This is a genomic window from Microbacterium sp. LB12 (genome assembly GCF_037150835.1).
In the GTDB taxonomy this organism is placed as follows: domain Bacteria; phylum Actinomycetota; class Actinomycetes; order Actinomycetales; family Microbacteriaceae; genus Microbacterium.
Genome location: NZ_JBBCPF010000006.1, coordinates 112,468 through 224,422 on the forward strand (window position 1 = coordinate 112,468; position 111,955 = coordinate 224,422).

General features: G+C 68.9%; 113 protein-coding genes and 2 tRNA genes (2 of these 115 running past the window's edge). 42 read left to right on the top strand and 73 right to left on the bottom strand.

Features of this window, described 5'->3' with window-relative positions:
- Positions 1-301: the 5' end (the start) of a beta-ketoacyl-ACP reductase gene (locus WFM69_RS12110; protein WP_337004980.1), read on the bottom strand. 410 nt of this gene lie to the left of the window's left edge; 301 of the gene's 711 nt are visible here — the first part of the coding sequence; its start codon is at positions 299-301; its stop codon lies off the left edge, out of view.
- Between the two features lie 142 nt (positions 302-443).
- Here WFM69_RS12110 and WFM69_RS12115 point away from each other — a divergent pair, with 142 nt between their 5' ends.
- From WFM69_RS12115 to WFM69_RS12130, 4 genes are read left to right on the top strand one after another with little or no spacing between them, the layout of a single operon-like run.
- Positions 444-1,058, top strand: a complete 615-nt coding sequence (locus WFM69_RS12115; protein ID WP_337004982.1) for a DUF4190 domain-containing protein — start codon at positions 444-446, stop codon at positions 1,056-1,058.
- A 52-nt stretch (positions 1,059-1,110) separates the two neighbouring features.
- On the top strand, positions 1,111-1,458 hold the full coding sequence (locus WFM69_RS12120) for a DUF3099 domain-containing protein (protein WP_337004984.1): 348 nt from the start codon (positions 1,111-1,113) through the stop codon (positions 1,456-1,458).
- Complete coding sequence (locus WFM69_RS12125) at positions 1,455-1,649, top strand: hypothetical protein (protein ID WP_337004986.1); 195 nt, start codon at positions 1,455-1,457, stop codon at positions 1,647-1,649. Before WFM69_RS12120 ends, WFM69_RS12125 begins: the two co-directional genes overlap by 4 nt.
- Entirely contained in the window at positions 1,646-2,458 is an 813-nt protein-coding gene (locus WFM69_RS12130) for an SURF1 family cytochrome oxidase biogenesis protein (RefSeq protein WP_337004988.1), read from the top strand. The genes WFM69_RS12125 and WFM69_RS12130 overlap by 4 nt, the downstream gene beginning before the upstream one ends.
- A gap of 48 nt (positions 2,459-2,506) precedes the next feature.
- Here WFM69_RS12130 and WFM69_RS12135 read toward each other — a convergent pair whose 3' ends face one another.
- A complete protein-coding gene (locus WFM69_RS12135; RefSeq protein WP_337004990.1) occupies positions 2,507-3,103 on the bottom strand; it encodes a pyridoxine/pyridoxamine 5'-phosphate oxidase in 597 nt (198 codons plus the stop codon).
- A 43-nt stretch (positions 3,104-3,146) separates the two neighbouring features.
- A complete protein-coding gene (abc-f, locus tag WFM69_RS12140; protein WP_337004991.1) occupies positions 3,147-4,745 on the bottom strand; it encodes a ribosomal protection-like ABC-F family protein in 1,599 nt (532 codons plus the stop codon).
- Between the two features lie 163 nt (positions 4,746-4,908).
- Between abc-f and WFM69_RS12145 the strand changes: the two genes are divergently transcribed.
- The 4 genes from WFM69_RS12145 (at position 4,909) to WFM69_RS12160 (ending at position 8,866) form a co-directional block, all read left to right on the top strand.
- The gene (locus WFM69_RS12145; RefSeq protein WP_337004992.1) at positions 4,909-5,526 is read left to right on the top strand and encodes a DedA family protein; all 618 of its coding nucleotides are present in this window, start codon (positions 4,909-4,911) and stop codon (positions 5,524-5,526) included.
- Positions 5,527-5,531: 5 nt separating this feature from the next.
- Complete coding sequence (locus tag WFM69_RS12150; protein ID WP_337004994.1) at positions 5,532-6,791, top strand: sensor histidine kinase; 1,260 nt, start codon at positions 5,532-5,534, stop codon at positions 6,789-6,791.
- Complete coding sequence (locus tag WFM69_RS12155; RefSeq protein WP_337004996.1) at positions 6,788-7,459, top strand: response regulator transcription factor; 672 nt, start codon at positions 6,788-6,790, stop codon at positions 7,457-7,459. Before WFM69_RS12150 ends, WFM69_RS12155 begins: the two co-directional genes overlap by 4 nt.
- 96 nt (positions 7,460-7,555) lie before the next feature.
- Positions 7,556-8,866: an acyltransferase family protein gene (locus tag WFM69_RS12160; protein ID WP_337004998.1), complete on the top strand. Its 1,311-nt coding sequence runs from the start codon at positions 7,556-7,558 to the stop codon at positions 8,864-8,866.
- A 3-nt stretch (positions 8,867-8,869) separates the two neighbouring features.
- On the opposite strand, the gene WFM69_RS12165 is transcribed toward WFM69_RS12160, so the two are convergent.
- Together WFM69_RS12165 and WFM69_RS12170 are read right to left on the bottom strand one after the other, a co-directional pair.
- Positions 8,870-9,463 carry an energy-coupling factor transporter transmembrane component T gene (locus WFM69_RS12165; protein WP_337005000.1) on the bottom strand — a complete coding sequence of 198 codons (594 nt, stop codon included), beginning with the start codon at positions 9,461-9,463 and terminating at the stop codon, positions 8,870-8,872.
- Positions 9,460-10,176: an energy-coupling factor ABC transporter ATP-binding protein gene (locus WFM69_RS12170; protein ID WP_337005002.1), complete on the bottom strand. Its 717-nt coding sequence runs from the start codon at positions 10,174-10,176 to the stop codon at positions 9,460-9,462. Before WFM69_RS12170 ends, WFM69_RS12165 begins: the two co-directional genes overlap by 4 nt.
- A gap of 50 nt (positions 10,177-10,226) precedes the next feature.
- On the opposite strand from WFM69_RS12170, the gene WFM69_RS12175 reads away from it, so the two are divergent.
- A complete protein-coding gene (locus tag WFM69_RS12175; RefSeq protein ID WP_337005004.1) occupies positions 10,227-10,811 on the top strand; it encodes a TetR family transcriptional regulator in 585 nt (194 codons plus the stop codon).
- Here the strand turns inward: WFM69_RS12175 and WFM69_RS12180 are convergent.
- The 7 genes from WFM69_RS12180 to sufB form a co-directional block, all read right to left on the bottom strand.
- Positions 10,774-12,144, bottom strand: a complete 1,371-nt coding sequence (locus tag WFM69_RS12180; protein ID WP_337005008.1) for an MFS transporter — start codon at positions 12,142-12,144, stop codon at positions 10,774-10,776. The genes WFM69_RS12175 and WFM69_RS12180 overlap by 38 nt on opposite strands.
- Positions 12,141-13,295, bottom strand: a complete 1,155-nt coding sequence (locus tag WFM69_RS12185; RefSeq protein WP_337005010.1) for a MalY/PatB family protein — start codon at positions 13,293-13,295, stop codon at positions 12,141-12,143. Before WFM69_RS12185 ends, WFM69_RS12180 begins: the two co-directional genes overlap by 4 nt.
- A 93-nt stretch (positions 13,296-13,388) precedes the next feature.
- The gene (locus WFM69_RS12190) at positions 13,389-13,718 is read right to left on the bottom strand and encodes a metal-sulfur cluster assembly factor (RefSeq protein ID WP_021200756.1); all 330 of its coding nucleotides are present in this window, start codon (positions 13,716-13,718) and stop codon (positions 13,389-13,391) included.
- Positions 13,719-13,727: 9 nt separating this feature from the next.
- Positions 13,728-14,498: a Fe-S cluster assembly ATPase SufC gene (gene sufC, locus WFM69_RS12195; RefSeq protein ID WP_337005013.1), complete on the bottom strand. Its 771-nt coding sequence runs from the start codon at positions 14,496-14,498 to the stop codon at positions 13,728-13,730.
- A 3-nt stretch (positions 14,499-14,501) separates the two neighbouring features.
- Positions 14,502-14,828 (bottom strand): non-heme iron oxygenase ferredoxin subunit, encoded by a 327-nt coding sequence (locus WFM69_RS12200; RefSeq protein WP_337005015.1) that lies wholly within the window; start codon positions 14,826-14,828, stop codon positions 14,502-14,504.
- Positions 14,825-16,030: a Fe-S cluster assembly protein SufD gene (gene sufD, locus WFM69_RS12205; RefSeq protein ID WP_337005017.1), complete on the bottom strand. Its 1,206-nt coding sequence runs from the start codon at positions 16,028-16,030 to the stop codon at positions 14,825-14,827. Before sufD ends, WFM69_RS12200 begins: the two co-directional genes overlap by 4 nt.
- 1 nt (position 16,031) lies before the next feature.
- Positions 16,032-17,450, bottom strand: coding sequence for a Fe-S cluster assembly protein SufB (gene sufB / locus WFM69_RS12210; RefSeq protein WP_337005019.1), 1,419 nt, complete (start codon positions 17,448-17,450; stop codon positions 16,032-16,034).
- Between the two features lie 233 nt (positions 17,451-17,683).
- On the opposite strand from sufB, the gene WFM69_RS12215 reads away from it, so the two are divergent.
- Together WFM69_RS12215 and WFM69_RS12220 are read left to right on the top strand one after the other, a co-directional pair.
- A complete protein-coding gene (locus tag WFM69_RS12215; protein ID WP_337005021.1) occupies positions 17,684-18,790 on the top strand; it encodes a COX15/CtaA family protein in 1,107 nt (368 codons plus the stop codon).
- A 66-nt stretch (positions 18,791-18,856) separates the two neighbouring features.
- Positions 18,857-19,297 (top strand): hypothetical protein, encoded by a 441-nt coding sequence (locus WFM69_RS12220; RefSeq protein WP_337005023.1) that lies wholly within the window; start codon positions 18,857-18,859, stop codon positions 19,295-19,297.
- 75 nt (positions 19,298-19,372) lie between these two features.
- On the opposite strand, the gene WFM69_RS12225 is transcribed toward WFM69_RS12220, so the two are convergent.
- Positions 19,373-20,293: a heme o synthase gene (locus tag WFM69_RS12225; protein WP_442928417.1), complete on the bottom strand. Its 921-nt coding sequence runs from the start codon at positions 20,291-20,293 to the stop codon at positions 19,373-19,375.
- 236 nt (positions 20,294-20,529) lie between these two features.
- Here WFM69_RS12225 and tkt point away from each other — a divergent pair, with 236 nt between their 5' ends.
- From tkt to pgl, 6 genes are read left to right on the top strand one after another with little or no spacing between them, the layout of a single operon-like run.
- Complete coding sequence (tkt, locus tag WFM69_RS12230) at positions 20,530-22,641, top strand: transketolase (protein WP_337005296.1); 2,112 nt, start codon at positions 20,530-20,532, stop codon at positions 22,639-22,641.
- Positions 22,638-23,750: a transaldolase gene (tal, locus tag WFM69_RS12235; RefSeq protein WP_337005027.1), complete on the top strand. Its 1,113-nt coding sequence runs from the start codon at positions 22,638-22,640 to the stop codon at positions 23,748-23,750. Before tkt ends, tal begins: the two co-directional genes overlap by 4 nt.
- On the top strand, positions 23,747-25,354 hold the full coding sequence (locus tag WFM69_RS12240) for a glucose-6-phosphate isomerase (protein ID WP_337005029.1): 1,608 nt from the start codon (positions 23,747-23,749) through the stop codon (positions 25,352-25,354). Before tal ends, WFM69_RS12240 begins: the two co-directional genes overlap by 4 nt.
- A 21-nt stretch (positions 25,355-25,375) precedes the next feature.
- Positions 25,376-26,926, top strand: a complete 1,551-nt coding sequence (gene zwf, locus WFM69_RS12245; RefSeq protein WP_337005031.1) for a glucose-6-phosphate dehydrogenase — start codon at positions 25,376-25,378, stop codon at positions 26,924-26,926.
- Positions 26,923-27,858 carry a glucose-6-phosphate dehydrogenase assembly protein OpcA gene (locus tag WFM69_RS12250; protein ID WP_337005033.1) on the top strand — a complete coding sequence of 312 codons (936 nt, stop codon included), beginning with the start codon at positions 26,923-26,925 and terminating at the stop codon, positions 27,856-27,858. Before zwf ends, WFM69_RS12250 begins: the two co-directional genes overlap by 4 nt.
- 5 nt (positions 27,859-27,863) lie before the next feature.
- The gene (gene pgl, locus WFM69_RS12255; protein ID WP_337005035.1) at positions 27,864-28,643 is read left to right on the top strand and encodes a 6-phosphogluconolactonase; all 780 of its coding nucleotides are present in this window, start codon (positions 27,864-27,866) and stop codon (positions 28,641-28,643) included.
- Positions 28,644-28,682: 39 nt separating this feature from the next.
- Here the strand turns inward: pgl and WFM69_RS12260 are convergent, their stop codons facing one another.
- Positions 28,683-29,693 (bottom strand): DMT family transporter, encoded by a 1,011-nt coding sequence (locus WFM69_RS12260; RefSeq protein WP_337005298.1) that lies wholly within the window; start codon positions 29,691-29,693, stop codon positions 28,683-28,685.
- Between the two features lie 70 nt (positions 29,694-29,763).
- Between WFM69_RS12260 and def the strand changes: the two genes are divergently transcribed.
- Positions 29,764-30,330, top strand: a complete 567-nt coding sequence (gene def, locus WFM69_RS12265; RefSeq protein ID WP_337005037.1) for a peptide deformylase — start codon at positions 29,764-29,766, stop codon at positions 30,328-30,330.
- A 150-nt stretch (positions 30,331-30,480) separates the two neighbouring features.
- Positions 30,481-30,996 carry a hypothetical protein gene (locus WFM69_RS12270; RefSeq protein WP_337005039.1) on the top strand — a complete coding sequence of 172 codons (516 nt, stop codon included), beginning with the start codon at positions 30,481-30,483 and terminating at the stop codon, positions 30,994-30,996.
- Between the two features lie 63 nt (positions 30,997-31,059).
- On the opposite strand, the gene WFM69_RS12275 is transcribed toward WFM69_RS12270, so the two are convergent.
- Positions 31,060-32,484: a PucR family transcriptional regulator gene (locus WFM69_RS12275; RefSeq protein ID WP_337005041.1), complete on the bottom strand. Its 1,425-nt coding sequence runs from the start codon at positions 32,482-32,484 to the stop codon at positions 31,060-31,062.
- A gap of 114 nt (positions 32,485-32,598) precedes the next feature.
- On the opposite strand from WFM69_RS12275, the gene WFM69_RS12280 reads away from it, so the two are divergent.
- Together WFM69_RS12280 and WFM69_RS12285 are read left to right on the top strand one after the other, a co-directional pair.
- A complete protein-coding gene (locus WFM69_RS12280; protein WP_337005043.1) occupies positions 32,599-33,696 on the top strand; it encodes a Zn-dependent alcohol dehydrogenase in 1,098 nt (365 codons plus the stop codon).
- 39 nt (positions 33,697-33,735) lie between these two features.
- Entirely contained in the window at positions 33,736-35,172 is a 1,437-nt protein-coding gene (locus WFM69_RS12285) for an APC family permease (protein WP_337005045.1), read from the top strand.
- A gap of 90 nt (positions 35,173-35,262) precedes the next feature.
- Here WFM69_RS12285 and WFM69_RS12290 read toward each other — a convergent pair.
- From WFM69_RS12290 to dusB, 5 genes are all read right to left on the bottom strand, one after another.
- Positions 35,263-35,338, bottom strand: a tRNA-Asn gene (locus tag WFM69_RS12290).
- Positions 35,339-35,435: 97 nt separating this feature from the next.
- Positions 35,436-36,209: an ATP-binding cassette domain-containing protein gene (locus tag WFM69_RS12295; RefSeq protein ID WP_337005047.1), complete on the bottom strand. Its 774-nt coding sequence runs from the start codon at positions 36,207-36,209 to the stop codon at positions 35,436-35,438.
- Positions 36,210-36,245: 36 nt separating this feature from the next.
- Positions 36,246-38,108: a DNA primase gene (dnaG, locus tag WFM69_RS12300; RefSeq protein WP_337005049.1), complete on the bottom strand. Its 1,863-nt coding sequence runs from the start codon at positions 38,106-38,108 to the stop codon at positions 36,246-36,248.
- Positions 38,108-39,493, bottom strand: coding sequence for a deoxyguanosinetriphosphate triphosphohydrolase (locus WFM69_RS12305; RefSeq protein ID WP_337005051.1), 1,386 nt, complete (start codon positions 39,491-39,493; stop codon positions 38,108-38,110). The genes dnaG and WFM69_RS12305 overlap by 1 nt, the downstream gene beginning before the upstream one ends.
- On the bottom strand, positions 39,483-40,637 hold the full coding sequence (gene dusB, locus WFM69_RS12310; protein WP_337005053.1) for a tRNA dihydrouridine synthase DusB: 1,155 nt from the start codon (positions 40,635-40,637) through the stop codon (positions 39,483-39,485). The genes WFM69_RS12305 and dusB overlap by 11 nt, the downstream gene beginning before the upstream one ends.
- A gap of 59 nt (positions 40,638-40,696) precedes the next feature.
- On the opposite strand from dusB, the gene WFM69_RS12315 reads away from it, so the two are divergent.
- A complete protein-coding gene (locus WFM69_RS12315; protein ID WP_337005055.1) occupies positions 40,697-41,191 on the top strand; it encodes a glutathione peroxidase in 495 nt (164 codons plus the stop codon).
- Positions 41,192-41,205: 14 nt separating this feature from the next.
- On the opposite strand, the gene WFM69_RS12320 is transcribed toward WFM69_RS12315, so the two are convergent.
- The 3 genes from WFM69_RS12320 to recO are packed head-to-tail and all read right to left on the bottom strand — an operon-like array spanning position 41,206 to position 43,480.
- The gene (locus WFM69_RS12320) at positions 41,206-41,892 is read right to left on the bottom strand and encodes a DsbA family oxidoreductase (RefSeq protein ID WP_337005057.1); all 687 of its coding nucleotides are present in this window, start codon (positions 41,890-41,892) and stop codon (positions 41,206-41,208) included.
- A gap of 29 nt (positions 41,893-41,921) precedes the next feature.
- Positions 41,922-42,740 (bottom strand): isoprenyl transferase, encoded by an 819-nt coding sequence (locus WFM69_RS12325; protein WP_337005059.1) that lies wholly within the window; start codon positions 42,738-42,740, stop codon positions 41,922-41,924.
- Positions 42,737-43,480: a DNA repair protein RecO gene (gene recO, locus WFM69_RS12330; RefSeq protein WP_337005060.1), complete on the bottom strand. Its 744-nt coding sequence runs from the start codon at positions 43,478-43,480 to the stop codon at positions 42,737-42,739. The genes WFM69_RS12325 and recO overlap by 4 nt, the downstream gene beginning before the upstream one ends.
- 34 nt (positions 43,481-43,514) lie before the next feature.
- Between recO and WFM69_RS12335 the strand changes: the two genes are divergently transcribed.
- Positions 43,515-44,207 (top strand): trimeric intracellular cation channel family protein, encoded by a 693-nt coding sequence (locus tag WFM69_RS12335; RefSeq protein ID WP_337005061.1) that lies wholly within the window; start codon positions 43,515-43,517, stop codon positions 44,205-44,207.
- 69 nt (positions 44,208-44,276) lie between these two features.
- Here the strand turns inward: WFM69_RS12335 and leuA are convergent, their stop codons facing one another.
- Entirely contained in the window at positions 44,277-46,031 is a 1,755-nt protein-coding gene (gene leuA, locus WFM69_RS12340; protein ID WP_337005063.1) for a 2-isopropylmalate synthase, read from the bottom strand.
- A gap of 194 nt (positions 46,032-46,225) precedes the next feature.
- Between leuA and WFM69_RS12345 the strand changes: the two genes are divergently transcribed.
- On the top strand, positions 46,226-46,873 hold the full coding sequence (locus tag WFM69_RS12345) for a hypothetical protein (protein ID WP_337005065.1): 648 nt from the start codon (positions 46,226-46,228) through the stop codon (positions 46,871-46,873).
- Positions 46,874-46,883: 10 nt separating this feature from the next.
- Here the strand turns inward: WFM69_RS12345 and WFM69_RS12350 are convergent, their stop codons facing one another.
- The 11 genes from WFM69_RS12350 to hrcA all read right to left on the bottom strand — a co-directional run bounded on the left by WFM69_RS12350 (position 46,884) and on the right by hrcA (position 55,981).
- Complete coding sequence (locus WFM69_RS12350; RefSeq protein WP_337005067.1) at positions 46,884-47,348, bottom strand: hypothetical protein; 465 nt, start codon at positions 47,346-47,348, stop codon at positions 46,884-46,886.
- Positions 47,349-47,353: 5 nt separating this feature from the next.
- Positions 47,354-48,334 (bottom strand): hypothetical protein, encoded by a 981-nt coding sequence (locus tag WFM69_RS12355; protein WP_337005069.1) that lies wholly within the window; start codon positions 48,332-48,334, stop codon positions 47,354-47,356.
- Complete coding sequence (locus WFM69_RS12360) at positions 48,327-48,854, bottom strand: RNA polymerase sigma factor (RefSeq protein WP_337005071.1); 528 nt, start codon at positions 48,852-48,854, stop codon at positions 48,327-48,329. Before WFM69_RS12360 ends, WFM69_RS12355 begins: the two co-directional genes overlap by 8 nt.
- A gap of 54 nt (positions 48,855-48,908) precedes the next feature.
- Entirely contained in the window at positions 48,909-49,805 is an 897-nt protein-coding gene (gene era, locus WFM69_RS12365; protein WP_337005073.1) for a GTPase Era, read from the bottom strand.
- Positions 49,798-51,093, bottom strand: a complete 1,296-nt coding sequence (locus WFM69_RS12370; RefSeq protein ID WP_337005075.1) for a hemolysin family protein — start codon at positions 51,091-51,093, stop codon at positions 49,798-49,800. Before WFM69_RS12370 ends, era begins: the two co-directional genes overlap by 8 nt.
- Positions 51,090-51,548: an rRNA maturation RNase YbeY gene (gene ybeY / locus WFM69_RS12375; RefSeq protein ID WP_028501654.1), complete on the bottom strand. Its 459-nt coding sequence runs from the start codon at positions 51,546-51,548 to the stop codon at positions 51,090-51,092. Before ybeY ends, WFM69_RS12370 begins: the two co-directional genes overlap by 4 nt.
- Entirely contained in the window at positions 51,545-52,570 is a 1,026-nt protein-coding gene (locus WFM69_RS12380; protein ID WP_337005300.1) for a PhoH family protein, read from the bottom strand. Before WFM69_RS12380 ends, ybeY begins: the two co-directional genes overlap by 4 nt.
- 79 nt (positions 52,571-52,649) lie before the next feature.
- Entirely contained in the window at positions 52,650-53,000 is a 351-nt protein-coding gene (locus WFM69_RS12385) for an HIT domain-containing protein (RefSeq protein ID WP_337005078.1), read from the bottom strand.
- A 64-nt stretch (positions 53,001-53,064) separates the two neighbouring features.
- Entirely contained in the window at positions 53,065-53,793 is a 729-nt protein-coding gene (locus tag WFM69_RS12390) for a 16S rRNA (uracil(1498)-N(3))-methyltransferase (protein ID WP_337005080.1), read from the bottom strand.
- Positions 53,794-53,795: 2 nt separating this feature from the next.
- Positions 53,796-54,911, bottom strand: coding sequence for a molecular chaperone DnaJ (gene dnaJ / locus WFM69_RS12395; RefSeq protein WP_337005082.1), 1,116 nt, complete (start codon positions 54,909-54,911; stop codon positions 53,796-53,798).
- Positions 54,912-54,949: 38 nt separating this feature from the next.
- Positions 54,950-55,981 (bottom strand): heat-inducible transcriptional repressor HrcA, encoded by a 1,032-nt coding sequence (hrcA, locus tag WFM69_RS12400; protein WP_337005084.1) that lies wholly within the window; start codon positions 55,979-55,981, stop codon positions 54,950-54,952.
- Between the two features lie 103 nt (positions 55,982-56,084).
- On the opposite strand from hrcA, the gene WFM69_RS12405 reads away from it, so the two are divergent.
- Complete coding sequence (locus WFM69_RS12405; protein WP_337005086.1) at positions 56,085-57,503, top strand: carboxylesterase/lipase family protein; 1,419 nt, start codon at positions 56,085-56,087, stop codon at positions 57,501-57,503.
- Positions 57,504-57,518: 15 nt separating this feature from the next.
- On the opposite strand, the gene hemW is transcribed toward WFM69_RS12405, so the two are convergent.
- From hemW to WFM69_RS12425, 4 genes are all read right to left on the bottom strand, one after another.
- Positions 57,519-58,736: a radical SAM family heme chaperone HemW gene (hemW, locus tag WFM69_RS12410; protein WP_337005088.1), complete on the bottom strand. Its 1,218-nt coding sequence runs from the start codon at positions 58,734-58,736 to the stop codon at positions 57,519-57,521.
- Positions 58,736-59,389 carry a DUF1990 family protein gene (locus tag WFM69_RS12415; RefSeq protein ID WP_337005090.1) on the bottom strand — a complete coding sequence of 218 codons (654 nt, stop codon included), beginning with the start codon at positions 59,387-59,389 and terminating at the stop codon, positions 58,736-58,738. The genes hemW and WFM69_RS12415 overlap by 1 nt, the downstream gene beginning before the upstream one ends.
- An 83-nt stretch (positions 59,390-59,472) precedes the next feature.
- Positions 59,473-61,326, bottom strand: coding sequence for a translation elongation factor 4 (lepA, locus tag WFM69_RS12420; RefSeq protein WP_337005092.1), 1,854 nt, complete (start codon positions 61,324-61,326; stop codon positions 59,473-59,475).
- 117 nt (positions 61,327-61,443) lie between these two features.
- Positions 61,444-61,848, bottom strand: coding sequence for a hypothetical protein (locus tag WFM69_RS12425; RefSeq protein WP_337005094.1), 405 nt, complete (start codon positions 61,846-61,848; stop codon positions 61,444-61,446).
- On the opposite strand from WFM69_RS12425, the gene WFM69_RS12430 reads away from it, so the two are divergent.
- The 5 genes from WFM69_RS12430 to WFM69_RS12450 are packed head-to-tail and all read left to right on the top strand — an operon-like array spanning position 61,802 to position 66,562.
- Positions 61,802-62,242, top strand: coding sequence for an ABC transporter permease (locus WFM69_RS12430; protein WP_337005302.1), 441 nt, complete (start codon positions 61,802-61,804; stop codon positions 62,240-62,242). The two genes, WFM69_RS12425 and WFM69_RS12430, sit on opposite strands and share 47 nt — an antisense overlap.
- A 1-nt stretch (position 62,243) precedes the next feature.
- Positions 62,244-63,161: an ABC transporter permease gene (locus WFM69_RS12435; protein ID WP_337005096.1), complete on the top strand. Its 918-nt coding sequence runs from the start codon at positions 62,244-62,246 to the stop codon at positions 63,159-63,161.
- A complete protein-coding gene (locus WFM69_RS12440; RefSeq protein WP_337005098.1) occupies positions 63,112-65,214 on the top strand; it encodes an ABC transporter ATP-binding protein in 2,103 nt (700 codons plus the stop codon). The genes WFM69_RS12435 and WFM69_RS12440 overlap by 50 nt, the downstream gene beginning before the upstream one ends.
- Complete coding sequence (locus WFM69_RS12445; RefSeq protein ID WP_337005100.1) at positions 65,211-65,789, top strand: PH domain-containing protein; 579 nt, start codon at positions 65,211-65,213, stop codon at positions 65,787-65,789. Before WFM69_RS12440 ends, WFM69_RS12445 begins: the two co-directional genes overlap by 4 nt.
- A gap of 44 nt (positions 65,790-65,833) precedes the next feature.
- Entirely contained in the window at positions 65,834-66,562 is a 729-nt protein-coding gene (locus WFM69_RS12450) for an alpha/beta fold hydrolase (RefSeq protein WP_337005102.1), read from the top strand.
- Here WFM69_RS12450 and WFM69_RS12455 read toward each other — a convergent pair.
- A complete protein-coding gene (locus WFM69_RS12455) occupies positions 66,557-67,795 on the bottom strand; it encodes an MFS transporter (protein ID WP_337005104.1) in 1,239 nt (412 codons plus the stop codon). The two genes, WFM69_RS12450 and WFM69_RS12455, sit on opposite strands and share 6 nt — an antisense overlap.
- The gene (locus WFM69_RS12460) at positions 67,792-69,162 is read right to left on the bottom strand and encodes a GH1 family beta-glucosidase (protein ID WP_337005106.1); all 1,371 of its coding nucleotides are present in this window, start codon (positions 69,160-69,162) and stop codon (positions 67,792-67,794) included. The genes WFM69_RS12455 and WFM69_RS12460 overlap by 4 nt, the downstream gene beginning before the upstream one ends.
- A gap of 222 nt (positions 69,163-69,384) precedes the next feature.
- Between WFM69_RS12460 and rpsT the strand changes: the two genes are divergently transcribed.
- On the top strand, positions 69,385-69,645 hold the full coding sequence (gene rpsT / locus WFM69_RS12465; RefSeq protein ID WP_337005108.1) for a 30S ribosomal protein S20: 261 nt from the start codon (positions 69,385-69,387) through the stop codon (positions 69,643-69,645).
- Positions 69,646-69,771: 126 nt separating this feature from the next.
- Here the strand turns inward: rpsT and holA are convergent, their stop codons facing one another.
- From holA to WFM69_RS12495, 6 genes are all read right to left on the bottom strand, one after another.
- Positions 69,772-70,809, bottom strand: a complete 1,038-nt coding sequence (holA, locus tag WFM69_RS12470; protein ID WP_337005110.1) for a DNA polymerase III subunit delta — start codon at positions 70,807-70,809, stop codon at positions 69,772-69,774.
- 62 nt (positions 70,810-70,871) lie between these two features.
- The gene (locus tag WFM69_RS12475) at positions 70,872-72,584 is read right to left on the bottom strand and encodes a DUF11 domain-containing protein (RefSeq protein ID WP_337005112.1); all 1,713 of its coding nucleotides are present in this window, start codon (positions 72,582-72,584) and stop codon (positions 70,872-70,874) included.
- 87 nt (positions 72,585-72,671) lie between these two features.
- Positions 72,672-75,011 (bottom strand): ComEC/Rec2 family competence protein, encoded by a 2,340-nt coding sequence (locus WFM69_RS12480; RefSeq protein WP_337005114.1) that lies wholly within the window; start codon positions 75,009-75,011, stop codon positions 72,672-72,674.
- The gene (locus WFM69_RS12485; RefSeq protein ID WP_337005116.1) at positions 75,008-75,610 is read right to left on the bottom strand and encodes a ComEA family DNA-binding protein; all 603 of its coding nucleotides are present in this window, start codon (positions 75,608-75,610) and stop codon (positions 75,008-75,010) included. Before WFM69_RS12485 ends, WFM69_RS12480 begins: the two co-directional genes overlap by 4 nt.
- A gap of 94 nt (positions 75,611-75,704) precedes the next feature.
- Complete coding sequence (leuS, locus tag WFM69_RS12490) at positions 75,705-78,281, bottom strand: leucine--tRNA ligase (RefSeq protein WP_442928475.1); 2,577 nt, start codon at positions 78,279-78,281, stop codon at positions 75,705-75,707.
- Between the two features lie 34 nt (positions 78,282-78,315).
- Positions 78,316-79,629, bottom strand: coding sequence for an anthranilate synthase component I family protein (locus WFM69_RS12495; RefSeq protein ID WP_337005120.1), 1,314 nt, complete (start codon positions 79,627-79,629; stop codon positions 78,316-78,318).
- A 42-nt stretch (positions 79,630-79,671) separates the two neighbouring features.
- Here WFM69_RS12495 and WFM69_RS12500 point away from each other — a divergent pair, with 42 nt between their 5' ends.
- Genes WFM69_RS12500 through WFM69_RS12510 form a run of 3 tightly spaced genes read left to right on the top strand, consistent with a single transcriptional unit; the run spans position 79,672 to position 82,238 of the window.
- Positions 79,672-80,343, top strand: a complete 672-nt coding sequence (locus WFM69_RS12500) for a DedA family protein (protein WP_337005122.1) — start codon at positions 79,672-79,674, stop codon at positions 80,341-80,343.
- Between the two features lie 4 nt (positions 80,344-80,347).
- Positions 80,348-81,373, top strand: coding sequence for an App1 family protein (locus WFM69_RS12505; protein ID WP_337005123.1), 1,026 nt, complete (start codon positions 80,348-80,350; stop codon positions 81,371-81,373).
- Between the two features lies 1 nt (position 81,374).
- Positions 81,375-82,238 (top strand): 3-methyladenine DNA glycosylase, encoded by an 864-nt coding sequence (locus tag WFM69_RS12510; RefSeq protein ID WP_337005125.1) that lies wholly within the window; start codon positions 81,375-81,377, stop codon positions 82,236-82,238.
- Between the two features lie 3 nt (positions 82,239-82,241).
- Here the strand turns inward: WFM69_RS12510 and WFM69_RS12515 are convergent, their stop codons facing one another.
- Genes WFM69_RS12515 through WFM69_RS12530 form a run of 4 tightly spaced genes read right to left on the bottom strand, consistent with a single transcriptional unit; the run spans position 82,242 to position 85,458 of the window.
- Positions 82,242-83,432: a glycoside hydrolase family 3 N-terminal domain-containing protein gene (locus WFM69_RS12515; RefSeq protein ID WP_337005127.1), complete on the bottom strand. Its 1,191-nt coding sequence runs from the start codon at positions 83,430-83,432 to the stop codon at positions 82,242-82,244.
- A 25-nt stretch (positions 83,433-83,457) separates the two neighbouring features.
- Positions 83,458-84,114, bottom strand: a complete 657-nt coding sequence (locus WFM69_RS12520; RefSeq protein WP_337005129.1) for an SDR family oxidoreductase — start codon at positions 84,112-84,114, stop codon at positions 83,458-83,460.
- 28 nt (positions 84,115-84,142) lie between these two features.
- On the bottom strand, positions 84,143-84,670 hold the full coding sequence (locus tag WFM69_RS12525) for a hypothetical protein (protein WP_337005131.1): 528 nt from the start codon (positions 84,668-84,670) through the stop codon (positions 84,143-84,145).
- Positions 84,667-85,458 carry a hypothetical protein gene (locus WFM69_RS12530; RefSeq protein ID WP_337005133.1) on the bottom strand — a complete coding sequence of 264 codons (792 nt, stop codon included), beginning with the start codon at positions 85,456-85,458 and terminating at the stop codon, positions 84,667-84,669. The genes WFM69_RS12525 and WFM69_RS12530 overlap by 4 nt, the downstream gene beginning before the upstream one ends.
- 97 nt (positions 85,459-85,555) lie before the next feature.
- On the opposite strand from WFM69_RS12530, the gene WFM69_RS12535 reads away from it, so the two are divergent.
- Positions 85,556-86,620 carry a DUF2804 domain-containing protein gene (locus WFM69_RS12535; protein ID WP_337005135.1) on the top strand — a complete coding sequence of 355 codons (1,065 nt, stop codon included), beginning with the start codon at positions 85,556-85,558 and terminating at the stop codon, positions 86,618-86,620.
- Here the strand turns inward: WFM69_RS12535 and WFM69_RS12540 are convergent.
- Positions 86,607-87,677 (bottom strand): NAD(P)-binding domain-containing protein, encoded by a 1,071-nt coding sequence (locus tag WFM69_RS12540; RefSeq protein WP_337005137.1) that lies wholly within the window; start codon positions 87,675-87,677, stop codon positions 86,607-86,609. The genes WFM69_RS12535 and WFM69_RS12540 overlap by 14 nt on opposite strands.
- A gap of 135 nt (positions 87,678-87,812) precedes the next feature.
- Between WFM69_RS12540 and WFM69_RS12545 the strand changes: the two genes are divergently transcribed.
- The 4 genes from WFM69_RS12545 (at position 87,813) to WFM69_RS12560 (ending at position 89,808) form a co-directional block, all read left to right on the top strand.
- A tRNA-Ala gene (locus WFM69_RS12545) sits at positions 87,813-87,888 on the top strand.
- An 81-nt stretch (positions 87,889-87,969) separates the two neighbouring features.
- Complete coding sequence (locus WFM69_RS12550) at positions 87,970-88,416, top strand: DUF6153 family protein (protein ID WP_337005139.1); 447 nt, start codon at positions 87,970-87,972, stop codon at positions 88,414-88,416.
- 107 nt (positions 88,417-88,523) lie between these two features.
- Positions 88,524-89,117: a DUF305 domain-containing protein gene (locus tag WFM69_RS12555; protein WP_337005141.1), complete on the top strand. Its 594-nt coding sequence runs from the start codon at positions 88,524-88,526 to the stop codon at positions 89,115-89,117.
- A gap of 61 nt (positions 89,118-89,178) precedes the next feature.
- The gene (locus WFM69_RS12560; RefSeq protein WP_337005143.1) at positions 89,179-89,808 is read left to right on the top strand and encodes a CueP family metal-binding protein; all 630 of its coding nucleotides are present in this window, start codon (positions 89,179-89,181) and stop codon (positions 89,806-89,808) included.
- Between the two features lie 89 nt (positions 89,809-89,897).
- On the opposite strand, the gene WFM69_RS12565 is transcribed toward WFM69_RS12560, so the two are convergent.
- From WFM69_RS12565 to WFM69_RS12600, 8 genes are all read right to left on the bottom strand, one after another.
- Complete coding sequence (locus WFM69_RS12565) at positions 89,898-90,182, bottom strand: hypothetical protein (protein ID WP_337005146.1); 285 nt, start codon at positions 90,180-90,182, stop codon at positions 89,898-89,900.
- Between the two features lie 99 nt (positions 90,183-90,281).
- The gene (locus WFM69_RS12570) at positions 90,282-91,289 is read right to left on the bottom strand and encodes an Lrp/AsnC family transcriptional regulator (protein ID WP_337005148.1); all 1,008 of its coding nucleotides are present in this window, start codon (positions 91,287-91,289) and stop codon (positions 90,282-90,284) included.
- 23 nt (positions 91,290-91,312) lie between these two features.
- A complete protein-coding gene (locus WFM69_RS12575) occupies positions 91,313-92,212 on the bottom strand; it encodes an alpha/beta fold hydrolase (RefSeq protein WP_337005150.1) in 900 nt (299 codons plus the stop codon).
- Between the two features lie 25 nt (positions 92,213-92,237).
- Entirely contained in the window at positions 92,238-93,416 is a 1,179-nt protein-coding gene (locus WFM69_RS12580) for a M24 family metallopeptidase (protein ID WP_337005152.1), read from the bottom strand.
- Between the two features lie 9 nt (positions 93,417-93,425).
- On the bottom strand, positions 93,426-94,325 hold the full coding sequence (locus WFM69_RS12585) for an ABC transporter permease (RefSeq protein ID WP_337005154.1): 900 nt from the start codon (positions 94,323-94,325) through the stop codon (positions 93,426-93,428).
- A complete protein-coding gene (locus WFM69_RS12590) occupies positions 94,322-95,284 on the bottom strand; it encodes an ABC transporter permease (protein ID WP_337005156.1) in 963 nt (320 codons plus the stop codon). The genes WFM69_RS12585 and WFM69_RS12590 overlap by 4 nt, the downstream gene beginning before the upstream one ends.
- A gap of 32 nt (positions 95,285-95,316) precedes the next feature.
- Positions 95,317-96,933 carry an ABC transporter substrate-binding protein gene (locus WFM69_RS12595; RefSeq protein WP_337005158.1) on the bottom strand — a complete coding sequence of 539 codons (1,617 nt, stop codon included), beginning with the start codon at positions 96,931-96,933 and terminating at the stop codon, positions 95,317-95,319.
- Complete coding sequence (locus WFM69_RS12600) at positions 96,933-98,138, bottom strand: dipeptidase (protein ID WP_337005159.1); 1,206 nt, start codon at positions 98,136-98,138, stop codon at positions 96,933-96,935. The genes WFM69_RS12595 and WFM69_RS12600 overlap by 1 nt, the downstream gene beginning before the upstream one ends.
- 169 nt (positions 98,139-98,307) lie before the next feature.
- Between WFM69_RS12600 and WFM69_RS12605 the strand changes: the two genes are divergently transcribed.
- The gene (locus WFM69_RS12605; RefSeq protein ID WP_337005161.1) at positions 98,308-99,963 is read left to right on the top strand and encodes an ABC transporter ATP-binding protein; all 1,656 of its coding nucleotides are present in this window, start codon (positions 98,308-98,310) and stop codon (positions 99,961-99,963) included.
- Positions 99,964-99,973: 10 nt separating this feature from the next.
- On the opposite strand, the gene WFM69_RS12610 is transcribed toward WFM69_RS12605, so the two are convergent.
- The 10 genes from WFM69_RS12610 to rplU form a co-directional block, all read right to left on the bottom strand.
- Positions 99,974-100,663, bottom strand: a complete 690-nt coding sequence (locus tag WFM69_RS12610; RefSeq protein WP_337005163.1) for an SDR family oxidoreductase — start codon at positions 100,661-100,663, stop codon at positions 99,974-99,976.
- Between the two features lies 1 nt (position 100,664).
- Positions 100,665-101,045: a ribosome silencing factor gene (gene rsfS / locus WFM69_RS12615; RefSeq protein ID WP_337005165.1), complete on the bottom strand. Its 381-nt coding sequence runs from the start codon at positions 101,043-101,045 to the stop codon at positions 100,665-100,667.
- Entirely contained in the window at positions 101,045-102,265 is a 1,221-nt protein-coding gene (locus WFM69_RS12620; RefSeq protein WP_337005167.1) for a hypothetical protein, read from the bottom strand. The genes rsfS and WFM69_RS12620 overlap by 1 nt, the downstream gene beginning before the upstream one ends.
- Positions 102,262-102,867 carry a nicotinate-nucleotide adenylyltransferase gene (gene nadD / locus WFM69_RS12625; RefSeq protein ID WP_337005169.1) on the bottom strand — a complete coding sequence of 202 codons (606 nt, stop codon included), beginning with the start codon at positions 102,865-102,867 and terminating at the stop codon, positions 102,262-102,264. Before nadD ends, WFM69_RS12620 begins: the two co-directional genes overlap by 4 nt.
- Positions 102,868-102,873: 6 nt before the next feature.
- Positions 102,874-103,098 carry a hypothetical protein gene (locus WFM69_RS12630; protein WP_337005171.1) on the bottom strand — a complete coding sequence of 75 codons (225 nt, stop codon included), beginning with the start codon at positions 103,096-103,098 and terminating at the stop codon, positions 102,874-102,876.
- Between the two features lie 64 nt (positions 103,099-103,162).
- Positions 103,163-104,416 (bottom strand): glutamate-5-semialdehyde dehydrogenase, encoded by a 1,254-nt coding sequence (locus WFM69_RS12635; protein ID WP_337005173.1) that lies wholly within the window; start codon positions 104,414-104,416, stop codon positions 103,163-103,165.
- Positions 104,417-104,425: 9 nt separating this feature from the next.
- Entirely contained in the window at positions 104,426-105,211 is a 786-nt protein-coding gene (proB, locus tag WFM69_RS12640; protein ID WP_337005175.1) for a glutamate 5-kinase, read from the bottom strand.
- A complete protein-coding gene (obgE, locus tag WFM69_RS12645) occupies positions 105,208-106,707 on the bottom strand; it encodes a GTPase ObgE (RefSeq protein WP_337005177.1) in 1,500 nt (499 codons plus the stop codon). The genes proB and obgE overlap by 4 nt, the downstream gene beginning before the upstream one ends.
- Before the next feature lie 101 nt (positions 106,708-106,808).
- Positions 106,809-107,066: a 50S ribosomal protein L27 gene (rpmA, locus tag WFM69_RS12650; RefSeq protein WP_017202370.1), complete on the bottom strand. Its 258-nt coding sequence runs from the start codon at positions 107,064-107,066 to the stop codon at positions 106,809-106,811.
- 18 nt (positions 107,067-107,084) lie between these two features.
- On the bottom strand, positions 107,085-107,393 hold the full coding sequence (gene rplU / locus WFM69_RS12655) for a 50S ribosomal protein L21 (RefSeq protein ID WP_337005181.1): 309 nt from the start codon (positions 107,391-107,393) through the stop codon (positions 107,085-107,087).
- Between the two features lie 226 nt (positions 107,394-107,619).
- Between rplU and WFM69_RS12660 the strand changes: the two genes are divergently transcribed.
- Positions 107,620-107,889 (top strand): DUF4031 domain-containing protein, encoded by a 270-nt coding sequence (locus WFM69_RS12660; protein WP_337005182.1) that lies wholly within the window; start codon positions 107,620-107,622, stop codon positions 107,887-107,889.
- Here WFM69_RS12660 and WFM69_RS12665 read toward each other — a convergent pair.
- Positions 107,851-110,382 carry an Rne/Rng family ribonuclease gene (locus WFM69_RS12665; protein ID WP_337005184.1) on the bottom strand — a complete coding sequence of 844 codons (2,532 nt, stop codon included), beginning with the start codon at positions 110,380-110,382 and terminating at the stop codon, positions 107,851-107,853. The two genes, WFM69_RS12660 and WFM69_RS12665, sit on opposite strands and share 39 nt — an antisense overlap.
- Before the next feature lie 282 nt (positions 110,383-110,664).
- Here WFM69_RS12665 and WFM69_RS12670 point away from each other — a divergent pair, with 282 nt between their 5' ends.
- Positions 110,665-111,282 (top strand): vitamin K epoxide reductase family protein, encoded by a 618-nt coding sequence (locus WFM69_RS12670; protein ID WP_337005186.1) that lies wholly within the window; start codon positions 110,665-110,667, stop codon positions 111,280-111,282.
- Between the two features lie 70 nt (positions 111,283-111,352).
- Here the strand turns inward: WFM69_RS12670 and ndk are convergent, their stop codons facing one another.
- Entirely contained in the window at positions 111,353-111,769 is a 417-nt protein-coding gene (gene ndk, locus WFM69_RS12675) for a nucleoside-diphosphate kinase (RefSeq protein ID WP_017830321.1), read from the bottom strand.
- A gap of 1 nt (position 111,770) precedes the next feature.
- Positions 111,771-111,955 carry the 3' end of a DUF4233 domain-containing protein gene (locus WFM69_RS12680; RefSeq protein ID WP_337005188.1) on the bottom strand. Its footprint extends 256 nt past the window's final position, so only the last 185 of its 441 coding nucleotides appear in the window; its start codon lies off the right edge, out of view; it ends in the stop codon at positions 111,771-111,773.

Genomic DNA, 111,955 nt, shown 5'->3' on the forward strand with positions numbered 1-111,955 from the left:
TCGTGGCGACCACGCTGTCGAAGTCGTCCTCGCTCATTCGCATGAGCAGCGTGTCCTTGGTGATCCCGGCATTCGCGACGACGATCTCGACCGGTCCGAGCTGCTGCTCCACCTCGGTGAACGCGGCATCGAGGGCGGCCGCATCCGTGACATCGGCACGGACCGTGAGCGTGCCGTCGGGGCCCTCGCCGCTGCGGGCGGTGACGGCGACGCGGTACCCGTCGCGCACGAATCGCTCCGCGATCGCGCGGCCGATGCCGCGGTTCCCGCCGGTGACGAGGACGACGCGCTGAGCACTCATGAGGGGACTCTCCTGATCTGGGGTCGATGGCTCGGCTTCCGAACCGTCATCGATCCTATCGAGCATGGGCGAGGCACCGCCCGCGCGGCGTTTGACAGACGGATACGAGGCTGGAACCCTGATCGAGACGAAAGGCTTCATCGTGAGCGAGAACCAGATCCCCTCCCCCGGTGACGAGTCGCCGATCCCGTCGCCGCCTCCGCCTGCGGCTCCCGAGCCTGCGGGTACCGCGACCGCGCCGACGCTGCCGGCCATCCCCACACCACCGGCGACGCAACCGCCCCAGGGCTACCCCGGCGCTGCCCCGACGTACGGCACCCCGGTACAGCCGCCGTACGGCACCCCGACGCAGCCGCCGTACGGTGTCCAGCCCGGATACACGCCGCCGACCGCACCCACGTATGGCGCGCAACCTGTTCCTCCCGGCTACGCCGCCTACTCCGCACCGGGCTACCCCGCTGCGGCTCCGCGCCCGACGAGCGGCCTCGCGGTCACGTCGTTGATCTGCGGCATCGCCGGAATCGTCCTGTTCTGGGCGGTCGTGCCGCTGTTGGCATCGATCGCAGCCGTGATCACCGGTCACATGGCGCTCGGCCAGACGAAACGCGAACCTCGCATCTCCGGTCGTGGCATGGCCATCGCCGGTCTGATCATGGGCTATGCGGGAGTCGCGATCGCCGCGTTCACGGTGCTCTCCTTCATCATCGGGCTGATCTTCTTCGGGGCCTTCAGCGTGCCCTACTTCTCCGCGCGCTGAGTCGCCGAAACGGCACGCCGGGTGGCCTGCACCGGCGTAGGCTGGGAGCATCGTGAAGAACGCGCATCAAGTCCCGGCCGTCACCTCACTGCCGCAGTCTCCGCGGGATGAGGCTGACCATCGCGTGCGCCGGTATGCGCTGACCATGACCATCCGCGTCGTGTGCTTCGGCCTCATGGTGCTGGTGCAGCCGTATGGCTGGTACACGTGGGTGTTCGGCATCGCGGCGGCCGTGCTGCCGTACATCGCCGTGGTCTTCGCGAACGCAGGCAGCGACAGCACCGAGACCACGGCGGAGTCCCCCGTGCGGGAGCTGGAGGCACCGCGTCCGGCGCCGATCGAGTCCGATGCCGCGACCCCCCAGGTGTTCACGATCCACGAAGGCCCGAAGGACCGATGACAGACCACGAATGCTCGCGCGCCGGATGCCGGAGTGCGGCGACCAGACAGGTCGTGTGGCGCAACCCGCGCATTCACGCCGCCGACCGCGAGAAGATCTGGCTGGCGTGCGATGAACACGTCGACTTCCTCCGGGACTACCTCGCGGCACGGGACTTCCCGGTCGTGGTTCGCGACGGTGTGCCGGCATGAGCGGACGTCTGACCCGATGGGGCGTGTACGTTCTCATCGCGATCGGTTTCGCGGTCGCGTGCGCATTCCTCTCGAACTGGCAGTTCGAGAGGAGCGAGACGCGCGCCGAGCAGATCGCACTCGTGGAGCAGAACTACGACGCGGACCCCGTGCCACTGGCCGACGTGATCGGCGTCGACGGTTCCATGGATCCCGGAGACCAATGGCGGCCGGTCACGCTGCAGGGCGAGTACCTCGTCGACCAGCAGCTGCTGGTGCGCAACCGACCGCACGGCGGAACGAGCGCCTTCGAGGTGCTGGTCCCGTTCCGCGACGCCGACGGACGCGTCTTCATCGTCGACCGCGGGTGGGTGCCACCGGGCGAGGGCGACGCGCCCGACGCCATCCCCGCGCCTCCGGAGGGTCCGGCTGAGGTGACCGTCCGTCTTCGCGCCGGCGAACAAGCGCCCGCCTCCGGTCGAGGCGCCCCCGAAGGACAGGTCCCGACCATCAACCTGCCGACGATCGCGAAGCTGGTGGACGGCGACGTGATCACCGGCGCGTACGGCCAGCTGATCTCGGAGGATCCCGCAGGCGCAGGATCCCTCGGCGGCTTCGACTCCCCGACCGACGATCCCGGTCCGCACCTGTCCTACGCGATCCAGTGGATCCTGTTCGCTCTGATGGGTTTCATCTTCATCGGCTACATCATCCGCACCGAGATCGTGAAGCATCGCGAAGAGATCGAAGGCCGGCCCGCGCCCGTGAAGAAGACTCGCCGTCGCGACCGCGATGCCGACGTGGAGGACGAGCTGCTCGACGTCCGGTGACGCGTCGTCGGCGACGGGACTGCCCCGCCTCGCGTCGCATCCGCTAGGTCACGCGCCGTTCGGCCCCTGTGCCCCGACAGCATGCGTCCAGCCCTCACCCGCGCGCCGGTAGACGATCCGCGTGTGATTCCGATCGGGCGACCCCTGCCAGAACTCGACCCGCGTCGCGACGACGCGCCACAGTACCCAGCCATCGTCGTCGATGCCGTCGCGTGCGGCGGCAGAGCGGGCAGCGAGGTCGGCCCGGGATTCGGCTGCCGTGGCCTCGTGGACGTCGCCGCGCACGCGCACCGCTCGCATCAACGGCGGCCACCAGAAATTCAGCGCCGCCGACGGCTGTGCGCGGAGTTGGGCGGCCTTTCGAGCCGACCGGTCTCCCGCGAATGCCCAACCCTGCGCATCGACGTCCTTGAGGATCAGGGTTCTGGCATCCGGCATGCCGTCGCGGTCGACGGTCGCCAGCGTCATCGCGTGCGGCTCGAGGATGCCTGCGGCGACCGCCGCCGTGATCCACTCGAGAAACAGCGGCACCGGCTCGTCGGGGAGGTCACCGAGCTCGAGAGGCGGCGCCGATCCGGTGAGCGCCGGCTGCGCGCGCAACCAGGCACGGACGTCAGGCATCGGATCGTTCACGAGTTCGGGCATGCTCCGACTATGCCACGCGCCCGCCGGAGCGATCCCCCGGTGCTCAGGCGAGCTCGATGAGGTCCTGGTACTCCTGGCTCCAGATGTCTTCGACACCGTCCGGGAGGATCAGCACGCGCTCGGGATTGAGCGACTGCACGGCACCGGGGTCGTGCGAGACGAGCACGACAGCACCCTCATAGTGTGCCAGCGCACCCAGGATCTCCTCACGGGACGCGGGGTCGAGGTTGTTCGTCGGCTCATCGAGCAGCAGCAGGTTCGCGGACGAGACGACCAGGGTCGCGAGCGACAGACGCGTCTTCTCGCCACCCGAGAGGACGCCGGCCGGCTTGAGCACATCGTCGCCCGTGAACAGGAACGAGCCCAGCACCTTGCGCGCCTCGGTCTCCGTGATGTGCGGCGCGGCCGAGACCATGTTCTCGAGCACCGAACGGTTCACGTCGAGGTTCTCGTGCTCCTGCGCGTAGTAGCCGACCTTGAGCCCGTGGCCCGGCTCCAGCTGACCGGTGTCGGGCTCGTCGACGCCGGCGAGCATGCGCAGCAGCGTCGTCTTGCCGGCACCGTTGAGTCCGAGCACGACGACCTTCGAACCGCGATCGATCGCGAGGTCGACATCCGTGAAGATCTCGAGCGAACCGTACGACTTCGACAGACCGGACGCCATCATCGGCGTCTTGCCGCAGGGCGCCGGCTTCGGGAAGCGCAGCTTCGCCACCCGGTCTTCCTGCCGGACCTCGTCGAGTCCGGCGAGCAGCTTCTCGGCGCGGGCGATCATCTGGTGAGCGGCGGCGGCCTTCGAGGCCTTCGCGCCGAAACGGGCGGCCTGCAGCTGCAGGGTCGTCGCCTTCTTCTCGGCGTTCGCGCGCTCCTTCTTGCGGCGCTCCTCATCGGCCACCCGCTGACGCAGGTAGTTCTTCCAGTTCATGTTGTACGTGTCGATGATCTGGCGGTTGGCGTCGAGGTAGAAGACACGGTTGACGGTCTCACCGACGAGCTCGACATCGTGGCTGATGACGATCAGCCCGCCCTTGTAGTTCTTGAGGAACTCGCGCAGCCACACGACGCTGTCGGCGTCGAGGTGGTTCGTCGGCTCGTCGAGGATCATCGTCTGCGCGTCCGAGAACAGGATGCGCGCGAGCTCGATACGACGACGCTGACCGCCGGAGAGCGTCGACAACGGCTGGTCGAGGATGCGGTCGGGCAACGAGAGGTTGTTGGCGATGGATGCCGCCTCGGCCTCCGCCGCATACCCGCCCTGCGCCTCGAACTGCTCGGTGAGGCGGGCGTAGCGCTTCATCGCCTTGTCGGCCACGGCCGGGTCGTCCGACCCCATGTCGAGGGCCGCCTCGGTCATCCCGAGGTTCAGCTGGCCGAGACCGCGGGCGTCGAGGATGCGGGTGCGGGCGAGATCCTCCGGGTTGCCGGAGCGCGGATCCTGCGGCAGGTAGCCGAGCTCCCCGGAGCGGGTCACACTGCCGCCGGAGGGCAGGACGTCGCCGGCGAGCACCTTGGTCAGCGTGGTCTTGCCGGCCCCATTACGGCCGACGAGTCCGATCTTGTCTCCGTCGGCGACGCGGAACGAGACGTTCTCCATCAGCAGGCGCGCGCCAACGCGGATCTCGAGGTCGTGCACGGCAAGCACAGCGGACGTCCGTTCTTTCGGGGAGGTTGTTCGGCCGATCGGCCAGCCTCCCAGTATATGCGGCGTGGCGGGGAGCCGTCGCCAGCAAGATCACTCCGGAGAGTGACGCGTGCGATACCCCAGAGGGATGCTCACCCCCGCACTCGGCGCATAGCGTTCCGGAGTGGACATCCTCAACGAGCTCATCATGCACGCCGTCACCTCGCCATGGCTGTATCTCGTGCTCTTCGCCGTGACCGTGATCGACGGCTTCTTCCCGCCGGTGCCCAGCGAGACGCTCCTCGTCGCCGCCGCGGCCGTAGCGGCATCGACCGGAGAGGGGAATGTGCTGCTGCTCGGGGCGATCGCCGCGGTCGCCGCCGCGATCGGCGACAACATCGCGTTCGCGATCGGGCGAGGCCTCGGCACGACCCGCTTCGCATGGATGAGGCGCCCGCGGGTCGCGAAGGCCTTCGCCCGCGCCCGTCTCGCCCTCGAACACCGCAGCGCCATGCTCATCCTCGGTGCCCGCTACATCCCGGTGGGACGCGTCGCCGTCAACATGTCGGCGGGCGCCCTCGCCTTCCCGTGGCGACGCTTCGTGCCGCTGAGCCTGATCGGTGGACTGAGCTGGAGCGTGTTCAGCATCGCCATCGGACTGCTCGCGGGCGCGTGGATCAAGGACCAGCCGCTGATCAGCGCCGGCCTCGGCATCGTCATGGCCCTCGTGATCGGGCTCATCATCGACCGGATCGCCGCGGCTCGCCGCCGCCGTGAACCCGCTCCGCAACTGGCAGGATGACAGTCATGGCACGCCGCCGAGAGCGCACCCCGCGCCGCCCCAGAGTGAGTCGCCGCACCGCCGCCCTCGTGGCGCTGTGTGCGGCGTCCGTAGCGCTGTACGCACTGACGGTCTCGCTGCACACCGTGCTCTACGGCACGCCCCTGGCGCTGTCCTTCCTCCTCGGCGCCGCGGTGTGCGGCGCCCCCATCCTCGCGGTCTCCCGTCCCCGCTGGGCGATCTCGCTGTTCACGGCGGCCGCGCTCACCCTTCCGCTCACGGTCGTGCCTGCGCTGGCCATGCAGTCTCCCTGGCCATGGTCTGTCCCCGCGCAACTCGCCTTCGTGCTGCTCGTGGGCGTCGTCACGTTCCTCCACGGTGCACGGCTCGGCGCGTTCGCTCTGATCCTCGGTGCGATCGCCTCGCTGCTGGCACCGGTGCTGCGACCCGACATGGTCGCGCTGCCCGAGACCTCGGCGAGTGCCACCGCCGACCTCATCGTCACGACGTCCCTCGCCGCCACCATGTTCCTCATCGCGGCGCTCGTCGCCGGTCGGGTCAGGGTCGCGGCCGAGCTGACCCGCGAGAAGGAGCACAGCGCGCTCGAAGAAGCCAGACGCGCGCTGGTCGAGGAGCGCACACGGATCGCCAGGGAACTGCACGATGTGGTCGCGCACAGCATGTCGGTGATCCAGGTGCAGGCGTCGACCGCGAAGTACCGGATCCCGGACCTGAACGACGCGGCCACAGCGGAGTTCGACGACATCGCCGCGACCGCTCGCGGCTCTCTCACGGAGATGCGCCGCATGCTCGGGGTGCTCCGCACGGAGGACCAGAGCATGGACCTGGCCCCGCAGCAGGGTATCGACGACATCCCCGCGCTCGTGGACAGCATCCGACGCGCCGGCGTCGAGGTGGGTCTCGTGCTCGAAGGCGGCGAGGCCGCGGCGTCCGCCACCCCGACCGTGCAGATCGCGGCATTCCGGATCGTGCAGGAGGCGCTGAGCAATGCGGTCCGCCACGCCCCAGGTGCACGGATCGCCGTGCGGCTCCATGCCGACGCCGACAGCATCCGGATACGGGTGCACAACGCGGCACCGCCCGAGGCACCGGAGCGGCATGGCGGCGGCTACGGACTTCGCGGCATGCGCGAGCGCGCCGAGCTCCTCGGTGGCAGCCTCTCTGCCGGGCCCTCGTCCGACGGCGGCTGGGACGTGGACGCCACCCTCCCCCTCGACCCCGGAGCGACAGGGGGCGACGCCACACCCGACAAGGAGAACCCGTGACCATCAACGTACTCATCGCCGACGACCAGGCGATGGTCCGTGCAGGCTTCGCCGCACTCCTGGACGCCCACGACGGCATCCGGGTGGCCGGCCAGGCGGCGAACGGGGCAGAGGCCGTCGCCCTCGCCGCCCGCCTTGACCCCGACGTCATCCTGATGGACGTGCGGATGCCGGAGCTCGACGGGATCGAGGCCACCCGCCGCATCCTCGGTCCCTCCTACCCCGCAGCCCACGTGCCGCGGATCCTGATGCTCACGACCTTCGACATCGACGACTACGTCTACGACGCACTCGAGGCGGGTGCCAGCGGTTTCCTGCTGAAGGATGCGCTCCCCGAGGAGCTCGTGCACGCCGTGCGCGTGGTCGCCGGCGGAGACGCGCTGTTGGCGCCGAGTGTGACCCGGCGCATGATCGAGCAGTTCGCGGGGCGACGTCCACGCGCACCACGATCGGCGTCGACCCTGGCGGAACTCACCGACCGCGAGCGCGAGGTGCTCGTGCTGATCGGACGCGGTCGCTCGAACAGCGAGATCGCGGCCGAGCTGTTCATCGCCGAGCAGACCGTCAAGACGCACGTCGGCAAGGTGCTCGCCAAGCTGCACCTGCGCGACCGGGTGCATGCCGTGATCCTCGCCTACGACACGGGACTGGTCGAACCCTCCGCCTGACTCACTCCACGGTAGGGGTGACGACGGCACCCGGGGGTGATGCCCCCGGATGCACCCCGTTCATAGTCTCCTGGGACACCACCCCGAGGAGGACTCATGACCACCGTCCAGGCGCCGCACATCGCCGCTCCCGCTCGCCCCCGGAGCTCGTCGCGCGACACGGGCATCGACTTCGTCCGTGCGCTGTGCGTGCTCGGAGTCGTGCTGCTGCACTCGATCATGGTCGGGGTGACGGTGGGCGAGTCCGGGCCCGTGTTCAGCAACGCCAGCGACGGCACGGGCTGGATCGCGCCTCTCAGCTGGGTGCTGCAGGTGATGCCGCTCTTCTTCGTGATCGGCGGGTTCTCCGGCTTCCTCGCGTTCCGGCGGATGCGGGAGCGCGGCGGCACCGCGGTCGAGTTCGTCGCCGGTCGCCTGCACCGGCTGCTGCGGCCGGCGGTCTTCGTGATCGGCGCCGTGGGACTCGCACTCGCCGTCCTCACGGTCGCCGGGGTTCCGGCAGACCTCATCGCCACGGCCGGATTCCGCTACGGGCAGCCCCTGTGGTTCCTCGGCGTCTTCCTGCTGTGCCAGGCGCTGCTCCCCGCGCTCGTATCCGCCCACGAACGCGCACCGTTCCGGACGATCACGGCACTCGCCGCCGCTGCCATCGCCGTCGACGTGCTGCGGGCGGCGTCCGGCATCGACGGACTCGGATTCCTGAACCTCGCCTTCGTGTGGATGACCCTGCAGCAGCTCGGCTTCTTCCTCGCGGACGGCCGCATCGGCGCGCTCCGGAGACGGACTCGGGCGACCGTGGGGATCGGTGCGGTCCTCGTGCTCGTCGCGACGTTCGTCGTCGGCATCTACTCCCCCGATCTCATCGCGAACATCAATCCGCCGACCGCGGCGCTGCTGCTCGTCGGCATCGCACACACCAGCCTGCTCTCGCTGCCCCGCGAACGGCTCGAACGCCTCAGCCGTCGGCCGCGAATCGCCGCGTTCACCGCCTTCGTGACCGCGCGCACCATGACCATCTACCTGTGGCACATGCCGGTGCTCCTCGCGATGGCCGGCGCCACCGCCGTCTTCGCACTGACCACCGGTGCGATCCTTCCCGACCTCGACACCGCTGGCTGGTGGGCCGGTCGCCCCCTGTGGCTCGCCGCAGCGCTCGGCCTCACGGCTCTCCTCGCGGTCACCTGCACACGCTTCGAGTCGCACCCCGCGCCCCGGGCGACGGCATCGGCGGGTCGTCTCGTCGTCGGGACTCTGAGCGGACTCGTGGGTGTCGTGCTGCTGCTGGCGGTCGGGACCTCCGTCGCGACGGCCATGATCGCGGTCGCGCTGATCGTGGTCGGGCTCAGCCTGGCGTCACAGACCGCACCACTGCCGTCGCGGCTCACCGGAGCTCTCGCGCCCGCGTGAGACTCAGCCGATCCCCCGGGCCGCCAACGCGTCGCCCACATCGTCGGCATGCCGCAGCGCGAGCACGAGCAGCGGCACGGCGGAGCGGATGCCGAGACGCACGTCACGAGCCTGCTCCGCCTCCCGCACCCGTGCGGCGAACCCCGCCACCACCGGGATCGTCGTCAGGGTCAGCGAGATCGTCAGCGCCACCGCGTCCGGATCCTGGCCGAACCGGCGCAACGGACGCAGGACACGGTGCAGCGTCGCGAGCAGATCGGCCGTTCGGGTCGTCAGCGTGAGCAGGCTCGCGAGGAGCAGCACGGCGACCACGCGGCCCGTGTTGATCCATGCGGCGAGAGGCGACACGAAGACCGCCAGCGCGACCGCGAGCACCAGGATCATCCACCGGAGGCGCCACACCTCGACGTACGGGGTCCGCAACGGCAGCCGTGCGAGGCAGAAGAGGGCCAGGACCGCCAGCAGCGCGACCCCCACGCTCAGAGCGTCGTGCGGGTGCAGCGACAGCGCGAGTGCACCGAGCGCCAGGATCGCGAGCTTGAGCCCGGCGGGCGCGCGGTGGACGATGCTCGTGCCCGGGCGGTAGAGCGCGATCACGCGCACATCCGACGGTAGGCGGAGATCACGCTCGCAGAATCCCCGGATGCAGCGACCCGCCCCTGTTCGAACAGCACGGCCATCTCGCAACGCGCCGCCAGGTCGAGGTCGTGTGTGATGACCACGAGTTGCGCCGACTGCGCGAGCAGGAGATCCCCGATGCGCCGGGCGTTGCGCAGATCGAGGAGCGTCGTCGGTTCGTCCGCCACGATCAGCTGCGGCTCGGCGATGAGCACGGACGCCAGCGCGAGCATCTGCTTCTGACCACCCGACAGACTCATCGCCGGCGCATCCGCGTGGTCCTGCAGTCCATGTGCGCCCAGGGTCGCTCGCACGCGCTCAGCGATCTCGGGCGCGGGCCGCCCGCGAAGCGACAACGCGAGGTCTTCCTCCGGAGTCGGCATCAGGATCTGCGCGTCGGGGTTGGTGAACACGAATCCCACGCGCCGGCGCACCGCCGACCGGTCGCACACGGTGTCGAGTCCATGCACCGTCACGGCGCCCTCGGTGGGTGCGACGAGGCCGTTCAGCAGTCGTGCGAACGTCGACTTGCCCGAACCGTTCGCGCCGATCACGGCGATCGTGGGTGCGGTGAGCTCCAGGGATACCTCGCTCAGCACGCGGCGACCGTCGAACTGCACCGAGACTCGGTCCACAGCGATCGATGACGGCGCGACGCCAGCGCGCACCGGGGTACTGCTCCTGCGGATCATGGACTCTCCTGAACAATGTTCACCTGAACGACGTTCACTATAATCGGAGGATGAATCCCGAGACCAATTCGGCACGACACGACCGTGACAGCGTCTCTCGGAGTGCGCTCGCGCTGCTCGATGAGGTCGGTCTCGCCGATCTCTCCATGCGGCGCATCGCCGCCCGACTCGACGTGCAACCCAGCGCCCTCTACTGGCACTTCGCCAACAAGCAGGAGCTGCTCGCCGACCTCGCCGACCGGATCACCGCGCCCATCCCCCGCGGCGACGCCGGCACGCTCGCGACCGCACGCGGCATCCGCGACGCCCTCTTCGCCTACCGCGACGGCGCCGAGCTGGTACTGAGCACCTATGCGCTGCAGTTGGGCTCCTCGCACGCGCTCTCGGTGCTCGCGGAGGCCCTGCACGACGAGGGCGCGACCGCCCCGGAAGACCGCGCCGTCGCGATCCTGCACTTCGTGCTCGGTCACGCGACGCTGGTGCAGCAGCGCATGCACGCCGACAGCCACGGCGCGCTCGCGGGCGCCGGCGAGGCGGACGTCACGGCAGGCCTCGACCGCGTCTTCGACCTCGGTGTCGCCGCGCTCGCGGGCGAGGTCAGCGCTCCGGCGACTCCGCCGCGTGTCCGAGCCTGAGACCCGGGACCACCGCCAGGGCGACGAGGGCGATGCAGAACGCGAACACCACGCTGAAGGCGCCCACCTCACCGCCCAGCGACGCCACGCCCAGCCCCGCCAACGCGATCGCGACCGCTGAACCCGTGGCATCCGAGATCGACAGGGCCGACGAGTTGAAGCCCTGGTTCGTCTCGTCCGAGTAGGCGAGCGTCAAGACGGTCAGGCGCGGGTACAGCAACCCCATTCCCCCGCCGGCGAAGGCCCACCCGAGGATCACGACGACCGCCGACACGTCGAAGAGCGCGGCGGTGAGCACGCAGAGAATCGCGACCAGGAGAGAGCTGAGACTGATCACCGTGATCCGGTGATTCCCCAACCGTTCCCCGAAGCGCCCCTGCAGCGCCGATGCGCCGGCCCATGCGAGCGCGGCGAGCATCAGGGCGATCCCCGCCCACGTCGCGGAGAAGTCGAACTTCCGCATAAGCAGATACGGGATGTACGCCTCGGTCGCGAAGAACGCGCCCGCGATGATGCCGCGCATCAGCACGACGCTCGGCAGCCCCGTCCCTGCTCGCAGCGTGCGTCGAGGCAGGAGCGGCAGTACGGCGACGCCGATCGCCAGCACCGCACCGATCGCGACCGGCCAGCCTATCCGCGGCTCCATGTCGGCCGAGAAGCCGATCACGACGGCGAGGATCGCCACGACCACGGCGAGCAGCAGGCGGATCACCAGGGCGCGTCGATCCTGGGGTTCGCCGTGTCCGAGATCCACGCCGCGCAGTCGCACCGCGATCATCAGGAAGGCCACGGCGGTGAGCACGGCCACGCCGAGGAACGCCCAGCGCCAGTCGAGGTACTCGGCCACGGCACCGGCGAGGAACGGACCGACCATCGACGGCACGACCCACGCCGCGGCGAACGCCGCGAAGATCCGGCCGTGCAGATGCGGCGGATAGAGCCGCGCCACCACCACGTACAGGGCGACCGTCTGCCCGCCGGTCCCGAGTCCTTGGACCAGACGTCCGATCAGGAACTGGTGCATCGTCACCGCGAAGCCGGATATCAGCAGTCCGATGATGAAGAGGGTGACCGCCACGTACAGCGCACCGCGGGGCCCGCGCGCGTCGGCCCAGGCACCGGTGGCGACCATGCCGATCACGCTCGTCGCGAGCGTCCCGGCGAAGGCCACCGCGAACAGGGCCTCGCCGTCGAGTGCGGTGCTGACGATCGGCATCACGGTCGTGACGGCGAGAGCCTCGATCGCGGCGAGGAAGATCAGCGCGACCGCGCCGAGGGTCACCCAGATGCGGTGGCGATCCCAGATCGTCGCGGTCTCGACCGGGGCGGTCATCGGCGCACGAGCGCCGCGATGCGCTCGATGGCCTCGGTGAGGATCTCCGGACTCGTCCCGAAGTTCAACCGCACATGACCCGCACCCTCCGCACCGAAGGCCGGGCCGAAGTGCAGGGCGACCTTGGCGTCCTTGAGGATGCGCCGTGCGGGGTTGTCCCCCCAGTCCAACGCCGACAGGTCGATCCAGGCGAGGTAGCCGGCATCCGGGATGCGATAGCGCGCCCCGGGAAGGTGCGCGGCGAGGAGATCCTCGAGCAGCAGGCGGTTCTCGTCGAGCGTCCGCAGCAGCCCGTCGAGCCAGGCGTCGCTCTCCTCCGAGAACGCCGCGACCGCCGCGAGCAGACCGAACTGTCCGGTGCGCCACTCGACCTCGACGGGCAGGCCACGCACCACGGACGTGGTCTCGTCGTCGGCAGTGACCATCAGCGCGCACTTCAGTCCCGCGAGGTTGAAGGCCTTGCTGGCACTGACGACCGCGTAGCCGACGCGCTGGGCGGCGTCGCTCACCGCGAGGAACGGCATGAAGCCGGTCCCGGGCTGTGCCAACGGGGCATGGATCTCGTCCGAGATGACCGCGACGCCGAACTCGCTCGCCAGCTCCGCGAGGGCCGCGAGGCTGTCGCGGTCGTGCACCGTTCCGGTCGGATTGTGTGGATTGCACAGGAGCATCGCGGTCGCACCATCCTCGAACGCGGCACGGATGCCGTCGAGGTCGAGCTCCCAGCGCGTTCCGGTGTCGCGCAGCGGCACGCGCTCTGCTTCTGCCCCGGCCTCGGCCACCAGGTCATAGAACGGCGGGTACACCGGTGGGGTGACCACGACCCGCTCTCCCGGCTGCGTGACCCGGCGCAGGATCTCCACGATCCCCATGCTCACATCGGCGGTGCTGGTCATGCGTGCAGGTTCGGGCTCCCAGCCGAATCGACGCTGCGCGAACGCCGCGAACGAGGCCGCGAGAGGCGTCCTCGAGGCCACGTAGCCGGTGTCGCCGATCTCGACCGCGCGCTGGAGCGCGGCGGTGATCGCCGGCGCCAGCGGGAAGTCGGTCTCCGCGACGAACAGAGGCAGCACGTCGGCGGGATACTCCCGCCACTTCTCGCTGCTCCGCTCGCGGAGTGCATCCAGCGACAGTGCCTTCACCTCAAGCATGAGATCTCCCGTGGTCTCGACCCGCAACGGTGCGGAGTCAGCGAAGCGGGCGCGTCTCCGCGCCCGCTTCGTGGTGCAGCAATTCGTGCGAGGTCAGATCGCGAAGCCGAGGGCGCGCATCATGTCGCGCCCGTCGTCCGTGATCCGCTCCGGACCCCACGGCGGCATCCAGACCCAGTTGATCCGGAAGCGGTCGACCACGCTGTCCAGAGCCTGCGCGGTCTGGTCCTCGAGCACATCGGTCAGCGGGCAGCCCGCACTCGTGAGCGTCATGTGGATGACGAGAGCATCGTTCTCGTCGTCCCAGGCAAGGTCGTAGATGAGGCCGAGATCGACGACGTTGATCCCGAGCTCGGGGTCCATGACGTCCTTGAGAGCTTCGGTGACGGCGTCGTACTTCTCGTCCGTGAGGGTCGCTGTCATGCGATCAGCCTACGCCTCGATCGGGGCCGAGGGGTCGAGGAAACGGTCGTATCCCTCGTTCTCGAGACGGTCGGCGAGCTCCGGTCCGCCCTCCTCGACGATCTTGCCCGCGACGACCACGTGGACGAAGTCCGGACGGATGTAGCGGAGGATGCGGGTGTAGTGCGTGATCAGCAGCACACCGAGACCGGTGGCCTCCTTGGCGCGGTTCACGCCCTCGGACACGATCTTCAGTGCATCGACGTCGAGGCCGGAGTCGGTCTCGTCGAGGATCGCGAACTGCGGCTTCAGCACCTCGAGCTGCAGGATCTCGTGACGCTTCTTCTCACCACCGGAGAAGCCCTCGTTGACGTTGCGCTGTGCGAACTTCGGGTCCATGCGCAGGTTCGACATGGCTGCCTTGACGTCCTTCGTCCACCCGCGGATCGACGGCGCCTCGCCATCGAGCGCCGTCTTGGCGGTGCGGAGGAAGTTGGTCACCGTGACGCCCGGGATCTCGACCGGGTACTGCATGGCGAGGAAGAGCCCGGCACGAGCGCGCTCGTCGACGCTCATCGCCAGCACGTCCTGTCCATCGAATGTGATGGAGCCGGAGGTGACCGTGTACTTGGGGTGTCCGGCGATCGTGTACGCCAGGGTCGACTTGCCGGAGCCGTTCGGGCCCATGATGGCGTGCGTCTCACCCGTGTTCATGGTGAGGGTGATTCCGTTGAGGATCGGGGTGGTCCCCGCCTCGGTCTCGACCGTCACGTGCAGGTCGCGGATCTCGAGAACAGACATTCTTCAGACTTCCTTAATCACAGTCGGATCGATGAGCACGTCGTCGCCGTCGATCTGGACGACGTAGACCGGGACGGGCTCATATGCGGGGAGATTCTGGGGCTTGCCGGTGAGCAGCGAGAAGGCGGAGCCGTGTGCCCAGCACTCCACCGTGTCGCCCTCCACGAAGCCCTCGGACAGCGAGATGTCGCCGTGGGTGCAGGTGTCGCCGATGGCGTGGATGACTCCCTCGCCGTCTTTGATCACCGTGATCGGCACGCCGCTCGGCTCGACACGCAGCGGCGTGTCCTGCTCGAGGTCGGCGACGCCGCAGACGCGCTCGGCGCTCATGCACTCACCTCGGCGAGCTCCGCCTCGATCGCCGCCAGCAGCTCGGTCTCGAGAGTGGGGATGCCGAGGCGCTGCACGATGTCGGTGAGGAAGCCGAGCACGACGAGCCGTCGTGCCTCTTCTTCGGTGATGCCGCGGGCCTGCAGGTAGAACAGCTGCTCGTCGTCGAAACGTCCGGTCGCGCTGGCGTGCCCGGCGCCGAGGATGTCCCCGGTCTCGATCTCGAGGTTCGGGATCGAGTCGGCGCGCGCGCCCTCGGTGAGGACCAGGTTGCGGTTCGCCTCGTACGAGTCGGTGCCGGTGGCATCCGGGCCGATCAGCACGTCGCCGATCCAGACGCTGTGCGCGCTCTGGCCCTGCAGCGCACCCTTGTAGAGCACGTCGCCCTTGGTGTGCGCGCCCTTGTGGTGCAGGTAGACCTGGCTCTCGAGGTGCTGGCCGGCGTCGGCGTAGGAGAGTCCGTAGAGGTAGCCCTCGGAACCGGCACCCGTGAGCTCGACGCTCGGGTTCACCCGCACGAGACCGCCGCCGAAGCTGATCACGAAGTGCTTGAGCGTGGCGTCGGCGCCGACCGTGGCCTGGTGCGCCGCCGCGTGCACCGCGTCGTCGTCCCAGCGCTGCAGCGTGATGACCGTCAGGTGGGAGCCGTCCCGCGCGATGATCTCGACGTTCTGCGCGTACTGCGCCGCACCCGAGTGATCGAGCACGACGGTGCCGCGGGAGTGCGGGAGCGCCTCGATGAGGATCTGTCCGAACGCGCGGTTGTCGGCACCCGTGCCCACGATCGGGACGATGACCGGCTCGTCGAGCTCGGCCTCGGCCGGGAGCTGGATGTGCAGACCACGGGGGCCGTGCTTCCAGGCGAGAGCGCTCGGGAGGTCTTCGGGGCGGAAGAACTCGCCGTAGGGGCCGTCCTCCGTGGCGGAGGGCTCGAGGAGCGCCTCGACCGCATCGAGCCCGTAGGTGACGGCGTCCGCGTCACCGGGCTCGTCAGCGAACAGTCCGCTGAGCTTCGCGATCGGCGTGTGCTTCCAGTTGACCTCGCGGCCGGTGGGGGCACCGAAGTCGCCGGGCTCGAACGAATGCGGGCGCTCCGATCGGGTCTGCACCGGCACGAAACCGGCGTCCGCGACCTGGGCGGCGGGGTCCACGTGCGCGCTCGAAGAGTGCGACGCGGTGGGCGTCGTCGTCTGGGCCGTCATCTCAGCCGACCGATCCTTCCATGCCCATCTCGATGAGCTTGTTCAGTTCCATCGCGTACTCCATGGGCAGCTCCCGCGCGATCGGCTCGATGAAGCCGCGCACGATCATCGCCATCGCCTCGTCCTCGGGCATGCCGCGGGACTGCAGGTAGAACAGCTGCTCCTCGCTCACCTTCGAGACCGTGGCCTCGTGACCGAGCTGCACGTCGTCGACACGGATGTCGATCGCCGGGTAGGTGTCGGAGCGGGACTTGGTGTCGACGAGCAGGGCGTCGCAGCGCACGGTGTTGGCCGAGTGGTGCGCCGCGGCATCCACGCGCACCTCACCGCGGTATCCGGCGCGGCCGCCGCCGCGTGCGATCGACTTCGAGACGATCGACGACTGGGTGTAGGGGGCCATGTGGATCATCTTCGCGCCGGCGTCCTGGTGCTGACCGGGACCGGCGAAGGCCACGGAGAGCGTTTCGCCCTTGGCGTGCTCGCCCATCAGGTAGATCGACGGGTACTTCATCGTCACCTTGGAGCCGATGTTGCCGTCGACCCACTCCATGGTCGCGCCCTCGTAGGCCACGGCACGCTTGGTGACGAGGTTGTAGACGTTGTTCGACCAGTTCTGGATCGTCGTGTACCGCACACGGGCGTTCTTCTTCACGATGATCTCGACGACCGCCGAGTGCAGCGAGTCCGACTTGTAGATCGGGGCCGTGCAGCCCTCGATGTAGTGGACGTAGCTGTCCTCGTCGGCGATGATCAGGGTCCGCTCGAACTGGCCCATGTTCTCGGTGTTGATGCGGAAGTACGCCTGCAGGGGGATCTCGACATGCACGCCCTTCGGGACGTACACGAACGATCCGCCCGACCACACGGCCGTGTTCAGCGCGGCGAACTTGTTGTCGCCGGCGGGAATGACCGTGCCGAAGTACTCCTCGAAGAACTCGGGGTGTTCGCGCAGTGCGGTGTCGGTGTCCATGAAGATGACGCCCTGCGCCTCGAGGTCCTCACGGATCTGGTGGTAGACCACCTCGGACTCGTACTGAGCCGCGACGCCGGCCACCAGGCGCTGACGCTCGGCCTCGGGGATGCCCAGGCGCTCGTAGGTCTCGCGGATCTCGGCGGGAAGGTCTTCCCAGCTCTGCGCCTGCTTCTCGGTGGAGCGGACGAAGTACTTGATGTTGTCGAAGTCGATCTCGCTGAGGTCGGCGCCCCAGGTCGGCATCGGCTTGCGTCCGAAGAGCTGATACCCCTTGAGACGGGTCTTCAGCATCCATTCGGGTTCGTTCTTGAGGGTCGAGATCCCGCGGACGACCTCTTCCGAGATTCCGCGTTTCGCGATGGCGCCCGCGGCGTCCTCATCGTGCCAGCCGAACTCGTACACCCCCAGACCGTCAAGCTCCGGGCGGTCGATCAGCACATCCGACATCCAACACTCTCCTCACAGGTCCCAAACGGTGTCATCCGCCCCGACACACCTCATCCCCGTCGAGTCTGCGGGAGCGGGTGCCGTTGGTGGGCCCTCATCACCGGCGCTTCCATCGCGCCTAAACTGTTGACGATGCTTCAGCGCTGTCAGCGCTCATCGCAACAATCCGATTCTACAGGTTCCGCCTGACAGACGGGCCATGCCCGCCGCGTCGCGCGCGGTCCGGAGGACTTATGCCCGAGACGATGATCCCCGCCTCCTCGACGACGCGAACGGCTTCCCCGCGTTCTGCTCTGTGGGGACGCGCGCTGACGATCTTCGCCTGGTTGTCGTTCCTCAGCGAGACCATCATCATCGGCACCGGCGGCGCGGTGCGCCTCACCGGCTCGGGGCTCGGCTGCTCCGACTGGCCGCTGTGCACCCCCGGCTCCCTCGTCCCGATCTATGCCGATCAGGGCGTTCATGGACTGATCGAGTTCGGCAACCGCCTGATGACCGGAGTGGTGGGCATCATCGCGCTCGTGGTCGTCCTCCTGGTGCTGCACACGATCAGCGGCAAGCGGGCGCTGGTCACGTCGCTCTGGTATGCCGCCGGGGGCATCCTCGCCGCCGGAATCGCCTTCGCGATCGCCACGCTGTTCCACGTGCCGTCCTCGCCCATCGCCCTCGGCGTGCTGCTGCTCGCCGTCATCGCGGCCGCCGTGCACACCGTGCGGACGACGCCCGGGCGCCGCGACCTGACCCTCCTCGCGTGGCTCGTGCTCATCGGCGTGGTCGCGCAGGCGCTCGTGGGCGGGATCACGGTCCTCACCGGGCTCAACCCGTTCATCGTCGGCTTCCACTACACGACCTCGCTGCTGCTGGTGTGCATCACGGCCGCGTTCCTGGTGCGGCTCAAGGCCGCTCCCGGTCCGCGTGAGCGCGCCGTCCCCGCGTGGTTCGCCGCGGTGACGCACGTCACGGGGCTCGCCCTCGCGGTGACGATCCTCTTCGGTGTGCTGACCACCGGATCGGGCCCGCACTCCGGCGACGCCGATGTGCAGCGCCACGGCTTCGACGCGACGGTGCTCGCACATGTGCACTCCTGGCCCGGCTACATCCTCGCCGCACTCGTGCTGTTCCTCACGATCGCGGCATGGGTGCTGCGTCTCGAGCCGCGACGCTGGCTCCTCGTGCTCGTGGTAGCGATCGCCGTCCAGGTCGGGGTGGGCGTCTGGCAGGCTCGGGAAGGATTGCCGCCCGTGCTGGTCGGTATCCACATGGTGCTGGCATCGCTGTCGGCGGCGACCTACACCGTCGTCGTGCTGCATCTCAAGCGGCCCGCCCTCACCACGGACTGAGCGCACACAGTCGATACATAGGCTTCGCATCGCCGACTCATCAGCGCATCGGGAATCGTGGGCGACATGAACAAGTCACTCACGCGAAGCATCGGCTTCTGGCTCCTCCTCGTCGTGTCGCTCGCGACGACGGCCGTCGGCGGATGGCTGGTCGCCAACCAGATCGGGACCATGACGACCACGCTGGTCGCAGGAACGGCCACCGGCGTGGAGGTCTACGTGGGCCAGTCGCTCGTCGTGGTGGGTGCAGGCGTGCTCGGCGCCGGCATCGTCGGCATCCTCCTGAGCCTCGCGCTCGTCGCGGCACGCGCGCTCGTCCCCGCTGCCGCCCCCACGGTCGTCGAGGCGATCGACTGGACGGCCGACGCAGACGAGACGACAGCCACCGAGGTCGAGCCGACCCCCGCCGCCCCCGTCATCGAGACGACTGACGACGCAGCCGCGACCGAGAACAAGGACGCATCGGAGACCGACACCGACGAGACACAGCCGTCCATCACCCGCTGATCGACGACGAGAAGGAAAGAACGAAGGAGCGGCGCCGAGGAATCGGCGCCGCTCCTTCGTTTCGATCCAGCCGGATCAGAAGGGCAGCAGCGGATCGATCGCCACCGCCACGAAGATCAGCGTCAGGTACGTGATCGATGCGTGGAACACACGCATCGGGCGCGCCTCTGTGCCGTGGACGGCACGGTTGTAGAGGCGGTGCGATTCGTAGATGAACCATCCGCCGAACACCAGAGCAGACACCGTGTAGACGAGCCCCATGCCGGCGATCGGCACCAGCAGCAGCGAGCAGGCCACGGTCGCCCACGCGTACAGGATGACCTGGAGCCCGACCTGCGACGCATTGCGCGTGACGCCCAGCATCGGCACGTCGACGTCCTCGTAGTCGTCCTTGTACTTCATGGACAGCGGCCAGTAGTGCGGCGGCGTCCACAGGAAGACCAGGAGGAACAGGATGAACGCGGGCCAGTCGAGGGATCCCGTGACCGCCGACCAGCCGATCAGCACCGGGAAGCAGCCCGCGATGCCACCCCAGATGATGTTCTGCTCGGTGCGACGCTTGAGGATCATCGTGTAGATCACGACGTAGAAGAAGATGGCGGCCGCGGAGAGTGCGGCGGTGAGCCAGTTGGTCGTGGCCAGCAGCCACAGGGTGGACACCACGGCGAGCGTCCACGAGAAGATCAAGGCGCCGCGCGGGCTCACCTCGCCCGTCACGAGCGGACGGTTCTCGGTGCGATGCATGTGGGCATCGATGTCGCGGTCGAGATACATGTTGAACGCGGCGGCCGACCCGGCGCTCAGCGACCCGCCGATGACCGTCGCCAGCACGAGCCACAGGTTCGGCATACCGCCCTGGGCAAGGAACATCACCGGCACCGTCGAGACGAGCAGAAGCTCCAACACCCGCGGCTTGGTCAGCGTGACATAGGCCCTGACAGTGCGACCGATGGACGACTTCCTCACGGTCTGATCAGACATCGTCGAGATCTCGATCGCCTCCTCCGCGCACATTACCGGACAACCTCTCCAGTCTATGACACGCGATGACGTCATCCGCGCCGCCCGTCCGCGTAGCACGACAGTCACCTTCGCTATGCTGAAGGCACTCGCGCGCCCGGCGCTGCGCACACTCCCCCACCCGTCTCCGCGACGGTGCGGGATGCGCCAGGGAGGTTGCGGATGCGCCAGGGAATACGGGCGCCCTCGAAACTGTCGGAAAGGGCATGAACGTGTCGGAATTGCAGTGGGATGAGATCGATCGACGTGCGGTGGACACCGCCCGGATCCTGGCGGCCGATGCGGTCGAGAAGGTGGGCAACGGTCATCCCGGCACCGCGATGAGCCTCGCTCCCGCCGCATACCTCCTCTACCAGCGCGTGCTGCGCCACGACCCGACCGACACCGACTGGCTCGGTCGCGACCGGTTCATCCTCTCGGTCGGGCACTCCTCTCTCACGCAGTACGTGCAGCTCTACCTCGGCGGCTTCGGCCTCGAGCTCGACGACCTCAAGGCACTGCGCACGTGGGGCTCCAAGACCCCCGGCCACCCGGAGTACGGCCACACGAAGGGCGTCGAGATCACCACCGGCCCGCTCGGCCAGGGTCTCGCCTCCGCCGTGGGCTTCGCGTACGCGGCCCGCTACGAGCGTGGCCTGTTCGACCCGGAGGCCGCCGCGGGCACGAGCCCGTTCGACCACTTCGTGTACGTGATCGCCGGCGACGGCGACCTGCAGGAGGGCGTGACGAGTGAAGCCTCCTCACTCGCGGGCCACCAGCAGCTCGGCAACCTCATCGCGATCTACGACTCCAACCAGATCTCCATCGAGGACGACACCAACGTCGCCTTCACGGAAGACGTCGCGAAGCGCTACGAGTCCTACGGCTGGCAGGTGCAGGTCGTCGACTGGAAGAAGACCGGCGAGTACGTCGAGGACATCGCCGCGCTGAACGCCGCGATCGAGGCCGCGCAGGGCGAGGCCTCGAAGCCGTCGCTCATCATCCTCAAGACCATCATCGGCTGGCCGTCGCCCGGCAAGCAGAACTCCGGCAAGATCCACGGCTCCGCGCTCGGCGCCGATGAGCTCGCCGCCACCAAGAAGGTCCTCGGCTTCGACCCCGAGCAGACCTTCGCGGTCGCCGACGATGTGATCGCGCACACCCGTGGCCTCGCCGCCCGTGCCTCGGACGCCCGCGCCGCCTGGCAGGAGTCGTTCGACGCCTGGGCTGCGGCGAACCCGGAGAAGAAGGCCCTGCTCGACCGCCTCGAGGCACACGAGCTCCCTGCGGACATCACCTCCGCACTGCCGGTGTTCGAATCCGGCAAGGAGGTCTCGACCCGCGCCGCCTCCGGTCAGGTCATCAACGCCCTCGCCGCCGAGCTGCCCGAGCTGTGGGGCGGATCGGCCGACCTGGCCGAGTCGAACCTCACCACCATCAAGGGTGCGCCGTCGTTCATCCCGGCCGAGTGGTCGACCCACGAATGGTCCGGCAACCCCTACGGCCGCGTCCTGCACTTCGGCATCCGCGAGCACGCCATGGGCGCGATCGTCAACGGCATCGTGCTGCACGGCCCGACACGCGCATTCGGCGGCACGTTCCTCATCTTCAGCGACTACATGCGCCCGGCCGTGCGTCTGGCCGCACTCATGAACGTCCCGAGCATCTTCGTCTGGACGCACGACTCCGTCGCGCTCGGCGAGGACGGCCCGACGCACCAGCCGATCGAGCAGCTCGCGACGCTTCGCGCGATCCCGAACTTCACGGTCGTGCGACCCGCCGACGCGAACGAGACCTCCGCCACCTGGCTCGAGATCCTCCGCCGCCACGAGGGCCCTGCCGGCATCGCCCTGACCCGCCAGAACATCCCGGTGTTCGCGCGCGGCGAGGGTGCGGCCTCCGGCGACACCTTCGCGTCGGCGGACAACGCCGCCAAGGGCGCCTACGTGCTCGCCGAGGCGCCGAACGGCACCCCGGACGTGATCATCGTGGCCACCGGCTCCGAGGTGCAGCTCGCTGTCAACGCGCGCGAAGCACTCGCCGCGGAGGGCGTGAACGTGCGCGTCGTGTCCGCACCGTCGCTCGAGTGGTTCGACGAGCAGGACGCGGAGTACCGCGAGAGCGTGCTGCCGGCTGCCGTCACCGCTCGCGTGTCCGTCGAAGCGGGCTCGGTCCTCACGTGGCGCGGCATCGTGGGCGACCGCGGTCGCTCGGTCGGCATCGACCACTTCGGCGCCTCCGCCGACTACAAGACCCTCTTCGAGAAGTTCGGCATCACCACCGAGGCCGTCATCGCGGCCGCCCGCGAGACCATCGCGGCCAACAGCACCAAGGAGAACGCATGAGCACCCCCACCGCACAGCTCGCGGCCGCAGGCGTCAGCATCTGGCTCGACGACCTCTCCCGCACGCGCATCGCCTCCGGCAACCTCGCCGAGTTGATCTCCTCGCGCAACGTGGTCGGCGTCACGACCAACCCGACGATCTTCGCCAACGCGATCACCGACAAGAACGACACGTCGTACGACGCGCAGGTGACCGAGCTCGCCGCCTCCGGCGCCAGCGCCGAGGAGGCGGTCTTCGCCGCCACCACGCAGGACGTCGCCGCCGCCCTCGACGTGTTCCGCCCCGTGTGGGAGGCATCCGCCCACGTGGACGGCCGTGTCTCGATCGAGGTCTCCCCCGATCTCGCGCACGACACCGCGGGCACCGTCGCGCAGGCCAAGGAGCTGTGGGCGAAGATCGACCGCCCCAACCTCCTGGTGAAGATCCCGGCGACCAAGGCGGGGCTCCCGGCCATCGCGGAGGCGATCGGCGCCGGCATCAGCGTCAACGTCACGCTGATCTTCAGCCTCGAGCGCTACGCCGAGGTCATCGAGGCCTACCTGACCGGTCTCGAGACCGCGAAGGCCGCAGGCATCGACCTGTCGACCATCCACTCCGTCGCCTCGTTCTTCGTCTCCCGCGTCGACACCGAGACCGACAAGCGCCTCAGCGCCATCGGCACCGACGACGCCGAAGCGCTCAAGAGCAAGGCCGGCCTCGCCAACGCGCGGCTCGCCTACGAACTGTTCGAGCAGACGTTCGCGGGCGACCGCGCCAAGGCCCTGGTCGATGCGGGTGCGAACCTGCAGCGTCCGCTGTGGGCATCGACAGGCGTCAAGGACCCGGCGCTGCCCGACACGCTCTACGTGACGGAGCTCGTCGCAGCCGGCGTCGTCAACACGATGCCGGAGAAGACGCTCGAGGCCACCTTCGACCACGGCGTCGTCACGGGCGACACCATCACGAACGGCTACGACGAAGCCCGTGCGGTGTTCGCCGGTCTCGCCGAGGTCGGCGTCGATTTCGCCGACGTCACCCAGGTGCTGGAGGACGAGGGCGTCGCGAAGTTCATCGACTCGTGGCACGATCTGCTGACGCAGGTCGCCGAGGCTCTGGAGTCCCAGCGATGACTTTCTCGATCCACACCTCCGGTGCCGCGCGAGCCGCGATCGATGAGACGGTGCCCGCACTCGTCCACGACCTCATCGCCTCGCGGATCACCGGCGGAGACGCCACCCTGTGGGGTCCCGCCGCGGAAGCGGAAGCAGCCATCCGACTCGGCTGGGTGGAGGCCGTATCGGTCTCGCGCCCGCTGGTCGCCGAGATCGTCGCCCTGCGCGCCGATCTGAACGCCAAGGGCGTCACGCGCATCGTGCTGGCCGGCATGGGCGGCTCCTCGCTGGCTCCCGAGGTCATCGCGCAGACCGCGGGAGTGCCGCTGACGATCCTCGACTCGACGGCACCGGGACAGGTGCTCGCCGCCCTCGATGAGGGCCTCGCCGACACCGCGCTGGTGGTCTCGTCGAAGTCCGGCTCGACGGTCGAGACGGACTCGCAGCGCCGCACCTTCGAGGCCGCGTTCCGCGATCTCGGCATCGACCCGGTGGAGCGCATCGTCGTCGTGACCGACCCGGGCTCGCCGCTCGACGTGTCCGCACGCGAGGCCGGCTACCGGGTCTTCAACGCCGACCCGAACGTGGGCGGCCGCTACTCGGCGCTCACGGCCTTCGGACTCGTGCCGTCGGGTCTCGCCGGGGTCGACATCGACGAGCTGCTGAACGAGGCCGAGGCCTCACTGCTCGAGGTCGCCGTCGATTCGGCTGAGAACCCGGCGCTCCGTCTGGGCGCGGCGATCGCGGCGACGAACCCGCGGCGCGACAAGCTCGGACTGATCACCGACGGCACTCACATCAAGGGCCTCCCGGACTGGATAGAGCAGCTCATCGCAGAGTCCACGGGCAAGGACGGCACCGGTATCCTGCCGGTCGTCCTGCTCCCGGTCTCCCCCGAACTCGACCCCGTCCCCGCTGACCTGCAGATCGTCCGCCTGGTCGACGACGCGAACGAGTTCCACCTCCACGAGCGCCACGAGGGCGAGATCCTCGTCAGCGGCACGCTCGGCGCACAGCTGATCGTGTGGGAGTACGCCACCGCGATCGCGGGGCACCTGCTCCACATCAACCCGTTCGATCAGCCCGACGTCGAGTCGGCGAAGGTCGCGGCCCGAGGACTCCTCGACGCCCGCCCGGAGCCCACCGCGCCGGCATTCGTGGAGAACGGCGTCGAGGTCCGTGTGTCCGACCCGTCGCTCGCGGCGTCCGGCACCGTCGAAGGTGTGCTCGATGCACTCTGGGCGCAGCTCCCCGCCGACGGATACGTCTCGATCCAGGCCTACGTCAACCGCCTCGAGGTTTCGCAGCTCCAGGGGCTGCGCGAGCTCGTCGCGGCGGACTCGGGTCGCCCGACCACGTTCGGATGGGGGCCGCGGTTCCTGCACTCGACGGGTCAGTACCACAAGGGCGGTCCCGCGCAGGGCGTCTTCCTGCAGATCCTGGAGCGCACCGAGGTCGACCTCGAGATCCCGGACCGTCCGTTCACGTTCGGACAGCTCATCCAGGCGCAGGCCGCCGGCGACGCGGCGGTGCTCGCCGAGCATGGCCGGCCCGTCGTCACGCTGACGATCACCGAGTCCTCGGACGACGTGCTCGCCCTCTTCGAAGCCGCACAGAAGTAACAGCAGGAGAATCCCCCACCGATGTCTGTTCCCATCTCGCGCGGGCACAACCCGCTGCGTGACCCCGATGACCGCCGACTCAACCGGATCGCCGGGCCCAGCGCCCTGGTGATCTTCGGCGTCACCGGAGACCTCTCACGCAAGAAGCTGATGCCCGCGGTCTACGACCTCGCCAACCGCGGTCTCCTCCCTCCGGGGTTCGCCCTGGTCGGGTTCGCCCGCCGAGACTGGGAAGACCAGGACTTCGCCCAGGTCGTCTACGACGCCGTCAAGGAGCACGCCCGCACGCCGTTCCGCGAGGAGACGTGGACCCAGCTGCTGCAGGGCATCCGCTTCGTGTCGGGCGAGTTCGACAACCCGGACTCGTTCCGCAAGCTCCGCGAGACCATCGAGAAGCTCGATGTGGAACGCGGCACGATGGGCAACCACGCGTTCTACCTGTCGATCCCGCCGAAGGACTTCCCGCTCGTCGCGAAGCAGCTCAAGGAGTCGGGACTCGTCGGCGAGAACAGCGACGACGACGAGCGTTGGCGTCGCGTCGTGATCGAGAAGCCGTTCGGGCACGATCTCGAATCCGCTCGGGCGCTCAATGCGGCACTCGAGGTGGCCTTCCCTGCCGACTCGATCTTCCGTATCGACCACTACCTCGGCAAGGAGACGGTCCAGAACATCCTGGCGCTGCGCTTCGCGAACGAGCTGTACGAGCCGATCTGGAACCGCAACTACGTCGACCACGTGCAGATCACGATGGCCGAGGACATCGGCGTGGGCGGCCGTGCCGGGTACTACGACGGCATCGGCGCAGCCCGCGACGTGATCCAGAACCACCTGCTGCAGTTGCTCGCGCTGACCGCGATGGAGGAGCCGATCAGCCTCTCCGCCGAGCACCTGCGGGCGGAGAAGGAGAAGGTCCTGGCCGCGGTGCACGTGCCCGACGACCTCTCCCTCGCCACGGCACGCGGACAGTACGCGGGCGGGTGGCAGGGCGGCGAGAAGGTCACCGGCTTCCTCGACGAGGAGGGCATGAACCCCGACTCGACCACCGAGACGTACGCGGCCATCAAGCTCGAGATCGACACGCGCCGCTGGGCGGACGTGCCGTTCTACCTGCGCACGGGCAAGCGCCTCGGCCGGCGCGTCACCGAGATCGCCGTGGTGTTCAAGCGTGCCCCGCAACACCTGTTCGGACGCGGCAACGCCTCGGAGCTCGGACAGAACGCCCTGGTGATCCGTGTGCAGCCCGACGAGGGCGTCACGATCCGCTTCGGCTCCAAGGTGCCCGGCAGCGGCACCAACGTGCGCGACGTCACGATGGACTTCGGCTACGGCCACGCGTTCACCGAGGCGAGCCCGGAGGCCTACGAGCGCCTCATCCTCGACGTGCTCCTGGGCGATCCTCCCCTCTTCCCCCGACATGAAGAGGTCGAACTGTCCTGGAAGATCCTCGACCCGGTCGAGAAGTACTGGGCGGCCGTCGGCGGCCCGGTTGAGCAGTACGCACCCGGTTCGTGGGGTCCGGCATCCGCCGACGACCTCCTGGCCCGCGACGGACGAGTCTGGAGACGCCCGTGATCATCGATCTTCCCGACACGACCGTCAGCCAGGTCGCCAAGCAGCTCGTCAAGGTGCGCGAGGAGGGCGGCGCCGTCGCCCTCGGACGTGTGCTCACCCTCGTCATCTCCGCCCGCAACGGTGTCGCCGAAGCGGCGATCGACGCGGCGAACGACGCCTCCCGCGAACACCCGATGCGCGTCATCGTGCTCACCACCGGTGACGGCGAATCCCGGCTCGATGCCCAGATCCGTGTCGGCGGGGACGCCGGCGCGAGCGAGGTCGTCGTGCTCCGGGCGTACGGCGATGCCGCGAGCAACGAGGAGAGCCTGATCACGGGACTGCTCCTCCCCGATGCCCCGGTCGTCGCCTGGTGGCCGGAAGAGGCACCGACCTCACCGGCGGCGTCGCCGCTCGGCCGCATCGCCCAGCGCCGCATCACCGACGCCGCGACCTCCCCCGACGTCCGGGACCGACTCGCGCTCCTCGGACGCACGCATGCTCCTGGCGACACCGACCTGGCCTGGACCCGTCTCACGCACTGGCGCGAGCAGCTGGCCGCGGTCCTCGATCAGCCGCCGTTCGAGCCGATCACCGCCGTCGAGGTGCGCGGGGCATCCGCGTCTCCGTCGACGGCGCTGCTGGCCGCCTGGCTGCAGATGGCCCTCGACGTGCCGGTGCGCTGGTCGTACGAGGATCCGGAGCACTGGCAGGAGGGCATCAAGTCCGTACGCCTGACGCGGGCCTCGGGCGACATCCTGCTCGAACGCCCTTCTCCGGGGATCGCGATCCTCACGCAGCCGAACCAGCCCAACCACGATCTGCACCTGCCGCGGCGCACGCTCCGCGAGTGCCTCGCGGAGGAGCTGCGACGACTGGACCCCGACGTCCTGTACGGTCGAGTCATCACCGAGGGCTGGGAGAAGCTGGGTCCGCCCGAGACAGGAGAGTGACGTCGATGCCGGTTTCATCCGCAGAGAAGCGGGTCGTGGTGGAAGCCACTCCGACCGCGCTGGCCACCCGAGTCGCCGACCGCTTCCTGACGCGCGTCCGCGCGCGCACCAGGAACGGCAGGATCGCGCACATCGCCCTCACGGGCGGGTCGATGGGCGGTGCGGTGCTGCGCGCCGTGGCCGAGCATCCTCGGGCGGGTGAGACCGACTGGTCGCTCGTGCACTTCTGGTGGGGCGACGAGCGGTTCGTCCCCCGCGACGACGCCGACCGGAACTCGCTGCAGTCCCGGCAGGCACTCCTCGATCACATCCCCGTTCCGGCGGAGAACGTGCATGAGGTCGCCGGCCCGGACAGCGGGCTGAGCCTCGACGAGTCGGCGGCGGCCTATGCAGCCGAGCTCGCCCGATTCGGCACCGACGAGCACCCCTGGCCGTCGTTCGCCGTGTGCTTCCTCGGTGTCGGCCCCGACGGGCACATCGCGTCGCTGTTCCCGGATCGCGACGAGGTGACGGTGACGGATGCCGCCGTGCTCGCCGTCCGCGACTCCCCCAAGCCGCCGCCCGAGCGTGTGACGCTGACGCGTCCGGTGCTCAACTCGTCGAAGCGGGTGTGGCTCGTGATGACGGGCGCCGACAAAGCCTCGGCTCTGGGGCTCGCTCTCGCCGGCGCCAGCTACACGAGTGTTCCGGCGGCCGGCGCAAAGGGCCGCAAGCGCACGGTGTTCTTCGTCGATGAGGCCGCCTCTTCCGAGGTGTCGGCCGATCTGATCGACCAGACCTACTGAGTGCGACCCGACTGACGGGCGCACGAAAGCGTTCTCCCGTCAGGAGGTGGGCTTGTCAGAGGCGCCGCCGGAGTCGGGCTCACCGTCCGCCGCCGGGGTCGGGCTGCTTCCGCGCACGATCCCGAGCTCCTGGCTCTCGCTGAGCACCTGCGGGTGATAGCGGGCGAGACCCACGACTCCCCAGACGGCGATGGCGCCGGCGATCGCGAAGATCACCATCACCCACGGCGGCGCTGCTGCGGCTTCACCGAGGATGACCATGCCGATGAGCACGGCGACGAGCGGGTCTACGACCGTGAGTCCGGCGATCACGAGGTCGGGCGGCCCTGAGCTGTAGGCGGTCTGCACGAAGTAGCCGCCGACGGCGGCCGCCGCGACGAGGGCGAGCACGCAGATCGCGGTGATCCACTCGAACTGGCCGGCCTCGATGCGCTTGATGACGACCTTCGCGAGCGTGGCGACGAAGCCGTAGAGCACGCCGGCGCCGATCACGTAGAACAGCGCACGCATGCGACGGCGCAGGATGAGCCAGCCACCACCGAGGATGATGATGACGACCAGCAGGAGCGCGAGGATCACGAAGAGCTCGCGATCGGTCACCTCCTGCTCGGTGGCGTAGATCGCCGCGAAGAAGACGAACAGGAAGATGCCGCCGACGCAGCAGGCGATGGCGGTGAGCGATTGCCGGGTGGGGGCGTGGCCGGAGACCCGGGCGTTCAGCAACGTCGTGATGACGAGGGCGATGGCACCCAGCGGCTGAACGACGATGAGCGGCGCCTTGACAAGCGCGGCGAGCTGACACACCACGGCGAGGCCGAGCATGAGCGTGCCGATGAGCCACGAGGGCCGCGTCAGCAGCCCCTTGATCTGCGAGAGGCTGAGCCCGGACGTGCCGGCGGATCCGCTGAGGCGCTCCACCTTCTCGACGCCGCGGTGCTGGTACTGCGCGCCCAGCGACATGAAGACCGCACCGGCCAGCGCGAGCGGGATGCCGAGGAGGATCCCAGGGTCCTGGAAGGCGCCGACGAGCTGGTCGCCGACATCCTCCATCGCGTTCATCCACACCCCTGCGCTCACACTACGACCCTACCGGCAGACCCCCGCGCACTAGGGTTGTGACGTGGCTGTACTTCCGATTCGCATCATGGGCGACCCCGTCCTGCACTCCCCCGCTTCTCCCGTCGACGAGGTCACCGATGAGGTCCGCACACTCGTCGCCGACATGTTCGAGACCATGGACACCGCCCCCGGAGTCGGGCTCGCCGCCCCGCAGGTCGGTGTGCCGCTGCGGGTCTACACCTACTCGTACGTCGACGACGACGACCAGCCGTGGCGGGGGGTCCTCATCAACCCCGTGCTGTGGATGACGCCTCTGGAGCCGGGCGAGCCGGACCCCGATCTCGAGTCGGAGGGCTGCCTGTCGTTCCCCGGTGAGCGGTTCCCGCTGCGGCGCTCGGAGCGCGTCCACGTGACGGCGACGGACCTGGACGGACAGCCGGTGACGATCGACGTCGACGGCTGGCGTGCGCGCATCATGCAGCACGAGTTCGACCATCTCGACGGCATCCTCTACGTCGATCGACTTTCGGACGGCGACTGGAAGACCGCGCAGAAGATCGCACGCAAGCGCGGGTGGGGGCGTCCCGGTGCGAGTTGGATGCCGGGCGTGGACGACCTCGAAGGCTGAGCCGACGCGACACGCCGTCGACATAGGAACACTCGTTTCCCAGCGTGCACATAGCTCGCGTCAAGTTGCATCACAGACTCGACGGCGGCTAGCGTGTTGGCGGCGGGGGGTTTCCGTATGCCTCCGCACCACGTCTCGGAGGGGAAACACATGATGAAGCTGCGCACACGACGCGCCCTGATGCTCACGGGTTCCGCGGTGGCGCTCACGGTCGCACTGACCGGCTGCAGTGCGATCAACGACATTCTCGGAAGCGGTTCCGGCAACGCCAACCGCGATGAGAACACCGGACAGGTCACCGAGAGCGCGAACGTCGACGTCTTCGCCGTCAAGCTCGGCGACTGCATGCTCGACACGGGTTCGGGGGCACTCTCGAACGCCGACATCCTCCCCTGCACCGACCCGCACGACCTCGAGGTGTACTACGAGATCACGATGCCGGACGGCGAGTTCTCCGACGCCGACATCAACACCGCCTCCGAGGAGTGCATCGGCGACGCGTACACGACGTTCGTCGGTGTCGGCTACCAAGACTCCGCGCTCGACGTGACGATGCTCACGCCGACCAAGGAATCGTGGGAGGGCGCCAACGACCGCGTGATCCAGTGCCTCATCTTCGACCCGGCCGGTCAGACGACCGGATCGCTGGCCGCCAGCGCACGCTGACCGGACACACCCGACGAAGGGGCCCCGCCGATACGGCGGGGCCCCTTCTCGCGTTTCCGCCGCTCAGCGTCGACTCTCCGACGCCCGCAGGGCCAGCCATGCCGCGACGCGATCGTCGGGATCCGCGAGCGAGAGCCCGATCAGATCCTCGATGCGCCGGATGCGGGTGGTCAGCGTCTGCCGGTGGATCCGCAGCCGCGCGGCGCTCTCACCCCAGGCGCTGTTCGTCGCGAGGAAGACGCGCAGAGTCTCGATGAGGTCGGCGCGCTCGTCTGCGGCCCTCAACGGATCCAGTAGGCGTCCGATCCGCAGCGCCTGATCCGTGTCGAGCTGACCCAGCACGAACGACACGGTCGGGATCGACTCGTAGCGCACGACCCGTTCCCCACCGGTGCGTGCCGCCTCGCAGGCCTGGCGCGCTTCGTCGATGCTCCGGGCGAGCGCATCCGTGGGGGCAGGGCGGCCGAGTCCGAGGTACAGGGTCGATGCGAACGCCCGCGCCCGATGCGTGATCTCCTCCGCATGCTCCTCGCGCACGACGCCATGGATGAGTCCCCGCTGCGAGGTGAAGACGTGCTCGGCGCCCAGCTCGTCGAGCCACAGTGCGAGCAGGTGCTCCACATCGACACCGCTCGTGCGGGACGCCAGTGCGAAGCCGACGAGAGTCCGCTCGTGCACGCCCCACCGCCGCAGCAGCCGGGTCGCCTCCGGGCCGCCCTCGAGCACGGTCTCGAGCATCATCGAGCGGCCGAGGCGCTCCAGGTGGCTGCTGTCGCGCGTGCGCATCAACAGATCGAGCAGCGCCGCCGCTTGCGAGCTGAGTTCGCGCCCGCGACCGGAGCTGTCGTTGCGGGGAGCCGTGACCAGCTGAGCCGTGATGTCCTGTCCCGGTCCGACCGGATGCACCTGAAGCGCGCGGTGGCGCACCCGCACGGGGCGCCCGACGGCGACCGCGATCGCGTCGTCGATGTGCAGACTGCCCGCACCCGCTGTCGTGATGACCTCGCCGTGTCGGTCCAGCAGTACCGCCCACCCGTCGATCCGGTGGGCGAGCTCGGCGATGACGCCGGTGATCCCGCTGCGCCGGGCGGCGAGGGTGAGCACACGCATCGCTGAGGTGATCGCCCGGGCCTCCGCCGCCTGGTCGACCGCGAGGAGCGAGGTGAGCGTCGGGAGCAGCTGTGCCTGCGGCACGTCCGCCCCGACGATCGCCGTGATCGAGCCGTCGTCGAGGACGCGACGAACCGACGGAGAATCGGCATTCGTGACCAGCACGATCCCCCGGAGGAGGGCGAGCCGATCCGGATCCTCGACGAGGGCGAGCAGCTGCGCCTCGTCGGCGATCACGAGCGTCGTGAAGAGCCGGTCGGTCGGAGCGCCGAACAGCTCGATCGCCACGACCGAGTTCACGTGCCGAGCGGCCGGGACCTCCCCCTGCAGCACCACACCGTTCAAGTACCGCGCCACGGAGGCGACATCGCGAGCCACACCTCATTGTACAGAGTGTCGAATCACGCGATGGGTTTCACACTATTGTCGGATGCCCCATCGGCCGCCTCTCTCCTAGCATCGTCGGCATCCCCTCTCCACCCGAAGGATGTCATGAAAGCTGTTGTCTTCCGCGATCCGCAGTCACCGATCGAGTTCGTCGATGTCGACCTCGCGCCGCCCCGTGCCGGGGAGGTCCGTGTGCGGATCGCCGCCGCCGGCGTCTGCCACTCCGACCTGCACGTCAAGCGCGGCGAATGGGACGCGGCTGCTCCGCTGGTGATGGGGCACGAGGGCTCCGGCGTCGTCACCGAGCTCGGCGAAGGCGTCACGACACTCGCCGTCGGCGACCACGTCGTCCTGAGCTGGGTCCCGCCGTGCGGCGAGTGCCGCTACTGCCGCGCCGGCCATGAAGCCCGCTGCCAGAAGGTCGCGACCGTGGTCGCTCCCCTCGGCGTGCTGTTCGACGGCACCTCGCGACTCAGCCGCGACGGTGAGCCGCTGCATCACTACCTCGGCGTGTCGTCCTTCGCGGAGGAGGTCGTCGTCCCCGCCTCCGGTGCCGTGAAGGTGCGCGACGATGCGCCGCTCGACGTGATCGCCGTCGTCGGCTGCGCAGTCGCCACCGGCGTGGGCGCCGTGCTCAACACCGCCGCCGTCGAGCCCGGCTCCACGGTCGCGGTGATCGGCTGCGGCGGCGTCGGGCTCAACGTGGTCCAGGGCGCACGTCTGGCCGGCGCCGAGCGCATCATCGCGATCGACGTCCGCCCCGAGAAGACTCAGATGGCCCTGCAGTTCGGCGCCACCGATCGCATCGACGCCTCGCAGGGAGACGCCGTCGCCCAGCTGCGCGAGCTCATCCCCGATGGCGTCGACTACGCCTTCGACGCCATCGGCCGCACGACCACGACCGAACAGTCCATCCAGATGCTGGGCCTCGGCGGCGCTGCCGTGATCGTCGGGCTCCCGCCCACCGGCGCGCGTGCCTCGTTCGAGCCCCTCGTCCTCGCCGAGGCCGACCAGCGCATCCTGGGCTCGAACTACGGCTCCGTGCGTCCGTCCATCGACGTCCCCGCACTCGTGGACCGCTACATGGACGGACAGCTCAAGATCGACCCGCTCATCTCCGGTCGCCGTCCGCTCGCCGAGGCCGCCGCCGCACTCGACGATCTCGAGGCCGGCTCCGCGCTGCGCACACTCCTCATCCCCTGATCGCCACCCGTCACCCTGCAACCCGAATCCAGGAGAACCATGTCAGACACCGTCGTCGCCCCGCCTGGCGCCCCCACCGATGCCGGCCTCCGCACCGGCATCATGAGCGGGCCCGAGCTCGCCGCCCAGGCCATCGCCAACATCGCACCCAGCGCCGTCATCGCCTTCACGGCGGCGGCGATCTTCCTCGGCGCCGGTAACGGCACCATCTACGCCTTCGCCCTCGCCACGATCGTCATCCTGTGCGTCGGATACTGCGTGGTGGTGTTCGCCCGCAAGCACGCGTCGGCCGGCTCGCTCTACACGTACGTGTCGAAGGGGCTCGGACCGTTCGGTGCCTTCCTCGCGGGAGTCACCCTGCTGATCGGCTGCTTCGGTATCGCGGCCGCATCCCTGAGCGGATCGGTCAGCTACATGTCGCAGTTCCTCACGATGCTCGGCATCCCCGCCCAGGGTCTCGGCTGGGAGATCGGCCTCGCGATCGTGCTCGGCGGACTCGCGACGCTGTTCACGATCCGCGGGATCCGTCTGTCCGCGCGCGTCTCCCTCGTGCTCGAGCTCGTCTCGGTCGGCATCATCCTCGTGCTGCTGATCGCCGCTCTCGTCTGGGCGGGCCCCGCCGCGTGGGACCCGGCGCAGGTGCTCGCCACGGGTTCCTCCTTCCAGGGCGTTGCGTCGGGCATGGTGCTCGGCATCCTGGGCTTCGTCGGATTCTCCTCCGCCGACGCACTCGGCCGTGAGGCCAAGGAGCCGTACAAGGCCATCCCCCGCGCCATCATGTGGAGCGCACTCGGCGTGGGCGTGCTGTACGTGTTCGCGGCCTACACCCAGATCACGGTGCTCGGTGATGACCTCGCCACCGCCGCGAGCCCCCTCGAGAGCATGTCCGCGTTGATCGGGATGCCCAGCTGGTTCGCCGCCGTGCTCACGTTCGGCGTCGCGGCCTCGTTCTTCGCTGTCGTCGTGGCACCCCTCAACGTCATCGGACGCATCGTCTACGTGATGGGCAAGGAGGGCGTCGTCGCGGAGCGGTTCGGGCGCACCCACGAGCAGCACCTGACGCCACATCGCGTGCTGATCATCGCCGGGGCCGCCGCGATCGCCGTCGACATCGTGCTGCTGCTCGCCGGAGCCGCACCGGGCGAGATCCTCGTCTGGGTGAACACCTGGGGCACCTACGGTTACATGGTCGCGTACGCCCTCGTCGCGATCGCCTGCGTCGTGTACACGCAGCGGGCGAAGATGCGCAACGGCCTCGTGAAGGTGTGCGCGACGGTGGCGGTCGTCACGATGGCATACGTGTTCTTCGCGAATGTCTGGCCCGTCCCGGCGTTCCCGTACAACGTGATCCCCTACGTGTTCCTCGTGACGGTCGGCATCGCCCTGACCCGCTACGCCTACCTCGCCCGACGTCGCCCCGACGTGATCGCTCGCATCGGCAACACCGAGACGAGCGCGATGGAGGGCGTCGGCTGAGCCCCGATCGCCGGCACGAGCATCGCGCTCGTGCCGGCGACACCATCACGGGAACGAGAAAAGCCCCCTCCGCAGAGGGGGCTTTTCCGTTGGCTCCCCGGCTTGGACTCGAACCAAGAACCTGCCGGTTAACAGCCGGCTGCTCTGCCAATTGAGCTACCGAGGAATGTGCACCGCTGAGCGGGCAACTCGACAAGCTTAGCAAACTCCGGGACGTGTTCACGACACAGGGGCACCCTTCGCGGATGCCGGGCGTGTCGGGCTCAGCGACGCGAATCCGACTCCGCGTTCGGCACCCAGAGCAGGTCCTTGCCCACGCCACGAGCGACCACATGGCCACCGCGCAGCATGAGGGTCTCGGCGTTCAACTCGCGGATGAAATCGGCGTCGTTGGTGACGAGCAGCGCCGCCATCGACTGCTCCTTGCGCCGGCGGGTGATCGCGTCGAAGACGACGGGGCGCACTTCGAGGTCGAGGTTCGCGAGCACCTCGTCAGCGATCAGGACCTGGGGCTCCAGCACGAACGAGCGGGCGATCGCGACGCGCTGACGCATGCCCGCGCTGAGCTCGTAGGGGAACTTCGCCGCCGTGCCGAGTGGAAGATGCAGCTCGTCGAGCAGGGTCGCCACCCGGATCGAGAGGGCCTTGGTGTTCACTCGCCGTTCCCGGATGAGGATCGGCTCCGCGATCACCTCGTTCACGGTGAGTCGCGGTGGAAGGTCGGCGCCCGCCCCCTGCGGCACGAACCCCGTGCGGTAGGTGAGGATCCGATGCTTGCGCCCCGGCTTGCGCACGTCGATGCCGCACACCTGCGCACGACCGCCGACGACCTTCACGGAGGGGTCGGTGGAACCGGCGAGGGCGGCCGCGAGCGTCGACTTCCCCGACCCGGTGGGACCGGCGACGCAGATCAGTTCGCCGGGAGCGAGCGAGAACGTGACGCCGTCGACAGCGCGGGTCGGCATCCCGTGACCGATGCGGTCGATCACCAGATCCGAGCAATCGATCGCGTTCGTGGATTCGGGCCTGCGGGACATGTCTCCATCCTGCCCTCTGCGTGCTGCCTGGCGGGGTTACGACTCGGCGAACCGTTGGCGCTCCGCGTCGATGTCGCGCAGGCGCATCCGCAGCGCGCGCCCGCCATCGGAGTCGGCCGGGACACGCTGCACCGCTCCCAGCAGCTCCTGCTTCTCATGCTCGAGCTGGCGCAGCACGAGTCGGCGCGCGAGGTCGGTCACGGTCGCGACCGCGCGCTCCTCGTCACGCGCGGGGAACGGCGTCATCAGCAACTCGCCCGCGAGCGATCGATACGGTTCACGAACGCCGTTCACGGCCTCCGTGACCCACCCTGCCCTGGCGCGGTCGGGTGCAGCGGCCACGGCCTCCCGCACCGCGTCCAGGCCGGGCGTGCGGAACGGCGCGGCCAGAGCGCGATTGAGGAGCGCCTGATCGACCTGGTGCCCGTACTGGAGCGCACCCATCAGCGCGTCTCGTTCGACGGCGACATCCGGGCTTCGGGGAAGGCTCGCCAGTGTGACCGGCGCGATCACGGGCGCACCCGTCGCCGCGTCGACCTGCGGCGCTTCGCGACGGGGTTGCTGCTGCAGGGAGGAAGCCCCGCGCGCCGCCCGTTCGACCTCGCCGCGCACCTCGGTCGGGTCCATGCCGAGCCGTCGCGCGAGCACACGCTCGTAGCCCGGACGCAGGAGCTGGTCACGGATCTCCGCGACGATCGGCGCCGCCGCACGCAGCGCACCGACCCGCCCTTCCACCGTGGAGAGGTCGAAGCCGCCCAGCTTGCGGTCGATCGCGAACTCGAACATCGGCTGCTTGGTGTCCATGAGCCCGCGAACCGCCGCGTCTCCACGCTGCAGCCGCAGGTCGCACGGGTCGAGCCCGTCGGGCGCGACCGCGACGAACGTCTGCGCGTTGAAGCGGTCATCCTCCGTGAACGCACGCAGGGCGGCTTTCTGCCCTGCCTCGTCGCCGTCGAACGTGAAGACCACCTCACCCGACGCGTTGTCATCGCCCATCACGCGCCGCAGCACCTTGATGTGCTCGGTGCCGAAGGCCGTGCCACAGGTCGCGATCGCGGTCGTGAGACCGGCCAGGTGGCACGCCATCACGTCGGTGTAGCCCTCCACCACGACGACTCGTCGCGGATCCCCCCGGGCGATGTCCCGCTTGGCGAGGTCGAGCCCGTAGAGCACCTGCGCCTTCTTGTAGATCGGCGTCTCCGGGGTGTTCAAGTACTTGGGGCCGGGGTCGTCGTCGAAGAGCTTGCGGGCACCGAAACCGATCGTCTGCCCCGACACGTCGCGGATCGGCCAGACGAGGCGACCTCGGAACCGGTCGTACACCCCACGCTGCCCCGTCGAGACCAGACCGGCCGTGCTCAGCTCCTCACGGGTGAAGCCCTGCGCCGTGAGCGCCTTGAGCATCCCGTCCCAGCCGCGCGGTGCGAACCCGACGCCGAAGTGCGCAGCCGCCCCGGCATCGAAGCCGCGCTCGCCCAGGAACCGCCGTCCGGCCTCCGCGTCAGGCGAAAGCAGCTGCGCGCGGAAGAACTCGGCCGCGGCGGTGTTGGCGGCGTACAGGCGGCTGCGGCCACTCGTCTCGGGAGCCGCTCCCCCGTCTTCGTAGTGCAGCGTGTAGCCGATCCGTCCGGCCAGACGCTCGACCGCCTCCGTGAAGCTGACGTGGTCCATCTCGCGCAGGAACGAGTAGACGTCGCCCGACTCCCCGCAGCCGAAGCAGTGGTAATACCCCACCTGCTGGCGCACATGGAAGCTCGGGCTCTTCTCATCGTGGAAGGGGCAGAGCCCCTTGAGCGAGCCGACGCCTGCGGGCTTGAGGGCGACGCGTTCTCCGATGATGTCGGCGATGTTCGTGCGCGCCTTGACCTCATCGACGTCGGCCTGCAGGATCCGCGGCATCAGTGCGCCCCTTCGGCGACGGGCCGCCTCTCCGCGTGGGCGCGAGCGCCCGGACGCACGTGACGCGGCGTCCAGATGCCGACCTCCGCCGGATCGATCTCGCCTACGAGCCGGTTGTGCCAGTCGATCGCGCTCTGATCCGTCAGGCTCGCGATCTGGTCGACCACGACGCGCGCTCGTTCGGAATCATCCGCCGCCGCGACGAAGTCCGCCGCGAAGGCGGGCTCCAGCACGTCGGATCCCGCGGACCACAGCGCGTCGGTCGACCACAGCGCATCGGCGAGGCGCGTGAGCACGCGGCGCTGCTCCTTGTAGACGCCCTTGCGCGCCTCGATCGTCACGATGGCCTGACCCATGATGCCCTTGAGGACGGCGATCTCGACCTCGACCACTCGTGGCACGACCACGTGTGCGTTGTAGCGCACCAGCGCCGTCGTCCCGTACTTCTCCGTGGTCGCGGAGACGGCCGCACGGGCGAAGCGCCCGATCAGATCGCTCGTGAGGTTCTTGAGCCGCGCGAGCGCCTGTCGGGACCGGTCGAACGACGCCAGCCACATCGGCTGCGACGCCAGACGATACAGCGCGTCGGCGAGCTCCTCGCGTGTGAAGTCGTAGCCCACCCACTGCTGGATCCGTCCGACGAGCGCATCGTGCTGCCGCGGATCCGCGAGCTGCGCGACATCGACGTAGCCGTTGACGATCGCGTCCTCGAAGTCGTGCACCGAGTAGGCGATGTCGTCCGAGAGATCCATGATCTCCGCTTCGATGCAACGCAGCCGCCCCGGAGCACCCTCGCGCATCCAGCGGAAGACCGCCTCATCCTCGGGGTAGACCCCGAACTTGAGGCGGCCACCGGGGTCGGGCACCGGACTGTCGACCGTCCACGGATACTTGCAGGTCGCATCGAGGCTCGCGCGGGTCAGGTTGAGGCCGACCGAGTGGTCCTCGTCGTCGAGCACCTTCGCCTCGAGGCGGGTGAGGATGCGCAGCGACTGCGCGTTCCCCTCGAAGCCGCCGATGTCGCCGGCCCATTCGTTGAGCGCCCGTTCGCCGTTGTGACCGAACGGCGGATGGCCGAGGTCGTGGCTCAGGCACGCGGTGTCGACGACGTCGGCGGAGACTCCGAGTGCGACGGCGAGTTCCCGCCCGACCTGCGCGACCTCCAGGGAGTGCGTCAGCCGGTTGCGGGCGAAGTCTGCCGTGCTCGCAGGACTCAGTACCTGGGTCTTCGCGGCGAGACGGCGAAGAGCGGCGGAGTGCAGCACACGGGCGCGGTCACGGGCGAAGTCATCGCGCTCGGATCGGTGGGTCTCGGCGAAGAAGCGCTCGGCGTCACGCGCGTCGTAGCCGTCGGCGCGCAGACCGACCTGAGGATCAACCACCACTGTTCTCGATCTCCGCTCCACGCATCATCTCCGTGGCGTCCGACGCGACCTCGCGCGAATCCAGCCACTTGTCCGGCAGGGCGGTCCGCTTCGGGTGCCCCGAGCGCCCGCGCTGTCCCTCCGCGTCTGCCCCGGGGTAGGGCGCCGTGCGGTCGAGGCGACCGAGGAAGTCGTCGATCTCCGCGAGGCTGGACGCCGTCGCGAGTCCCGTGCGGATGTCGCCGCCGACCGGGTAGCCCTTGAAATACCACGACACGTGCTTGCGGACGTCGCGGCACCCGCGGTCCTCGTCCTCGAAGAACTCGACCAGGAGTTCGGCATGCCGGCGGAACGCATCGGCCACGAAGCCCAGGTTCGCGTCGACGATCGTCCCCTCGCCGCCGAACGCCGTCGCGAGCTCCCCGAACAGCCAGGGTCGTCCGAGGCATCCGCGGCCGACCACGACGCCGTCGCAGTCGGTCTGCGCCATCATGCGCACCGCGTCATCAGCCGACCAGATGTCGCCGTTGCCGAGCACGGGGATGCTGGTCACCGCCTGCTTGAGCTCGCCGATCGCGTTCCAGTCGGCGAAGCCCGAGTAGAACTCGCCGGCAGTGCGCGCGTGCAGCGCGACCGCGGCGGCCCCGGCATCCTCCGCCGCACGTCCGGCGTCGAGGAACGTGAGGTGGTCCTTGTCGATGCCCTTGCGCATCTTCACCGTGAGCGGGATGTCGCCCGCTGCCTTCACGGCCTGGTCGACGATGTCGGCGAACAGCTTGGACTTCCAGGGCAGCGCCGCACCCCCACCGCGACGGGTGACCTTCGGCACCGGGCATCCGAAATTGAGGTCGATGTGATCGGCGTGGTCCTCCGCGACGATGATGCGCACGGCCTCCGCGATGGTCTTCGGGTCGACCCCGTACAGCTGGATCGACCGCGGCGTCTCGGACTCGTGGTGCCGGATCAGTCGCATGGTCGTCTCGTTGCGCTCGACGAGGGCGCGCGACGTGATCATCTCGCTCACGTAGAGCCCGGCGCCGTACTCGCGGCACAGACGCCGGAAGGCGGTGTTGGTGATCCCGGCCATGGGCGCGAGGACGACCGGCACGTCGAGATCGATCGGACCGATGCGAAGAGGGCGGGCGGGTGCGGTGGCGAGAGTCATGTCCCCTCTATTCTCCCAGACGCGGAGCCAGGAGGGATGCGGCGATCTAAGCTGTGAACATGACCGATTCCGCGCTCCGTTCGATCCCGTTCACCGACGCTCACGGCGAGGAGAAGACGATCGACGACCTCGGCGCCGACGTCGTCCTCGTGGTGAACGTGGCCTCGAAGTGCGGCCTCACACCGCAGTACGAACAGCTCGAGGAGCTGCAGCGCCTGTACGGCGACCGGGGGTTCACCGTCCTCGGCTTCCCGTGCAACCAGTTCTTCGGCCAGGAGCCCGGCTCGGTCGACGAGATCCTCGAGTTCTGCTCGACGACCTACGGCGTCACGTTCCCGGTCAACGACAAGGTCAAGGTGAACGGCAAGAACGCATCCGAGCTCTACAAGGCGCTCAAGGCGATTCCGGATGCCGGCGGCAAGGCGGGACGTGTCGAGTGGAACTTCGAGAAGTTCCTCGTGCTCCCGGACGGGGACGTCCTGCGCTTCCGCCCGAAGCAGAAGCCGGACGCCCCCGAGATCGTCAGCGCGATCGAAGCGGCCCTGACCCGCTGAATCGGCGCTGATCGCTAGACCGCGGCGTTCTCCGCCTCGGTCTCGCCGCGCTTCGACCACAGATCGCGCAGGACGTTCTCGAACGCCGCGGGCGGCTGCGCGCCACTGATCCCGTACTGGCCGTCGACGACGAAGAACGGCACGCCCTGGATGCCGTAGGCACGGGCCTGCGCCTGGTCCTGACGGACGGCGGGGAGGTACTGCTCGCTCTCGAGCGCGGCGCGCGCACGGTCCGCGTCGAGGCCGACCTCGGTCGTGAGCTCGACGAGGTCGTCGATGCGTCCGACGTGCTTTCCCTCGGTGAAGTAGGCGGACATCAGCCGCTCCTCCATCTCGTGCTGCAACCCCTCCGCCTTCGCGAAGTGCAGCAGCTCATGCGCCTTGACCGTGTTGGTGTGCTGCAGCAGGTCGAAGCGGTACTGCAGGCCGGCATTCGCGGCGACGCCGGTCACGTTGGCGAGCATCTGCTCGACCTGCTCGCGCGGCATGCCCTTGTGCCCGGCGAGGAAGTCGACCTCGTCGCCGTCGAAGTCGACCGGGGTGTCGGGCGAGAGCTCGAACGAGTGGAAGGTGATGTTGACCTGCGGGGCGTCCTCGTCGGAGGCAACCGCTTCGAGACCCTTCTCGAGGTTGCGCTTGCCGATGTAGCACCAGGGGCAGGCGATGTCGGACCAGATGTCGATGGAGATGGGTTCAGTCACACTTTCATCCAACCGCATGCGCCTGCGAGCTATTCCGCTTCGTCGTCCAACGAGGCGTCGGGGATGTCGACCGCTCCGCCGAAGCGACGATCACGCGACAGGTAGATGCCGATCGCTCGCCACAGCTCCTCCCGTGAGAAATCAGGCCAGAGCGTGTCGAGGAACACCATCTCGGCATACGCCGACTGCCACAGCAGGAAGTTCGACGTGCGCTGCTCCCCCGAACTGCGCAGGAACAGGTCGACGTCCGGCATGTCGGGCACATACAGGTTCCGCCGGATCATCTTCTCGGAGATCGCCTTCGGCTTCACGCGCCCCGCAGCCACGTCCTCGGCGATGGACCGCATCGCGTCGACGAGCTCGACCCTGCCGCCGTAGTTCACGCACATCGTGAGCGTGAGCACGTCATTGCCGCGCGTCAGCTGCTCGGCGTACTGCAGCTCCTTGATCACGCTGCCCCACAGGCGCGGCTTGCGTCCGGCCCAGCGGATCCGCACGCCCCACTCGTTCAGTTGATCACGGCGGCGATGCAGCACGTCGCGGTTGTAGCCCATGAGGAAGCGCACCTCCTCCGGGGAGCGCGCCCAGTTCTCGGTGGAGAACGCGTACACCGACAGGTGCTTCACGCCGGCCTGGATCGCACCCGCCACGACGTCGAGGAGCACCTCCTCCCCCGCCTTGTGCCCCTCGATGCGGTTGAGACCGCGGCGGTTCGCCCAGCGCCCGTTGCCGTCCATCACGATCGCGACATGTGCGGGAACCGCGGGGAACGTCGGCGGCTGCACCCCCGTCCAATCCAGGGGACGGTATGCCACGGCGTCCTTGTGCGTGTAGGGCTTCGGGGTCACCGTGTTCGCTCTCCAGTGTCGTCGGTCACATGTGCGAGCGAGCGGATGCCGCGCTCGAGATGCCATTGGGCGTAGGCCGAGACGAGGCCGGAGGCTGCCGCCGTGTCGGAAGGCGGTGCCGCGTCGATCACGTCCCATTCGCCGGAGATGAGGGCACGGAGCAGTCTCAGCGTGCCGTCCGCGACGCGGGGGCTTCCGGCCGGCGCGCAGTTCGTGCACACGAGCCCACCGAGCTGGGCGACGAACCGCTCGTGCGGGCCGGGCGTGCCGCAGCGGGCGCACTCATCGAGCGAGGGCGCCCATCCCGACAGGGACATCACCCGCAGGAGATAGGAGTCGAGGATGCTCCGAGGGCTGTGCTCGCCGCGGGAGAGCGCGCGCAGTCCCCCCACCAGCAGCAGGTATTGATCGGGCGTCGCCTCGGCGTCGCTCAACCGGTCGGCGGTCTCGACCATCACGTTCGCCGCCGTGAACCGGTCGTAGTGCGTCGCGATGTCCGTGCCGTAGGAGCCGAGCGACTCCGCCTGCTGCACGATGTCGAGCGAGCGGCCCTGGTAGAGCTGCACGTCGGCGACCATGAACGGCTCGAGCCGCGCGCCGAACTTCGACGACGTGCGGCGCACGCCCTTCGCCACGGCGCGCACCTTGCCGTGCCGACGCGACAGCATCGTGACGATGCGATCCGCCTCACCGAGTTTGTGAGTGCGCAGGATCACCGCTTCGTCTCGGTAGGTGGGCATCCTCCGATTATCCTCCGTGGGCGACAATGGACGGGTGACCGAACCGCTCTTCACCATTCCGCTGTGGGCGGACCTCCTCGGCGTCGGCCTCGGCGGGGTCCAGGGCGCGATGTTCGCGTCGGGGTTCCAGGGTCAGCGGCGCCTCGACTGGCTCGGCGTCGCCATCATCGGCATCATGATCGGCATGGGCGGCGGTCTCATCCGCGACATCCTGCTCGGACAGACACCCGCGACGCTGCAGAACCAGTGGTATCTGGTGACCGCCGTCGGGGCGGCCCTGCTCGGCATGCTGCTCGCAGGACTCTTCACCCGGCTGAACACCGCGATCGTGGTGCTCGATGCCGTCGTGATCGGCATGTTCGGGGCCTTCGGCACGAGCAAGGCGCTCGCCTTCGGGATCCCCGAGGTCCCCGCCGTCTTCATCGGCGTGTGCGCGGCTGTCGGCGGCGGCGTGCTGCGCGACATGTTGATGGGACTTCCGACCGCGATCATGCACGTCGGTTCGCTCTACGCGGTCGCGGCCGGTGCGGGCTGCACCTTCATCGTGATCTCGGTGGCGCTGGGCATGCCCATCACCCTCGCCGCGATCATCGGCATCGCGGTGACGACGGTCATCCGCATCCTCGCCGTGACCTTCGACGTCTCCCTCCCGGAGCAGCGCCGCCTCTACCGGCGCAAGGTCGCCGCCGAGACCGGCGCCATCGCGATCGTGAAGCCTCAGGACTGACTGATCCTTGACATGACGACGGCCGGGCTCCGCAGAGGATCCCGGCCGTCGTCATGGTGACGGAGGCGGTCAGACCGCCGCGAGCTCCTGCTGACGCGTGCGGATCGAGCGGTTCACGCCCGACACGATCGCCTTGAGCGACGCGGTGGAGATGTCGCCGTCGATGCCGACTCCCCACAGGCGCTGGTCGCCGACCTGCAGTTCGACGTAGGCCGCGGCCTGCGCGTCGCCGCCGGCGCTGAGCGCGTGCTCGACGTAGTCGTAGACCGTGATGTCGAAGCCCTGGCCGCGCAGCACCTCCACGAAGGCAGCCACCGGTCCGTTGCCGTTGCCGGACACCGAGATCTGCTGCTCGTCGTCGCGCAGCACGACGTCGAGCACGACATCGCCCGACATGTCGCTGCGGGTCTGCGTCGCGAGCAGTTCGAAACGGCCCCACTTGGCCGCCGTGTCGGCGGCAGGCAGGTACTCGTCGTGGAAGATCGACCAGATCTGCTCGCTGGTGACCTCGCCGCCCTCGGCATCGGTCTTGGCCTGCACGACCCCCGAGAACTCGATCTGCAGCTTGCGCGGCAGGTCGATCGCATGATCCGACTTCAGCAGATACGCGACACCGCCCTTGCCGGACTGCGAGTTCACGCGGATGACGGCTTCGTATGAGCGACCGAGATCCTTGGGGTCGACCGGCAGGTAGGGCACCGCCCATTCGATCTCGTCGACCGTGACGCCCTCCGCCTCGGCCTTGGCCGCCATCGCCTCGAAGCCCTTCTTGATCGCATCCTGGTGCGATCCGCTGAAGGCGGTGAACACCAGGTCGCCCGCCCACGGGCTGCGCTCCGGAACCGGCAGCTGGTTGCAGTACTCGACCGTGCGCTTGACCTGGTCGATGTCGCTGAAGTCGATCTGCGGGTCGATGCCCTGCGTGAACAGGTTGATCCCGAGCGCGACGATGTCGACGTTGCCGGTGCGCTCGCCGTTGCCGAACAGGCAACCCTCGATGCGGTCGGCGCCTGCCATATAACCGAGCTCGGCCGCAGCGATCGCCGTGCCGCGGTCGTTGTGCGGGTGCAGCGACAGGATCACGTTCTCGCGGTGGGCGAGATTGCGGCTCATCCACTCGATCGAATCGGCGTAGACGTTCGGGGAAGCCATCTCCACCGTGGCCGGCAGGTTGATGATGACCTTGCGGTCGGGGGTGGGCTCGAACACCTCGATCACCTGGTTGCAGACGTCGACCGCGAACTCCAGCTCGGTGCCGGTGTAGCTCTCCGGCGAGTACTCGTAGTACACCTTCGTGTCGGGGATGGTCTTCTCGAACTGACGGCACAGCCGCGCGCCCTCGAGCGCGATGTCGATGATGCCCTGCTTGTCGGTGCGGAACACGACCTCACGCTGCAGCACGCTGGTCGAGTTGTACAGGTGCACGATGGCCTGCTTCGCGCCGGCGATCGACTCGTAGGTGCGGGCGATCAGGTGCTCGCGCGCCTGGGTCAGGACCTGGATGGTGACGTCGTCCGGGATCAGGTTCTCTTCGATGAGCTGACGCACGAAGTCGAAGTCGGTCTGACTCGCGGACGGGAAGCCGACCTCGATCTCCTTGTAGCCCATGCTGACCAGCAGCTCGAACATGACGCGCTTGCGCTCGGGCGACATCGGGTCGATGAGGGCCTGGTTGCCGTCGCGCAGGTCGACGGCGCACCAGCGCGGGGCCTCGGTGATGCGGGCGTCGGGCCAGGTGCGGTCCGGCAGGTGGACGGTGATCTGCTCGTGGAACGGCCGGTACTTGTGGGTCGGCATCGCCGACGGGCGCTGAGTGTTCTGCATGATGGGGCTTCTTCTCTTCGTCAAGATGTACGGGCCAACACAAGCGCCGCGACGAGGAAGGCCCTAGCTTTAGGACTCGTCGCGGCAGCTAAGAAGAAGCAGACCGCCGAAAGGCATGTGGTCATGTTAGCAGGGATGCGACGACGATTTCGGGTCCAGGCGAGACGATCGCCGCGCGGGTGACACTCCCGGGTGTGAGCACATCGCAGCGACGCCTCGTCCTCGCGACGGCATCCGCCGTCGGCCTCCTGTTCCTCAGCGCCTGCGCGACGGGTCCGGGAACCTCCGTGAGCCCCACGAGCACGAGCGCGTCATCCGGCCAGAGCCTCGAGAACGCCCAGCCCGCACTGCCGGAGGGGCGGGTCATCGGTGTAGGCACGGTGCTGGACGTCGCCGGCGACGTACAGCTGTGCCTGGGAGCCGTCGCGGAGTCGTACCCGCCGCAGTGCGACGGCGTGCCCGTGGACGACTGGACGTGGGAGGGCGTCGACGGCAGCGAGACGAGCGGTGACACCACCTGGGGCGCCTATGCCGTGTACGCCACGTACGACGGCGAACGCCTCACCAACACGGCCCCGCCCATCATGCTGGCGCTGTACGACACGGTGGCGCCCGAGGACCCCACTGGGGGTGTCGACGGCACGACCGACGAAGCGGAACTCGTCCGGGTCCAGGACGACATCTCGGCCCGCCTCGGCGCAGAGGCGCTCGCCGTCAGCACCGACCGCGGATATGTCTGGCTCCAGGTCGTCTGGGACGACGGCACGATCCAGGATGCCGCGAACGCGGACTACGGAGACGACGTGGTGGTCGTCACCTCGGCACTGCGTGAGATCGACTGACGTTCAGGGGTCAGAGGACGCAGCGGATGTTCGTGGTGGTGCCGGAGACGTTGCTCCACCCGCCCGCGTAAATCGTGGCCAGCACTGTCGTCCCGTTGCGGGGCTGTGCGTAACCCGAGGTCCGGGCGTTCGCGGCCGACTTGACCGAGAAGCTTCCCGGCACCGAGAGGATGCCGCACGTGCCGAAGGTCAGCACGCTGCCGCTGAGGGAAACGCCGCTGTACGCGCAGATCTTGTCCGTCGCACAGCTCCCTACGGAGCGGGCCGCGAATCCGGAGTCAGGGCGCACCGACAACGCCATATCGAGCTCGGGCCACACCGCGTGCGTGGAATCGATCAAGATCCCACCCGGGACCTCCTCGAGCATCGCGGCGACCTGCGGATCGACATCTCTGTCGCCGGTCACCGCCGCGTTCGCCGGCGCGGACCCCAACGCCACGATCAGACCGACCACGGCCGCAGCCAGAACCGTCATGCGCTTCATTCGATCATCCCCTCATCGACATCCCACATCTGGTACGAGATGATCGCGCCCGTCGGGTACACGTCATCCCCCTTCAGGACCGTCCGCTCGACGCCGACGATGCGTCCGGTGTCGCGCGACACCAGGACGAGGTCGCTCGATGCGCCGTCCGGCGACTGCACGCGGATACCGGCGACCGGACGCCCGAGGCGATCCGTGGTGGTTCCCAGCGCCTCGCCGCCGCCCGCATCGGCCATCAGGTGCAGCAGCTCGCGGTGCTGCGCGTTCGTCAACGTCCACTGGCCGAGGACCGACGTGAACGCGGATTCGACGTCGAAAGCCGTGGGGGCCTCCGGCATGCCGAACGCACGGAGCATGGCCACCATGTCATCGCGCGTGTCGCCGGGCACCGTCGTCCAGGGGGTCGCGAAGTCGCCGGGCGCCATCACCAGGTCGGTGATGACCTCGCCGCTGCTGGTGACCTCGGCCGCGTTGCTCGCGACGGCGTCGGACGGGTCGTAGGCGACACCGGCGACGATCGTCATGCGTCCGGAGCCGTCCGGCTCCCACGTCAGCGTCGACAGCTGCGGAACGACGGTCGTCGTGTTCTCATCGACGTCGACGTTGAACCCCCACGATGCCGTGCGGACCATGCGCTCCGGCGCGGCAGGACCGGGCGCCTCGGCGAGGGCGGCGTCGGCATCGTCGACGATCTGCGTGACCGTGCTCGACCCGGCGAACTCCAGGGGCGACGGGGTGCCCGCGACCGCGGTACCCTGCGGCGAGAACACGGCGAACGCCACGGCGACCGAGGCCGCGGCGGCGGTCAGGCCGGAGGCCCAGCCGACCGTGCGTGCACGACGTCTCCGGGGCGCGAGATCCGTCCGGAGGATCCGGTCACGGGTCGCGAGTGCCCGCGCGTCGGGTGGCGCATCCCGCGGTGTCGTCGCAGGGTCGGCGTCGCTCAACATCCGATCGAGCACAGCGTTATCAGTCATCACTCGTGGTCAGCCCCTCCAGGCCCAGCTCCGCGCGCAGACGGTCTTGCGCACGGCCCAGCGTCTTCCGCACCCGGGACTCAGAAGCGCGCAACAGCTCCGCGATCTCCCCCACCGCGAGTCCATCCCAGTACGTGAGCATGATGATACGCCGTTGCAGCGGTGTGAGGACACCCAAAGCACGAATGACTTCGATCCTGTTGATGCCGCCCGGTGCATCGCCATCGCCGGTGACGCCGACATGCACGGCATCGAGCGCGTCATGCGGTGTCGACGCGCGACCAGGACGTGCCCGCAGGCGCCGGTCAGCCATGCGCAGCAACCAGATGCGGCTGGGCGGACGAGTGGGCCGCAGTCGCGACCAGGCGGTGAGGAAGACCTCCGAGACGATCTCGGTGACTTCCGCCTCGGCGGCGACGACACCCTCGATGTGGTGGCGCACGGCTGCCCAGTGCTCGTCGAACACTCGTGTGAAGACCTCGTTGCGCAGCGGATTCGGGTCTTCGCTGCGACCGTTCATGTCGCCAGGGTCGGCGGTCTGCCCGCCGCGATCGACGCGTGACGCGGTCTCATCTCAGAAGCCGAGTCTGCCGAGCTGTTTCGGGTCGCGCTGCCATTCCTTGGCGACCTTGACGTGCAGGCCCAGGAACACGCGGGTGCCCAGCAGCGTCTCGATGCCTGCGCGGGCGCGAGCGCCGACCTCGCTGAGCCGCTTGCCCTTGTGACCGATGATGATCGCCTTCTGGCTGTCGCGCTCGACGACGATCGACGCATGAACATCGGTCAGATCCGTGCCCTCGCGGGGGGCGATGTCGTCGATCACCACGGCGATCGAGTGCGGGAGCTCGTCACGGCCGCCCTCGAGGGCGGCCTCGCGGATCATCTCGGCGATGCGGTCCTCCTGCGACTCATCCGTCGTGATGCCCTCCGGGTAGAGCGCGGGCCCCTTAGGCATGAGCATCAGGATCTCGTCGGACAGCACGTCGAGCTGGTCGCGGGTGAGCGCGGAGAGAGGGATGACGGCGGACCAGTCCTCACGCAGCGCATCGACCTCCAGCAGCCGCTCCGTGATGTCGTCGCGGCCGGCGACATCGGTCTTCGTCACGATCGCGATCTTCTTGGCGCGGGGGTAGCCGTCCAGCGATGCGGCGATGCGACGGTCGCCGGGACCGACCTTCTCGTTCGCCGGCACGCAGAAGCCGATCACGTCGACGTCGCCCAGCACCTGCTCGACGAGGTCGTTCAGCCGCTCGCCCAGCAGCGTGCGCGGCTTGTGGATGCCGGGGGTGTCGACGATCACGAGCTGCCCCTCCGGACGGTTCACAATGCCGCGGATGGCCCGACGCGTGGTCTGCGGCTTCTCGCTGGTGATGGCGATCTTCTCGCCGACCAGGGCGTTCGTCAGCGTCGACTTGCCCACGTTGGGTCGTCCGACGAACGTCACGAACCCGCTCCGCGTTGTCTCAGCCATCGAGTCGATCTCCTTCGTCCTGCGAAGCGTCAGGATCCCCTGCCGCACGTTCCACGAACACGGTCGCGATGCCGCGACCCCGCCCTCGGGATGCCCCTCCCGTGAGGACCAAGCCTTCCACGGTCGCCGTTGCGCCCGGCTGCGGCACCTGTCCGAGCGCCTTGCCGAGCAGTCCCCCGATCGAGTCGACGTCCTCGTCCTCGAGCTCGAGACCGAACAGATCGCCCACGTCCTCCAACGAGAGTCGGGAGCTCACGCGGTAACGCCCGTGGCCGAGGTCGACGAACTCGGCGGATACCTGATCGTACTCGTCGGAGATCTCCCCCACGAGCTCCTCGATCAGGTCCTCGAGCGTGACCAGTCCGGAGATCCCCCCGTGCTCATCGATCACCAGGCACACGTGCACGGCGTCGCGCTTCATCTGCTGCAACAGCGTCTCCGCACGCATCGACTCCGGCACGAACGTCGCCGGTCGAGCGATCGGGCGGATGGATGCGGCACGCCAGGCGCTGTCGTCGCGGTACGCGAACTGGACGAGGTCCTTGAGGTACAGCACGCCCACCACGTCGTCGGCGTCGTCGTCCACCACGGGCATCCGGGAGACGCCGCGGTTCAGGAACAGCGACATCGCCTCTTCGGTCGTCGCCGTGGCGTCGACGGTCACCATCTCCGTCCGCGGGACCATCACCGCGCGTACGAACTGGTCGGTGAAGTCGAAGACGGAGTGGATGAGGTCGCGGTCGTCCTCCTCGATCAGGTCGTTCGACGCGGCCTCGTCGACCATGCTCAGCAGTTGATCCTCGCTCGCGAAGGTGCTGCGACCCGTGCCGGGCGTGACGCGGTTGCCGAGCAGGACCAGCGCCTGGGCGAGCGGGCCGAGGAAGATGCGGAGCCCGCGCACGATCGAGGCAGTCGCACGGATCATGCCCTCCGCGTGCTGGCGCCCGAACGACCGCGGGCTCGCCCCGACCAACACGAACGTGATCGCCGTCATCAACAACGCGGCGGCGAGCATCGCCCACCAGTTGTTCTCGATGAGGATCGTGAAGGCGACCGTCACCAGCACCGCCGCGGTCACCTCGGCGAGCACGCGGATGAACGCGACGGCGTTCACGTGCGCGTCGAGGTCGGCGGCGATGCGTCCCAGCGCCTTCGCCCTGCGGCCTTCCGTCGCCATGTCGGCGAGGCCCACGCGAGAGGTGACACCGTACGCGGCGTCGATGGCGGCCATGAGACCGCCGAACGCCACCAGCAGGACGGCGGCGATGAGAAGGAGAGTGGCCGTCATCGCCGGCGTTCAGCCGCCGCGAAGCCCTGGATCAGTTCCTTCTGCAGGCCGAACATCTCACGCTCCTCGTCGGGCTCGGCATGGTCGAATCCGAGCAGATGCAGCAGACCGTGGGTGGTGAGCAGGATCAGCTCGTCCATGAGGGTGTGGTGCGCCGCCTGCGCCTGCGTCTCGGCGACCTGCGGGCACAGCACGATGTCTCCGAGCAGACCGGGGGCCGTCGGGCGGTCCTCCGTGCCGGGACGCAGCTCGTCCATCGGGAAGCTGAGCACATCCGTGGGGCCGGGCTCGTCCATCCACTGCACGTGCAGGGCCTCCATGGCGCCCTCGTCGACGAGCACGATCGCCACCTCGGCGTCGGGGCTGACGTGCAGCTGCGCGAGGTTGTAGTCCGTGAGCCGCTGCAGCACGGTCTCGTCGACGTCGATGGCCGACTCGTTGTTGATCTCGATCATGAGAGTCCTCGTTTCGGCATGCGGTCACGCGGACCTGGTCGTTGCGCTCCTCTGCGGTCGGCACGGTTGGCGAACTCGGCCGCCTGCTCGCGCTCGAACCGCTGAGCGGTGCGCTTCTCGTCGTACTCGCTGTAGGCGTCGACGATGCGCCCGACCAGCGAGTGCCGCACGACGTCGTCGCTGGTGAGACGCGAGAAGTGGATGTCGTCGATGCCGTCCAGCACGCGCGTCACGAGACGGAGGCCGGACGAGCCCTGCGGGAGATCGACCTGCGTGATGTCGCCGGTGACGACCATCCTGGTGCCGAACCCGAGGCGCGTGAGGAACATCTTCATCTGCTCGGGCGTGGTGTTCTGCGCCTCGTCGAGCACGACGAACGAATCGTTCAGGGTGCGTCCGCGCATGTAGGCGAGCGGGGCCACCTCGATGGTTCCGGTCGCCATGAGGCGCGGGACGATCTCGGGGTCCATCATCTCGTTGAGCGCGTCGTACAGCGGGCGCAGGTACGGATCGATCTTGTCGGTGAGGGTGCCGGGGAGGAACCCGAGCCGCTCCCCCGCTTCGACGGCCGGACGGGTCAGGATGATCCGGGTGACCTCCTTGCGCTGCAGGGCCTGCACGGCCTTCGCCATCGCGAGGTAGGTCTTGCCCGTCCCGGCCGGACCGATGCCGAACACGATCGTGTTCTCCTCGATCGCGTCGACGTACTCCTTCTGTCCGAGTGTCTTCGGACGGATCACCTTGCCGCGCGTGGTCAGGATCGCCTCGCCGAGCACCTCGCTGGGTCGCGGTCCTCCGTCTTGCCGCAGCATGCGCGCCGAGCTCGACACGTCGCTGGGTGCCAGGTCGTGTCCTGCCCTCGTCATCTCGAGCAGTTCGTGGACCAGAGCCTTCGCCTTCTCGACGGACTCCGCATCGCCGCTGAGCGTGATCTCGTTCCCGCGCACGAGCACCTGGACGTCACGGTGCTCCTTCTCGAGCATCCGGAGCAGGCGATCCTGCGGTCCGAGCAGCTGCACCATCGCGACGCCGTCCGCGTATATCTTCTCGACGGCCTCGGGCGTCCGGGCTCCGAGGCTGCGCTCCTGCGGTTCGTGATTCTCAGGCACCGACGCTCTTCTCGGTCAATCCACCGGCCAGCACGTGGGCGTGGACGTGGAAAACGGTCTGCCCGGCTTGCGTGCCGGTGTTGAAGACGAGGCGGAAGTCTCCGTCGTCGGTGTGCATCGCCGCCAGTTCCCGGGCGAAGGCCACCATCTCGGCGAGCAGCGAGGGGTCACCGGCAGCGAGCTCGACGACATCGCGGTACTCCGCGGACTTCGGGACGACGAGCAGATGCACGGGCGCCTGCGGAGCGATGTCGCGCAGCGCGAAGACGCGATCCGTCTCGCCGAGGATCTCGGCAGGGATCTCCCCGTTCAGAATGCGGGTGAAGATCGAGGGTTCCGTCATGCGGTCAAGTCTACTGACCACCGGGTCCGCACAGCCCTTGCGTGCCGTCGGCAGACGTTCGCCGTCACCATCTCCCGAGCGCCACGGACAGCACCGCGATCGCCGCCGGGCCCGCGGTCGACGTGCGCAGCACGGTCTCGCCCAGGAGCACGCGTTCCGCTCCGGCGGCGGTGAGACGGTCGAGCTCCTGGTCGGAGATGCCGCCCTCGGGTCCGACCACGAGCACCAGGTCGCGCCCATCGGGTTCGATCGCGGACAGGCGCGTGGATGCGGTGGGATCGAGCAGCAGCACCCGCTGGGCGGTCGCGCGCTCGGCGAGCTGCGCGGTCGTCACGACCGACGACACATCGGGCAGCCACGCACGGTGGGCCTGCTTGGCGGCCTCACGCACGATGGTCGCCCAGCGCTCCCGTCCCTTCGCGGCCTTCGGCCCCTCCCAGCGCGACACGCTGCGGCTCGCCTGCCACGGCACGATCTCGTCGACGCCGAGCTCGCAGGCGGCCTGCACCGCGAGCTCGTCGCGATCGCCCTTCGCGAGCGCCTGGACCAGGACGATCCGCGGCGTCGGCGACTCGTGCTCGACACGCTCCGAGATGCGCACATCGACGCGCACGGGCGACACCTCCTCCGCGATGCCGGACAACCACACCCCGGCCCCCTCGCCGACCGTGACGGCCTCGCCGACGCGGAGACGGCGCACGACGGCGGCGTGCTTCGCCTCGGCGCCCGTCAACGACACGAGGTCGCCGACTCCGGCATCCGTCGACGACTCGACCAGGAAGTGCAGGGCCATGATCAGTGGCTGCGGAAGCGGTCGCGGAGCTTCGAGAAGAGTCCCTGCTGGAACTGCGCCAGCTGCGGCTCCGGCGACTTGGTCTTCTTCGCGAAGTCCTCGATCAGCGCACGCTGCGCCGAGTCCAGGCGGGTCGGGGTCAGCACCTGCACGCCGACCCGCAGATCGCCGCGCTGGCTGCCGCGGAGCGGGGTGATCCCTCGGCCCTTGATGGTCAGCACATCACCCGACTGCACGCCGGGCCGGATCTCCAGATCGACCTCGCCGTCCAGCCCCTGGATCTTCGTCTCGGTGCCGAGGATCGCGTCGGTCATGGACACCTCGAGCGTCGCGAGCAGGTCGTCGCCCTCACGGCTGAACGCCGCGTGCGCGTTGACGGTGACCTCGACGTACAGGTCGCCGTTGGGGCCGCCCGCCTTGCCGACCTCGCCCGAGCCCGGAAGCTGCAGGCGCAGCCCGGTCTCGACGCCCGCGGGGATGTCGAGCGACACGGTACGACGCGAACGGACGCGCCCCTGTCCGCCGCACGTGCCGCACGGGTACGGGATCGTCGTGCCGTACCCCTCGCAGGTGCCGCAGGGCTGGGAGGTGACGACGTTGCCGAGCAGGCTGCGCACCTGACGCTGCACATGGCCGGAGCCACCGCAGATGTCGCACGTGACCGGGGATGTGCCGTCCTGGCAGCAGGAGCCCTGACACGTCTCGCAGAGCACCGCGGTGTCGACGTCGATGTCCCGGTGCGCACCGAACACGACGTCGCCCAGGTCGAGCGTCACGCGGACGAGGGCGTCCTGACCGCGTTCACGGCGCGACCGCGGACGCGCACCGCGACCGCCGCCCTGCGAGGCACCGAAGAACGTCTCGAAGATGTCGCCGAAACCGCCGAATCCGCCGAAGTTCCCCGCCGCGCCGTCACCGCCGCCCATGTCGTAGCGCCGGCGGGACTCGTCGTCGCTGAGCACGTCGTAGGCGTGCGTGACGAGCTTGAAGCGCTCCGCCGCGTCCTCACCGGGATTCACATCCGGGTGCAGCTGTCGCGCGAGACGTCGGTACGCCTTCTTGATCTCATCGGTGGAAGCGTCCCGGGACACCCCGAGAACCTCATAGTGGTCCGCCACAATCGCCCTTCTGCGTGTGTCTTCTCGTGGCGACCGCGTCAGCGGCCGGCCTCGTCTTCGTCGAGCATCCGCGACAGGTAGCGGGCGACCGCCCGTGCCGCAGCAAGGTTGCTCGGATAGTCCATGCGCGTCGGCCCCATCACGCCGACACGGGCCGTGCCGCTGGGCGCGGCGTAGTTGCTGGCGACGATCGATGCCTCACCGAGCCCGAACGGCGCGTTCTCGGTGCCGATGCTGGCCGCGAGACCATGCTCGTCGGTGACCATCTCGCTCATCAGCCGCAGCAGCGTGACCTGCTCCTCGATCGCCTCGAGCAGCGGGTGGATGCTGCCGCGGAAGTCCTGTTCACGGCGGGCGAGCGTCGCCGCCCCCGCCATCACGAGACGCTCCTGACGGAAACCGCTCAACTCGTCGATCACGACGCCAGCGAGGGTACGCAGCACGCGGTCCTGCGGAGACTCCTCGGCGGCGAGCAGCGTCTGGAGACGGTCGGACGCCTCGCTGATCGCCTGCCCCGTGATCAGCGCTGCCAACCGCGCGCGCAGCGCGGCCAGCCCCGTCTCGTCGATCATGTCGGGCAGCACGGCCATGCGCTGCGATACGCCGCCGGCGTCGGTCACCAGCACGATCAAGAGTCGGTTCGGCGCGAGCGCGACCAGTTCGACGTGGGTGACGTGCGCACGCGCGAAGGACGGATACTGCGCGAGCGCGACCTGGCCCGTCAACTGCGTCAGCACCCGCACCGTGCGGACCATCAGGTCGTCGAGGTCGGCGGGCTCGCCGAGGAACGATTCGATCGCCGAACGCTGCGCCGAGGAGAGCGGTCGCAACTGCGCCAGATGGTTGACGAACACCCGGTAGCCCTTGTCGGTGGGCACGCGGCCAGACGAGGTGTGCGGTGCCGTGATGAGCTCTTCGTCCTCGAGCAGCGCCATGTCGTTGCGGATCGTCGCCGCGGAGACGCCGAAGGAGTGCCGGTCGACGATGGAGCGGCTGCCGACGGGTTCGTGGGTCTCGACGTAGTCCTGCACGATCGCGCGGAGAACCTGGAGTCCTCGCTCTGTGACCATCGCCCTTCCCTTCCGTTGGCACTCGGACGTTCAGAGTGCCAATCCTACCCCGTGTCGCTCGGGAATCTCCGTACCGCGATCGGCGCGACCTAGGATGACGCTCATGACCTCCGCACCCCATGCGACCCTGTCCCGCGGCGTCGTCCGTGGCTCCGAAGCCGAGGGGGTCGTCCGCTTCCTCGGCATCCCGTACGCGGCCGCCCCGTTCGGCGAGAACCGGTTCCGCGCACCGCAGCCCGCGGCGGCCTGGGAGGGGACGCGTGAGGCGACGAGCTTCGGTCCCACACCGCCCCAGGTGCCCTATGCGGGCGCGATCGGCGAGCTGCTGGGATCGGTGCACATCGACGGCGACGACATCCTCACCGCGAACGTGTGGGCTCCGACCGCGACATCCGGGGCCCCCGTGCTGCTGTGGATCCACGGCGGCGCGCTGGAACGCGGTACAGCGGCACTGCCGCTGTACGACGGCACCGTGTTCGCGAAGGCGGGGATCGTCTTCGTGTCGATCAACTACCGCCTAGGCTCCGAGGGCTTCTCCGTGCTGGACGGCGTGCCCCGCAACCTCGGCCTGCGCGACGCCGCCGCGGCGTTGGAATGGGTGCACCGCGAGATCGAAGCCTTCGGCGGCGACCCCGCGCGCATCACCGCCATGGGCGAGTCGGCGGGCGGAGCGATCGTCGCCGGGCTCATCACGCGTGACGACTCTCGCGCGCTCATCGCGCGGGCGATCATCGAATCGGGTCCCCTGCAGGCGCAAACCGCGAAGAAGGCCGGGCGCGTGACCGCGCAGCTGGCGAAGCTGCTGCGCGTGACCGCCGATCGGGAGGGGTTCGCCGCGCTCAGCCCCGCCCAACTGCTCGAGGCGCGCAAGGCGCAGTCGGCGGGTTCTTCGCCGCTCGGCGGAGCACCGGGCTTCCAGTTCGCGATCGACGAGGACAGCCTGCCGCGTTCACCGCACGAGGTGCTGGGCGGCATCGACACCCCGCTCCTGATCGGCAGCAACACCGACGAGTATCGCCTCTGGTTCCCACCCGAGGCGCTGGCCGCGATCAGCGGGGTCAAGCTGCAGGCTGCGCGACTGCTGTCGCGCATCCCCCGTCGTGCGCTGGCGGAGTATCGCGCGGCGTTCCCGGGCGCGAGCACCGGCGAGGTGTTCGGTCAGCTCGTCACCGACATGATGCTGCGGGCACCGCTGAGCCGCGTCGCCGTCGCCCGCCCGGAGACGACGCACGTGTACGAGTTCGCGTGGCCGAGTCCGGTGCGGGATCTGCGTGCCGCGCATGCGCTGGAGCTCGGCTTCGTGTTCGACCGACTCCGCGACGACGAGGCGGTGCGGATGGCCGGACCGGATGCACCACAGCAGCTCGCGACCGAGATGAGCGAGTCGTGGGTCGGCTTCGTGACCGACGGCGACCCCGGCTGGCCCGCCTATGGCGCCGAGCGCCGCACGCGGCTCTTCGACACGGTCAGCACGACCGTGCCGCAACGGCGGACCGCCGGAATGGATCTGCTGCCGGGCTGAGCCCGTGCGGGGCCGTCAGTCAGTGAGTGCTCGGACGACGGCATCGGCGAGCAGCCGCCCGCGCAATGTCAGCTGGATGCGCCCCTGTACTGCGGCGACCGGGTCGACGAGCCCGTCGGCCATCAATCCGGCCACCCGGCTCCGGTTCGCCGGGGGCACCTCATCGACGGCGATGCCCTCACGGATACGGCTGAGCAGCAGGATCCGCTCGAGCGTCTGCGACTCGGCATCCGGCCGCTCCGTCGCCGCTGCCGGGGACTCGGATGCTGCGAGCCGCTGCGCGTACGCGGCCGGGTGCTTCACGTTCCACCACCGCAGTCCGGCGACGTGGCTGTGCGCGCCGGGGCCGAAGCCCCACCAGTCACTCCCCCGCCAGTAGGCGAGGTTGTGCCGGGAACGCTGTGCGGGCACGCGCGCCCAGTTGCTGACCTCGTACCACTCGAACCCGCCGGCGCCCAGGCGCGCATCCGCGAGCTCGTACATATCGGCCTGCAGATCGTCGTCAGGAGTGGGCACCTCGCCGCGACGGATCTGCCGGGCGAGCTTGGTGCCATCTTCGATGATGAGCGCGTAGGCGGAGATGTGATCGGGTTCGAGCGCGAGGGCGGCATCGAGCGACGCCTCCCAATCGTCGAGCGACTCCCCCGGTGCACCGTAGATCAGGTCGACGCTGACCGCGAGACCCGCATCCTTCGCCGCGGTGACGGCCGTGCGCACATTCTCGGGGCGGTGCGTGCGGTCGAGTGCGGCGAGCACGTGCGGGACCGCGGACTGCATGCCGACGGACATCCGCGTCACCCCGGCGGAAGCCAGCGTGCGTGCCACCTCGAGCGTCACGGTGTCGGGGTTCGCCTCGACCGTCACCTCGGCCCCGTCGACCAGCCCGAACGCCGACGTCGCAGCATCGAGCATGCGCGCGAGATCCCCCGCGGGAAGCAGTGTCGGGGTACCGCCACCGAAGAAGACCGTGTCCATCGGTCGCAGCGCACCGGCATCGTCGAGGACGCGACGCGCCAGCGCGATCTCGGAGATCAGCGTCGACGCGTAGTCCTCCTGCTTCGCCCCTCGCAGCTCGGTCGCGGTGTAGGTGTTGAAGTCGCAGTAGCCGCAGCGCACGGTGCAGAACGGAATGTGCAGATATGCCGAGAACGGCACGCTCGTGTCGACCGGCAGATCCGCGGGCAGGTGCCCGTCCGCGGGCGCGGGGTCTCCCAGAGGCAGCGGTCCCGCCATCAGACGGGGGTCGCGTAGAGCGGGGAGATCGCGCGGAGGTAGCGCGCGAAGAGCTCGCGCCGACGACGCTTCATGAGCGCGGGAACCGTGCGGTAGAGGAGGCTGTTGGGCGCGTCGAAAGCACGAACCGTGAACCAGACCTCGTCGTTGTCCTCGCGCCAGTCCACGTCGAACGACTCCTCACCGCTGACGACGGAGCCGCCGACCGTCCCGAGCACGAAGCCGATGCGCCGCTTCTCCTCGGTGACCGAGATCACGCGCAGTTCGGAGTCCGCCCGCATCCCGCCCACGCGACCGCGCAGGTGCAGCGTCATCCCGGCGCCGACGAAAGGAACGCCCTCGGCGTCGTATCGCGGTTCGACGTCGCGCTTGCTCGGTGCGATCGGGTTGCCCTCCGCATCGAAGCTCACGCCGGCATAGGCCGGGCCGGGGGCAGGGCGCACGTCTTCGACCGCGAGGCCCGCCGCGCGCTGCGCCGTCCACGAGAGCAGGGCTTCGCCCGCCGTCTGGAACCGCTCGACGCCGCTGCCGATCCGCCAGGAGTCCTCCGCCGGGATGCTGCGCTCCGGCGGGTACTGCATCAGGTCGGGGGCATGGGTGGCACCCACGGCCGCATAGTCCACCGTGTCGTCTCGGAAAGTCCCGCGCCGCATGAGTTCCAGCCTACTTCGCGTTCCCTGGGCGAACACCCCCACCGCGCCGCGGGACGTCACATCCCCGGCGCGATCGGGCGCGGCTACTTCTTGTCCTTGCCTTCGACGTCACCGGAGAGCGCGGCGATGAACGCCTCCTGGGGGACCTCGACGCGACCGACCATCTTCATGCGCTTCTTGCCCTCCTTCTGCTTCTCCAGGAGCTTGCGCTTACGGGTGATGTCGCCGCCGTAGCACTTGGCGAGCACGTCCTTGCGGATCGCGCGGATCGTCTCGCGGGCGATGATGCGCGCGCCGATCGCGGCCTGGATCGGCACCTCGAACTGCTGGCGAGGGATGAGCTTGCGCAGCCGCTCGGCCATCATGGTGCCGTACGCGTAAGCCTTGTCGCGGTGCACGATCGAGCTGAACGCGTCGACCTTCTCGCCCTGGAGCAGGATGTCTACCTTGACGAGGTCGGCTTCCTGCTGCCCGGAGGGCTCGTAGTCGAGGGAGGCGTATCCCTGCGTCTTCGACTTGAGCTGGTCGAAGAAGTCGAACACGATCTCGCCGAGCGGCATGTTGTACCGGAGCTCGACGCGCTCCTCGGAGAAGTACTCCATTCCGAGCAGGGTTCCACGGCGCGACTGGCACAGCTCCATGACGGTGCCGACGTAGTCCTTGGGCAGCAGGATCGCCGCCTTCACCATCGGCTCCGAGACCGAGCCGATGCGCCCGTCGGGGTACTCGCTCGGGTTGGTCACGGTGACGGTCTCGCCGGTGTCGCTCGTGAGCACCTCGTAGATCACGCTCGGTGCGGTCGTGATCAGGTCGAGGTCGAACTCGCGCGACAGGCGCTCCGTGATGATCTCGAGGTGCAGCAGCCCGAGGAATCCGCAGCGGAAGCCGAAGCCGAGCGCCACGGACGTCTCCGGCTCGTACTGCAGCGAGGCGTCGGACAGCTTGAGCTTGTCCAGCGCCTCACGCAGCTCCGCGTAGTCGCTGCCGTCGATCGGGTAGATGCCCGAGAACACCATCGGCTTCGGGTCGGTGTATCCGGCGAGGGCCTCTGCGGCAGGCTTGCGGGCGTTGGTGATGGTGTCGCCGACCTTCGACAGACGCACGTCCTTCACACCGGTGATGAGGTACCCGACCTCACCGACTCCGAGCCCCTTCGTCGGGGTCGGCTCCGGGCTGGACACGCCGACCTCGAGCGCGTCGTGGTTCGCACCGGTCGACATCATCTGGATGCGCTCCCGCGGCGACAGGCTGCCGTCGACCATGCGCACGTAGGTGACGACGCCGCGGTACGCGTCGTACACGGAGTCGAAAATCATGGCACGCGCCGGCGCGTCCGCGTCGCCGACGGGTGCCGGGATCTCCTGCACGAGGCGGTCGAGCAGGTCTTCCACGCCGACGCCGGTCTTGCCCGAGACGCGCAGCACATCCTCCGGCTTGCCCCCGATGAGAGACGCGAGCTCCTTGGCGTACTTCTCCGGATCGGCGGCCGGGAGGTCGATCTTGTTCAGCACCGGGATGATGTGGAGGTCGTTCTCCAGCGCCAGGTAGAGGTTCGCGAGCGTCTGCGCCTCGATGCCCTGCGCCGCATCCACGAGCAGGATCGCGCCCTCGCAGGCAGCGAGCGAACGCGAGACCTCGTAGGTGAAGTCGACGTGGCCGGGGGTGTCGATCATGTTGAGCGCGAAGGTCTGACCGTCGAGCTCCCAGGGCATGCGGACGGCCTGACTCTTGATCGTGATGCCGCGCTCACGCTCGATGTCCATGCGGTCGAGGTACTGGGCGCGCATGTCGCGATCCGACACGACTCCGGTGATCTGGAGCATGCGGTCGGCGAGCGTCGACTTGCCGTGGTCGATGTGGGCGATGATGCAGAAATTGCGGATCTGCGCAGCCGGCGTCGAGGCAGGCTGAAGAGGGGTGAGAGCGCGTGGGGACATGTCCACTCGATTGTACGGTCAGGTGGGCGGATTACCCGATTCGCCGAGGGGCGCACCGGACAGAGCAGACGGGGCGGCCTCCGAAGAGACCGCCCCGTCCGGGATGAGGATCCGGGCTTACTTGGCCCAGCCCACGTTCTCCCAGTGGTTCGTGCCGGTGGTCGACTCGAACTGCGAGGGACCGTAGTTCACGACGCCCTTGGCGATCGCGTACTGGTTCGGACGCGCGGCCAGCGGGATCGTGACGGCCTCGCTCATGATGATCTTGTCGATCTCCTTGGCGATGTCGAGACGAGCGTCGGGGTCGAGCTCTCCGTTGGCCTTCGTCCAGAGGTCTTCCAGACGGTCGTCGGCGACGCCCGGGAAGTTCTGGCCGGAGTCGGCCGGGTTGAAGATCGACTCCGTCGACGAGATCGGGTACGGGGTACCCTGCCACGCGAAGATGGTCGCCTCGAAGTCACGCGTCTCCGTCGTGATGTACTTCGTGAAGAAGTCAGCGGACGGAACCGTGTCGATCTTCACGTCGAAGCCCGCCTTGGCGGCCATCGGCTGGATCTGCTGGGCGAGGATCGCCGAGTTCGGCACCTCGGAGGTGCTCTCGTCCGACTTCATCCGCACCGCCCGCGCGAAGGGCCGCACCCGCGGATCTGCGATCATGCGCCACGGCGTGCGCGTCGCGCTGATCCCGATGTCGACGTTCTTCGCCTACTCGTTCGGAACCATCCTGACCGGCGCCGCCGTGACGGAGAAGATCTTCAGCTGGCACGGCATGGGTGAGTACCTCATCGACTCCGTCTCCAACAACGACATCAACGCAGCGACCGGCTCGATCCTGTTCGCCGCGATCCTCGTGCTCATCGCGGGCACGCTGGCCGACGTGCTCTACGCGGCTCTCGACCCCCGAGTGAGGATGTGAGATGACCCTCGATCCCACGCAGCTGGACGCCCCGGTGCTCGAGCCGGAGACCGACGACGCCCCGTCGATCCCCCGCTGGCGCCTGATCCTCAAGCGCACCTTCTCCACCAAGCGGGCCTGGATCGGCGCAGGAGTGCTCATCCTGATGTTCCTGCTCGCCTACGTCGGACCGCTCCTGTACCCCTGGTCCTCGACCGACCAGGACTACCTGTCGTTCAACAAGGGGCCGAGCCTCAACCACTGGTTCGGCACCGACACGATCGGGCAGGACATCTTCGCCCAGTCGATGGCCGGACTGCAGAAGTCGCTCCTCATCGGTCTGATCGTCGGCCCGGTCACGGCCATCATCGCCGGAGTGGTCGGCGCCATCGCCGGATACGTCGGTGGCGTGTGGGACCGCGTGATCGTCTGGATCATCGACCTGCTCCTGGTGCTGCCGAGCTTCTACATCCTGGTGCTGCTCAGCCCGCTCTTCAAGAACCTCGCCTGGGTCGCGCTCGTCGTCTTCCTCCCCCTCTTCGGATGGATGGTGCTCGCCCGAGTGATCCGCGGGCAGACCATGTCACTGCGCGAGCGCGACTACGTCAAGGCCGCGCGCTTCATGGGCGTCGGCGGTTTCACGATCATCCGCCGCCACATCCTCCCCAACGTCGCCTCGCTGCTGATCATCGACGCGACGCTGGGTGTCGGTGCGGCGATCCTCGCTGAGACGACGCTCAGCTACTTCGGCTTCGGCATCCAGCCGCCCGATGTGTCCCTGGGCACCCTGCTCGCCGCGGGAAGCGCCGCGGCGACCACCCGCCCGTGGCTCTTCATCCCACCGGCGATCCTCCTCGTCGCCACTGTGCTCGCCTCGAGCCTCCTCGGAGATGCCCTGCGCGACGCCGTCGACCCGACCTCGGAGAACAACCGTGCCTGAACCACTGCTTCGCGTCCGCGACCTCAACGTCACCTTCGAGACGAAGGCCCGCACCGTCCACGCGGTGCGTGGCGTGAACTACGAGGTCAACCGTGGGGAATTCCTGGCGATCGTCGGCGAGTCCGGTTCGGGCAAGTCGGTGTCGTCGATGGCGGTGATGGGCCTGCTCCCCAGCACCGCCAACATCACGGGATCCATCACCTACGACGGCAAGGAGCTTCTCGGCTCCACCGACCGCCAGCTGTCGAAGATGCGCGGCTCCGACATCGCGATGGTGTTCCAGGACCCGCTCTCGGCGCTGACCCCGGTGTACACGATCGGCCAGCAGATCATCGAGGGCCTCAAGCTGCACCAGCCGGGGCTGAGCCCCCAGGCGTTGGAGGCGCGCGCGATCGAGCTGCTCGACATCGTCGGCATCCCGGAACCGCGTCGCCGCGTGAAGTCGTTCCCGCACGAGTTCTCCGGTGGCATGCGCCAGCGCGCGATGATCGCGATCGCGATCGCCAACGACCCGAAGCTGATCATCGCCGACGAGCCGACCACCGCGCTCGACGTGACGATCCAGGCGCAGATCCTGGACGTGCTCCAGACGGCCAAGGAGATCACCGGCGCCGCCGTCGTGCTCATCACGCACGACCTCGGCGTCGTGGCCGGCAACGCCGATCGCGTGGCCGTGATGTACGCGGGACGCATCGTCGAGACCGCACCGGTCGACGACCTGTTCGAGCGGCCGTCCATGCCGTACACGATCGGTCTGCTGCGCTCGATGCCGAACATGGTCGACACCCGATCGGCGCGCCTGGTGCCGCTCGAGGGCCGTCCCCCGCTGCTCACCGAGATCCCCACCGGATGCCCGTTCGCCGATCGCTGCCCCGCCGTGATCTCGGCGTGCCACGACATCGAGCCGGAACTGGTGCCGGTCGCGCCCATGCAGGCAGCCGCCTGCATCCGCTCGGCGGAGATCGTCGACGGCCGGCTCCCCCGCGACGAGGTCTTCTCCCCGCCCGCACCGGTCGAGGAGGTCGTCCGCGAGGTCGAGACGCACGGCACGGTCCTCGAGGTGGAGGACGTGAAGCGCCACTTCCCCCTCACGAAGGGCACGGTCTTCCGCCGCCGCGTGGGCACCGTCCGCGCCGTGGACGGCGTGAGCTTCTCGCTGCAGGGCGGCAAGACGCTGGGCCTGGTCGGCGAGTCGGGCTGCGGCAAGTCGACCACCGTCATGGAGGTCATGGAGCTCGCCAAGCCCCAGTCCGGGAAGATCGCGATCAACGGCGTCGACACCGCGTCGCTGTCGGCCTCCGAGCGTCGCGCCCTGCGCACCGACATCCAGATCGTGTTCCAGGACCCCGCGGCATCGCTCGACCCCCGCATGACCGTCGAGGAGCTGATCGGCGAACCGCTGACCGTGCACGACGTGCCGCCGAAGGAGATCACCCGTCGCGTGCGGCGGATGCTCGAGCTCGTCGGCCTCGAACCCAGCTACGCCCACCGTTACCCGCATGAGTTCTCGGGCGGTCAGCGTCAGCGCATCGGCATCGCCCGTGCGCTCGTGGTGGAGCCGAAGATCCTCGTGCTCGACGAGCCGGTCTCCGCGCTCGACGTCTCGGTGCAGGCCGGCGTGATCAACCTGCTCGAAGACCTCAAGCAGCAGCTCGGTCTGTCGTACCTGTTCGTGGCGCACGACCTCGCGGTGGTTCGTCACATCGCCGATGAGGTAGCCGTGATGTACCTCGGCCGGATCATCGAGTACGGCGACTCGGATGCGATCTTCGAGAACCCCCGCCACCCGTACACGCGTGCACTGCTGTCGGCCGTGCCGATCCCGAACCCGCAGATCGAGCGCACCCGCGAGCGCATCCTGCTCTCGGGAGACCTGCCCTCGCCGACCGAGTCGATCACGGGATGCGCATTCCGCAAGCGGTGCCCCCTGTACGCGATCCTGCCGCCCGCGCAGCAGGACGAGTGCGAGACCAGGTCGCCCGAGCTGCGCACGGTGGAGGGACGCGACGTCTCGTGCCACTGGGCGGAGCAGGACATCCTGCAGCCCGCGTGACGCAGACGGGACGAACGGGCCGGGGCGCCGACGACCGCGTCGTGATCCGCGGCGCGTCGGGGTGGTGGATCAGCGGGATCCTCGCCGCGCTGTTCGCCTACATGCTCATCGATGCGGCAGTGCGCGCGGAATGGTCGACGATCCTCCTCGCGCTGCCGTGGATGTGCGCGATCCTCCTGGTCTGCTGGATGCTCCTGATCCGTCCGTGCCTCGTCGTCACGCCGTCGAGCCTGATCGTCGTGAACGTCCTCCGGGAGCACACGCTCCCCTGGCGGAGGATCGCCGACCTCCACGTGCGCTACCAGCTCGTGATCACGCTCACCGACGGCACAGTGCGCCGCGCCTGGGGTTCGCCCACCGTGCACCCGCACAAGGGCCACGCCGCCGACCGTGAACAAGCGTCGCGCAAACGGGCGTTCGTGGGAGTCGCGGAAGCGATCGATCAGGCGCGCGACGAGGTGGGACGCCCCGCCGACACCGGCGCTTCCCCGTCGGTGCGCGTCGTGTGGTGGCCGCTTCTCGCGCTCCTCGCGAGCATCCTCCTCGGGATCCTGAGCGCACGCCTGCTCGCCTGACGTCGAGGATGGCCCCTCGCCCACGTGCTGCCTAAGCTGAACGCGTGAGCGCCCAGATCGTCCTCGTGCACGGCATCCGCACGTCCGCCACGATGTGGCGGGCACAGCTCGAGTACCTCGATGCCCGCGGATACACGGCGACCGCCGTCGATCTGCCCGGCCACGGCACCCGGATGCACGAGGACTTCACCCTGCACGAGGCGTTGCACACGATCGACGTCGCGGTGCGGACCGCGGCCGAGAAGGGCCCCGTGCTCCTCGTCGGCCACTCGATGGGCGGTCTGCTCTGCCTCGCCTACGCGGGCGGTGCGCAGCAGCCCCCGGTCGCCGGTCTGATCGCCGCCTCGTGCACGTCACTCCCCCATGGCGCCGGTCTCGCCGCCTACCGGCTGTTCACCCGGGCGGTCGACTCCCTGCCCGACCGCGGGATGTGGCTCACCGGGAGGATCCTCGAGGCGACGATCCCCGCCGAGACCCGCTCCGACTTCGCGGCCGGCGGCTATGCGCTGGACACCCAGGACGCGGCGCTGCGCAGCCTCGCCGCCCTCGACATCGCCACCGCGGTCGCACGCATCACGATCCCGCTCTGGTTCGTGAACGGGCAGTACGATCAGCTCCGCCTGAACGAGTCGCTGTTCCGACGCCTGGCCCCGCACGCCGAGCTGATCATCGTGCCCCGCACGACACACCTCGTCACCGCGATGCGACCCCGCGTGTTCGACGCCGTGCTGCAACTCGCGATAGCGACACTGGAGTCCGCTTCCGACTCATGACGGTCGCACGGGCTGCCGCGCGAGCGCGGTGAGCACTCCCCCGACCAGCGACAGCACCGCCGCCGCCACGAACACCAGCCAGAAGCCACCGACGAGCGCCACGAGCCCCGCGCCCAGCACCGGACCGATCAGCTGGCCGAGCGCCGCCGTGACGTTGACGACCCCCAGGTCCCGCGCATGATCCTGCTCATCCGGGAGCAGATCGGCGGCGAACGCCAGGCCCACGGTCGAGAAGGCCCCGTATCCGAGTCCCATCAGCGCGGCGGCGATCATCGTCATCTCGAAGGTCGGCACCAGGGCGATCGCGACACCGGACGCCGCCTGCACCACGGTCGCCGCGACCGTGAGCGTGCGGCGGTTGCCGGTGCGGTCGGACACGATCCCCGTGACCACCGAGGCGATCACCACGAACACGGTGTACACGACGATCAGCAGCAGCAGGTTGTCCTGCGCCTCCGCGCTCGGCTGACCGAGACCGTGCAGCAGGAAGAAGAGGAAGAGCGCCGTCCCGAGCGCGTTCCCGATGTTCGTGACCAGGCGACCCGACAGCATCCAGGCGAAGTCGCGATCGCGGAGCGAGGCCAGCCGGCGGCGTCCTGCCTGCTTCGGACGCATCGCCTCCGTGCTCGGAGGATCGGGCAGCAGCAGCGCCGCCGCGGTGCCGACGACCGCGATGATGGCCGCGAGGAGCAGGTATCCGGCGCCGATGCCGAGCCCCAGGAGCACCACGAGGCCTACCCCGAGCACGATACCGACGGCTTGACTCGAACCCACGGCGGCCGATGCCGAACCGCGCTGCGTGGACGGCAGCTGGTCGGCGATGAGCGCGGTGAAGGCCGCGGACGACACCGCCACACCGATCGACACACCCACCCAGCCGGCGCCGACCGCCCACGGGCCCTCTGCGAAACCGGTGAGTACGAGGCACAACGCGGTGAACAGCACACCGCCCAGGGCCCACGGGCGGCGACGATGACGACCGGCGGCCGCACGGTCCGACAGCGCCCCCGCGGCAGGACCGGCGATGATGCCCGCGAGCCCGCCGATCCCGAGCACGAGTCCGGACGACACGACCCCGCGGATCCAGTCGTCCTCCGGGGTGTCGAGCTGCAGGGGCAGGAGCAGCTGCACGGGCGTGAGCTGCACGGTCCAGATCGCGAGCCACGCCAGCGTGAACAGCGACATCCATCGCGCTCCGGCCCGCACGGTGCGGGTGCGGGTCACCTCGCTCATCGAGTCTCCTCCGCCGTCGCGGCGACGCGGGACGCCCCGATGAGATCGCGATACCAGTCATACGAGGCCTTCGGCGTGCGCTCTCCCGTCTCGAAATCGACATGGACCAGACCGAAGCGCTGCGTATACCCGTCGGCCCACTCCCAGTTGTCCAGGAGCGACCAGACCGTGTACTCCTCGACCGGCACTCCGGCATCGACGGCTTCCGCCACCGCGGCGATGTGACCGGCGAGGTACGCGATCCGGTCGGTGTCGTCGATGCGCGCGGCACGTTCGGGCTCCGGGAAGGAGGCGCCGTTCTCGCCGATGATCACGGGAGGCAGGTCGGGGTGCCGGGTATGCAGGTCGATCAGGAGGTCGCGCAGGGCGCTCGGCATGATCGGCCACTCCGGGCCGAAGCCGGTGACCGGCGCACCGGGGGTCGGCACGATGTCGAACGGGATCGGGCTCCCCTTTTCCGCGAGCGTGACGGTGGTGGGGTTGTAGAAGTTGATGCCGTAGAAGTCGATCGAACGGGCGATCGCCTCCAGATCCCCGTCCTGCGTGGGCATCGGGGGAAGCCCGAAGGCTTCCAGATCAGGATACGCGCCGGCGAGGAGCGGTTCACTGAAGACCCGGTTGTGGATCGTGTCGTAGATCGCAGCGGCCTGCAGATCCTCCACCGTGTCGTGCAGCGGCAGCACCCAGGTGTGGTTGTTGACCAGACCGACCGCCGTCGCGCCGCGCGCACGGAGCACCTCGGCCGCGCGCGCATGGGCGAGGAGCTGATGGTGCGCGGTGGGCAACGCGTCGAAGAGTAGCTGCTTGCCCGGTGCGAGAGCGCCGACCGCATACCCCTGCAGGGTCGTCATCGCCGGCTCGTTCAGCGTGTACCAGTGCGTGACGCGGTCGCCGAGACGGCCGGCCACGATCGCGGCATACTCCGCGAAGCGCTCGGCCGTATCCCGGTTCACCCACCCGCCGTCGGCCTCGACAGCGCTCGGCATCTCCCAGTGGAAGAGCGTCGGGAACGGCACGACCCCGGCATCCAGCAGCAGATCGACCACACGGGAGTAGTGGTCGAGGGCCACCGTGTCGCCGGGACCGCTGCCGTCGGGCTGCACGCGCGACCACGGGATGGAGAACCGGTAGCGGTCGAGGCCCAGACCCGCGGCGAGGGCCACATCGGCCTCCGGATGCCGGTAGCTGTCGCACGCCGGGTCCGCCGTCGATCCGTCGATGATCGCTCCCGGCCGCTCCAGGAAGTCGTCCCAGATGGACCGCCCGGAATCCCCGGTCGGTCGAGACCCCTCGATCTGGAAAGCGGAGGTGGCTGCAGACCAGCGGAGCCCGGCAGGCACGGCGGGACGGACGGGTGCGGGGGTCATGTGGCTCCTTGACGTCAGTGTCGGGATAGTGATGATTCTGCACCCGGTACCACCGGATCCGCGACCGAGTACCGTGTTCCCGTCGCCGTTTCGCGTGATCACCCCCTCTGCTGGTAGACTCGACTCTTGGCTTGCGTGTGGGTTCTTCCCTCACGACCGCTGTGCAGCAGCCCTCTTCTGCTGCCGGCATTCCGAACACTCCTGTACAGAAAGCGTCCACACGTGGCAAACATCAAGTCGCAGATCAAGCGCAACAAGACCAACGAGAAGGCGCGCGAGCGCAACAAGGCCGTGAAGAGCGAGCTCAAGACGGTCATCCGCACCGCGCGCACCGCTGTCACCGCGGGCGACAAGGCCGCCGCCGAGACCGCCCTGAAGAAGGCGTCCGTGAAGCTCGACAAGGCCGTCAGCAAGGGCGTCCTGCACAAGAACCAGGCATCGAACCGCAAGTCGGCTCTCGCCAAGCAGGTCGCCGCTCTCTGAGCCGCACCGTCTGAGAAAGGCCCACCCCGTATCGGGGTGGGCCTTCTTCGTTGTACCGGGGTCCCCGGTGAGACGAGGTGTCCGCGGTGAGACGAGGTGTCGTCGGTGAAACGGAGTCCTGCAGTGCTACTCGCCGAACGGCTGACGGGTGGCGATCACCGTGACCATGCGCTCCAGCGCGAAGATCGGATCGCGCGCTGCACCCTTGACCTCGCCATCGGCCCGAGCCGTCGCCTGGATCGCCATTCCCAGCGACCGCTCGTTCCATCCCGCGAGGTCGCGACGGGCGCGATCGACCTGCCAGTCCTTCATGCCCAGGCGCTGCGCCAGCTGTCTGCTCGGCTCGCGGTTGCCCGCCACGCGCGCCATCGTGCGGAGCTTCATCGCGAACGCCGCGACCATCGGCACCGGATCTGCCCCCGACGAGAGGGCATGGCGCAGGGCGATGAGCGCTTCGCCATAGCGACCGGCGATCGCGGTGTCGGCCACGACGAACGCCGACACTTCGACCCGACCGCCGTAGTACTTGGTGACGATCTCTTCGGTGATGTCGCCCTCGACATCGCCGATCAACTGCTGACACGCGGCGGCCAGCTCGGTCAGATCATCGGCGAACGCCGACACGAGCGCGCGCAAAGCCGGAGGCGCGATGCGCTTCTTCGCCGCGCGGAACTCCCCCGCCGCGAAGTCGACACGGTCGCCGTCGCGCTTGATCGCCGGGCAGGCGATCTCGATACCGCCGCCGATGCCGGCACGAAGGGCATCGAGCAGCTTCTTGCCGCGCACGCTCGCACCGGTGTGCCGGAGGATGACCGTCGCGCCCTCCTGCGGGTTGTCGAGATACGACACCGCTTCCTGGATGAAGGCGTCGGAGCACTTCTCCACACCCGAGACGCGCACCAGACGCGGCTCTCCGAACAGCGACGGCGACGTGAGGGACAGCAGAGTTCCGGGCGCGTAATCGTCGGCGCGCACATCGCTGACCTCGAGCGCGGGATCTTCTGCGCGCAGGTAGTCACGCACGCCGGCGATCGCGCGTTCAGCGCAGACCTCCTCCGGTCCTGATACGAGCACGATCGGGGCGGGATGCGGCTCACGCCAGGACACCTGCGGGATCTTGGTGGGCTTCGCGCCACCACGGGGAGAGGGACGCGAAGCTGCCATGGATCCAGCCTACCGGCGGTCACCGACACCGCTCCGCGTGATCGACCGCGCCGGACCGCCGATCAGTCGATCCGTCGTGCCTCCGGGCGTCGCCGCACCGCCAGCAGCACGACGCCTGCGACGAGCAGCACGGGACCGAGGACAGCCCACCACAGCGGTGCCATTCCGCTCGAGGCGAGCTGGATCGAGACGGATGCCGAGGCGTCGTTGTTCGTGAGGTCCGGGTCGTGCGTCTCCGCGGAGATGCTCGCGGCGTTGGCGACCTCTGCACCGGCTGCGCGCGCGTCCACCGACGTGCCGATCTCGAACTCGATGAAGGCACCCGCAGCGACCGACGCCGATGTGCAGGTGACGATCGCTCCCGCAGCAGCACAGCCCGCGGGGACGTCGGTGACGGTCAGTCCCGCGGGCAGGGTGTCGGTGACCACCGCCGCCGTCGCATCGTCGGGGCCGTGGTTCGCAACCTGGAGGATCCACGTCACCGGGTCGCCCGGTGCGACCGCGGCGGTGAGCGCACGCTTCGCGATCGAGAGGTCGGCGAAGGCCACCGTGGGCGGGGTGCTCGCGGACGTGAAGTTGTCGGAGTAGTCGGAATCCTGCTCTGCCGGATAGACCGAGGCGTTGTTGGTGAGGACCGTCCCCGGCGGCACGTCGTCCGGAACCAGGGCGAAGCTCGAGAACTGCAGGCTCGTGCCGGCGGGGATGGTGCCGAGGTTGCACGACGCCCACCCGGATCGCACGGTCACCCCCGACTGCACGCCCACCGGCTGCGGCTCGCTCTCGCATCCTGGCGCCGTCGTGCCGTCGTGGATGAGCGGGTCCTCGGGGAAATCGTAGAAGTACACGTTGGTGGCATCGACCGTGCTGAGGTTCGTCACCGTGATCGCCCACTCGAGGCGCGACCCGGCACCGATCGGACCCCTGTCGACGAGCACCTTGGTGATCGCGATGTTCGTGAGCGGCGGTGTCACGTAGGTCCAGCCGCTCAGGCGCACATAGCCGATGAAGTCTGTGAACTCGCGCTGCCCCGCGTTGCCGGTCGCGGTGTAGTCCACCTTGACCCTGCCTTCGACGCTGTCGAAGAGCGCCCCGCCCTGATACTGGATCGACGCCACGCAGCTGCCGCCGACCGGCAGCGCGGCGGTGCACGTGCCGGGGTCGAGGAGGAATGCCGGCTCGACGGACGTGAGCGCAAGCGGTGAGAGCGGCACGGCCGCCGTGTTCGTGAACGTGACCGTCTGCGCGGGGCTGAGTGTGGCGGGCGGCGCCGTGAACGACAGCGACCGCGGCTCGATGTCGAGCGAGTGCACGAGAGCCGTGTACGGCAGGTACACCTGATCCGTGGCGACGCCGCCCGCGCCGCTCGCTGTCCATCCGCGGCCGCCCTGCACCGACGTGAGCGGGGCGAGGTAGACGCTCGGGTTGAACACGACGCTCATGGTGCACACGGCACCCGCCGCCAGGAAGCGCGACGTGCTGAACACGCTCATGCCGGGGCACGCACCGCCCGACGTCTCCGACAGCGCGGCGTCGGGCGCAGGCGTGTACCACCCGCTCGTCGACAGCGTCACGTCCTGCAGCGCGGTGATCGTGTAGGTCATGGTGATGTTCGGATCGCCGAACGCCACGTCGTCGCCGAAGTTGAGTCCGGTGACGGAGACGACCACGTAGTCCGCCATCGTCGCGGCGGAGGCACTGCTCACGGGCACCACCGCCGCCGCCGCCCCCACGGCGATCGCGGCGAGGATCGCCGACCATCGTCTACTGCTCATCATGATCCCTCGTCGCTGCGCGTCTGCACGCAACTGAGGCTGACAGTAGTCCTGCGGTGCGGGCGGGACAACAGGTTGTCCGACGCCGGGTCATCCCGACCGTCTCTCGGTCCAGATCTGCAGCTCGCCATCGTGGAGCCCCAGGAGGATGCGCCCTCGCTGGTCCGTACGCACCACCTGTGCGCCCGTCGCCGCGAGAACGTCGAGCGTCTCCTGTCGAGGATGGCCGTAGTCGTTGTCGGCACCGACGCTGATCACGGCCACACGTGCTCCGATCGCTTCGTAGAGGCCGGGATCCTGATCCGCACTGCCGTGGTGGGCGACTTTGACCACGGCGTACCGGCCGATATGTACGGTGCGCGCGAGCATGCGCTGGGGCTGCGCCGACAGGTCGCCGAGGAACAGCGAGTGGGGCACGTCCCCGCCGTCGATGTCGAGCACCACACTCGCGTCGTTACTCGTGGGGAACACCCGGGACGAAGGCTGTGGCCAGAGCACCCGCCACGTCGCCGACCCGAGTATGCCGTGCTGGCCGGCGGAGGCCTCATCGAGGCGAGCACCCGCGGAAGCGAGACCATCGAGCAGGTGCTGATCGGAACCTTCGGCGACCGGACCGTGGAGGACCGCATCGACCCGGCCCCGGAGAGCGGGCGCACCACCGACGTGATCGGCGTCGAAGTGCGTGAGCACGAGCAGGTCGATGCGATCGACACCGAGCGAGCGCAGACAGTCCGAGAGCGGGTCCGGCTCAGGTCCGGTGTCGATCAGCGCGACCGCGTTCTCCGAGCGTACGAGCACGGCATCTCCCTGCCCCACGTCGCACGCGGCGATCGACCATCCCCCGGGTGTCGCGACCGTGGCGAGCGGACCGTTCAACAGCAGCCGCGCACCGCCGAGAGAGAGGACCACGATGAGCACCCCGGCCGCCCCGCGCCGCAGCAGTCGATCGCCGCGAACGGTCACCGTGCCAGGTCTCGCGACCCGGGCGCGCATCAACACGATCACGAGGGAGGCGCTCACGACCGTGACCAGCAGAGCGCTGCCGATCCCCGCCGGAAGCAGGATCTGCGCGCCCGGCATCCGCGCAGTGGTCATGGCGGTTGCCGCGATCCAGGCGGACGGGAGCCAGGCGCACGCCGTGAGCAGGTCGGCGAGCAACGGAATCGGGGCGGAGAGGCACGCGAGGAGTCCGATCACCGTGGCGACCGGAGCTGCCGGTTCGGCGATGAGGTTCGCTGCGATCCCGATCAGCGACTGCTGCTCGGCGAACAGCGCGATGATCGGGCCGCACGCCAGCTGCGCGGCGAGGGGCACGGCGAGAGCAAGCGCCACCGGGGCGGGCATGAACCGTCCGATCCCCCGCGCCAGTGGCGGCGCGAGCAGGATGAGCGCTCCGCTGGCCGCGACGGACAGAGCGAAACCCGGTGTCGCCGCCAACCACGGATCGGCGAGGACGATGCCGACCGCGCACAGCGCCAGCATCCCCGCGCCGGCGCTCGGTCTGCCGAGCAGGACCGTGAGCATGCCCACGGCCGCCATCACCGCGGCGCGGATGACGCTCGGCTCCGGCGTGACCAGCACGACGAACCCGGCGAGTCCGACGAGCGAAAGGACCACGCGGAGGGCCCGCCCTCCCCCGCACAGCGCCGTGAGCGCGAAGATCGCGCCGACGACGATCGCGCAGTTCGCTCCGGATACCGCGGTGAGGTGGCTGAGGCCGCTCGTGCGCATGTCGTCGTTCAACGCCGCCGACACGGCACGGGTGTCTCCGACCGCAAGCCCCGGCAGCAGCCCCGCCCCGGGTTCCGGAAGGCGCTGCGACCTCTCGATGAAGGCTTCCTTGATCCTGGCCGCCGTACCGAAGACGCCCGAGGCCGGTGCAACGACCTCGGCATCGCTCGCGAAGACCACCAGCGCCGAGCGCTCCCCCGCGTCCGTGGCCGCGGCCTCCCCCACCACGCGGATACGCGCGCCCAGCTCGAATCCCGCCGCAGGCTCGACGCCGATCCGTACCGGTGCCGCCGCCCCGGAGACCCTTCCGGGTGATCCGATTCCGGTCGCCAGCGCTTCGACCCACAGGCGTCCATCACGCCCGATCGATCCGGAAGAGGTGATCTCCGCACTGACCTCCACCACGCGTCCGTCCCACGCCGACGCACGCTCGCGCGAGGGAAGGGCGAGAGCGACGGAGAGCGCGGCCCCGGCTGCGGCGGCGAGAGCGACGACCACGAGTCCACCGGAACGCAGACGACCGACGGTCCGATGCCGTCTCTGCCGCCGACGCGAGACGAGCAGCACCACCACGGTGACCGCCGCGAGCAGGCATCCACCCACACACACCCACGAGAGGGCCGGCACGAAGACGCACAGGAGGGCCGCGGCCCAGGCGGCCAGCGCCAGCGGCACGAGCCGAAGATCGCGCGCTTTCACACCCGGACCCCGTCGCGCATGCCCTCGAGCAGCTTCTCGCCGATACCGGGAACCGCCAGCAGATCATCCACCGACTGGAAGCGGCCGTTCTCCTCTCGCCAGGCGATGATGCGCTCCGCGAGCGCGGGCCCGATGCGCGGAAGCGTTTCCAGCGCCGCCTGATCCGCCGCGTTCAGATCGATGCGCGTGTCCCCCGGGGTGGCCGCTCCCGGCGACGCTGCGGTGGGTGCCCCCACAGTCGGCACCAGGATCTGCTCTCCGTCTTCGACCGCGCGCGCCAGATTGATCGCGGTCAGATCCGCGTCGTCGGTGGTTCCACCCGCCGCACCGACGGCATCGACGAGGCGGGCGTCGAGGTCGAGAACGTAGAGTCCCGGTTTCTCGACCGCACCCAGGACGTGCACATAGAGTTCTCCGGACGGGCCGGTCGTGGCCTCGACGTCGGCCACCGACACGGATTCCATCGGCGCCGCCTGGCCGCGCAGGATGCCGAAGCCGACCGCCGCCGACAGCACCACGAGGGCGAGGATCACCGCCGCGCCGACGCTGAGACGCGCACGCCGTCGAGGAGGACGAGGAGATACCTGCGGGGAAGCCATCCGGCCACGCTAGGCGCGACGGATCACCCCGACTCACGCAGGAACACTGCCACCGTGGACAACCCGCACGGGTCGTCCACGGTGGAGGAGCTGATCAGCCCTTGACGACGAAGCTGACGATCTTCGGAGCCCGCACGACGACCTTGACGATCTCCTTGTCGCCGAGCGAGCGGATCACCCGCTCGTCCGCACGCGCCAGCGCTTCGAGCTCGGCCTCGCCGATGCGCGCCGGAACCTCGAGCTGCGCACGGACCTTGCCGCCGATCTGCACGACTGCGGTGACGGTGTCCTCGACGAGCAGGGACGGATCGGCCGAACGCCAGGTCACCAGGCCCACGGAAGGCTCGTGACCGAGCATCTCCCAGATCTCCTCCGCAGTGTGCGGGGCGATGAGGTCGAGCATCACGGCGATCGTCTCGGCGGCCTCGCGCACGGCAGGGTCCGCCGCACCCGCCGCGCCGTCGATGGTCTTGCGCGTGACGTTGACGAGTTCCATGAGACGCGCGACGAGCACGTTGAACTTCGTCTGCTCGACCAGTGCCGGCGCCTCCGCCAGCAGCTTGTGCGTGGCGCGACGCAGCGCGGCGTCGCCGCCGTCGAACACGACGTCCACGGGACTGGAGACCTCGCCGGCGATTCGCAGCGCGCGGGACAGGAACTTCTGCGCACCGGTCGTCGAGACGTCGGCCCAGTCCTTGTCGTCCTCCACGGGGCCCGCGAAGGCGAGCCCGACACGCAGAGCATCGGCACCGTGAGCGTCGAGCTCCTCCTGGAAGAGCACCAGGTTGCCCTTGCTCTTGGACATCTTCTGCCCGTCCAGCAGCACCATGCCCTGGTTGATCAGGTTCGAGAACGGCTCGGTGAAGTCGATCAGGCCCATGTCGAACAGCACCTTCGTGATGAAGCGCGCGTACAGCAGGTGCAGGATCGCGTGCTCAACACCCCCGATGTACGAGTCGACCGGCGCCCAACGCGAAGCCTCCGCGGGGTCGAACGCCATGACGTCGCTGTTCGGCGAGAGGAAGCGCAGGAAATACCACGAGCTGTCGACGAACGTGTCCATCGTGTCGGGGTCGCGCAGCACCGGGTCGCCCGTCTCGGGGTCGGTCGTGCGTACCCAGCTCTCGGCGCCGCCCAGCGGGGATGTGCCCTTGGGCTTGAGGTCGAGTCCTTCGACGCTCGGCAGCTTCACCGGCAGCTTGTCCTCGGGGACGGGGATGATCCGGCCGTCCTCGCCGTGCAGCATCGGAATCGGGGTGCCCCAGAAGCGCTGACGCGAGATCAGCCAGTCGCGCAGACGGTAGTTCTTCGCGGCACGACCGGTGCCGGAGGTCTCCAGCTGCTCGATCGCGCGGGCGATCGCATTGCGCTTGGACAGTCCGTTCAGCGCGCCGGAGTTGATCATGCGACCCTCACCCGTGAGGGCGACTCCCGTGGATGCCGGGTTCTGCTCGTCCAGCGCAGCACCCGTGTCGATCGGCACGCCGTCCTCGTCGACCTCGATCACCGGCATCGCACCCGTGATGGGCGCCGTGGTGTCGACGACGACCTTGACCGGCAGGTCGAAGGCACGCGCGAAGTCGAGGTCGCGCTGGTCGTGGGCGGGAACCGCCATGACCGCACCGTGACCGTAGTCGGCCAGCACGTAGTCGGCGGCCCACACCGGCAGCTTCTCGCCGTTCACCGGGTTGATCGCGTAGCGCTCCAGGAACACACCGGTCTTCGGGCGGTCCGTGGACTGCCGGGTGATGTCGGTCTCCTTCTGCACCTGCTCCAGGTAGTCCTGGAAACGCACCCGCACGTCAGCGGGCGCACCGGCCGCGAGCTCGGCGGCCAGGTCGGAGTCGGGGGCCACCACGAAGAACGTCGCACCGTGCAGCGTGTCGGGGCGCGTCGAGAACACCGTGACCGGCTCCTCGCGACCCTCGATGCGGAAGTCCACATCGGCGCCGATCGAGCGGCCGATCCAGTTGCGCTGCATCTGCAGCACCTTGTGCGGCCAGAAGCCCTCGAGCTGGTTCAGGTCGTCGAGCAGGCGGTCGGCATAGTCGGTGATGCGGAAGTACCACTGCGTGAGCTTCTTCTTGACGACCTCGTAGCCGCAGCGCTCGCAGCGTCCATCGACGACCTGCTCGTTCGCCAGAACCGTCTGGTCGTTCGGGCACCAGTTGACCGCGCTCTTCTTGCGGTAGGCCAGCCCCCGCTCGTACAGCTTCAGGAACAGCCACTGGTTCCAGTGGTAGTACTCCGGGTCGGACGTGTGCAGCTCGCGGCTCCAGTCGAACGAGACGCCGTACTGCTCGAAGCCGAGCTTCTGCTGCGCGATGTTCTGATAGGTCCACTCCCGCGGGTCGGCGCCCTGACGGATCGCTGCGTTCTCGGCGGGCAGGCCGAACGAGTCCCATCCGATGGGGTTGAGCACGTTGTGCCCGCGGTGCCGCCAGAACCGGGCCACGATGTCGGAGTACAGGTAGTTCTCGGCGTGCCCCATGTGCAGGTCGCCGGAGGGGTACGGGAACATCGCGAGCACGTACCGTCGCGGCCGCGTGTCGTCGTCGCCGCCCGTGAGGAAGGTCCCGTTCTCCGCCCAGTACTTCTGCCACTTGTTCTGGATGGCGTGCGCCGACGGGGTCTCCTCGTCGGCAGGAGCGGTGGACAGGTTCTCAGACAACGAACGCACGACCAATCTGAAGGAAAAAGCGGGATCAGTTCAGGATATCGGAACGCCAGAGCCCAGGCATTTCCGCCCCGAGTGCGGCGAGCGGCGCCCGCGCCTTCGTCGCGACCTCGGCGACCTCGGCGGCGGGGACGGATCCCCAGGTGATGCCGCCCCCGGCTCCGACGACGGCACGCTCCTCGTCGATCACGAGGCTGCGGATGACCATGGCGAGATCCAGGACCCCATCCCCGCCGATATAGCCGAAGCATCCGGCGTAGACGCCGCGCGGCCCGCCCTCCAGCTCGTGCAGTCGCGTCATGGCGGACAGCTTCGGCGCCCCGGTCATGCTGCCGGCGGGGAACGCCGCCTCGAACAGCGCCCCGACCGTGGTCCCTGCGGCCGCGGTGCCGCTCACGGTGCTCACGAGCTGGTGCACCGCCGGGTAGCTCTCCACGACCCAGAGGCCGTCGACACGGATGCTCCCGGGATCGCACACCCGGGAGAGGTCGTTGCGCATCAGGTCGACGATCATCACGTTCTCCGCGCGCTCCTTGCGGTCGATCCGCAGTTCCGCGGCGAGCGCGGCGTCGACGACAGGGTCTGTGGAGCGGGGCCTGGTCCCCTTGATGGGACGTGTACGGATGACTCCGCCCGAGGCGTGCAGGAACTGCTCCGGACTGGCGCTGAGCAGCGTGCGCCCGCTGATGCGCAGGAATCCTCCGTGGTGCGCGGGCGTGGCCGTCCGGAGGCGCTGGTACACGGCGACCGCATCGTGGGGGCCGTCGACCGTGAAGCGCGTGGTGAGGCACAGCTGGTAGGCGATACCGGCGCGGATGAGGTCTCGGCAGCGTTCGATCAGCGCGGCGTACTCGGCAGGGTCGTGTCGGGCCGTGGCGATGCGCGGCACGGCGGGGGCGGTGTGGTCGGCTGCGGCGAGCGCTCCGACCACTCCGATCTCGCGCGCCCAGGACTCCTCTTCTTCCGGACCGCTGAGCGTCCACACCGCGCCCGACGCATGGTCGAACGCCACCATGCGTGTCACGTGCATCCAGGAGAACTGTCCCCTGCGTGTTTCCCGGCTCACGGGTGCACCCGCCGCGGCGGCTCCGCTCTCGTAATCGCGCCAGCCCACCCAGCCGCCCAGGAACGGCGGCAGTCCGGGAGCGGGAGCCGCGGCGTCGAGGCGCACGTCCTCGGGGAGATCCGCCGGCTCCCCCGTGCCGATGAAGCTCCACCCCTCGGTGGCGGCGGCACCGGCATCGAGCCAGAACACCTCGGATGCCCGGCTCTCGAGCATCCGGAACACCGCGGAGGGCTGCACCGGCGCACGCAGCAGGTGGGGGGTCAGGCGGTCAGGCACCTTGCCAGCCTAGAACCGGACCGCTCCCGTATTCTCTTGGGGGTGAACGACCTCCTGCTCTGGCTTCTCGACACCGTGCAGTCGATCGGTCCGGTTCCCCGCACTCTCCTGGCCGGCGTCGCGGTCATGCTCGAGACCAGCATCCTGATCGGTCTCATCGTCCCCGGAGACACGATCGTGATCATCGCGTCCATGGGCGTCGCGACTCCGCTCGAGGGCATCGCGATGGGCATCGCCGTCGTGATCGGCGCCCTGATCGGCGAGAGCATCGGCTTCTGGCTCGGACGGTGGCTGGGCCCCCGCATCCGCGTCTCCTGGCTCGGGCGGCGCATCGGCGAGGACAACTGGGTCCGTGCGGAGAACTACCTCGCCCGCCGCGGAGGCATCGCGATCTTCCTCTCCCGCTTCCTGCCCGTGCTGCACTCGCTCGTCCCCCTCACCGTCGGCATGAGCGAGTACCCGTACCGCCGATTCCTGGCCTGGACCGCACCGGCCTGCGCCATCTGGGCCACGGCGTACGTGAGCGTCACCTCGCTCGCCGCCGGGAGCTTCCGTGAGCTGGTGGACCGGGTGCACTACGCGGGATACATCTTCGTCGGCGTGATCGCCCTCTTCCTGCTGCTCGCGTTCCTGGGCAAGAAGCTGCTGCAGCGGCTGGAGGCCCGTCACCTGGAGGCCCCGGAGGCAGAGCGCGACGCCGACGTGAAAGACTGAGGCAATGGCTTCCGCACCCCCGGCGCCCCGGATCCACTGGTTCGCCCGACTCGAACACCGCCTGCACGTCTGGCGTGAAGGTCGTGCGCGCCGTCGTGGACGGGTCGCGACGATCCTCCCGTTCCCCGGATACGGCGGACCGGGCTGGGTGCGGGTCGTCGGTCGAGTGCTGATCGTGCCGCCGCAGCGCCGCACGCGTGACGGTGAGCCCGCGAGCGTGCGCGGCTGGCGCAGCTTCGTGGGGATCCCCGTGGGGTTCGCCGCGGTGAGCGTGCATGTGGGCGACACCACGCATCAGGTGGTGGCCGACCGCGGCGGTGTGGTCGACGCGAAGATCAACGTCGACCTCGAACCCGGCTGGCAGACGTTCACCTTCTCGGTCGAAGGACAGGAGCCGGTGGAGGCACGGGTGTTCGTCGTCGCCGAGGGCACCACGTTCGGCGTGGTCTCCGATGTCGACGACACCGTGATGGTGACCGCGCTCCCGCGCCCCTTCGTGGCGTTCTGGAACTCGTTCGTGCTGGACGAGCACGCCCGTCTGCCCGTCCCCGGTATGGCCGTGCTGCTCGATCAGCTCCTGCGCCAGCACCCCGGCGCCCCCATGGTGTACCTCTCCACGGGCGCGTGGAACGTCGCGCCGACGCTCTGGAGGTTCCTCGGACGCCACCTGTTCCCCGCGGGGTCGATGCTCCTCACCGACTGGGGCCCTACGCATGAGCGCTGGTTCCGCAGCGGCCGCGAGCACAAGCTCACCAACCTCCGCCGACTCGCGACCGAGTTCCCGGATGTGAAGTGGCTGCTGATCGGCGACGACGGACAGCACGACGAGGCGATCTACAGCCAGTTCATGGACGAGTACCCCGATTCCGTGGCCGGCGTCGCCATCCGTCGTCTGCTTCCCGCGGAGGCCGTGCTCGCCGGTGGTCGCGCGGGACGCGAACCGCACTCCGACGATGTCGCCCCCTGGGTGAGCGCCGAGGACGGCGCAGGGTTGCGCGACCTGCTCGGCGAAGCCGGCATCCTGCACTGACATGGCGATCGCCCGCCCGGACTGGCTCCTCCGCGAAGAGGCGCATCAGGCGCGCGCCGATGCCCTGACCGCGGCCCACCGCGAGCGCGCGGCCCGCTCCGAGAAGCATCCGGTGTGGGACTTCCTGTTCACCTACTACTCGTACAAGCCCGCACAGCTGCGGCGCTGGCATCCCGGGGCGGGGGTCGAGCTCGCCGATGCCGCCGACCGCCTCGGCTGGCGCTGGTACTCCCCCGGAGCCACGGCAGGCAGTGCGGTTCCCGATGCCGACGCCTTCGCCCACGAGAAGCCCGAACTGGCCGATCTCATCGAGCGGATGCTGCGGCGCACGGCTTCGCGACCGGGGCAGTTCGGCTGCTTCGGGCTGCACGAGTGGGCCATGGTGTATCGCGCCGACGAACACCGTCATCCGGTGCCGTTGCGGTTGGGGCAGGCAGGCACGGACGCCGTCGTCGAGAATCACGACCTGCGCTGCACGCACTTCGACGCGTTCCGGTTCTTCACCCCGGAGGCCGTCCCCCGCAATCGCACGTCCTTGAGCCGGGACGACCAGCCCCTGTTCGAGCAGCCGGGTTGCCTGCACGCCGGTATGGACCTCTACAAGTGGGCCACGAAGCTCGGGCCGCTCATCCCCGGCGAGCTGCTGCTCGACACCTTCGAGCTCGCGCGCGACATCCGCCTCCTCGACATGGAGGCCGCACCCTACGATCTCTCCGCCTGGGATATCGCCCCCGTGCCCGTCGAGACCCCCGAGGGGAAGGCGGAGTACGTGCGGCGACAGCGGGCGTTCGCGGATCGCGGCACCGCACTGCGCACCGCCCTACTGGACGCCTGGCTCGACACGCGCGCCCGCGACGCGGCCTGACGCTCAGCCCGCCGGTTCGCAGTCGGAGCAGACCGCCCACTGCGCGGTCGCCGCCGAGGCCTGCAGCCGCAGCGTCATGACACGCGTCGCCGCCTCCTCGAGCCGTTCCGGCGGAAGCGCGCCCGAGTCCACGGCCGCCGCGATCCCCGCCGCCATGCGCCCCGCTGTCTGCGCGTCGGACCCGGCGATCATGAGCACCAGATCGTTCCCGGCAGCGACGGCCGCCACACCGTTCGCCACCGGATCGGCATATGCCGGATCGCCGGACGACAGCAGCATCCCGAGGTCGTCCGTGACCGCGACTCCCTCGAAGCCGAGCTCCTCCCTGGCGATCCGATGCCAGGTCGGCGAGAGCGAGGCCGGAAGCGGATCGATCGCCGGATATGAGAGATGCCCGTACATCAGCAGCGATGCTCCCGCGTCGATCCCCGCCTCGAACGGCACCGCCTCAGTTGCCCTCCACTCGCCCATCCCCATCGACGAGCTCGGGATCGCGTGATGCGAGTCCCCGGAAGGCGCACCGTGCCCGGGAAAGTGCTTGAGCGTGGATGCCACGAACTGCTCCTGCGCCGTGGTCGCCGCCGCCACCCGGTCGGCCGCGCTCGACGGATCGGTGCCGAGCGCACGACCGTAGATGAACGAGCCGGGGTCGCCGGTGACGTCGGCGACCGTGCCGAAGTTCACGGTGATCCCCGCTCGGGCGACGAGCGAGCCGCGCGCGCTGAACGCGGCAGCCGTACCCGCGACGGGAAGCTGTTTCAGGGAGGTGGACGCCGCGAAGTCGTCGCCGACCAGGCGCGAGACCAGACCTCCCTCCTGATCCACTGCGATCAACGGCGGGAGGGCGGGGTCGATCGTGAGAGCCGCGGTGAGAGCCTGCAGCTCGGCTTCGGTCGCCGGAATGTTGGCGCCCATCAGGATGAAGCCGCCCAGTCCCGTGGACATGTAGGCGTGGAGCGCCGCCGGATCGGTGCCGGGGATGTGCCCCATCACGATCGTGGATGCCCGCTCGGCCACCGACATCTGCTGCACCATCGCCGCCGCCCGATCGGCGAGAGTGCTCTCCGCGACCGCGGTCGCAGCATCGTCCCGCACCGAGCTCGCCCCTGTCGCCGCCGTCGCCGCCGGGCCGACCGCCAGCCCGCACACGAGGGCGACCAGTGCGCCCGCCGCCCAGGCGCGGTTCTGCATCATCTCGGCCCCCGCGCCGTGTCCGGGATCAGCAGGCGAGCGCCTGAGCGATCGGGACGGCGGCGGCCTCGTCGCCGTTGCCGAACCGGATGGTGCGCCCGATCGTGCAGGGCTCCTGCAGAGACGCGGCGATCACGGCCGCGACATCCGCCCGCGAGACGGCGCCTCGTCCCTCCGGGTCGAGCTGGATGCGTCCGGTGGGCTCGTCGAACGTGAGGGTTCCGGGCGCGAGGATCGTGCCCTCCAGGCCGGTGCCCCGCAGGTGCTCGTCGGCGGCCCACTTGGCGTCGGCATACGGGAAGAACGAATCGCCCTGCGGCACGCCGTGGTCGGCGGTCGATCCGAGCCACGACACCATCACGTAGCGGCGCACTCCTGCTCGCTCGGCCGCGTTCATGGAGCGCTGCGCGGCATCACGGTCGACGGCGTACGTGCGCTCCGGCGACCCGCCTCCGGCGCCGGCCGACCACACGACCGCGTCATGCCCGCGGATGATCTCGGCGAGCGCCTCGACATCCAGCTGCTCGACGTCGGCGACGAGGGCACGGGCCCCGGCCTCCTCCACCTCGGCGGAATGGTCGGGGTTGCGGATCACGCCGGTCACCTCGTCGCCACGGGCGGTGAGCAGTGGCGCGAGGAGCAGGGCGATGCGGCCGTGGCCGCCGAAGACGAGGATGCGCGACATACCCTCACCCTACGCGCCGGATCGGACGTCAGCGCGGGGTCTGCTCGCTGTCGATCACGAACGCCTGCGGGTGACCGGGCAGGTAGCGCACCTCCACCGGTTCGCCGCTCGGGAAGTAGACGTCGCGGTCCGGGTACACGGCCGAGGTGAAGAAGTTGCTCTCCAGCGTGTACTCCACCCCCTCCGTCGTCGTGAACGTCACCCAATCGCCGTCCATGGTCCCGGTCGCCGTCGTGCCGTTGTCGTAGATGTACGCGCGGGTGACCGGGACGCCGACGAGGCTGAGGATTCCGATCACGAGTGACGCCAGCATCACGAACGCGAGGATGCGGAACACGACGCGCACGATGGTCCCGACCACCTGGCCTCGCGGGCGGCTGCTTCCCTGCGGCAGTCCCTCGCGCTCACGGATGCTGCGCAGCGCACCGCCGGGCGTCGCCCCGCGCACCGACATCGCGAACAGCCCGAGGATCGAGAAGCCGGCGATGAACACCATGGCGTAGCCGTGCGCCGCCGGGAAATTGACCAGCCAGATCACCGTGTCCATCGGGTTCATCGTCCCGCCTCCTGCTCGATGGTCACCGCGACCGTGTGCGGATCCTCCCGCCGGTAGAACGCCCAGATCGGCGCCCCCACCTGCAGGTGCGGGATCGCCTGCGGGTACACGAACACCGTCGTGTCGGCCTCCCAGGTCGGCGCGCCCTCCGGGGCCATCAGCACCCGGAGCGCCAGTTCGCTCTGCCCTGCGAGGCGGCGTCCGGTCGGCCGGACCGTGAGAACCGATGCGGGCACCTGGATGCCGGAGGTACGGGCACGCACCTGACTCGGGTCGATCAGCCCGCGCTCGATGCGCCACTGCAGCATCGCCTCGCGGACCGCCGGATCCGTGAGGTCGGCCAGCTCGACCGTGTCCTTGTCCGTCAGGCTGTAGCGCACCGGGACCGGGAGTCCGACCTGCACTGTCGCCAGATCCACCCCGTCCACGAGCATCCGGAGCTGCCCGATGAAGTCCTCTGCCCCGCTCGGACTCACCCGGATGAAGATGTCGTACTGCGGCACGTCGTTGACGGTCAGCCCGGTGCGCGACACCTCCACGATCGTGCCGACCGCGATCCGGGCATCCCCGCGCACGGTCTTGCGGCGCCCGAGGCCGGACAGCATCCCGCCGAACGTCAGCAACAGTCCCCAGGCGACACCGATGATGATCGGGCCGCCGAGCGTGTCCTCACCGGCGAACGGGAGGATCGAATGCCGCTGGTCGACCCCGAACAGCCCTTCGCCGACCCAGATGAGCAGCCACGCCGACAGGAGCAGCCAGACGACGGCGAAGATCACGCGGAGCATGCCCTCAGCGTAGCGAGCCGCTGCGACGTCCCGGTGCCGTCCGTTGGGCCCGGGTGTCGCCGCCTGCGGAACCCGGTCCCCTACAATCGGGACAACGATGCCGACCCGAGACGGCATCCCTCCGGATGGCAGGACGATGACGCCCACCCCTTCGACCGAACGCGAGCTAACCGCGCCCGTGTCCCTCACCCGCGCCGACGGCGGACTGAACCCGGCCGCTTTGGGATGGTCGCGCACGCCCCTGCACGACACCGGAGGTATTCCCGGACGCGGATCGTGGGGACGCAACAAGCGCTGGGAGTACTGGAATGTGATGACGCCCGCTCACATCGTGGCCCTCACCGTCTCGTGCGTCGACTACATGTCACTGCACGAGATCTGGGTGCTCGATCGGGCGACCGGCGAATCCGTGGGCACGACCGTGATCTCCCCCGGAAGCCGCAGCGCACGACTGCCGGCGTCCCTCGGAGATGGCCCGGCACGGGCGCGCACGAAGCGCATCACGATCGACATCGACGAGACGTTCGACGGCACCCGGCTGCGCGGCAGCACGGCGCGTGCGTCCTTCGACATCCTGGCGGCTCGCCCGGCAGGGCACGACTCGCTCGGTGTCGTGGTGCCCTGGCGACGCGGAGACGAGATCACGCGATTCCAGTACACGGTGAAGGATGTCGCCCGCCCCGCCACCGGCACGGTGACGCTCGACGGGTCGTCGTTCGACGTGCCTGCCGGGAGCTGGGCGGTGCTGGATCACGGCCGCGGGCGCTGGCCGTACCGCGTGCACTGGAACTGGGCGGCAGGCTCCGGGATCGTGGACGGCCGCGTGGTCGGCCTGCAGCTCGGAGCGAAGTGGACGGATGGGTCCGGAACGACCGAGAACGCCGTGGTCGTCGACGGACATCTGTCGAAGCTCGGTGAGGAACTGGTCTGGGAGTACGACCCCGAACGCTTCATGCAGCCCTGGCGCATCCACGGTGCCACCGCGGAGCTGACGTTCACCCCGTTCTACGACAAGCGCTCGCGCACGAACGCCCTCGTCATCGCGAGTCGCACGGACCAGCTCTTCGGCGTCTGGACGGGCTGGGTACTCGACGACACCGGATCACGGGTGCGGGTCGACGGCATCGAGGGATTCGCCGAAGAGGTGCTCAACCGCTGGTGACGGTGGCATCGATCGACTGCAGCGCACGCTGCACTCCCTTGGCGGCGGATCGTCCTGCACGATTCGCGCCGATCGTGCTGGCCGAGGGTCCGTAGCCGACCAGCTGCACACGCGGATCGGCGACCGCGGTGGTTCCGCGTCCGTTGCGGTCCAGCTGGATCCCGCCCGCCGCGCTGCGCAGATGCAGGGGTGCGAGGTGACTGATCGCCGGACGGAATCCGGTCGCCCAGAGGATCACATCGACGGGCTCGAATGCGCCGTCGGGCCAGCGCACGCCGTCGGGTTCGATGCGCGTGAACATCGGTCGGCGATCGGCGTAGGCCCCGAGTCGTTCCGCCTCCCGCTCCTGCGGGCGCAGCATCAGTCCGGTGACGCTCACGACGCTCTCGGGCGGGAGACCCTGAGCGACCCGCTGCTCGACGAGTGCGACCGCGGCCGCTCCGGCCTCCGGGTCGATGTCGTCGGTCCGCCAGACCGGTGGGCGGCGGGTGACCCACAGCGTCTGGGTGAGCGGAGCCAGCGCGCCGAGGAACTGCACGGCCGAGGCGCCGCCGCCGACCACGAGCACCCGCTTGCCGATGAAGTGCTCGGGCCCCGGGTAGTCCACGGTGTGCAGCTGCTCCCCGAGGAACGTCTCCATCCCCGGCACGTGCGGCAGGAAGGGATGCGTCCACGTTCCGGTCGCATTGACGAGCGTGCGGGTGACCCACTCCCCCTGGCGGGCGCGCACGACGAGAAGTCCGTCCTGATCCTCGACACGGTCGACGTGGACCGGGCGCAGGATCGGCAGCGCATGCTTCTGCTCGTAAGCGGAAAAGGTCGCGGGCACCGCCACGTTCGCGCGGGCACCGTCGCGCGGCGGCGGGGTGTCACCCGGGAGCTCGGCGACGCCGTGCACGTCCCGCATCGTCAACGCGTCCCACCGGTGCTGCCAGGCGCCACCCGGATGCTCATCCGCGTCGAGGACGACGTGCGAGATCCCCAGGCGGGACAGGTGGAACGAGGCCGACAGACCGGCCTGGCCTGCGCCGATCACGAGACTGTCGAGGATGCTCACACTGGTCAGAACGTCGCGCTCCCCCGCGTTGTTCCACGGGGTGAGACGCGCCCGGGATCCCCGCCCCGATTGGTGTTCGCGCGGATTCGTGTAGTACTCTTTTCAAGTTGCTCCGGCTCGTCCGGAGGAGTGAATGGGCCTGTGGCGCAGCTGGTAGCGCACCTGCATGGCATGCAGGGGGTCAGGGGTTCGAGTCCCCTCAGGTCCACCACACGAAGGGCCGGAGTTCTACGGAGCTCCGGCCCTTTCCCGTCCCACGCGAAGGTGTGCCGCTCGCCCGTAGACTCGAGGCATGGCAGCGGTGACGCGCCCCGGACGGGGCAGGGCGAGCGTCTTCCGCGGCGTGCTCCTCGCCGTGCTGCTCGTCACGGCGGTCATCGTCGGCCTCCTCGCGATGCACACCCTCAACCTGCACGGGACTGCCGCCGCCGACGCTCCCGCCGCGATGTCGATGTCGGCCTCCGCGCACGAGTCCGACCACGTCGGCACGGCCATGTCCGCCCACGGCGGTGCCGCAGGCGAAGACAGCACGTCGTGCGCCGGCTGCGGCACCGACGACCATGCAGGCATGGCGATGATGTGCGTGCTGGCGCTCCTGCTCGTCCTGCTCCTCGTGGTTCCGCCGAGCGCGTTGCGCGGCTGGACGAGAGCCGCACTCCTGACGCCACTCGCCGAGACCTTCACCGCACGGCTCCCCCGCGCGCCCTCCCTGCACGTTCTCTGCATCAGTCGCACCTGAGCGGCCGGTGGCCCGAGCGCTCCCGCGCACCGGGTCACGTCCCCCTCACTCTCGCGCACCGCCGCTCCGGCGTGCGCGCACACGACGATGCGTATTGGAGAACACCCATGAAGATTCGCGCTGCGGCCACGGCCGCACTCGCCCTGTCCGCCGTCCTCGCCCTGTCCGGCTGCACCGCCAGCACGGGCGAGGATTCCATGCCCGGCATGGACCACGGCTCCTCCGCGGAGACGTCGCCCGACGTCAACGATGCCGACGTGATGTTCGCGACCATGATGATCGCGCACCACGAGCAGGCGATCGAGATGAGCGACATCATCCTCGCCGCCGACGGCGTCGCCCCGGAGGTGACGACCCTCGCGCAGCAGATCAAGGCTGCGCAGGGCCCGGAGATCGACCAGCTTGAGGGGTGGCTCGATGACTGGAGCGTCGCTGCCGCTGACCGCGACACCGACGGCATGGGCCATGGCGACGGCATGATGAGCGACGACGACCTCGCCGCCCTCCGTGCCGCCGAAGGCACAGAGGCATCGCGACTGTTCCTCGAGCAGATGATCCTGCATCACGAGGGCGCTGTCGAGATGGCGCGGGCCCAGGTCGACGGCGGGAGCGACCCCGCGGCGGTCGAACTGGCGCAGACCATCATCGACGCGCAGACCGACGAGATCCAGACGATGAAGGATCTCCTCGCCGCCCTCTGACCCCGCCGGGGCCGATGCCGCACGCCGCGGCATCGGCCCCACCCGCTCGAAGGAACACACCGTGAACACACGCAACTCGCCCGCTCCTCGCCAATTCCGCTGGCTGCCTGTCGCCCTCGCGGCCCTGCTCGCCACCGGGCTCACCCTCGCCGGCTGCGCCGCGCCGGCCACCGCCCCCGAATCGACCGACACCGACCGCTCCCCCGGTGTCGAAGAAGCCCTCGCTGCGCACGACCTGGCCGGACTCGACGTCCGCGAGGTCATCGAACGGCTCGACGCCATGCCGGTCGCCGACCGCCCCACCGACCTGGTGGCCTCCGTGCAGCCCGAAGCGCTCGTGCTCCGCGCGGCCGACGATCGAGAGGTCCGGCTGCCGATGCCCGACGACGAGGTGTACGTCTCGGTCGCGCCGTTCCGCGAGCAGACGCACGAGTGCCACTTCCACAGCCTCACGACCTGCATCGGTGAGCTCACCGACACCGAGGTGCACCTCACCCTCACCACCGATGACAGCGCGGTGCTGATCGACGAGATGCGGCGCACCTACGACAACGGCTTCGTCGGGTTCTGGGTTCCCCGCGGCATCACGGCGACCCTCACGATCACGCACGACGGTCGCAGCGGAAGCGTGCCGGTGTCGACGCGCAACGCCGACGATCGCACCTGCATCACCGACCTGCAACTGCTCTAGGACGGATGCCGGAACCACAGAAGCGCACCGCCTCGATCACCGAGGGGTGCGCTTCTGCGGTTCGGGGCGCCGTTGCCCCACGGGACCGACTACGTCGCCAGCAGGGGCGGCCGGTGCGGGATGGAGATCGGACGCGTGGCACGGCTCTCGCTGAGCATCCTCTCGACGTCTTCGAGCACCTCGAACACCGTGCCGTAGCGGCTCGCCAGCGGAAGATCACGCAGCCACGTCACCTCCACCTCGGTCTCGGCGAGCTCGTACACGCAGGCGACCACATGACGCGGATCGTTGGGTGCGTAGCGAAGGTCATTGATCAGCCACTCCGATGCCGTGATGCGTTTCAGCAGGAAGCGGGGATCCGGAAGTTCAGACATCTGGGGCCCTCCAGGACTCTCTCGAAAAGAGCCTGCGCCACCGCTGCCCACCAGGGAAGCCCCTTGACAGCGCGCGCTGACGGTGCCGCGCTTGTCGCGCTACACCCCGGTGTCCACGGCCCCTGCCGAAGCGACCTGCGCCCGCCACCACGGGGTCTCGATGAAACCGCGCTTCATGAAGACGAGCTCCATCGCCGCGTTCCACCCCCGCACGCCCTTGAGGTGGGCGATGGTCCCGGTGAGGAAGTCGTGCAGCGTCTCGGTGCTCGGCAGGATGATCTCGCAGTACAGCGAGTTCTCCTCCAGCGCCGCGGCGAGGAAGCGCACCGACACATGATGCGCGAGGGTCTGCGCGACCGAGGCGATCCGTGACGGTTCGACGCGCAGGATGAGCAGCGTCTCGGCACTCATCCCGAGCGCCGAGGCCGGTACCATCGTCACGGTCGTGAGGCAGCCGGCATTGCGCATCCGCTCGTACCGACGGCGCACGCTGCTCTCGTTCATGTCGAGCTTGTCGCCGATCGACTGGAACGAGGCGCGCCCGTTCTCGCTGAGTTCCTCGACGATCGCCCGGTCGGCATCGTCGAAGTGCGTGGGGTCGCACGTGTTCGGCGCAGGCATGTACGACTGCGGATCGCTCGTCGCCTCGGCGTGCGCGTCGTAGAGCTGCCGCCCCCAGTCGAAGCTCACCTTGTAGGTGTGCACGACCAGGTCGCTGCGCCAGCGCTCGACACCGGGGATCGCCTGCAAGTCAGTCAGGACGTGCGCGTACGTGGCGGAGTCGCCGGGGATGACGACTTCGGCGAACACGTCGAACTTGCCGGTCACGAGCGTCACGAAGCGCACGTACGGCGAGCCGATCAAGGCCTGCGCGACCCCGAGCTGCGACCCGGGCGTGCAGTTGATCCGCACGAAGAACGTCTCCACGTGCCCTTCGCTGCCCAGCGTCGGGACGATCCCGACCCGCACCAGCCCTTCGGCAAGCAGCTGCTGCCCTCGGCGGGTGACGGTCGACACCGAGGCACCCGCGAACTCGGCGATCGACGTCCAGCTCGCCCGTCCATCCTGTTGCAGCGCGACGACGATCCGTCGATCGAGATCGCTCACTTCTCTCGTCAGGTGGATGCTGCTCATCGGGTCGGCGGGTACACCCGGTGCAGGAACGTGCGCACGGCTTTCGTCCACGCCTCTGCCTCCTCGATCTGCGGGGAGTGCCCCGATTTCTCGAACACCACCATCTCGGAGTCCGGGATGAGATCGGCGATCGTCTGGCTACACGATACTGGCGTGATCCAGTCGGTCCGTCCCACGGTGATGAGTGTCGGCACACCGATCTCCGGCAGCTTCGGCTTGAGGTCGTAGTTCTTGAGGTTCACGGAGAAGGCGTAGTTGTGCGCGCGGTAGCGGTACGGCGTCGCCTGTACCTTGCGCTCGGTCGCCTCCGGGTCGTACACGAAGTCGTACAGCGGCAGGATCTCCCGCCAGCAGTCCTTGAGGTCCTCGTCGTCGTAGACCTCGCCGACATCGATGCGGTCGAACTTCTCCATGTCGATCTTCACGCGGTCGGAGGCGAGCGCGTTCTCGCGTGCGAGGTGGGCGTTGGAGTTGTCCGGCGAGGTGTCGCGCAGCACGATCGCGGCGACCCGCTCCGGGTACCGCAGGGCGTACTCCATGGCCATGAACCCGCCGTACGAGCCACCCGCCATCACGATCTTGTCCGCGCCGATCCACTCCCGCAGGCCGTCGATGTCGGCGGCCCACTGCTCGTGGCTGTACGTGCCTTCGCCCTCGCTCTGACCGCTGCCGCGCGCGTCGAACACGACCACACGGTACTCGTCCGCCAGTCGACCGAAGCTCGCACGGGGCTCGGCGCGGGATCCGAGCCCCGGCGCGCCGTGATGGGTGATGATGACCGGCGCGCCCTCCGGCCCCAGCACCTCCACGGCCAGATGGTTTCCGTTGATCTCGACCCATTCGTGGGAACCGGTGGCTGCGGCGAACTCCGGGGATACCGGCGGGGTGGTGGTCATGTTCTCTTCTCTCGATTCCGGGGCGTCAGAGCGCGATGATGCAGTCGTCGAGACTGCGGGGGTAGGTGGTCAGTGCTTCGGCGCCATCGGCGGTCACCAGCATGCTGTCGCTGATGCGGTATCCGGCGTGTCCCGGCACGTAGATGCCGGGCTCGTTCGAGACGACCATGCCCGCTTCGAGCACGGTCGCATCGCCGTCCTCCAGCCAGGGCGCCTCGTGCATCCCGAGCCCGATGCCGTGTCCCTGACGGTGGCGGATGTACTCGCCGAGGCCGGCGTCGCGGATCACGTCGAGGCAGAGGCGGTTCGCGTCGCGGCACTCGAGCCCGGCGCGGATCGTGTCGCGTCCGAGCCGCTGCGCGTCCCGGATCGTGTCGTGGTACCGGCGCTGATCGGCGGTGGGCTCTCCCAGCACGAAGGTGCGCTCCCCCTCGATGAAGCGCCCGCCGACCGCGCAGCCGAGCGAGAGCATGAAGGTGTCGCCCGCCCGGAGCCGATTGACCGACGGCAGTCCGTGCGGGAATGCGGAGTTCGCGCCGGAGTACACCAGCCCGCCGGCCAGCAGCGACGCCACGACCACGTTGCGGTGCTCCGCGTACATGATGCCGGTGCCGGCCGCGGTGACGTGCCGCTCCAGCTCCGCCTCGGTCGGAAGGTCTCCCCCGGCCGCGACGGCGTCGGTCACCAGCTGCACCCCGGCGTCGAGCATCCGATCCGTGACGCGGGCCGCCTCCCGGTGCAGCGTCACCTCCTCGGGGAACTTGACGTAGCGGGTGCGGATGAGCAGATCCGAGCCGACCAGCTCCGCCTCCGGCATCGCGTCGCGGGCGGCCGCGAGCCGGGAGAACGGCATGGTCGAGGCGAACCCGACGCGTCCGCGCGGGCGCACCGCGTCGGCGAGCACCGCGAACGGGGACACGATCCCGGGGAACTCGAAGAACGCGACGAGTTCGGCCCGCGACGACTGCGACTCGGCGTACTCGCGCTCGAGTTCCGGGAGCAGCATCACGACGCGGCCGCTCGCCTCGATCCACACGGCGACCGGGCGCTCGGACGGGTGGTGGAAGAAGCCGGTGAGGTAGGCGATGTCCTCCGGGTGGTCGGTCAGGAAGGCATCGAAGCCCTCCTCGGCCATCCGCCCGCGCACGCGGTCCTGCACCCGGTCGAAGAACTCGGGCTCCAGGCGCTGATCGAAGTCGCTCATGTCTGTCTCCTAGCGGGCGAGGTGCCGTGGGTTGCGGGCGTCGTTGTAGGCGATCGAGAGGAGCGTCGCGGAGAGCACCAGGATGAGGATCGCGATGGACGGGAACAGGGTCAGCCACCACGCGCTCACCATCGCCCCGGCCTGCTGCGCCTCGTAGAGGATGCGCCCCCACGACCACGTCGTCGGGTCTCCGAGTCCGAGGAACGCCAGTCCCGCAGCGGAGAGCACGGCCCGGGAGGCGGTCACCACCACTGACACGACGACCACCGGAGTCACGGCCGGGAGCACGTGGCGGGTGATGATCCAGACGGGCGAGGTGGTCATCAGGCGGGAGGCGTCGACGTACGGCAGACCGACCACGGTGAGCGCCTGCGAGCGCACCAGGCGCGTCACCTCGGGCCAGGAGAAGGCCGCCACGACGAAGATGATGGTCGACGTGCTCGGTCCGACGAGCGCGGCGATGAGGATCATGAGCGGCAGCACCGGCAGCGACAGCGTCATGTCGACGATCACGCTGATGATGCTGTCGAGCTTGCGGAAGTACGCGCCGAGCACCGCGATGATCGTGCCGAACACGATCGCGATCACGGAGGCCGCGACCGCGACCAGCACGCTCTGCTGCGTTCCCCAGATCACCTCGGAGAACACGTCGCGCCCGAGCGCGTCCGTCCCGAACCAGTGATCGGCGCTCGGCGGACGCAGCACATCGGGCCCGTAGCTGGCCGGATAGGGCGCGATCAGGGGTGCCGCGAGAGCGATGATCACGAGCAGCACGAGCAGACCGAGCGAGATCATGCCGAGCGGGTCGCGGCGGAACGCGCGCCAGGTGTGCGCGCTCGCCCGCTCGCTCCCGGAGGCGGTCGGCTCGCTCGGGGCGAGGGTCTCGGAGGAGGGCATCGGAGCGGTCATGAGGTCTTCACTCTCGGGTCCAGGTAGCCGTAGATGATGTCGGTGATCGTATTCGCGACCACCACGGTGATGGCGAGCATGAGGAAGGCGCCCTGCAGCACGGGGAAGTCGAGCTGCGTGACCGCCTCGTAGATGCCGCGGCCGATGCCGGGGTAGGCGAACACCGTCTCGGTGAGCACGGCACCGCCGACCAGGAAGCCGAGCTGGAGCCCGATCAGGGTCGTGGTGGGCAGCAGTGCGTTGCGCAGCGCATGCTTCCAGAGGATGCGGTGCCCGCGCAGTCCGTTCGCCTTCGCGAGGAGGATGTAGTCCTCGCCGAGGGTCTCGATGAGCGTGGAGCGCATGGTGAGCACATAGGAGCCGACCTGGATGAGCATGAGCGACACGGCGGGGAGCACGAGGTGCTGCGCGACGCTGAGGTACCAGTCGAACCCGTAGGTGTTGTTCGTGTAGGCGCCGCCGATCGGGAACCAGCCGAGGTTCAAGCCGAACACGAACAGCAGGAAGATCGCGACGCTGGGGACGAACAGGGACTGCCCCGTGACCCCGACCACCTGCACGGCACGGTCGATGAACCTGCCCTTGTGTGAGGCCGCCGCGACGCCCAGCGGAACTCCGATGAGGATCGTGAGCACCAGGGCGGTGATCGTCAGCAGCAGCGTCCACGGCAGCCGCTGCAGCAGCACATCGGTCACGGGGATGGACTGCGTGAACGAGATGCCGAGGTTCCCCTGCAGCAGCTGCCACATGTAGAGGCCGTACTGCACGATCAGGGGCTGATCCAGCCCGTACTGCTCGAGGATGGTCGCCCGGATGTCCTCCGTCATGTTCGGGCTCGCCAGCGCCAGGGCCGGGTCGCCCGGGAGCAGGCGCAGCAGCAGGAACGTCACGGTCACGGCGAACCAGATCGTGAGCAGACCTCGACCTGCGCGACGGAGAATGAACGATGCTCGGGACACCCGGGCGACCTTCCTCGAGAGTGCGGTGGTTGTTACTCGGCCGGGTGCGCGCTCGCGAGCGAGAGCGGGTTCACGATCGAGAGCAGCTCGCTCGGCTTCGCGATGAAGCCGGCCCATTCGTCGCTGGCGGCGAAGAACAGGTTCTGCGTGTACATGATGTTGTCGTAGACGTTCTCGTGGACGATCTTGTTCGCCTTGCGCATGATCGAGATCTTCTCGTCCTGGTCGAACGTGATCATGCCCTCCTCGATCAGCGCGTTCAGGTCGGCGTCGTCGACGTGGGTGTAGTTGATCGCTCCGCCCGGCAGGTACGACAGGGCGAAGTTGGTCACCGGGTCGTCCATGATGGCGAAGTTGCCCGCGTAGATGTCGTAGTCGCCCTCGTTGGTCATCGAGAGGTACGTGTTCCGCTCGGTGCCCTGGAGCTCGATCGTGATGCCGGCTTCGGCCGCACTGTCCTTGACCATCTGCGCCCACTGGCTCGTCACGCTGTCCTGCAGCGAGTAGATCAGTCGGAATGAGACGGGGAAGGTGCCGTCGGCGTCCGCCGTGTACCCGGCCTTCTCCATGAGCTCGCGCGACTTCTTCGGGTCGAAGTCGTACTCCTTCACGGACTTGTCGTAGTACTTGGCGAGCACGGGCATCAGCGCGCTGGAACCGGTCGAGACGGCCTGTCCCTGCAGCACCACGGTGCGGATCGCGTCGTAGTCGACCGCGTGGGCGAGCGCCTGGCGGACCTCGGTCTTGGCGAGGTCGGGCTTGTCCATGTTGTAGACGAGGTGCGCGTAGCCGAGACCGGGAGCTTCGATGACCTGGAGGCCGTCGGTGCTGCTCAGCTGCTCGACCTGTGCCGGCGGCAGCGCGTTCGCGATCACGTCGATCTCGCCGCTCTGCAGCGCGAGGATTTCGGTGTTCACGTCCGGGTACACGCGGTACACGACCTCGGCGGGTCCGGGGACGCCGCCGTCGACGAGCGGGTAGTCCTCCACGCGCTCCAGCGTGTAGTGCTGGCCGACCTGGAAGTCGCTCATGATGAACGGCCCCATGCCGACCCAGCCGCCATCGCTGCCGTCGTTCGCGAACTCCGCGATGGATCCGTGCGGCTCGAAGACGTGCTTCGGGACGACGACGCCCCAGAAGCCGATCTCGTCGATGATCGAGGAGTCCGGCTGCGTGAGCGTCAGCTCGACCCGGGTGTCCGAGACGGCCGTGGCCGTGTCGAGGTTGCCGAGCTGACCGTAGAACGTGCCGGGTGCCTGGTCGCGCTTGACCGCGTTCAGGGTCCAGGCGACGTCTTCGGCGGTGAGGGGTTCGCCGTCGCTCCAGGTGAGATCGTCGCGGATCTCGTAGAAACCGGTGGTCTCGTCGACGTAGCCCCAGTCGGTGGCCACGTGGGCCTCCTTGGAGCCGTCGTCGCTGATGCTCAGCAGATGCGGATACATCAGGTTGGTGATCCACGAGTCCGTGCGGCTGTTGCCGAGCACCGGGTTGAAGTTCACGACGTCCGTCGTCGTGCCGATGCTGAGCGTCTCGTTGCTCGGACCGCTGGACGCGGAGGGCTTCGCCTCCGGTGCGGACGGGGCGCACGCGGCGAGACCGACGGCGAGAGCCGCGGCCGCACCGAGGGCGAGGTACTTGCTGTACTTCATCAGACCCAAACCTCCTCGAGTACGCGCATGGTGTTCCCACCGACGACGGCGCGAATCTCGTCGTCGGAGTAGTCGTGCTTCACAAGCCAGCCGATGATGTTGTAGAAGGCCTCGGCCGGGTTCTCGATGCCGTCCACGTAGGGCTGCTTCTCGTAGTCGACGTTGGCGTGCGCCTGGCCGAGCGAGAGGTTCGACGAGAACGCGTCGTGCAGGCCGACGTGGTCGCCGAACAGCGTGTCCGGGCCGAAGCTCACGTGCTCGAGGCCGACCAGGTCGACGCAGTACTGGAAGTGGTCCATGACCGACTCCAGCGAGTGCTTCGGGTGCTGGGGCGAGATCGTCGTGTGCGGTGCCGCCTCGATGCCGATGACACCGCCGCGCTTGGCGCACTCGATGATCGTCTCGTCCGTCTTCATGCGGTTGGTCGGCCACAGGCCGCGCGCTCCCGCGTGCGTGATGAAGACCGGCTTGGTGGAGTGCGCGATCACGTCGAGGCAGGTCTGGTCTCCCGAGTGGGAGATGTCGATCGCGATGCCGAGCTTGTTCATGCGCTCGACCGCGCGCTCTCCGAAGTAGGTCAGTCCGCCGTCGCCGCGCTCCTTGAGCCCGCCGCCGAGCATGTTGGCCTCGGAGTACGCGATGCCCATCTGACGCACGCCGAAGCCGTACAGGACGTCGAGGCGGTCGACCTCGTTCTCGATCATGGTCGAGGCCTCGAGCGCAAAGATGTGCGCGACCCGGCCGGTCTCCGCGGCGTAGCGGATGTCCTTGATCGACTCGGCCTTGATCACGAAGTCCTGGTGCGCGAGGTCGGCCATGCGCACGCCCAGGTCGAACAGCACGTCCTGGTACTTCCAGCCGGCGTCGCTCGAGATGCAGCAGGTGCCGTCCATGCCGTTGTCGAACACGGCGGTCAGACCCGAGCGAGCGAGGCCCTGGTACCCGGTGGGTTCGCGGCCCTGGCGGATGTGGTCGCGCAGCTCGCCCATGTCCTCGGGGAACACCTGCACGTGCTCGTGCAGCGAGATGACGGTCTCTTCGCGGAGCAGACGCTCGGTGCGTTCCTGCTGCGCGTCGCTGAGACCCAGATCATAGGCCGGCACGCGGCCGATCTGCTTGGCGTAACGGAACTCGCGGTAGTCCTTGCCTGCTTCCAGGTAGTCGTACGCGGTGTAGCCGGTGTACCGGCCAGCTTGTTCGAGCACGGATGCGCTCCTTCGGTTCGATGATGCGGGTGCCCCTCCCGATCGACGAGCGGGAGATTCCTCGAATCTGGAGGATTTCGGCACAGAAGTCAATCCTCGTGATGATCTTCGGCTGAAATGTTTCCTGTTCGAAACAATTCAGAACCGGGAAGCTGGCATGATGTGATCCATGGAGAACACATCCGACCCCCGGAACGCCGTCGTCCTGGATGTCCGAGGACTCACCGTCACCCTCACCGGCGATGGCCGCAGCAACCGCGTCGTCGACGAGATCGACATCACCGTGCGCCGCGGCGAAGTGTTCGCGCTGCTCGGCGAATCCGGTTCCGGCAAGTCCATGACCGCTCGCGCGATCATGGGACTCATCGACAACGGCGAGGTCGAGGCGGGCACCATGACGCTCAGCGGAACCGATCTCCTCTCCCTCTCCCCCGAACAGCACCGACGCCTGCGGGGCGTGCGGGTGAGCCTGGTGATGCAGGACGCTCTCTCTGCTTTGAACCCCGTCCTCAGCATCGGCGACCAGATCATCGACCTCATCCGCGCACACCGCACCATCGGACGTCGGGCCGCCGAGGCGCGTGCGGTCGAACTGCTCACCCTCGTCGGCATCCCCACCCCCGACAAGCGCGTGCACGACTACCCGCACCAGTTCTCGGGCGGACAGCGCCAGCGCATCCTGATCGCCATGGCGATCGCGCTGGATCCTGATCTCATCATCGCGGATGAGCCGACGACGGCGCTCGATGTGACGGTGCAGGCGCAGATCCTCGATCTGCTGCTGTCACTGCGGGACAGGCTCGGCATGGGCGTGCTGCTCATCACCCACGATCTGGGTGTCGTCATGGAGGTGGCCGACCAGGTCGCGGTCATGCGCACGGGACGCATCGTGGAGTCGGGATCCGCCGATGAGGTGCTCACCGAGCCGCAGCACCCTTACACGATCCAGCTGCTCAACTCGATGCCGCGCGACGTCAGTGCCGCGGCCGAGTCGGACGGCTCGACCCCGATCCTGGCGGGGCACGGCCTCGAGCGCACCTTCCGCTCCGGCAGCGGGCGCCGTGCGCACCGCGTCGCAGCCGTCGCAGGAGTGGATCTCGAACTGCAGCAGGGCGAGATCCTGGCGATCGTCGGGGAATCGGGCAGCGGCAAGTCCACGCTCGCCCGGATGCTGGTCGGTCTCGACTCCCCCGACGCCGGCACCCTCCGCTACCGCGATCAGGACGTGACGCGCGGCCGACTGCGCGATCGCAAGATCCTGCGGCGCGGAGTGCAGATGGTGTTCCAGGATCCGTACATGTCACTCAACCCGCGCATGACGGTGCAGCAGATCATCGCGGAGCCGCTTGCCGCCACCCGGACCGGAACTCCGGCGAGTCGACGGGAACGTGTCGCAGAACTGCTGGAACTCGTCGGCCTCACCCCCGAGATGGGCTCCCGCTTCCCGCACCAGTTCTCCGGCGGACAGCGTCAGCGCATCGGCATCGCCCGGGCGCTCGCCCTCGACCCCGACGTCCTGGTGTGCGATGAGCCCGTGTCAGCGCTGGATGTGTCGATCCGCGCGCAGATCATCGATCTGCTGTGCGATCTCCGTGAGCGTCTGGGCATGTCGATCGTGTTCATCGCGCACGACCTGTCGCTCGTGCGGCACATCGCCGACCGTGTCGCCGTCATGTACCTCGGCAACATGGTCGAGATCGGCGACACCGAGGAGATCTACCGTCACCCCGAGCACCCGTACACGCGGTCGTTGCTGTCGGCGATCCCGCCGCAGACGCGGGCAGACCGCGGGATGCTCGCGCGTCGGACGCGCCTGACCGCCTGAGACGACGGGTTCAGCGGCCGGGACGCACGGTGAGGTCGGTGATCTCGGCGTCGCGCGGAAGATCGAGGGCGGTGAGGATGGTCGTCACGACCGCGTCGGGCGTGATGAAGCGCTCGGCGTCGTAGTCCTGCCCCTCCTGCTGGTGCACCCGCTCCTGCATGGGAGTCGCCGTGCGCCCGGGGTAGATCGACGTCACGCGCACCCCGTGCTGCGCCTCTTCCGCACGCAGGGCATCGGCCAGCGCACGAAGCCCGTGCTTGGAGGCCGCATAGGCCGACCAACCCGCATTCGCACGCAGCCCCGCGCCCGAGTTCACGAAAACGACCTGCCCCTGCGAGACGCGCAGCACGGGGAGGAGGAGCCGGGTGAGCTCGGCAGGAGCCACCAGGTTCACCGCGAGCTGCTGCTCCCACAAGGTGGCGGGCAGCTCCGCGACGTCGCCGAGGTCGACGACACCGGCGACATGCACCAGGGCGTCGATACGATCGGGCAGCTGCTGCTTCGACAGCGCCCACGAGAGCCGGCCCGGCTGCGCGAGGTCGCCGACGAGCACGGATGCGCCGGGGAGCTCCGCCGCGATCTGGCGGGCACGTCCGGCGTCACGCGCCAGTGCCACCACCGCGTCGCCGCGATCCAGCAGTCGACGGGCGAGGACCGCGCCGATGCCGGAGCCCGCACCGGTGATCAGGTGCGTGGGCATGTCAGCTGGGGTCGGCGGCGGGCTCGGCCACGTCGATGGGAACGACGGGGCAGTCCTTCCACAGGCGCTCGAGGCCGTAGTAGACCCGCTCCTCCTGGTGGAAGACGTGCACGATCAGGTCGCCGAAGTCGAGCAGGACCCAGCGCGCTTCCGCGCGGCCCTCTCGACGGACGCGCTTGTGACCCGCCTCGATCAGCCGGTCTTCGATCTCGTCCGCGATCGCGGCGACGTTGCGCTCGCTGTTTCCCGTGACGAGCAGGAAGATGTCGACGAGCGGAAGAGGCTCGGAGACGTTGAGCGCGACGAGGTTCTCGCCGCCCTTGTCGATGGCGGCTTGCGCTGCGAGGCGCAGCATCTCTTCGGCAGTTTCAGGTGATTGCATCAAATCAGTTTCGTGGTGAAGGCGATGACGAGGACGACGCCGATCGCGAGGGCGAGTCCGCCGGCGATGATGGCGAGCGTCACCATCAGGCGGTTGCCCTTCTCGGGCGCCGGGGGACGGATCACCTCGCCGGCGGGCTTGATGGTGCTGATCGCCGAACTCGCGGCGATCGGCGTGGGCGACGAGGCGGGCGGCAGCTCACCGTCGATGAGGACGGCGTCGACGTCTTTGCCGTCGGTGGTGCCGAGGGCGTGCCCCTGCGAGCCGATGCCCTGCGGAAGCTCGTAGGAGCCGGTGACCAGGATCTCGCCGGTGGAGGCGACGGGACCCGACAGCGACCCCTCGCCCGGAGACCGTGTGAAGATCAGCGCGTTCGGCGCGGAGTGCTGCGACCCCGTGGAGTCGCCCACCGTGAGCAGCTCGTCGAACGAAGGCCGGAAGGGCGTGTGCACCTCGGGGGCATCGGCGAGGACGCCCTCGCCGAACGCCGAGTTCACGGTGGGCCGCGCGGGGGCGTCGTCCTCGTCATCGACGTCGTCCACGTCGGCGAGCACGTCGTCGTCGGCCGCGTCGGCGGAGGACTCGTCGGAGAGCCCGAAGACGGTCTCGACCTCGTCATCGCCGTGATCGTCGGCGGTGACCTCATCGGCCGTGGCCTTGTCGGACGCGTCGAGCGGCACATCGCCCACGGCATCCGTGACAGCGGATGCGCGGACCGGCGCGACCGCGACCTCATCATCGACGTCATCGTCGTCTTCGTCCGGCGAGGGTACCGCAGCGAAATCGGGAACGCGCGACACGATGTCGGCGGGGGCGCTCACCGGCGCGGCAGCCTTCGGCTCCTCGGCCTGAGGCTCCTCGACCTGGGGCTCCTCGGGCTGCGGGGTCCCGACAGCCTGCGGGGCAGCATCGGTCGGAGCGGCGGACTCTTCGTCATTCGCACCCACGACGGGCACCGAAGCGGTGCGGACCTTCTCCAGCTCGCGCACCTGACGGCGGGTCAGCGGGGCATCGCCGCTCTCCGCTTCACGAGCCGGGGCCGGGGCCGGGGCGACCGGCGCGGGTTCGGCAGCGCGTGGAAGCGGGGGTGCGGGCGGGGCCGCTTCCGCAGCCGCGGCGGCCTCTTCGCTGGAGATCACGGGGGTGGAACCCGTCAACCGGATTTCCCGCAGCTGCTTTCGCGTCAGCGGACCCTGCCCCTGCTGATCCGATGTACTCATGCCTTGCTCCGATACAGATGATGCTTCGCGATGTACTGAACGACCCCATCAGGGACCAGATACCAGACCGGCTGATCGTCGCGAACGCGTTCACGGCAGTCCGTCGACGAGATCGACAGCGCCGGCACTTCCAGTTGGCTGACGTTGTCGCTCGGGAGGCCGTCAGTGCTCAGGATGTGTCCTGGGCGTGAGACCGCGACGAAGTGGGCCAACTCCCACAACTCATCATGGTCCCTCCAACTGAGAATTTGCGCTACGGCGTCTGCCCCGGTGATGAAGAACAACTCCGCATCCGGCCGATCGCGCTTGAGATCGCGCAGCGTATCGATCGTGTAGGTCGGTCCCTCGCGGTCGACGTCGACCCTGCTCACCGTGAACTGGGGGTTGGACGCGGTCGCGATCACGGTCATGAGGTAGCGGTGCTCACTCGGGGTGACGCTCGACTTCTGCCAGGGGCGACCGGTGGGCACGAACACGACCTCGTCCAGGCCGAAGGAGTTCGCCACTTCGCTGGCTGCGACCAGGTGGCCGTGGTGGATGGGGTCGAAGGTTCCGCCCATCACGCCGATGCGCGGGGTGCGCGTGGTAGCAGCGTCGTTCATGGGGGCCTAGTGGCCGTGTCCCGCCTCGTGACCGTCCTTGCCGTGCTTCGCAGCCCACGCCTCGGCCTTCGCGGAGTGGCGGTTGGCGACGTTCTTGTACGAGAAGGTCACCAGTCCGAGGAAGGCGAACACGATCGCCGCGATGGCTCCGAAGATCACCGTCTCGAGCGCGACATTGCCGTGGTGCTCGGTTTCGGCAGCGGCCATCGCGATCTGTGCGACGAGGTTCATCCTGACTCCGTTTCGGGCGTACTGTTCGGGATCCTGTGGGGTACAGCGTCCCCCAGTCTAGCCCTCAGCCGCGGGTCTGCCCCGCTCCACGCGCGAGCCATTTCGTGCTGGTGAGCTCGGCGAGGCCCATCGGACCGCGCGCGTGCAGCTTCTGCGTGGAGATGCCGACCTCGGCGCCGAATCCGAACTCGCCGCCATCCGTGAAGCGCGTGGAGGTGTTCGCCATCACGACGGCCGAATCGACCTCGGCCAGGAACCGCTCGATGTTGCGCGAATCGGTCGTGATGATCGACTCGGTGTGTCCCGTGCTGTAGCGACGGATGTGCGCGAGCGCCTCGTCGAGGGACTCGACGACCTTGATCGCGATGTCGAGGCTCAGATACTCGGTCGCCCAGTCCTCCTCGGTGGCCGGGATCACGTTCGACACGAGTCCGGCGACCATGTCGTCGCCATGGATCGCGACGCCCTCGCTCTGCAGTGCGCTGGCCACGAGGGGGATCAGGCTCGGCGCGGCCTGGCGGTGCACGAGCACGGTCTCGACGGCGTTGCACACGCTCGGCCGCTGCACCTTGGCGTTCACGACGATGTCGCGCGCCCAGTCGGCGGGAGCCGTCTCGTCGAGGAAGATGTGGACGTTGCCCGCCCCGGTCTCGATCACCGGCACCGTCGACTCGGTCACGACCGTCTCGATCAGGCCCGCGCTCCCCCGGGGGACCAGCACGTCGATGAAGCCGCGTCCGTGCATGAGCGCCTTCGCACCGTCGCGTCCGAAGTCGTCGACCGTCTGGATCGCCTCGGCCGTGAGACCCGCGCCCTCGATCGCCGCGCGCATGATCTCGACGAGCACGGTGTTCGATTCACGCGCAGCGCTTCCTCCGCGCAGCACGACCGCGTTGCCCGACCGCAGCGCGAGCGCCGCGATGTCGACCGTCACGTTGGGACGCGCCTCGTAGATCGCTCCGACCACGCCGAAGGGCACGCGCACCTGCTCGAGCGCCACCCCGTTGGGCATCCGATGCCCGCCGACGACGCGACCCACCGGGTCGGGCAGCGCGGCGACCTCGCGCACGGCCGAGGCGAGCGCGGCGACGCGCTTCTCGTCGAGACGCAGCCGATCGATCAGCGACTCCCCGATGCCGTCCTCGCGTCCGCGCGCGATGTCGCGGCCGTTCGCCTCGATGATCTGCGGCGCACCGTCGAGGAGCGCGACCGCGATGGCCTCGAGCACCCTGGCCTTGTCGTCGCTGGTGAGCGCCGCGGTGGCGCGGGAGGCGTCTTTCGCGCGCTCCAGGCGCACCTGCGGAGTCTGGTCGGTCATCCGCCCAGTTTAGGAGGTCGCCGGCTCGAACCAGGTCCCTATTTCAGCCCCGGAGAGCGCCCGATCGACCAGGTCGGCGCTGGTGACCAGCACCCCGATACCGGACGCCGCGGCGAGACGGGCGGCCGAGACCTTGGTGGCCGCTCCCCCGGTGCCGACGCTGTTCACCACGGTCGCACCGAACTCGAGTCCCGTGAGATCGGCGTCGGGCGCCACGATGTCGATCGGCTCCGCGCCAGGGTCGGTCGGGGGCTTCGTGTACAGCGACTCGATGTCGCTGAGGAGGATCAGGGCATCGGCCTCGATCAGCTGGGCGACGAGGGCGCCGAGCCGGTCGTTGTCGCCGAAGCGGATCTCCTGCGTCGCGACGGTGTCGTTCTCGTTGACGATGGGGAGCACGCGCAGCCCGAGCAGGCGCTCCATGGCGCGTCGGGCGTTCGAGCGCGAGGTGGCGTTCTCGAGGTCGCCCGTGGTGAGCAGGACCTGACCGGCCACGATGTCGAAGGGTCGCAGCGCCTCCTGGTAGCGGAACACCAGAATGTTCTGTCCGACCGCCGCGGCCGCCTGCTGCGTCGCGAGGTCTGTGGGACGGGCGTCGAGCTTGAGGAACGGGATGCCGGTCGCGATCGCACCGGAGGAGACCAGCACCACCTCGGTGCCCCGCGCGTGCGCCGCCGCCAACGCGTGCACGAGCATCGGGATCCGCCAGGAGGATTCCCCGCTGATCGACGACGAGCCGACCTTCACGACGATGCGGGATGCGGACGCCAGGTCCGCACGGGTGCGTGCGGTCACTCGCCGTCCTCGCGGTACGCGGCGAGCCGCTGCGCCTCGACCTCGGCGCGGGCCTCGGCCTTGGCGTCCATGCGCTCGTAGTACTGCTCGCGGCGCTCCGAGGTCGTGCGACGGGAGTTGGGGGCAAGACGCGGGTCGGTTCCGCGGGGCGCGGTCATCAGCTCGGCGGCGGAGGTCATGGTCGGCTCCCAGTCGAAGACGATGCTGTCGCCCTCGCCGATCACCACGGTCGATCCCTGTACCGCGCCGAGGCGGAAGAGCTCGTCCTCGACGCCCAGCTTCTCGAGGCGGTCGGCCAGGTAGCCGACGGCCTCCTCGTTCTGGAAATCGGTCTGCTGCACCCAGCGCACCGGCTTCTCGCCGAGGATCCGGTACACGTTGCCGTAGGTGCCGCCCTCGACCCGGATGCTGAAGTCCTTCTTGGAGCCACGCGGGCGGATCACGACACGCTCGACCGGCGTCTCGACCGCGGCCTCTGCCCGGTGCTTCTCGACGAGTTCGCCGAGCGCGAAGGTGAGCGGGCGCAGTCCCTCGTGCGAGACCGTGGAGATCTCGAACACGCGGAACCCACGGGCCTCGAGGTCCGGCCGCACGAGTTCGGCGAGGTCGCGCGCCTCGGGCACGTCGACCTTGTTCAGCGCGACGAACTGGGGACGCTCGAGCAGCGGCGTCTGCCCCTCCGGCACCTCGTAGGCGCCGAGTTCGGCGAGGATGACGTCGAGGTCGGAGATCGGATCGCGGCCCGGCTCCAGCGTCGCGCAGTCGAGCACGTGCAGCAGCGCCGAGCAGCGCTCGACGTGGCGGAGGAACTCGAGACCGAGGCCGCGTCCTTCACTCGCTCCCTCGATGAGGCCGGGCACATCGGCGACCGTATAGCGGAAGTCGCCGACCTGCACGACGCCGAGGTTCGGGTGCAGCGTCGTGAACGGATAGTCGGCGATCTTGGGGCGCGCGGCGGAGATCGCGCCGATCAGGCTCGACTTTCCCGCGGACGGGTACCCGACGAGCGCGATGTCCGCGACCGTCTTCAGCTCCAGGACGACGTCGCCCTCGTACCCGGGAGTGCCGAGGAGCGCGAATCCGGGCGCCTTGCGCTTCGGGGTGGCGAGGGCGGCGTTGCCCAGTCCGCCCATCCCGCCTTTGGCGACGACGAACCGCTCGCCGGGGATGATCATGTCGATCAGCACGTCGCCCGCAGTGTTCTTCACCACGGTCCCCACGGGGACCGGAAGCTCGAGCGTCTCACCGAGGAAGCCGGAGCGGTGGTCGCCCATGCCCGGACCGCCGTTACCGGAGGAGCGGTGCGGCGAGTGGTGGTACGACAGCAGCGTGCCGGTCTGCGGGTCGGCCACGAGGACGACGTCGCCGCCATCGCCGCCATTGCCGCCGTCGGGTCCGCCGAGCGGCTTGAACTTCTCGCGGTGCACGGAGACGCAGCCGTTGCCGCCCTTACCCGCACGAAGGTGCAGTGTGACGGTGTCGACGAACGTGACCATGTGCGGGTTCCCCTGGGTTCCTGTGAGATGAAGGTGTGCAGATACACGGACGGGGCGAGCCGAAGCCCGCCCCGAACCGGATGACTAGTGTCGCGCTGAGATCACTCAGCTGCGGCGACGATGTTGACGACCTTGCGGCCGCCCTTCGCGCCGAACTCGACCGCGCCCGCGGCCAGAGCGAACAGCGTGTCGTCGCCGCCACGGCCGACGTTGACGCCGGGGTGGAAGTGCGTGCCGCGCTGGCGGACGATGATCTCGCCGGCGAGGACCTGCTGACCGCCGAAGCGCTTCACGCCGAGGCGCTGTGCGTTGGAGTCACGACCGTTGCGGGTGGAGCTTGCGCCCTTTTTGTGTGCCATGTCCTGGTCTCCTCGGTCTTACTTGATGCCGGTGATCTTGACGCGCGTGAGCTCCTGACGGTGGCCCTGGCGCTTCTTGTAGCCGGTCTTGTTCTTGTACTTCTGGATGACGATCTTCGGGCCGCGGAGGTTGCCGAGAACCTCAGCCGTGACCTTGACCTTCGCCAGCTTGTCGGCGTCGGTGGTCACCGAGGCGCCGTCGACGAGCAGCACAGCGGCAAGCTCGATCTTCTCGCCCTGGGCAGCCTGCACACGGTCGAGCTGAACGATCGTGTCGACCTCGACCTTCTCCTGCCGCCCACCGGCGCGCACTACTGCGTAAACCACTTCATACCTTGTTTCGTTGGGGAGCACGTCGGCTCCGAGAATCTCACGGGAAGACTGTTGCTTGCATGCGCCGCAGAACGACGGGCGCGAACGCAAGGCTCTCCGCTTCGACCGACGAGGACGACGCGGCATACGCACCAAGGGACTACTTTACCGGATGCGGGTCGGTGTCGCAAAGCGAGACGGACCCGGCGCTCCCCCTCCCCCACGGACCTAGGCTGGCGAGGTGACCGTACTCGTCGATGACCCGATCTGGCCCGCCCACGGACGCCTCTGGGCGCACCTGGTCAGCGACGCGGACCTCGACGAGCTGCACGCGTTCGCGCGGGCGAACGACGTGCCGGCGCGCGCCTTCGACCTCGACCACTACGACGTGCCGGAGGAGATCATCCCCCGGCTCATCGCCGCCGGCGCCCACCATGTGGCGGGCAAGGAGCTGGTTCGTCGGCTGATCGCCTCAGGACTCCGCGTCCGCGGCCGGGACCGACGGCCCTGACGGCTCGGAGTTGACCGAGACCGGGGTTCCGGTCAGTGCCGCCGTGCTCACGCGACGACGGCCACGTCCCTGACCCGGTGCCTTCGGCTCCGGAAGGGCGTCGAGCACCGAGTCGAGCAGCTGCTCGGCAGGAGACTTCGGACCCTTGCGGTCTCCCCCGCGCTTCTTGCGGGCCTTCTTCGGACGCTCGGCAGCTGCCGGTGCCTCGGCCGGCGCCTCGACGGGTCCGGCCTCGGCTGCGCCGTCCGACGCCGGAGCGATCGTGGACGCCGCGATCTGCGCCAGAGCGGACTTGGCCCCCTCGGTGATGCTGTGGGTCACGTTCGGAGCCGCCGGAGCGTGCTGACTCTGCCCGTTGCCGCCGCCGTTGCCATTGTTGCCGCCGCGCTGACGACGACCGCTCTGGCCGTTGCCGTTGCTGTTTCCGCCGCCGTTGGCGCTGTTGCTGGTGCGGTGCTTCACGACGGGGTCGTGGTGCACGATGACGCCGCGGCCGGCGCAGACCTCGCACGCCTCGCTGAAGGTCTCCAGCAGGCCGAGGCCGAGCTTCTTGCGGGTCATCTGCACGAGTCCGAGCGAGGTGACCTCGGCCACCTGGTGCTTCGTCCGGTCGCGGCTCAGGCACTCGATCAGGCGGCGCAGCACGAGGTCGCGGTTGGACTCGAGCACCATGTCGATGAAGTCGACGACGATGATGCCGCCGATGTCACGCAGGCGCAGCTGGCGGACGATCTCCTCCGCCGCCTCGAGGTTGTTCTTGGTGACCGTCTCCTCGAGGTTTCCGCCCGAGCCGACGAACTTGCCGGTGTTGACGTCGACGACCGTCATGGCCTCGGTGCGGTCGATCACGAGCGATCCGCCGGACGGCAGCCAGACCTTGCGGTCGAGCGCCTTCTCGATCTGCTCCGTGATGCGGAACGCGTCGAACGGGTCGGTCTCGTCCTCGTACGCCTCGACGCGCTCGAGCAGGTCGGGGGCGACGCTCTCCAGGTATGCGCGGATGGTCTGCTGCGCGTCCTCGCCCTGGATCAGCATCTTCGTGAAGTCCTCGTTGAAGACGTCGCGCACGATCTTGACGAGCAGGTCGGGCTCGGCGTGCAGGAGCGCCGGCGCCTGCTGGTTCTCGACCTGCTTCTGGATGTGCTCCCACTGCGAGGTGAGCCGCTGCACGTCGCGTGTGAGCTGATCCTCGGTCGCGCCCTCGGCCGCGGTGCGCACGATCACGCCCGACGACTCGGGCAGCACCTCCTTGAGGATGCGCTTGAGGCGTGCACGCTCGTTGTCGGGGAGCTTCCGGCTGATGCCGTTCATGGATCCGCCGGGCACGTACACGAGGTAGCGGCCGGGGAGGGAGATCTGGCTGGTGAGACGCGCGCCCTTGTGACCCACCGGGTCCTTCGTCACCTGCACGAGCACGCGGTCGCCGGGCTTGAGCGCCAGCTCGATGCGACGGGGCTGGTTGCCGGTCTCGACGCCGTCCCAGTCGACCTCGCCGGAGTACAGCACGGCGTTGCGTCCGCGACCGATGTCGACGAACGCCGCCTCCATGCTGGGGAGCACGTTCTGGACCCGTCCGAGGTACACGTTGCCGATGAGGGACGCGTCCTGGTTGCGGGCGACGTAGTGCTCGACGAGCACGCCGTCCTCGAGGACGCCGATCTGCGTCCGGCCGTTCTTCGAGCGCACGACCATCTTGCGGTCGACCGACTCGCGACGGGCGAGGAACTCGGCCTCGGTCACGACAGGACGACGACGCCCCGCATCACGACCGTCACGGCGGCGCTGCTTCTTGGCCTCGAGACGGGTCGATCCCTTGATGGCCTTCGGCTCGGTGATGTACTCGACGACGCGCTGACGCTGACGCGGCTCTTCGCGCTGGTCGTCGCCCTCGGATCCGCCGCGACGGCGACGGCCACGACCGCGGCCGGCAGCATCGTCCTGCGGCTGCTCGCGCTCGGCGATGCGGTCGAAGATGCGCTCGCGACCCGGGCGGGCGGGAAGCGGGACGATCTCGGGGGCATAGAAGTGCAGCTGCGTGGAGACCTGGGAGACGAACACCTCGGGCAGGAGGCCGAGCGACACAGCCGTGATCGGCGCCGGCGCCTCGGGGGCGGCGGGCTCCTCGGCGGCAGGCTCCTCAGCGGCAGGCTCCTCAGCGGCAGGTTCCTCAGCGGCAGGTTCCTCTGCAGCAGGCGACTCGACGGCGGGCTCTTCGGGGGATGGCGCCTCGGCGGAGGGCGCCTCGGAGGCGGCCTCCTCCACTGCAGGCTCCTCAGCGACGGACTCTTCTGCGGCGGTCTCCGCCGCGGCAGCCTCGTCCGCGACAGACTCCGCTCCGAGAGCCTCATCGGCCACGTCTGCAGACTCCTCGCCCTCGCTCGGTGCCTCCGCGGGGTCGGCCACCTCGGGAGCGATGTGCTCCGTCAGCTCTCCCGCGGCGTCAGCCGGGAAGTCGAGGGTAGGGGCGTTGTTGTCATTGTTCTCATCGGCCATCTCTGGCGTACTCCCTGCACGGGACACTGGGTGCTCCGTGAAATCTCATGCGGTACCCGCGGGTTCCGCGAACTCACTCGGTTTGCGACCGGCTCATGGCTCTGATCGCGTGGGGCATAGGACCCCGAAGTCTGCTCGATGCGTGTCGCGGCAACGCCGTTCATCGCATCACAGGCCATTATCGCACCAAGTGGGTGCGTTCGCGGCATCCCGGTGTCGCCAGGCGTTTTTCACCGGCCTGTTCTCGCCACATCCATAGCCGTCGCTGGGATAATCCCCAGTATGAGCGAGCAGCGCACCCGCCCCGTCGTCTATGCCGTCTGGCTGATCATCGCGAGCGTGGTGGGCTGGTTCGCCGCCTTCCAGCTCACGATGGACAAGTTCATCCAGGCCGCGAACCCGGACGCCGAACTCAGCTGCAACGTCAGCGTGATGATCCAGTGCGGCAAGAACCTCGGATCCTGGCAGGGCGAGGTCTTCGGCTTCCCCAACCCGATCATCGGGATCGCCGGCTGGATGGCTCCCCTCTTCGTCGGCGTCGCACTGCTGGCGGGAGCCCGGTTCCCGCGCTGGTTCTGGCTGACGTTCGGCGCGGGCATCACGTTCGCCTTCGGCCTCGTGTGCTGGCTGATCTGGCAGAGCCTCTACGCTCCCAACCTCGGCGTGCTCTGCCCCTGGTGCATGCTCACCTGGTCGGTGACCATCCCGACCTTCTTCGCGACCATGCTGCATCTCACGCGGAACGGCAGCTTCACGAGCAACGAGAAGGTGAAAGAGCGCGCGAACCGCCTCATGGCCTGGGTGCCGCTCGCCACGATCCTCGCGTATGCCGTGGTCGTCCTGCTCGCCCAGCTGCGCGGCCTCGACCTGCTCGGCGAGGTCATCGGCATGATCTTCTGACCCGCCCGCACCAACGGGAAACCCGCCGCCGATCCTGCGATCGACGGCGGGTTTCCTAATGCTGCGGTGGTCAGTCGAACCAGATGCCCAGCTCGCGGGCGGCCGACTCGGGGCTGTCGGAGCCGTGCACGAGGTTCTGCTGCACCTTGAGGCCCCAGTCGCGACCGAAGTCGCCGCGGATCGTGCCGGGAGCGGCGGTCGTCGGGTCGGTGGTCCCCGCGAGCGAGCGGAAGCCCTCGATCACGCGGTTGCCCGCGAGACGGATGGCGACCGACGGTCCGGAGAGCATGAACTCGAGCAGCGGCTCGTAGAACGGCTTGCCCTCGTGCTCGGCGTAGTGCTCGGCGAGCAGGTCGCGGTCGGGCTCCACCAGGCGGATGTCGACGAGGGCGTAGCCCTTCGCCTCGATGCGCGCGAGGATCGCGCCGGTGAGGCCGCGGGCCACGCCATCGGGCTTGACGAGGACGAGGGTTTCTTCGGTGGCCATGTCATTCACTCTCTGTGTCTGAGATCTGCGTGGTCTGAGTCTCGGTCGTGGGCTCGGCGGGACGTCGTGCGTCCACCCGGGCCCCTCCGATGGTCGCATACGCCCACATGCCGCCGAAAATCAGGACGACGAGCAGGATGGCGGGGACGAAGAACGCCGACAGCGCGACGATCGACTGGACGACCC

What these genes read in the sequence shown, in the direction of transcription:
- WFM69_RS12125 (WP_337004986.1), top strand. Translation starts at nt 1,455, where the DNA reads ATGACAGACCACGAATGCTCGCGCGCCGGATGCCGGAGTGCGGCGACC.
- WFM69_RS12130 (WP_337004988.1), top strand. Translation starts at nt 1,646, where the DNA reads ATGAGCGGACGTCTGACCCGATGGGGCGTGTACGTTCTCATCGCGATC.
- WFM69_RS12135 (WP_337004990.1), bottom strand. Translation starts at nt 3,103, where the DNA reads ATGCCCGAACTCGTGAACGATCCGATGCCTGACGTCCGTGCCTGGTTG.
- WFM69_RS12150 (WP_337004994.1), top strand. Translation starts at nt 5,532, where the DNA reads ATGGCACGCCGCCGAGAGCGCACCCCGCGCCGCCCCAGAGTGAGTCGC.
- WFM69_RS12160 (WP_337004998.1), top strand. Translation starts at nt 7,556, where the DNA reads ATGACCACCGTCCAGGCGCCGCACATCGCCGCTCCCGCTCGCCCCCGG.
- WFM69_RS12170 (WP_337005002.1), bottom strand. Translation starts at nt 10,176, where the DNA reads ATGATCCGCAGGAGCAGTACCCCGGTGCGCGCTGGCGTCGCGCCGTCA.
- WFM69_RS12175 (WP_337005004.1), top strand. Translation starts at nt 10,227, where the DNA reads ATGAATCCCGAGACCAATTCGGCACGACACGACCGTGACAGCGTCTCT.
- WFM69_RS12180 (WP_337005008.1), bottom strand. Translation starts at nt 12,144, where the DNA reads ATGACCGCCCCGGTCGAGACCGCGACGATCTGGGATCGCCACCGCATC.
- WFM69_RS12185 (WP_337005010.1), bottom strand. Translation starts at nt 13,295, where the DNA reads ATGCTTGAGGTGAAGGCACTGTCGCTGGATGCACTCCGCGAGCGGAGC.
- WFM69_RS12190 (WP_021200756.1), bottom strand. Translation starts at nt 13,718, where the DNA reads ATGACAGCGACCCTCACGGACGAGAAGTACGACGCCGTCACCGAAGCT.
- sufC (WP_337005013.1), bottom strand. Translation starts at nt 14,498, where the DNA reads ATGTCTGTTCTCGAGATCCGCGACCTGCACGTGACGGTCGAGACCGAG.
- WFM69_RS12200 (WP_337005015.1), bottom strand. Translation starts at nt 14,828, where the DNA reads ATGAGCGCCGAGCGCGTCTGCGGCGTCGCCGACCTCGAGCAGGACACG.
- sufD (WP_337005017.1), bottom strand. Translation starts at nt 16,030, where the DNA reads ATGACGGCCCAGACGACGACGCCCACCGCGTCGCACTCTTCGAGCGCG.
- sufB (WP_337005019.1), bottom strand. Translation starts at nt 17,450, where the DNA reads ATGTCGGATGTGCTGATCGACCGCCCGGAGCTTGACGGTCTGGGGGTG.
- WFM69_RS12215 (WP_337005021.1), top strand. Translation starts at nt 17,684, where the DNA reads ATGCCCGAGACGATGATCCCCGCCTCCTCGACGACGCGAACGGCTTCC.
- WFM69_RS12220 (WP_337005023.1), top strand. Translation starts at nt 18,857, where the DNA reads ATGAACAAGTCACTCACGCGAAGCATCGGCTTCTGGCTCCTCCTCGTC.
- tal (WP_337005027.1), top strand. Translation starts at nt 22,638, where the DNA reads ATGAGCACCCCCACCGCACAGCTCGCGGCCGCAGGCGTCAGCATCTGG.
- WFM69_RS12240 (WP_337005029.1), top strand. Translation starts at nt 23,747, where the DNA reads ATGACTTTCTCGATCCACACCTCCGGTGCCGCGCGAGCCGCGATCGAT.
- zwf (WP_337005031.1), top strand. Translation starts at nt 25,376, where the DNA reads ATGTCTGTTCCCATCTCGCGCGGGCACAACCCGCTGCGTGACCCCGAT.
- pgl (WP_337005035.1), top strand. Translation starts at nt 27,864, where the DNA reads ATGCCGGTTTCATCCGCAGAGAAGCGGGTCGTGGTGGAAGCCACTCCG.
- WFM69_RS12260 (WP_337005298.1), bottom strand. Translation starts at nt 29,693, where the DNA reads ATGGAGGATGTCGGCGACCAGCTCGTCGGCGCCTTCCAGGACCCTGGG.
- WFM69_RS12270 (WP_337005039.1), top strand. Translation starts at nt 30,481, where the DNA reads ATGATGAAGCTGCGCACACGACGCGCCCTGATGCTCACGGGTTCCGCG.
- WFM69_RS12280 (WP_337005043.1), top strand. Translation starts at nt 32,599, where the DNA reads ATGAAAGCTGTTGTCTTCCGCGATCCGCAGTCACCGATCGAGTTCGTC.
- WFM69_RS12285 (WP_337005045.1), top strand. Translation starts at nt 33,736, where the DNA reads ATGTCAGACACCGTCGTCGCCCCGCCTGGCGCCCCCACCGATGCCGGC.
- WFM69_RS12295 (WP_337005047.1), bottom strand. Translation starts at nt 36,209, where the DNA reads ATGTCCCGCAGGCCCGAATCCACGAACGCGATCGATTGCTCGGATCTG.
- dnaG (WP_337005049.1), bottom strand. Translation starts at nt 38,108, where the DNA reads ATGCCGCGGATCCTGCAGGCCGACGTCGATGAGGTCAAGGCGCGCACG.
- dusB (WP_337005053.1), bottom strand. Translation starts at nt 40,637, where the DNA reads ATGACTCTCGCCACCGCACCCGCCCGCCCTCTTCGCATCGGTCCGATC.
- WFM69_RS12315 (WP_337005055.1), top strand. Translation starts at nt 40,697, where the DNA reads ATGACCGATTCCGCGCTCCGTTCGATCCCGTTCACCGACGCTCACGGC.
- recO (WP_337005060.1), bottom strand. Translation starts at nt 43,480, where the DNA reads ATGCCCACCTACCGAGACGAAGCGGTGATCCTGCGCACTCACAAACTC.
- leuA (WP_337005063.1), bottom strand. Translation starts at nt 46,031, where the DNA reads ATGCAGAACACTCAGCGCCCGTCGGCGATGCCGACCCACAAGTACCGG.
- WFM69_RS12350 (WP_337005067.1), bottom strand. Translation starts at nt 47,348, where the DNA reads ATGACGGTTCTGGCTGCGGCCGTGGTCGGTCTGATCGTGGCGTTGGGG.
- WFM69_RS12355 (WP_337005069.1), bottom strand. Translation starts at nt 48,334, where the DNA reads ATGACTGATAACGCTGTGCTCGATCGGATGTTGAGCGACGCCGACCCT.
- WFM69_RS12360 (WP_337005071.1), bottom strand. Translation starts at nt 48,854, where the DNA reads ATGAACGGTCGCAGCGAAGACCCGAATCCGCTGCGCAACGAGGTCTTC.
- era (WP_337005073.1), bottom strand. Translation starts at nt 49,805, where the DNA reads ATGGCTGAGACAACGCGGAGCGGGTTCGTGACGTTCGTCGGACGACCC.
- WFM69_RS12370 (WP_337005075.1), bottom strand. Translation starts at nt 51,093, where the DNA reads ATGACGGCCACTCTCCTTCTCATCGCCGCCGTCCTGCTGGTGGCGTTC.
- ybeY (WP_028501654.1), bottom strand. Translation starts at nt 51,548, where the DNA reads ATGATCGAGATCAACAACGAGTCGGCCATCGACGTCGACGAGACCGTG.
- WFM69_RS12380 (WP_337005300.1), bottom strand. Translation starts at nt 52,570, where the DNA reads ATGGTGCAGCTGCTCGGACCGCAGGATCGCCTGCTCCGGATGCTCGAG.
- WFM69_RS12385 (WP_337005078.1), bottom strand. Translation starts at nt 53,000, where the DNA reads ATGACGGAACCCTCGATCTTCACCCGCATTCTGAACGGGGAGATCCCT.
- WFM69_RS12390 (WP_337005080.1), bottom strand. Translation starts at nt 53,793, where the DNA reads ATGGCCCTGCACTTCCTGGTCGAGTCGTCGACGGATGCCGGAGTCGGC.
- hrcA (WP_337005084.1), bottom strand. Translation starts at nt 55,981, where the DNA reads ATGGTCACAGAGCGAGGACTCCAGGTTCTCCGCGCGATCGTGCAGGAC.
- WFM69_RS12405 (WP_337005086.1), top strand. Translation starts at nt 56,085, where the DNA reads ATGACCTCCGCACCCCATGCGACCCTGTCCCGCGGCGTCGTCCGTGGC.
- hemW (WP_337005088.1), bottom strand. Translation starts at nt 58,736, where the DNA reads ATGGCGGGACCGCTGCCTCTGGGAGACCCCGCGCCCGCGGACGGGCAC.
- WFM69_RS12415 (WP_337005090.1), bottom strand. Translation starts at nt 59,389, where the DNA reads ATGCGGCGCGGGACTTTCCGAGACGACACGGTGGACTATGCGGCCGTG.
- lepA (WP_337005092.1), bottom strand. Translation starts at nt 61,326, where the DNA reads ATGTCCCCACGCGCTCTCACCCCTCTTCAGCCTGCCTCGACGCCGGCT.
- WFM69_RS12430 (WP_337005302.1), top strand. Translation starts at nt 61,802, where the DNA reads ATGTACTTCGTGAAGAAGTCAGCGGACGGAACCGTGTCGATCTTCACG.
- WFM69_RS12435 (WP_337005096.1), top strand. Translation starts at nt 62,244, where the DNA reads ATGACCCTCGATCCCACGCAGCTGGACGCCCCGGTGCTCGAGCCGGAG.
- WFM69_RS12440 (WP_337005098.1), top strand. Translation starts at nt 63,112, where the DNA reads ATGCCCTGCGCGACGCCGTCGACCCGACCTCGGAGAACAACCGTGCCT.
- WFM69_RS12455 (WP_337005104.1), bottom strand. Translation starts at nt 67,795, where the DNA reads ATGAGCGAGGTGACCCGCACCCGCACCGTGCGGGCCGGAGCGCGATGG.
- WFM69_RS12460 (WP_337005106.1), bottom strand. Translation starts at nt 69,162, where the DNA reads ATGACCCCCGCACCCGTCCGTCCCGCCGTGCCTGCCGGGCTCCGCTGG.
- holA (WP_337005110.1), bottom strand. Translation starts at nt 70,809, where the DNA reads ATGGCAGCTTCGCGTCCCTCTCCCCGTGGTGGCGCGAAGCCCACCAAG.
- WFM69_RS12475 (WP_337005112.1), bottom strand. Translation starts at nt 72,584, where the DNA reads ATGATGAGCAGTAGACGATGGTCGGCGATCCTCGCCGCGATCGCCGTG.
- WFM69_RS12485 (WP_337005116.1), bottom strand. Translation starts at nt 75,610, where the DNA reads ATGGCTTCCCCGCAGGTATCTCCTCGTCCTCCTCGACGGCGTGCGCGT.
- WFM69_RS12505 (WP_337005123.1), top strand. Translation starts at nt 80,348, where the DNA reads ATGGCTTCCGCACCCCCGGCGCCCCGGATCCACTGGTTCGCCCGACTC.
- WFM69_RS12510 (WP_337005125.1), top strand. Translation starts at nt 81,375, where the DNA reads ATGGCGATCGCCCGCCCGGACTGGCTCCTCCGCGAAGAGGCGCATCAG.
- WFM69_RS12515 (WP_337005127.1), bottom strand. Translation starts at nt 83,432, where the DNA reads ATGATGCAGAACCGCGCCTGGGCGGCGGGCGCACTGGTCGCCCTCGTG.
- WFM69_RS12520 (WP_337005129.1), bottom strand. Translation starts at nt 84,114, where the DNA reads ATGTCGCGCATCCTCGTCTTCGGCGGCCACGGCCGCATCGCCCTGCTC.
- WFM69_RS12525 (WP_337005131.1), bottom strand. Translation starts at nt 84,670, where the DNA reads ATGAACCCGATGGACACGGTGATCTGGCTGGTCAATTTCCCGGCGGCG.
- WFM69_RS12530 (WP_337005133.1), bottom strand. Translation starts at nt 85,458, where the DNA reads ATGCTCCGCGTGATCTTCGCCGTCGTCTGGCTGCTCCTGTCGGCGTGG.
- WFM69_RS12535 (WP_337005135.1), top strand. Translation starts at nt 85,556, where the DNA reads ATGCCGACCCGAGACGGCATCCCTCCGGATGGCAGGACGATGACGCCC.
- WFM69_RS12550 (WP_337005139.1), top strand. Translation starts at nt 87,970, where the DNA reads ATGGCAGCGGTGACGCGCCCCGGACGGGGCAGGGCGAGCGTCTTCCGC.
- WFM69_RS12555 (WP_337005141.1), top strand. Translation starts at nt 88,524, where the DNA reads ATGAAGATTCGCGCTGCGGCCACGGCCGCACTCGCCCTGTCCGCCGTC.
- WFM69_RS12565 (WP_337005146.1), bottom strand. Translation starts at nt 90,182, where the DNA reads ATGTCTGAACTTCCGGATCCCCGCTTCCTGCTGAAACGCATCACGGCA.
- WFM69_RS12575 (WP_337005150.1), bottom strand. Translation starts at nt 92,212, where the DNA reads ATGACCACCACCCCGCCGGTATCCCCGGAGTTCGCCGCAGCCACCGGT.
- WFM69_RS12580 (WP_337005152.1), bottom strand. Translation starts at nt 93,416, where the DNA reads ATGAGCGACTTCGATCAGCGCCTGGAGCCCGAGTTCTTCGACCGGGTG.
- WFM69_RS12585 (WP_337005154.1), bottom strand. Translation starts at nt 94,325, where the DNA reads ATGACCGCTCCGATGCCCTCCTCCGAGACCCTCGCCCCGAGCGAGCCG.
- WFM69_RS12595 (WP_337005158.1), bottom strand. Translation starts at nt 96,933, where the DNA reads ATGAAGTACAGCAAGTACCTCGCCCTCGGTGCGGCCGCGGCTCTCGCC.
- WFM69_RS12605 (WP_337005161.1), top strand. Translation starts at nt 98,308, where the DNA reads ATGGAGAACACATCCGACCCCCGGAACGCCGTCGTCCTGGATGTCCGA.
- WFM69_RS12610 (WP_337005163.1), bottom strand. Translation starts at nt 100,663, where the DNA reads ATGCCCACGCACCTGATCACCGGTGCGGGCTCCGGCATCGGCGCGGTC.
- rsfS (WP_337005165.1), bottom strand. Translation starts at nt 101,045, where the DNA reads ATGCAATCACCTGAAACTGCCGAAGAGATGCTGCGCCTCGCAGCGCAA.
- WFM69_RS12620 (WP_337005167.1), bottom strand. Translation starts at nt 102,265, where the DNA reads ATGAGTACATCGGATCAGCAGGGGCAGGGTCCGCTGACGCGAAAGCAG.
- nadD (WP_337005169.1), bottom strand. Translation starts at nt 102,867, where the DNA reads ATGAACGACGCTGCTACCACGCGCACCCCGCGCATCGGCGTGATGGGC.
- WFM69_RS12630 (WP_337005171.1), bottom strand. Translation starts at nt 103,098, where the DNA reads ATGAACCTCGTCGCACAGATCGCGATGGCCGCTGCCGAAACCGAGCAC.
- WFM69_RS12635 (WP_337005173.1), bottom strand. Translation starts at nt 104,416, where the DNA reads ATGACCGACCAGACTCCGCAGGTGCGCCTGGAGCGCGCGAAAGACGCC.
- obgE (WP_337005177.1), bottom strand. Translation starts at nt 106,707, where the DNA reads ATGGTCACGTTCGTCGACACCGTCACACTGCACCTTCGTGCGGGTAAG.
- rpmA (WP_017202370.1), bottom strand. Translation starts at nt 107,066, where the DNA reads ATGGCACACAAAAAGGGCGCAAGCTCCACCCGCAACGGTCGTGACTCC.
- WFM69_RS12665 (WP_337005184.1), bottom strand. Translation starts at nt 110,382, where the DNA reads ATGGCCGATGAGAACAATGACAACAACGCCCCTACCCTCGACTTCCCG.
- WFM69_RS12670 (WP_337005186.1), top strand. Translation starts at nt 110,665, where the DNA reads ATGAGCGAGCAGCGCACCCGCCCCGTCGTCTATGCCGTCTGGCTGATC.
- ndk (WP_017830321.1), bottom strand. Translation starts at nt 111,769, where the DNA reads ATGGCCACCGAAGAAACCCTCGTCCTCGTCAAGCCCGATGGCGTGGCC.